The organism is Marixanthomonas ophiurae (assembly GCF_003413745.1).
GTDB classification, from domain to species: domain Bacteria; phylum Bacteroidota; class Bacteroidia; order Flavobacteriales; family Flavobacteriaceae; genus Marixanthomonas; species Marixanthomonas ophiurae.
Window position 1 is genome coordinate 288,358 of sequence record NZ_QVID01000002.1, and the last position, 115,343, is coordinate 403,700.

Below are 115,343 nucleotides of genomic sequence, written 5' to 3' on the forward strand. Positions count from 1 at the left end.
AAGACGGTCTGGATTAAAATAGTTACCAAAACTGAAAGAATACTTGGCTTTTAACCAACCAAAATTTGCTGTTCCACGACTTGTAGCAGGATGTAAAATCTTTTTCATACGCTCCAATAGCTATAAGATAATAGTATCTTTGCCTAACAAAGTTACAAAAAAATAGCTTGTTGAAAGGCATATAATTTCGATAATCCTTTATGAATCCTGAAATTACACACGTTTATTTTGTTCCAGGAATGGCGGCTGGGAAAGAAATTTTTAAAAACATTCGTCTTCCAAAAAATCGTTTTAAAATCCATATTCTCGAGTGGCTAATACCTAAAAAAAATGAAGCTATAGAGTTGTATGCCAAACGTATGGCTGAACGAGTAGAAGAAGCTAATTCGGTTTTAGTAGGAGTGTCTTTTGGTGGGGTGGTTGTGCAAGAAATGGCGCAATACCTTACCTTGAAAAATTTAATAATCATTTCGAGTGTAAAGTCTAAAAAAGAATTACCTACTCGTATGAAATTTGCTCGTAAAACGGGTGTTTACAAGCTTATCCCTACTCGTTTAGTACTCAGCGCTGATGATCTCACTAAGTTTTCGTTAGGACCACGATCTAAGAAAAGACTTCAACTATACCAAGATTTTCTTCATGTTCGTGATAAACGTTATTTAGATTGGGCGATAAAAAACATGGTAAAATGGCAGCGGGAAGAACCAATGGAAGGTGTAGTACACATTCATGGCGACAGCGATGTGGTTTTTCCTGTTAAAAATATTAATGACTGCATTAAATTGGAAGGTGGCACCCATATTATGCTATTGGATAAAGGAAAAAAAGTTTCAGAAAAATTAATTGAAATAATTTCGACCTAAAGCCACGTTAATTTCTATAAAAGAGGTATATTATTGAGTATATTTCAAAAAAAATAAGTTATGAGTTTTTTATCTAAAATAGGATTGGGTGCCATTTTGTTTGTGATTAGTGGTTTGTCAATCAATGCAGTACAGGACCATTCTGGTGATGAAACGGAACAAAATCCGCCTGTCAATGAAAAAATGGAAGAAAGTTTAGTGAATGATTATAATGTATATGCACTTCCAATTCCTGAAACGATGGATTTTGCCGGAGAGCCCGTTCCTTTAAATGAACCCGATATTCGGGAACGTTTAGATAGAGAGTTGCTGGTAAATACCTATTGGCAATCTAATGGATTACTAATTATAAAGCGCGCCAATAAATATTTTCCAATTATAGAGCCGATGCTCAAAAAGTATGGTTTGCCAGACGATTTTAAATACTTAGCAGTTGCCGAAAGTGGGCTGATGAATAACAGTTCCCCAGCGGGAGCTGCAGGTTTTTGGCATTTTTTAAGCAGCACAGGGCGTGAATATGGGCTGGAAATCAATGATTATGTAGATGAGCGCTATAACCTAGAGTTAGCTACTAAAGTGGCTGCAGAATACCTTAAAAAGTCTAAAGAACGCTTTGGAAGCTGGACTTTGGCAGCAGCTGCTTATAATGCAGGGAACTATGGTGTGAGTAAGCAGATAGACCGTCAAAAATCGGAGAATGATTATTATGATGTGCTTTTAAATGATGAAACAAGTCGTTATGTTTTTAGAATTTTAGCCTTTAAAACAATACTTTCAAATCCGAAGAAGTACGGATTTAACTACAGAGAACAAGATTTATATCAAACTATACCAACTACTAAAGTAAAAGTGGATACGGCTGTTACTAGTTTTCCAGATTTTGCCAAAAAGTATGGAATCAGTTATAAGGTATTGAAAATTCATAACCCATGGTTACGCGAAACCTACCTTAAAAATGCTTCAGGGAAAGAATACTTTATAGAGATTCCTAAAGAAGGATATTATAATAAATCCACAAAATAAGAATAACAATTTCATTAAAAGACAAAGACCGGTACATGTAAAGTACCGGTCTTTCTAACTTTGGTTAGTTATTCTTGTTACGGATTGTCTTTTGCTACAATATCGCTTTGATTGTTGACATCAAAACTTTTAATGAGTGAAATACCATTGTGGAATGAATCATAGTTCATTTCATATGAAACGTTATACGCTTCATTATATGGGTGTAAAACGCCTCGCCTTACATCAATTATGGTTTTGTTAGAGTCTATAAAAAAAGATGTAGGGAACCCTAAACTGTGTTTCATTGTTTGCACAATATGATCGTGGGTGTTTTCAGTTTCATCTACATACACAACTCTTATTTTATTACTGTAATCACGTGCTTTCTTTTTTACTTTCTTTTTTGAATCCCAAAAAAGTACAACAAAATCTATCTCTTTATAATTTTCATCTACAATTTTATTTAACGCTGGAATTTCACCTACTCCGGGAGTACACCAAGAAGCATAGGTTATTAAAAAAACTGGCTTTTCAAAATCGTAAAAATCTATCTTTTTTCCTGAAGTTTTTCGAATATCGAAGTTGTCAAGGCGGCTTCCGTTGACTACATTATTTATTAGTGAATCGAACAAGAAATCTGCCCGCTCATAATTTTGGTCCAAATAAGCCTGCTTCGATTGAATTTTATATTTTTTAATATTTTTTTCAATCGCTTGAGAGAATAGGTTTTCATACTCAACTTCTTGAGCGAGCCCTGTAAATGAAACCAATAAGAATAGAAGAAGTAGTTTTCTACCCATAAGCGTTTATTAAAGTTAACGCATCAAAGGTATAAAGGTGTTAAGAGAAAACGGTAATTTTTCGATTAAAGCAATTACATAATCGTTAAAAAGCAAATTCTTGTAAGAATCTACGTGTATACACGTATACTATTGTAAGAGTTTAGCGTCTTCCACCGCGACGCCCACCACCAAAATGTTGCTTAGGTTGCCCAGCTTTTTTCATTTGCTGTTTCATCATTTTTAGTTGGTCGTCAAGCATATTGTGTTTATCAAGTGCTTTTGCTTCTTTCATTAAGATTTGAGCTTCCCGTTTACGGTTTTTTGTCATGGCAATTCCGGCAAGGTTTAATTTTGCCATCGCCATATCAGCGCTCATATTCAACCCTAAATCAACAGCTTTTTTAAAGTGCTTTTCAGCCTCATTCATATTAGTTTGTGAAACCATTAAGCCGTTTAAGTAATAATAATACCCTTGTTGCTTTTTAACTAAAGAAGCTTCAGGGTTCTTAATTCGGTCCAGCCATTTTTTAGCTCCGGGAAAATCTTGCTTTCTTAACCGTAGAAAAGCAAGTAATATAATTTCATTTTTAAAGTAGAGAAAGATGAATATTAAAGAAAGGAATATCAACATAATCCCGTTGCCGATATTATTTTCATAAAACTGCCAAACTCCTGCCGCAATAACAAGTACAGCTAATACTAATTTTATATTTTTGTTGAACATGTAAAGTCTATTTTTATAGGGTTGGCAAAGGTACTAAAAACAAATAAATATTTTTTTAATTTTCCATTTGGAAACATAAAAAATGATTGTATATTTGCACCCGCCTACGGAAAGTGAAACATGCTTTATTAGGTAGACCTATTTTAACAGGGTCTTATTAAAAATTTTTTCAGAAGAAGTTATAACATTAGATACAATGAAAAGAACATTTCAGCCATCAAAGAGAAAAAGAAAAAATAAACACGGTTTTAGAGAGCGTATGGCTTCAGTAAACGGTAGAAAAGTGTTGGCTGCCCGCAGAGCGAAAGGCAGAAAGAAACTATCTGTGTCTTCTGAAACACGTCACAAAAAATAATGTTTATATCTTATAAATAATAAAGGTGTTGTTTTTATACAACGCCTTTTTTTATACCCTAATGCTTCGTAATTTTACATACCAGATAAAAAATTCCTTTAAAAATGCCTAAAAACAAAAACTTAAAATCCATCTTGATTATTGGTTCTGGTCCTATAGTTATAGGCCAGGCATGTGAATTTGATTATTCAGGTTCTCAATCACTACGTTCACTTCGTGAAGACGGAATTGAAACCATTCTTATAAACAGCAACCCGGCAACAATTATGACCGATCCTGCTATGGCAGATCACGTATATTTATTGCCACTTACCACAAAATCCTTGGTTAAGATTTTAAAGGAACATCCACAAATTGATGCTGTTTTACCAACAATGGGAGGTCAAACTGCCTTAAACCTATGTATTGAAGCAGATGAAAAAGGAATTTGGGAAGATTTTGGTGTAAAACTTATCGGTGTTGATATCGATGCAATTAATATTACTGAAGACCGCGAAGAATTTAAACAGTTAATGGGACGTATAGGGGTTCCTGTGGCCCCGGCAAAAACAGCTAAATCAGTTCTTCAGGGTAAAGAAATTGCCCAAGAATTTGGCTTACCATTGCTTATTCGTGCTTCTTTTACCTTGGGTGGAGCGGGAGCAGCCTTTGTTGAAACAGAAGAGGAGTTTGAAGAAGCGCTATCTCACGGTTTAGAAGTTTCCCCTATTCATGAAGTGCTTATTGATAAGGCTTTACAAGGTTGGAAAGAATATGAATTAGAGCTATTACGTGACAAAAACAATAATGTTGTTATTATTTGTTCTGTAGAAAATATGGATCCCATGGGAATCCATACGGGAGATTCCATCACCGTGGCTCCTGCTATGACTTTGAGTGATACCGCTTACCAACGTATGCGCGATCTTGCTATTAAAATGATGCGAAATATTGGTGATTTTGCGGGTGGTTGTAATGTTCAATTTGCGATAAGCCCTGATGAGAAAGAAGATATTATTGCTATTGAAATCAATCCACGTGTTTCACGTTCTTCAGCATTGGCATCAAAAGCAACTGGATATCCTATTGCAAAAATAGCTACCAAACTCGCATTGGGTTATACACTTGATGAGTTAGATAATCAAATTACTAAAACCACATCTGCTTTATTTGAACCATCTTTAGACTATGTAATCGTGAAAATTCCACGATGGAATTTCGATAAGTTTGAAGGATCTAACCGTATTCTCGGTCCTCAAATGAAATCAGTAGGCGAGGTGATGGGGATTGGTCGTTCGTTCCAAGAAGCGCTTCATAAAGCCACACAGTCGCTCGAAATTAAGCGAAATGGTTTAGGTGCCGATGGAAAAAGTTATACCGACTACGATCAAATACTAGACAAACTTAAACATGCGAGCTGGGATCGAGTTTTTGTAATTTACGATGCAATACAATTAGGCATTCCATTAAGTCGTATTCACGAGATTACAAAAATAGATATGTGGTATTTAAAGCAATACGAAGAATTGTATTTGCTTGAAAAAGAAATTTCAGAATATACATTAGATTCACTTCCTAAAGAACTATTGCTCGAAGCCAAACAAAAAGGGTATGGGGATCGCCAGATTGCTCATATGTTGAAATGTTTGGAAAGCGAAGTGTATAAAAAGCGGGAAGAACTCAAAGTACAACGGGTTTATAAATTGGTTGATACTTGTGCAGCCGAATTTGAAGCAAAAACTCCTTATTATTATTCAACGTTTGAAAACGAAGTTGAAACAGCAGACGGTAACCGCCATGTTGAAAATGATAGTAAAGTTTCAGATAAAAAGAAGATTATAGTATTAGGTTCTGGCCCTAACCGTATTGGGCAGGGAATTGAGTTTGACTATTGTTGTGTACACGGGGTATTGGCTGCTTCTCAGTGTGGCTACGAAACTATTATGATTAACTGTAACCCTGAAACAGTTTCGACTGATTTTGATATAGCCGACAAGCTTTATTTTGAGCCTGTTTTTTGGGAACATATCTACGATATTATTCGTCACGAAAAACCAGAAGGCGTTATAGTTCAGTTAGGTGGTCAAACGGCCTTAAAGCTTGCTGAAAAGTTAGAACGCTACGGAGTTAAAATTATGGGAACCAGCTTCGAAGCTTTAGATTTAGCTGAAGATCGAGGAAGTTTCTCAAATATTCTGAAAGAAAACAATATTCCGTATCCAGAATTTGGAACTGCTGAAACTACCGAAGAAGCATTAGAATTAGCCGATCAATTAGACTTTCCATTGTTAATTCGTCCTTCATATGTACTAGGAGGTCAAGGAATGAAAATCGTCATTAATAAAGAAGAGTTAGAAGAACACGTTGTTGATTTACTTCGGAAAATACCAAACAACAAACTCTTGTTAGACCATTACTTAGATGGTGCCATTGAAGCCGAAGCTGATGCCATTTGCGATGGTGAAAATGTATATATTATAGGTATTATGGAACATATTGAACCTTGTGGTATACACAGTGGTGATTCCAATGCATTACTACCTCCATTTAGTTTAGGCGACTTGGTTATTCAGCAAATAAAAGATCATACTGAGAAAATCGCCTTAGCACTTAATACAGTTGGACTTATTAACATCCAGTTTGCCGTAAAAGATGATGAGGTTTTTATAATTGAAGCCAACCCTAGAGCTTCTAGAACGGTTCCTTTTATTGCGAAGGCGTATGGAGAACCCTATGTAAATTATGCAACTAAAGTGATGTTGGGTGAGAAGAAACTTTCAGATTTCAACTTTAACCCAAAACTAGAAGGCTATGCCATCAAGCAACCGGTCTTTAGTTTCAATAAATTCCCGAATGTTAATAAGCAATTGGGACCAGAGATGAAAAGTACAGGAGAGAGTATTTTGTTTATCGATAGTTTAAAAGATGACGAGTTTTACGAATTATACTCTAGAAGAAAGATGTATTTAACGCGATAAGGATAAAACACAATAAATCAATTTTTAAAAAAGCAGGATGTTTAACATCCTGCTTTTTTTGTTTTTATAGGTTAGTATAATAGTCTGAACCGTTAAGGTCTTTTATGTTTTTTTTATTCCAAATCTTGAGCCCTAAGAATTATTATATCATCACTTTTTAAATACTATTCGCATTTCAAATAATCCTGTACTTTAAATTTTGGGTATGAAAATGAAAAAAATACTGCCGAAAGAACCCCCTTTATTGATAGTTCAAAAAACAACGATTTTTACAAATTATATAATCATAAGAGAATGAATTTAACATAATAGTGCCAAAGTTTTCTTAAAATTTTGTAAACTTGCCAAATGGCTAGAATATTTATTATCACTTTTTTTCTTGTTGGCATTACTGCTGGATTTTCACAAAAGGGGCTGGATCTTCTTGAAGACGACATTATAAAAGCCCAATATTTAAAGCAACAATATGAAGATGAGGATGTTGTGTTTCTTTATAAAAATGTGGACATAACATTTGATAAGAATAGAGACGGCTTAGTGGAAGTTACAAAAACTTCAAAAATTCATTTGATTAACATTTCGTCCACGGCACGACTACAATTTCCTGTTTTTTATGATTCAGAATCTGAGATTGAAGATTTTGATATTATGGAACGTACAGGGCAAAGTAAATCCTCTAGGATTTTTGATGAATATATTAATAGTGAAGACTTATTTCATTCAGATTATCGGGTAAAATATTCAAACTTAACCTTGCCGGTACAAGCAGCTACTTTCACCATTCTTACTGAAAAGAAAATTAAAGATATAAAGTATTTTACTTCTGAATATTTTTCAAGCTCAAAACGTGTCATTTCAGGAACATTAAATATTGAAGTTCCAGAATGGCTTAATTTAGATATAAAGGAATTTAATTTTGAAGGTTTTGATATTTCCAAAAAATCAGAACCTACTAGAAAAGGAAACCTCATAACCTTTAACTTTAATAATATTCCGCCACGCTCGATTGAGCCTTATGCACCTGGCCCTTCTTTTTTATATCCTCACGTATTGTTTGTTGCTAAATCTATTAACGATAAAAAAGACTCTAAGATATTGTTTAATAGTACAAGTGATCTTTATAAATGGTATAACAGCTTGGTAGAAAGTGTGGAAGTAGATTCGTCTGTATTTACCAATAAAGTGAAAGAGCTTACTGAAAATGCAACTTCAGATGAAGAAAAAATTAAAAATATATATTATTGGGTACAAGATAATATTAGATATATAGCTTTTGAGGATGGTATTGCTGGCTTTAAACCGGATAGTCCGCAGCAAGTTTTTGAGAAGCGATATGGGGATTGTAAAGGAATGGCTTTTTTAACTAAAGCTATGTTAGAACAAGCAGGCTTTGACTCCCGTCTTGTATGGATTGGTACAGATCGTCTCGCTTATGATTACTCTACGCCTTCGTTGTCTGTTGATAATCATATGATTTGCTCTGTATTGGTAGATGGTCAACCCATTTTTTTAGATGCAACAGAAAAGTATAACCGTTTTGGCGAGTATGCTTCACGTATTCAAAATAAACAGGCTATGATGCAAAGCCCTGATGAGGATGGATACAAATTAATAATGGTACCTCCTGTTTCAGAAGTATCAAATATGGACAAAACCAACTATTCACTTTCATTAGAAGGTGAAACGCTAGTTGGAAAAGCAATACGGTCTTATGTGTCAGAATGTCGAGTACAGTTTCAAAATAATTACTTAAGTCTAGCAAAAGGAGATCAAGATAAAGCTTTATCAGGCTATCTAGCGAGTGGTAATTCTAATTATAAGGTGAACGATATACAGCCTTTTGATTTTGAAAGTCGTGAAAAAGACTTAAATGTAGCCTACACTTTAAATATTGACAACGCTGTAGTTGAGTTTGATGGTGTTATGTATATAGATATTGACCCCATTAAAACAGGCTCTGAATATATTTTAACTGATAGAAAAGTAGATTTTAAATTACCCGTTAAACAAAAAAAGGTTGTCGAAATTTCTTTGGATATACCAGAAAACTACAAGGTTAAAGCACTTCCGAAAAGCCTTTCCATTTCAAATGATTTTATTGATATAGACGTGAATTACTCCCAAAAAGAAAATAAAATATATTTTACAAGAAATATAAATTTTAAAAAGCAATTGATTAAAAAAGGTGATTTTGAACAATGGAATAACTCTTTTTATCAACTGAAAGAAAATCTTTCTCAACAAATAACACTTGCCAAACTTTAAATTTTGATGAAACAAAATTATTTTTTGAGTTTACTGTTTATGGTAATCTCATTAGCAACTACTGCACAGACAAAAGAAGAAATAGAGCTTAATAATAGGTTTTGGAGCAATGACTCAAAAAAAAACATAACCGAAATACCTGAAAAATGGCAAAATGAAAGTGCTGTGATACTTTTTTACGAAGAAGGGTATACTTATACCAATAACGGAAAGAAAATGTATAACCCTTCATTTTTTCATCAACGGCTAAAACTTCAAGATAGGGCAGCGGTTGATAATTTTTCAGAATTTAAATATAAGAAAGATGAGCAGGTAGGTGCTGGTTTTTATAATTTCTTACAAGAAAAATCAACCGTTGGTATAAAAATTATAAAACCTAACGGAGATGAAAAAATATTAGATATCTCTTCAGAAAAGATTACACAAGATGAAGAAAATAAAATTGCAATCCCAGGATTGGAAGTAGGCGATATTTTAGATATATATATTTATGAAGATGATTTTTTACGTAGCAATACCGGAATTCATTACTATGAACCTGTTGAAAAGATACTAAGCACAGATTACCCTATTTTATACCGTAAACTTTCTTTGGAAGTAGAAAACGATTACTTTTTAAATATGGAATCGTTTAACGGAGCCCCAAAAATTGTAGAAGAAGAAACCGATAAACGTGCTACAAGAAAATACGTTTTAGAAGCAAGTGATATTGAAAAATCTGAATTTCCTAGATGGTTTTACCCTTTTGATGTGTTACCATCCTTAAAATTTCAAGTAACATTTGCTTTAAAGTCCATTAATGAAAATAATGCTGAAGTTTTTTTATCAGACGATGATGCTGAAAGAAAAGCCGATGTAACAAAAGAAGAAATACAAGAATATTACGGAGAACGATTTTCTGCAGATTCTAGAAGGTACGTAAGGGATGTTGTAGATTACCTTGAAGACAAGGGGATCACAGATAAAAGAGAACAAATAATTCAAGGCCTATATTACATTAGGCATATGAGTTTTAACCGGTTTATTGAGTTATACTTGGCGAGAGAAAATGAAATTAGATATTATGCAGAACCTTGTGATTCTGGATTTGTTGTACTCGATGAAGATCGTTTTGTAACATATATGGCAGGATTAGCAAAACAACTTGAAATAGATTATGATGTCATTGTCACTACACCAGACTTTAATGGAAGTCTAGAAAATTTACTAATAAGGAGTAATGTGGTCTGGGGAATTCGTTTCAATTTTACTGAACCATTATACCTTTTTTCTTTGACACCACATATTCAGCCTGAATATTTCCCTTCTTACCTTGAAGGTGTGAACGTTTATAAAATGAACGTAAAGAGAGACCGTAAGCTAGAGAATGTAAAAGTAGATAAGTTACCTCTTACAACCGCTAAAGAGAATAAAAGCGTTGAAAATATAGATATATCTTTTTCAACTGATTTCAAGAATATAAAAGTTAAAAGGGAATTACAGTTTTCGGGACATTTTAAAACAGAAAATCTAAGTACACATTTATTTTTTGGAGATTTTTTAGATGAAGAATTTGACCGCTACGGAACCAAACACTTTTACCATTGTAAAAAAAGACAACGTAATAATGATGAAGAGGCTCAAACAAAAATGAATTCTTTAATGGACAGTTACCGGGAACGGAAAGAAACGTACTTGGAAGAGCTTTCTTCCAATGTTTTTGACGTTGAGGTAAAAGATTATAGCTCAGAAGTTATAGAAGCTTCTAGGTATTCTAATGATCCATTAATAGTTAAGGATCAGTTTTCAATAAATGATGAATTTATAAAAAGGGCAGGACCCAACTACATAGTTGAAGTAGGCAAATTTATTGGTGGACAGGTTCAAATTAAAGATGATGAAATAGAAAGAAATGTAGGGGTTTATTTAGATTTTGCAAAAACGTATGAATATGTTGTTAACATAGATATTCCTGAAGGGTATGAAGTAGTAGGCTTAGATAAACTTCAGAAAAATGTAACTAATAATACCGGTATCTTTAAAAGCTCTGCTGTTATAGAGAATGGAGCATTAGTTTATACTACAACAAAAACCTATTCTAAAAGAAAATATACAGAAGAAGAATGGGATAGCATGTTACCTTGGTTAAAAACCGCTTATGACTTTAGCCAAGAGAAAGTTATGTTTAAAAAAGTATAAGTTTATTCTTTAGAATTAAAGGAAACAGTAACATTTTGATCCTTCAGTTCGTGTAAATGTTTTTCAACTTTAAATTCAGAAGCTTTAAAATCGTTTTGTCTATTCTTTTTAATTTTTAAACGGTGTGCGCTTTTTAAAAAACGCCTAATCTCTATTTTTGAGTCTAAAATTAAACCGGGAACTCCTACGTTATTGCCATCATCATCTTTGGCAACCATCGTAAAATAAGAAGAGTTACAGTGTTTTTTAACGCCCGTATGGATGTTTTCAGCCTCTACACGAATGCCAATAATCATGGAGGTTCTTCCCACATAATTCACCGATGCCTTCATTGTTACTAGTTCGCCAACTTCAATAGGGCTCAAAAAATTTACGGTATCTACCGAAGCGGTCACACAATAGTTTTTACTGTGTTTAGAGGCGCAAGCAAAGGCAATCTGGTCCATAAGTGATAAAATGTACCCACCGTGTATTTTTCCGCTGAAATTCGTGTGGGAGGGCAACATGAGTTGTGAAATGGTTACTTGCGATTCTTCTACGTGTTTATGGACTGTACTCATCTAATTTCTATTAAAGTGTGGTGAATTTTCTTGGGTAACATCGGTGACAAAATACTTGGTGTCGCCCCAAAAGAAAAAGGTGTCGTAGCGTTCAACATAACTCAGCTTTACGTAACTCCCTTGATATTCTTTTAATTTTTTGATCACATCGGCCTCTTGGTCCAAAACTGAAAACGAAAATATCTGTGCCCCGCTAATGCCTTGGCTTATTTCGCCTTCCCACGTTTTTACAATAACGCCCCTGTGGCTGAATTTTATAAGCTCGCCAGCCCGAGTACCTTCACTAAAAGTTACAAAATACACAAAGGCAAAGTAAGCTAAATACAATGCTAATAGGCTTCCTAAGATGATAAAGAGTATTTTTTTCATATCTATTCCTGTTGGGCAGGGGTGTTATTTAATTGCTAATATACATTATTCGTCATCATCGTTTTCCTCAGAACGCTTCAATAACTTACTATCAATGGTTTTACTGGCTTTGGCACCTAGTTTTTTTAATTTTTCTACCCGACGGACTAAATTTCCTTTTCCGGTGAGTTTTTTCATGGCACTTTCATAGCTGTTTTGTACGGTGCCAATTTGTTTGCCAATCTTAATTAATTCGTCTGTTAAATTGGTAAATGAGTCATATAATGCTCCTGCTTGTTTGGCAATATCCAGAGCATTTTGTTTTTGACGATCGTTTTGCCATAAATTATCTACCAAGCGTAAAGCTGCCAACAAGGTTGCTGGAGTTACAATGATCACTTGCTTATCGAAAGCTTGCTCGTATAAATTAGGTTCATGGGCTGAGGCAATAGCAAAGGCCGGTTCAATTGGGATAAACATAAATACTGTATCTGGACTTTCGTCAACTAGGTATTGGTAGTTTTTAGCACTTAGTTGCTCCACATGGCGTTTTATGGAAGCAATGTGTTGCTTTAAATGAACTTGCTTTTGTTCTTCATCTTCTTCAGAAACCAAACGTTCAAAATGTACCAAGGAAACTTTACTATCAATAATCATTTTCTTTCCATCGGGTAAGTGGATCATTACATCGGTCTGCAATCGTTTTCCTTCGGTAGTGGTGTGGCTATCTTGGATAGTATATTCACGGTCTTTCTCAAGTCCGGATTTTTCAAGGATTCGCGTTAAAATTAATTCGCCCCAATTACCTTGCATTTTGCTGTCACCTTTTAAGGCTTTGGTCAGGTTGTCGGCGTCCTTACTCATTTGTTGGTTGAGCTCAGAAAGGTGTTTTAATTGTTCTTTTAGTTCGCTATGGCGGCCTACACTTTCTTTGTTAGTGTCTTCCACCCGTTTTTCGAATACCTTTATTTTTTCCTGAAGCGGGTTCAGTAAAACCTCCAAACTCTCTTTGTTCTGTTTCGTAAATTTTGTCGATTTTTCTTCTAAGATTTTGTTGGCGAGGTTTTCAAATTCCTTAGTGAATTTTTCCTGAAGCTTTTCAACCTCGGCTTTTTGCTCCCTATTTTTTTCTTGTAAACTATCATATTCAGCACCCGTGCGGACTAATTGGTTTTTGAGGGCATCTTTTTCGCCTCGTATAGTTTCCCGTTCGGCTTCTACAGTGCCAATACGCTCTAGCAGTTTTTCTTCTTGGTTTAATAGTTGGTTGATGCGTTCTTCCAGTTTTCCGGTTTCGGTTTTCAGTTTTAGTCGTGCAAACAGATTGCCTAAAAAGGCACCTGCTAGAAGACAAACAGCGGCGAGCAGTAAAAATAATAGTGTTTCGTTCATTGAAAATTAACCTAAAGAGGTATTTTTTTTAAATTAATAAATAGAGGTTATCACCAATATCGTAAAGATACTAAATTGAAAACTACAGCATGAAAATAATAAGGAGACTTATCAAGAATGGTTACTTTTTAATACTAAATCGTCCTGTTGTTTTATCGAAATGAATGGTGTCCTTTGGAAAAAGCGCATCAAAATGACCAGCTTCAATTAAGTTACAAGGCGTATCAAAATAACTGGCTTTGTCTGTCATGACCATCATTTTATCACTCAGTTGAATGGCCAAATCTATTTCGTGAGTTGAAAATAAGACTGTTTTATTACTTTCTGAAACGAGTTTCTTCAATAATTTTAAAATATACGCACGATGGTATAAATCCAGATGCGTAGTAGGTTCATCGAGAATGATAATAGGTGTATCTTGTGCCAAAGCCCTTGCAATGGCTACTCGTTGCAACTGTCCGTCGCTCAATTCAAAACACTTTCTTTCGGCTAACGCTTGGGTTTCGGTGGCTTGAAGTGCTTTATTTACTGCCACTTTATCTTTGTCACTTAGTGTGCCCATCCAACTGGTGTAGGGTTGTCTTCCTAAAGAAATAAGTTCTAGAACAGTTAGATTTTTAGAAGCTGGTGGTTCGGTTAATACCACACTTATTTGATTGGCTAGTTCTAAAGTTGAATAGGCCTGCAAAGGCTTCCTCTTAATCAAAATGTTTCCAGAAAGCTTCGGTTGCATGCCAGCTAACGTTCTTAGTAATGTAGATTTACCAATTCCGTTAGCACCCACTAAACCGATTAGCTCTCCTTCAGAAAAACTGAAGTTTATGTTTTGTGAGACAGGTATTCCTTCTTTCTTCTTGAAATATCCTACACTTAAATTTTGTGCTTGTAAGGTGATATGTTTTGTTTCCGCAGCCATTAAAACAGCAATTTACGTTTTCTAACCAATAACCAAATTACAACTGGGGCGCCAATTAGAGATGTGATAGCATTTATAGGTAATGTATATTCACTAAAAGGAAGTTGTGCAATGGTATCGCATATCAACATTAATAGGCTACCAAAAATTAGGACCGCTGGAATTAAAACCAGATGATTGGAAGTTTTAAAAAACTGCCGTGCAATGTGCGGAACGGCCAAGCCTACAAAGGCTATGGGACCTGCAAAGGCGGTGATACTACCAGCTAACACACTAGTGGCAATGATGATTAAAAAGGTGGTGCGTTTTATATGGAGCCCCATACTCTTGGCGTAATTTTCCCCCAAAAGCAACGCATTTAACGATTTACTACTTATAACAGCAATTAACAGCCCTAAAAACGTACAACAGCTTAAAATTAAAATACCTTGCCACGATTGATTGCCTAAACTCCCAAAACTCCAAAAAATGTATTGCTGTAATTTTTCAGCATTACTGAAATAGGAGAGCACGGCTACCACTGCGGCGGTAACACTACCAAACATCAATCCTATAATCAATATCGCCATGGTATCTTTTACCCGAAACGTAACCATTAATACGGCTAAAAGAACTAAAAAGCTGCCTACAGCTGAGGCGATAACCAAGCTCCATTCGCTTACTAAAGCAGTTCCTAAAAAACCACCAAAAGCGCCAGCTCCTAAAATTAAAAGTGCCACGCCTAAACTGGCACCACTACTCAATCCTAGTACAAAAGGACCTGCCAAAGGGTTTCTGAAAAGGGTTTGCATAAGCAACCCAGAAACTGCGAGTCCGCCACCTGCCAAAACAGCGGTTATGGCTTTGGGTAATCTATAATCGATGATAATATAATTCCAGGTTTCTTTGGAAGCATTACCACCAAAAATCCCTTTTATTACTTCATCCAAAGGAATAGAAACCGATCCTAAACTTAAATTCACCAGAAAAGCTGCAAATAAAAAAAGGCATAAGATTATAAAATAAGCCCGATATGTTTGGGTGGTTTGCATACTTATTTCAATTTACTAAAAAAGTACAATTCGTGCTCTGGAAGCACTTCTGGGTGTAGTATTTTAATAATGTCTTTTAGCACAATGTCTGGACGGTTGGGTGCCAACTCGTAATAAACTACGCCGCCTGTTTCGCCCAACAAGGTTGTGTTTGAATAGATATTGTTGTTTTGATACGCTGAAAACTCACTATACACCGAGTGCGCATCTTTTAGTTGTTGTTTACTGGAAAATTGCCCGGGACCAATCCAAAAATCGGCGTCTTTTCCTTTTTCAAGCACAGATTCCAAATTTAGGGAAAGGCTCCCCGTACCTTCGGTATCGTTCCATAAATAAGTTCCGTTGGCATCTTTTATAAATTGCGCACCCCAACTACCGCCTTTAGGCATATACCAAACGTCTTTAAACATGGCCCCGCTAATAACAGTAGGTGAGGTAGTTGCTTTTGCAGCTTTTTCTTTTGCTGAAATATAATTAGTTTCAATTTCTGTAAAAATACTATCTGCTTTTTGTTCTTTATTGAATAATGCTCCAAAAAATTTAATCCACTCTGCTTTCCCTAACGGGGATTGCTCGGTCCAATCTGAATTATAAAAAACAGGAATTCCAGTTTTTTCAATAGTGGAGACGGTTTTGTTATTTCCTTCCACCGCAAAGGTTACTACCAAGTCAGGATTTAAATCAATCAGCACTTCAGTATTAATAGATTCGTTTTTACCTAACTCTGTAATATCGCCTGCATCAATTCGTTTTCTTGTTTCTTCAGAAGAAATATAAGCCAGGTTTGGAAACCCGATTAACGATTTCGTTTCGCCTAACATCTCTAACGAAGGAATATGCGTTGTTGAGGTTACTACAATGTTTTTTACCGGAACAGTAACAATTGCATCGAAGTCAGAACCTTCTGGAAGTGAATTTTTTTCGTCAACCAAAGCGTATGTAAACTCTGTATCGGTGTCAGGCCACGGTTCTTTTAAGGTAATTACCTTGTACCCGTCGTATTTGTCAATTGTAAATCCGTTTGCATAGTTGATGGCAACCTGCTTTTCTTTTTTGTTTTGAGAAGTGGTTTCAGATTCAGTTTGGGTTGATTTTTTGTTCTCCTTACACGAAAAAAGAAGAAACAAAACGGAGGTAAGTAAGACGAATTTTTGCATATCCAAAAATAAAGATTTTTGTTTGGGTGGTGCAACGAAAATAAAATCTTATTTTTGCAGCGAATTTTGGTGAGTATCTCTACCAACGAGTAAAGATTCTCTTAAAAAGGGAATTCGGTTATAATCCGAAGCTGTTCCCGCAACTGTACGCCGTCTCAATTTTTTGAGATTATGAAAACTTCACCACTGTGTTTTTATTAGCACGGGAAGGTTCATAGAAAAGGTAAGCCAGGAGACCTGCCAAGATTTGTTAACGAAACAAAACAACCTTCGGGAAAAAGGTTTTTGGTGTATGAAACATTCTATATTCCTGTTTTTAGCAACTTTTGTGTTTGTCTCTACATTGTATGGACAAGATAAGCCTATTGATTTAGGGGAAGTGCTGATTGTAGCCGACACTAAGCTGGAAGATTTTAGCAATACCCAAGAAACGACAATCCTTACCGATAGTATTATACGAAAAAGTAAACCCTCGCTCACTAATTTACTGAACACCAATACCACCATTTATTTTAAAGAAAACGGGGCCGGAATGGTCTCTTCTCCCTCTTTTAGAGGGACTACTGCGCAACAAACGGCTGTCGTTTGGAATGGTATCAACATTAATTCGCAATTAAATGGGCAAACCGATTTTAACACCATCAATCCAACGGTATTTGATAAACTGACTGTAAGAAGTGGTGGTGGAAGCGTGCTCTACGGAAGTGGTGCCATTGGCGGAACTATTCATCTAACTAACACGCTAAGTTATAAAAAAGGATTCCGGAACTCGGTGTCGTTAGATTATGGAAGCTTTGACACCTATGCTGTTACGTATACTGGGGAAGTGGTAACAAATAAATTCAGCACTAAAATAGCTGTTAATCGGAGCGGTTCTGAAAATGATTTTGAATATGTAGAAAAAGAAGGTAAAAATTTAAACGGATCATTTTACAATACAAGTGTTAACACCACTATTGGCTATAAAATCGATGAAGTCAACTCACTGACCTTGTATAATTATGTTTATGATGGTGAGCGTCACTTTTCATTGATTTTCCCCTCGGAATTACCTACTAAATATAAGGATTTCAACACTCGAAATTTATTGGAATGGAAAGGAAATTATGCTGATTTTACTTCAAAATTGAAGTTTGCTTACATAACCGAAGAATATAAATACTTCCCCAGTATAGCGAAGTCTAATTTTTCTACCGCCAACGTAGAAAGTTTTGTAGCGAAGTACGATGCCGGTTTTACTATTTCTGAAGACATACAAGTAAATGGCGTACTAGATTTTACCCAAAATAAAGGCGAAGGAACCAATATTCAGCAAGAAACCCGAAATATCACTGCTTTTAATTTGCTGCTGAAACATCAAGTATCGAATCGATTTTTATATGAAATTACCGCTCGCAAAGAGATTACCAATACCTATGAGAGTCCGTTTTTGTATTCGGCCGGAGCGAGTTTTAAAGCAACCGATTTTTACACAATTAAGGTAAATACCTCTAAAAATTTCAGAATACCGACGTTTAACGATTTATACTGGCAAGGAAGCGGGAACCCAGATTTAAAACCAGAAACCTCGTACCAAGCCGAATTAGGAAACCACTTCAACTTTCAAAATTTTGAAATAGGAGTCACCACCTATTATAATGCGTTGCAGGATATGATTAGGTGGCTGCCTAATGGTTCTGCTTGGATGCCGGTAAATACTGATAGGGTAAAGATTTACGGACTTGAAAGCCAGTTAGGTTGGAACCATACAATTGGCAAACATCATTTTTCGGCAAACGCAACCTATGCATACACGGTTTCAAAAAACGATAAAACCGAAAAGCAATTAATTTACGTGCCCTATCACAAAGGGACGGCTACGCTTGGATATGCTTTAGATCGACTTTCAGCGTATTATCAATTATTGTACGTGGGCGAGGTGTTTTCCAATTCAGATAACGATCCTGAGTTTAATGTTGATGCTTACAATATATCAACAGTAGGATTGGATTATTCCTTCGGAAAAAATAAAAATTACACATTAGGTTTTACAGTACGTAACCTATTGAATACAGCATACGAGAGTGTTGCCAGTAGAGCAATGCCCGGAAGAAATTACAATTTACATATAAACCTTAATTTTTAAATGCAATGAAAAAAATAACAAGTCTATTAATTTTAGCTTTAGTAGTATCCATTAGTTTATCATCGTGTAGCAGTGATGATGATGCACCTATTACCGAAGAAGAGGAAGAAGAAATTCCTTTAGGAGATTACGAAAATGGATCGTTTATACTTAACGAAGGAAATGGAAATCCTGCAACAGCATCCATCGCCTTTTTAGGTGATGACGGAGTTTTGGTAAATGATATTTTTAGAAGTGTCAATCCTGATGCAGAAGAAATAGGTAGCTTTTTGCAAAACATTTTTTTCGACGACACCCGTGCGTTTATCATTTCAGGATCGGCCAATAGTGTAACCGTTTTAGACAGATATACATTTGAATACATTGAAACAGTAACAGGTGATTTTGAAGCTCCTCGGTATGGTGCCGTAGCTAATGGCTTTGCTTATGTGACCAACACCGGTGATTATGCAACTGGCGATGATGACTTTTTTACGGTAATCAATCTTCAAGACTACAGTACAACTCGAATTGACCTTAGTAATTGGTCTGAAAAAGTGTTGGAAGAAAACGGAAAATTATACATAGCAAACGGTTATTACGGAGATGGGAACTCTATTTCTGTTTTTAACGCACAAAACAATACCGTTGAAGCGACTATAGACCTTGGTCCTAACAACTCTCCAAATTCCATTAAGGTTGAAGATGGGGTGTTATACGTGTTGACGTCCGGATTTGACGTACAATCTAAGGTGTTTGAAATAGACCTCGCTAGCAATGAAATAGCCGATACGGTTGCAGTTCCTTCAGAAATAGGAAGAGCCAGTAATTTGGTGGTTGAAGATGATTTAGTATACTTCACTTCTGGAGCTTCTGTGTATAGTGTTGGTGTTGATGAAAACGACATCTCTACAGAGCCAGTATTAACGTATGAATCTAATTCAGAATACGGTGTTATGTACGGTTTTAACGTGGAAGAAGATGGTATTTATATAAGCGATGGCGGTGATTTTTCATCAAACAGCAAAGCTTTTAAATACAGCTTGGACGGAATGTTATTAGAAACATATACCGTAGGAGTTGGTCCAAACGGATTTTATGAGAATGACTAATTAATTAGTTTCATTTTTTGTTTAGCAAGCCGCCTGATGTAAAATTAGGCGGTTTTTTATTTTCCTGACAAGGTATTGAGTTGATTGGTTTAGTGTTCAGCTAACATAATTTGGTATAAAGGTGAGTTTGCTTTGCTGCTTGATATTTCCTTTAAATCATTAAAAACATTCCGTGAAGCAGGTTTAGGAAAACCAGGCACGATTTCGGAAAGGGCAGTGGCTAAAAAAGGTTCGTTTACATCGCCTAACATGCCTAAATTGGCGTAATCTTCATCCATAGCGATGTCTGGCGTTAATCCATCCACATAATCGGTGTTTCCTGCAGTGTTTGCAGTTTTAAAAACCAACGGTAACATAGCATACGTGTGATTTGGATTTGCATTACTACGTCTAAACCCTGGTGCAGGAGCATCATATAATAAAAAGGAGGCTTGAAATTTCCCGGTCGTATTTTGTCCAATTTGTATTACATTTATATAAGGATTAAGACTGTTGATGACCAATTCACTTGCCGATGCCGTCCGTCCAGTCGTTAAAATGTAAACATTGGTTAATTGTAAACTATTTGTTGCAGTTCCATCACTGATAGATGAATCAAAAAGACCATTTTCAGCATATTCATCTTGGCGGTCTGGATTCCATTGTTCGGTATAAAAAAGTTCCCCATTAAACTGACCGGTGATCATACTGGCCAGATCGACAGCTGTTTCTACAGCGCCACCCCCATTGTAACGAAGGTCTAATACCAAATCGGTTATGCCATCTGCTTGTAAAGAGCCAAAAGCAGCATTGAGGTCGTTATCAAAATCTCTAGTAAAGCTATTATACATTATATAACCGATTTTTTGACCTTGAACGTCTAATGTTTTTGCTATATAAACAGGATTTTCGGTGTATTGTTGTTTTGTTAGTGATACTGTTTCGCCGGTTGAGGTGACAGTTGTGCCATTAAAAGTAGCTAGACCAATGCTATAGGAGTTTTGGGATAACAGCTCAGAGAAATTGTTTTCAGTAAGTTGTTGACCATCTATCGTGCTAAAAATATCACCACGCTGTAATCCTGCGTTTTCTGCATCGGTGTTAGGCAACACATAGCGTACGTAACCAAATACATTTGTTGGGTTGTTTGGGTAGCGTACTAAACCATATTCCATTCCATTGCTTTCTGAAACTCCAGAAAGTGAATTTTCCAACTCTATATAATCATCTACTAAAATACTGAATCGGTCTTCTGGTACTGTTAAAAAATCGAACAAGCTTTCAGGCGAATCATAACTACTTAAAAAGTTATTCAGTTCTTGTTCATTTGAAAAAGCATCATCGGCAAGTTCTGGTTTGTCCGCTTTATAGAGGTAGAAAAAATTGAGGCCGCGATAAATGAAATTCTGAATTTCTAATTCTGAAGCAGTACGTGGGTTGTCATCTGAATCTTCAAAACAAGAAGTAAATAAACCAGTGGTGATCAATAAAAGCAGTATAAGTTTCTTTTTCAAGGTGTTGGGGTTTTTGTTTTATTTAGTCTAATAACCCTAAAATACTTACAATATTGTAAATATGAAAATTACGGGTTTAGAATCATTTTCTGAATCAAATATAATATATCTACTGTTTACTTGTAGTTTTATTGTTTCAGAAATAAAAATGTAACAAAAGTTATAGTTGTTCGTCGTAATTATAGAGAGCCATAACAAAGCTTTCTAACAACCACCAAAAAATGAAACAAAAAGAATTTATAGCAACCGTGCTTCCTTTTAAGGATAAACTGTATCGTCTTGCAAAGCGAATTCTTGTTTCGGGCGATGAAGCTGAAGATGCAGTACAAGAAGTGTATTTGAAATTATGGAAAGGAAGAAATAAAATTTCAAACTATAAAAACCCAGAAGCGTTTGCCGTGACCATGACAAAAAATTATTGTCTAGATCGGTTAAAATCGAAACAGGCTTCTAATTTAAAGATTGTACATAGCAATTATAAGACTTCAGAAAATATAGAAAAGAAGATTGAAGCAAATGATGGGGTACAATTGGTTTTTAGAATAATGGAAACCTTACCTGAACAACAACGTATTATATTGCAGCTGCGAGATGTAGAACAGTTTGAATTTTCAGAAATCGCAAAAATGTTGGATAGTACCGAAACAGCAGTGCGCGTAAATTTATCCCGAGCCAGAAAAGCGGTGCGAGAAGAATTGATTAAAAAACACAATTATGGAATTAGCTAGAATAGAAAAATTACTAGATGCCTATTTTGAAGGCAATACCAGCCTTGCTGAAGAAGCTATTTTGCGAGACTATTTTGCTCAAAACGAAGTAGCTCCTCATTTAGCAGCTTACAAACCTATGTTTGATGGTTTTACTCTTGCCAAGAAAGAGGTTTCTAAACGAGATGTACAGGTAGCAGAAAAACAATTTACAGTAAGAAGATGGTGGTATGGTGTTGCAGCTTCAGTAGTAATTGCCATTGGTGTAGCTGGATTTGTGTTTTCTGAAACACAACTAACGCAAGAAGAACAAGAAGCATTAATCGCGTTTGAAAAAACAAAAGAAGCGATGCAAATGATGTCTCAAAACTTTAACCAAGGAGCCGAAGAACTCAGTTATATATCAACATTTACACAAACAAAAAACAAAATTTTAAAATAACCCTTAACTATATAAAAATGAAAAAGTCACTTATTTTAATTGCTTTAATAGCAGTACCTTTTTTCGCTTCGGCGCAAAAAGCATTCGATATCTTCGAAGATGAAAAGGATGTAACCTCCTTTGTTGCTACCAAAAATATGTTCAAACTCCTTAGTAAAATGGATTTTGATTCCAATGATCCCGAGGTAAAAGAATACCTAGATTTGATAAACAACTTGGATAACATCAAGATATTTACTACTGAAAATGTTTCCGTTGCTTCAAAAATGAACGATGCAGTTTCAAAGTATACTTCAGGGAATTCTAGCCTTTCTGAGCTAATGCGGGTAAAAGATGATGGTAAAAACATCAAGTTTTATTCAAAAGAAGGCAAAAACTCGAATCACGTGAGCGAATTATTGATGCACCTTACCGGAAATCTTGATGGGAAAGAACGTACTGTAATTATGAGCATTACCGGAGATATAGATCTTAAAAAGGTATCGAAACTCACTAAAGACCTAAACGTTCCTGGAAGCGATGCATTAAAAAACCTTGACGATAAAAAATAATAATTATGACACTAGCAAAATATATATTAGGTATTACCTTAGCGAGCCTTGCACTATTTTCTTGCGACAACTCAGAATCCTTACAACAATATTTAGTTGATAAACAGGATGACGATAAATTCTTAAAAGTGGATTTAGCCACCAGTTTGTTGCAAAATGAAAATAACAACCTTACACAAGAAGAAAAGGATATTCTGGCAACCGTAAAGAAGATAAACGTTGTTGCGTATCCTTTAAAAGGAGAGAACACCACTGATTACCAAACTGAAAAAGACAAGGTGAAGTCTATTCTTGCAGAAGAAAAGTACAAAACCCTCCTTAAAATGGGCTCTAACAATCGTGGCGCTACGTTAAAATACATTGGAGAAGAAGATGCTATTGACGAACTTATTGTCTTTGCTAGTGACGAAGAACGCGGTTTTGCCGTATTCAGATTGTTAGGCGACAAGATGCGTCCTGATAAAATGATGAAATTAATGAACTCTATTGACAACGGTGATATTAACATAGACCAATTGAGTGGAATAGGAGATATCTTAAGTATGGGAACTGATAGTTCTGCTACTAAAAAGTAAAACGCACTACCTACATTCCATAAAAAAAGCTTCAGATAATTTCTGAAGCTTTTTTTATGTTACATTGTTTGGTAATTAAATTCCTGTATAATTTGAAGGCGTTATGACTCGCATTTCTTCTTTAACCGCTTCGGAAACTTCCAAGGTTTCAATAAAATCGGCCATTGATTGTTTTGTGATGGCTTCGTTGGTTCTGGTTAAACCTTTTAGTGCCTCATAAGGGTTTGCATACCCTTCTCTTCGTAAAATAGTTTGAATGGCTTCGGCTACTACGGCCCAGTTTTTTTCTAAATCTTCCTTAAACTTGGGTTCATTTAACAATAACTTATTCAATCCTTTTAACGTAGATTGAAAACCGATTAAAGTATGTCCAATCGGTACACCAATGTTTCGTAAAACCGTACTATCGGTTAAATCACGTTGCAAGCGACTAATAGGTAATTTAGCTGAAAGATGTTCAAAAATTGCATTGGCAATCCCTAAATTTCCTTCACTATTTTCAAAATCGATTGGGTTTACTTTATGTGGCATAGCCGAAGAGCCTACTTCGCCTTTTTTAATTTTTTGCTTAAAGTAATCCATGGAAACGTAACTCCAAATATCACGATCCAGATCGATTAAAATGTTGTTGATTCTTTTTAAACAATCAAACAAAGCCGCCATATGGTCATAATGCTCAATTTGCGTGGTAGGGAAGGAGTGGTGTAATCCTAATTTGGATTGCACAAAATTTTGTCCAAACGCTTTCCAGTCTACAGAAGGATACGCAACTTTATGAGCATTGAAATTTCCTGTAGCGCCACCAAATTTAGCAGCACTTTTAATATTATCAAGCAAATCGAATTGTTCTTCTATCCGAGTTACAAAAACGTCAATTTCTTTCCCTAGACGAGTGGGGGAGGCCGGTTGACCGTGTGTACGCGCTAACATTGGGATGTTTGCCCAGTTTTCAGCCAACTCTTTAAGCTTCTTTTTCACATCAAGCAATAAAGGCACATACACCTCGTTCATCGCTTCTTTTAAAGACAATGGAATAGCTGTGTTGTTTATGTCTTGCGATGTTAAACCAAAGTGGATAAACTCTTTAGATTTTTCCAATCCTAACCCGTCAAACTTTTCTTTTATAAAATACTCAACCGCTTTTACATCGTGGTTGGTTACTTTTTCTGTGTCTTTTATTTTTTGAGCATCTTCTGTGGAAAAGTTGGTGTATAACTCCCGAAGTGCTTCAAATTTTGAGGTGTCAAAATCACTTAACTGAGGCAGCGGAAGTTCTACCAAAGCGATAAAATATTCAACTTCTACCTGTACTCGGTATTTTATGAGTGCTTCTTCAGAAAAGAAAGGGATAAGACCTTTCGTTTTCGATGCGTATCGACCATCTATTGGTGAAATTGCTTGTAATGCGTTGTTAGCCATGGATTGAAATTTAAAGGTGCAAAGATACTAATTTTTAACACCTAAAGAGTCGATTTTCACTTCAGTTTACACGTCTTTTTTTCTGAAATGTATTAATCTGCTTAATCGTATTTTTTCCTCTGGCTTTGTAACCTGCACTACCAAGATGTATGTTTTGTTCAATGATTTGTTTTAACTCTGAGTGGATCCATTCAAATTCAGTTCCTAAGTAGAATAAAGCCGTCATCGCCCGCGCTTGGCAGGCTATTTTTTTATCGGTTATCAACCAATCGAAACAACATTCAACCATTATTTTTTTATATGCTTCGGAAAAATAAGAACCTATCTTTTCTTCTTTCTTTTTATAATATGAAATTGTAATTAGCTCACAAATATGTGCCAACGGTCTAAGGGTTTGATCACGAGTTATGGTAGGCAGCTTTTCAAAAAATAAATTTAAATGTGGCAGTAAGAGTTCTGGCTTCTCTAAATACACAAATTCCAATACCCAGGCAGCTTTGTATGATAACTCATCTTTAGCTGTAAGACAGTATGTGAGTAGCTCGCCAAAGGTTTCAGGATGTACAATTACCCAATGCGCAGCATCTAATCGGTTTTTTCGGTATGCTTTTGTGTAAGAGAGTTGCTGTAATAATCCAGAATCACTCATGAGCCAGCTAATTTTTCAATCTCGGCAATTACTTTTGGAACTCCTGTAGATGCTTTTTCGGCAAAAACAGAAATGCGTTCAGATGAAGAAATAGAAGGATTAGGATCAACAAAAAACACAGGCACGTTATCTGAAGCAAATTGAAGCAATCCCGCAGCAGGATATACTTGCATAGATGTACCCACGATAATTATAACATCTGCTTTACTTACATAATGCATTGCTTCGTCCATCATCGGGACCATTTCACCAAACCAAACCACGTGCGGACGAAGTTGGTGGTTTTCATCGCAACAATCACCAAGGTTGAGGTCTTTTTTCCAATCTAAAACCGTGGTTTCGTTTCCAGTACTGTGTACTTTCAGCAATTCGCCATGCAGGTGAACCACGTTAGTGCTTCCTGCCCGTTCGTGTAAATCGTCTACATTTTGGGTTATGATGGTTACTTCGTGGTTTTTCTCCAAATCAACCAGTGCTTTGTGAGCTGCGTTGGGCTGTACTTCTAGCAATTGTTTTCTTCGTTTATTATAAAAATCTAATACCAACTCAGGGTTTTTGGCGAAACCCTCGGGGGAGGCCACTTCCATAATATCATGGTTTTCCCATAAACCATTACTATCCCTAAATGTATTAATTCCACTTTCTGCACTTACTCCGGCGCCAGTTAAGACTACAATATTCATTGATCTATTTTTTATATCTTCGTTTTTTTAAAAATACTTATTTCTATTGGATTCTCAGCTTTTAAAATACCTACAAAACCATATTACCGATAGGCGCCAAGAACTTTTTAAAGAGGTGTTGGCTAAGCGAACTCGACATTTTACTGTGGTGACTGAAGATGTATATCAACTGCATAATACGAGTGCCGTGATGCGAACCTGCGATGTGTTTGGCATTCAAGACTTGCATGTTGTGGAAGAGAAACTGGGTAAGCGAGTGGATCGAGAAATTGCAATGGGCGCCCAGAAGTGGGTGAGTTTAAACCGGTACGATTCTATTGCAAGTTGTATGGAAAACCTGAAAAGTCAGGACTACCAACTTATTGCCACTACGCCACATAACGAATCGACTATTTTACATGAGTTTGATGTAACCAAAAAAAGCGCTTTTTTCTTCGGAAAAGAACGCGAAGGGTTAAGCGATACGGTTTTAAATAATGCGGATGGGTATTTGAAAATACCGATGTATGGTTTTACGGAAAGCCTGAATATTTCGGTTTCCGCAGCCATTATTTTACAAGATGTGGTAACGCGACTTAAACAAAGTGATATTGATTGGCAACTTTCTAAAGAAGAAAAGTATGAAATTGAGTTACTATGGACAAAGAACACTCTAAAAAGTTCCGAAGAAATAATTAAAAGGTATCAAGAACAGAAAAAGCAGTAAATTAGATGCTAGATGCTAGATGCTAGATGCTAGATGCTAGATGCTGGAAAAATAATCCTTAGCCTGAAACTTAAAACCTGAAACATAACAATGAGACTAGTTTTCGCTACCCACAACAAGAATAAATTAAAAGAAGTAAAAGCCTTACTTCCGCATCATATAGAGATATTAAGCTTAACCGATATTGGTTGTAACGAAGAAATTCCTGAAACAGCAGATACTATTGAAGGCAATGCTATTTTAAAAGCCAATTACGTGCGAGACAATTATGACTTAAATTGCTTTGCAGACGACACGGGTTTAGAAGTTGCATCATTGGATGGTGAACCGGGAGTTTATAGTGCACGGTATGCTGGTGAGGATAAAAGTTCAGAAGCGAACATTGAAAAACTTTTAAAAAACCTGGAAGGAAAGGAAGACCGTTCTGCTCGGTTTAAAACAGCAATAGCATTAACTTTAAATCATTCCGAAGTACTTTTTTTAGGAATTTGCGAAGGAGATATCACCATAGAAAAAAAAGGAAACAGTGGGTTTGGATACGATCCAATTTTTAAACCTAATGGGTATAATGAAACCTTTGCTGAGATGAAACTAACTCAAAAAAGTGAAATAGGTCATCGAGGAAAAGCAATGCGACAACTTATTGAATACCTTAGAGAATGATACTGAGTTATTTGCTGCTATTTTTCAAAATTGAAAATAACTTCTTAAAAATGCATTTAAGTTAATAGTTAATACTATCTTTGCCGCTTCAAAAAATCCTCAGGGTGAGGGTTTGTGTTGAAGTGAAGCCCAAGGTTTAATAGTCGTTTGCTTCCAACCAACACGCAAACATTTTAAACCATTTTATGGCTACATTTAAAGAATTAGGCCTTGAAGATAACTTACTTCAGGCTATTTCTGATATGGGTTTTGAAACTCCATCAGACGTACAAGAAAAAACAATCCCAATTTTACTTCAAAAGGAAACCGATATTGTTTCCTTAGCACAAACCGGAACCGGTAAGACTGCAGCATTTGGATTCCCAATGCTTCAAAAAATACAAATTGAAAGCCGCACGACACAAGGACTTATCCTTTCGCCTACCCGTGAGCTTTGTTTACAAATTACAAAAGAGATAGAAAGCTACGGAAAGCATAAAAAAGGACTTAATGTGGTTGCTGTCTATGGTGGAGCAAGCATTAGTGATCAAGCACGCCAAATTAAAAAAGGGGCCCAAATTATCGTTGCTACTCCTGGTAGAATGAAAGATATGATTGGTCGAGGTATGATCGATATTTCAAAAATTGAGTATTGTGTTCTAGATGAGGCTGATGAAATGTTGAACATGGGTTTCTATGAAGACATTACTGAAATTCTTTCACACTCACCAAAAGATAAAAGCACGTGGCTTTTTAGTGCAACGATGCCGAAGGACGTAGCAAAAATTGCTAAAAAGTTTATGCATAGCCCGGTTGAAATTACCGTAGGAAGTAGAAATGTAGGTACCGAAAATGTATCACACGAATATTATTTGGTAAACGCAAGAGACCGATATTTAGCACTAAAGCGTTTGGCTGATGCGAATCCTGATATCTTTTCAGTAGTATTTTGCCGTACCAAGCGTGATACCCAAAAAGTAGCTGAAAAGCTTATTGAAGATGGTTATAATGCTGCTGCAATACACGGAGATTTGAGTCAGAATCAGCGTGATTTAGTCATGAAATCATTCCGTACGCGTCAAATACAAATGCTAGTTGCGACCGATGTTGCTGCTCGTGGTATTGATGTAGACGATATTACACACGTAATAAACTACCAATTACCTGATGAAATTGAAACGTATACACACCGTAGCGGTCGTACAGGTCGTGCTGGTAAGAGTGGTGTTTCTATTGTGATTGTTTCAAAAAGTGAGCTTAGAAAGATTAAGAGCATTGAAAAAATTATTCAGAGAAATTTCACTAAAAAAGAAGTTCCAAGCGGAATGGAAATTTGCGAAACGCAATTGTTTCATTTGGCTAGCAGTATAAAAAACACAGAGGTTAATCACGAGATAGATGCGTATCTTCCAAATATTAATGAGGTTCTTGAAGACTTCAGTAAAGAAGAGTTAATTAAGAAAGTATTTTCCGTAGAGTTTACCCGTTTTTATAACTATTATAAGAACGAGAAAGATTTAAACTCAGCTGTAGGTGATACATCGGTAGGTAATAGCGAGGACAGTGTTCGATACTTTATTAACATTGGTGGGCGTGATGACTTTAACTGGATGAGTCTGAAAGATTTATTGAAAGATTTACTTAGTTTAGGTCAGGACGATGTATTCCGTGTAGATGTTAAAGACTCTTTCTCCTTTTTCAATACCGATAAAAAGCACCAAGAGTTGGTATTGAATATTTTCAACGACTTTAAATTAGACGGTCGTAATATTTCAGTAGAAATTAGCAAAGACGGACGTAAAAAAGGAGGCGGAAGAATTGGCGGTAAAGGCCGAAGTAAAGGTAAGCGAGGAGGAAAAAGCTTTGATGGTGGTGGATCAAAATTTAAAGGAAAAAGCCGCAGAAGAAGTAATGAACGACCTTCAGGAAAAGGTACCGGAGGAAAACGCAGAAGACGTAATTAACAAATAAATTAATCCCCTTTTGAAACTTTGGCACAGATTTGTCGTCTATTTATGTAAATTTGTTACAATTGCTATGAAAAGACACTTTTTACTTTTATTACTTTGTTTAGTTCCCACTATTGCATTTTCACAGGATGATACCCCAATTAAAGGTAAAGTTCTTAGCAGTGCAACAGATGACCCTTTGGAGAATGTAAATATTGTAAACCTGAATGAAGTTATAGGGACAACAACCGATAAAGAAGGTGATTTCTCTATTCGCGCTAAAGTGAACGATACTTTGTATTTTAGTTATCTAGGCTACAAATCGATTCGAGTGCGGGTAACAAATGACTGGTTAAAATTTGGTGATATTAAAGTGAAAATGACTGAATTAGGTATTGCACTTGAAGAAGTTGTGGTAAAACCAGTACAACTTACCGGTTATGTTGAGGTGGATGCTAAGATAATTCCAATCTATGATAATTACAGATACCGTATTTCGGGTTTAAGTTCTGGTTATGAAGGGGGAAATAGGCAGCCAGGAGCTGTAAACAAAGTGTTGAGTGCTATTTTTAATCCAGCAGATTTTCTTTACAATGTCTTTGGAAAACGACCTAAACAGATGCAGAAGCTTCGTAAAATGAAGCAAGATGATGAAATTAGAAACCTGTTAGCTAGTAAATATGATAGGGAAACTTTAATGGCTGTATTACAGTTAGAACGCGTTGATATTGATGAAATATTAAACAATTGCAGCTATTCTGAAAGTTTTATAAAAACAGCTAGCGATCTTCAAATATTGGACGCTATCAGTGAATGTTATGAAGAATACCGTGTTTTAAACAGAGAAAAGGGTTGATTTAGCAAGTTGTTATGAAAATTCTGAAATAAGTTTATTTATCTTGAACTTTTTCAGAAACCGTAATACTTCTTATGAAACAATTTGTAGACCAACAAAAAGCTTTTTTCAATACCCAAACTACAAAAAATACATCTTTTAGAATTAAACAGCTTGACACTCTACAGGCTGTTTTAAAAGAAAATGAAACGCTTCTAAATGAAGCTATCTACACAGACTTCAAAAAATCTGAATTTGACACCTATGTAAGCGAACTGGCTTTGTTGTACAGCGATATAAAAGAAGCTAAACGCAATATAAAGAAATGGTCTCGAAGAAAACGAGTTTCTACTAATTTATTAAACTTTCCAGCCAACAGTTACATAATTCCTGAACCATTAGGTGTTTGCTTAGTAATTGGCGCTTGGAACTATCCGTATCAACTTTCTTTTGCACCTGTTGTAGCAGCCTTAGCAGCAGGAAATACCGTTATTTTAAAACCTAGTGAGTTGCCTTCAAAAACAAGTGAGGTGATGGCTAAATTGGTTAATGGAAATTTTGATCCCAATGTGTTTAAAGTAATTGAAGGTGGCGTTTCTGAAACTACGGAACTTTTAAAGCAAAACTTCGATAAAATATTTTTCACTGGCAGCACCAAAGTAGGGAAGATCGTTTATAAAGCTGCAGCTGAAAATCTAATACCAGTAACCCTAGAAATGGGTGGAAAAAGTCCAGCCTTTGTGACAGAAGATTGTAACTTGAAAATGACTGTAAAACGCATGATGTGGGCTAAGTTTTTAAACGCGGGCCAAACCTGTATTGCTCCAGATTATGTTATGGTACATGAAAAGGTTAGGGAAGAGTTTTTAGAACTGGCAAAAGCCGAAATTGAAGAAGAGCAATTCCAATTTGAGAACCATAATTACGTTCAGATTATTAATGATGATAATTTTGATCGGCTCAATAGCTTGATAAAACAAGATCAAGTGTATTATGGCGGGAACATGGAAAAAGAAAAACGCTACATACAACCGACGATACTTCAAAATGTTTCATTTGAAGATCCAGTTATGCAAGAAGAGATTTTCGGCCCTATTTTACCAGTGATTGGTTATGATAATATAGATGAGGTAATTACCGAGGTACGAAAATTTCCGAAGCCTTTATCATGCTATGTTTTCACCAATAATAAAAAAACAAAAAGAAAAATTCTGAACGAAGTTTCATTTGGTGGTGGAGCAATAAATGACGCGGTAATGCATATTTCTAATCCTAAACTGCCTTTCGGTGGTGTAGGGCAAAGTGGAATAGGTAACTACCACGGCAAAGCAGGTTTTGACTGTTTTACACACTACAAAAGTATTCTCGATAAACCTACTTGGTTAGAATTGCCCATAAAATACTATCCTCATACGAATAGAAAATTGAAATGGATTAAACGGATGATGAAATTTCAATAACGTCTTTAAATATGACCTACAAAGTCCATGAATATGAGGTTAATTTAAGTTAGTTTTCATAAAAAGGTTTCTTACTTTTATACTTTACTAACCAAAATTTCTATTTATGAGCCAACAAGACAACTCAATTACATTACAAACAGCACAAGATTGGACCACCGAATGGCGCTCCGTGGAATCTACTTACAACAAACACAATGAATGCAATGGGTTTTTAATTCCCGCCGAAGATTTGCAAGCTGTTTTAGATGAAATGGCAACACAAAGAAGCGGAAAGAAAAAAGTTCGTGCATATCTTGGTGTAGATCCATCAACCAATAAGGAAAAGTTAATAATTGTAGCTACAAAACCTGAAAATCAAAATGATGGTAGTATTATTTATCGCGATATGATAAATGGATACAATGGATTGCAAACGGGAGGTAAATTGTATGATTTTACTTTACCAGTTCCTCCAGCCGAAGATCCCTTAAGCCCTTTGAATTAAAACCATTAAATGGAATTATTTCTTTTTTTAGGAAAAGTAGGGGTTATTGCAGTTGTAGTTAATACTATTTTATTTTTTAAAAGCTTTACTTACAATGGTAAAGCTTTTAAAATTTTCACCTATTATTTGTTATTGATATCGATTATTCAGGTAGCAACATATTTGTTCCGTGAATTTACCGACAATAACTTATATATGTCTAATGTATATATTATTGTTCAATTTGCAGCCTTAACGCTTTTTTATCGAAAACTATTAAACTTAAAAATACTTTTATATATAGGTGTTTTGGTACTTACTTTTTTAGGGTACCAATATGTAAGTGATTTTTCTTTATTCTTAAAATATAATTCTATTGGTATTGCTTTAACTCAAGGACTTATTGTAGTTTATGCTTTATTATACTTTTACTTTTCACTAGCAAAAAAAGATTCAAAATTTCTACTAATCAATTTAGGTGTTTTCTTATATATGATTAGTAGTAGCTTGATATTAGCATCAGGAAACTTAGTTTTCAATTTCGATTTAATTTCGAGAGATGATTATATATTACTACTAACCTTAAATAATGCGTTTTATATTATTTTTCAGATTTTGGTTTTTATTGCTTGGTATATAAACTTTAGAATAAAACCAACACGTTATTTAAGCTAATGGATACATTGTTTGATATTCTAAGTAATTTTGCCATAGCATTTTGTGTGTTAAATGCGCTTCTTTATATTTTCAGCCTCAACGGAAACAATAAAGCCTATAAAATTTTTGCGGTTTATTTAGTTGTAATTGCTATTATACAGCTTAATGCATCGTTTTTAAAATATATTACTCCTATAAATAACAATCTTTTTCTCTTTCATTTTTATTACATTCTTCAGTTTATTTTTCTCACATTTTTTTATTTTGAGTTGTTAAAACATAAATGGATGTATGCTGTTTTGGTAATAGTTCTAGGCATTATTACTTTTCAGTTTATAGAAACCCCAGCTATGTTTTTTCGCTACAATCCATTAGGTGTTACAATCACCCAAGGGCTTATTGTAGTATATTCAGTGCTCTTTTTTTATAAGTACCTGCACGAAACAAATGAATTTCTTATTATTAACATAGGTCTATTTTTCTATTTGCTGTCTAGTATTTTAATTTTTGCCTCTGGTAACTTAGTGTTTAACATGGAACTAATTACGGAGTATGGCTATAACTTATTATTGAACTTAAATAATGTACTCTATCTTGGACTTCAATTTCTTATCTTCGTGACATGGTGGAAGAATTACTATTCCAAGAAGACTATCAAATAGTCGATCTTATCCTCATTGCCATTGCCCTTTTGGTAGCAATGGCTATAGCTATTATTCTCTTTTTTTACTTTTCAAGAAAACGGATTATCAAAAGTGAATTGGAAAAAGCAAACTTAAAAATTGCCAACCAAAAAGAAATAATACAAACTACAATAATTACACAAGAAGAGGAACGAAAACGAATTGCTCAAGACTTGCACGATGCTATTAGTTCAAAACTTAACATTGTTTCATTAAATGCTAACATGTTGTCATTAAAAGATATTTCTTCTGAAGAAACAAACAAAATAGCCAATAGTATTTTAAAAGTAACCGGAAACGTTTTGGAAAGCTCACGAAAGATTGCACACGATTTGTTACCGCCTACTTTGGATAAATTCGGGCTGGAAGCTGCTCTAGAAGAATTGTGCGAAGAAGTTGCAGACACCAATAGCTTTGAAGTAAGTTGTGATTTAGTGTACGAAGCGCATTTTCTTAATAAAGATAAAGAGCTACATGTATTTCGTATTGTGCAAGAGCTGTTCAATAACTCCATAAAGTATTCTGAAGCTACAAATCTAACTTTAAAAACCGAAATGGAAGGGAAACAATTACTTTTGCACTATTTCGATAATGGAAAAGGTTTTGATGTTTTAACAGCCAAAAAAGCAAAAGGATTGGGGATGAGTGGCATTGAAAACCGTGTTGCGATTTTAAATGCAACTCATACTATAATATCCTCTCCAAATAATGGAATTTCTGTAACTTTAGCCTTAAACCCCAGTAAAGATGAAAATTAATGTAGTAATTGCAGATGATGAAGAACTGTTTAGAGTAGGGATGGTTCATATCCTCTCTCGTGATTCAGCCATAGAAATTACATATCAAGCCAGTGACGGGAATGAACTTTTGGAACACTTGGCGAGTTGCGAACAACTGCCCGATATAGTTATTACCGATATAAAAATGCCCGGATTAAATGGTGTTGAAGCCACAAAGGCGATACACCAAGCGTATGGTGAAATAGGAATTATAGCCCTTACTACATACAATACTAAACCATTTATTAGAAACATGATCGATGTAGGGGCAAGTGCTTACTTAGTGAAAAACTCCCCGCCTGAAAAAGTGTTACACACCATAAAACAGGTGTTTTACAATGGTTTCTATTACGATAAACACGTGATGGAAGTAGTGAACAATAAAAAGGGAGGAAGTAAATTCAGTGATAAAACCGTTTTTGACGACGATTTTTTAACCGAAAGGGAAGCAGAAGTTTTAGAGTTAATCTGCAAACAATATAAAACTGCTGAAATTGCTGAAAAATTATTTATAAGCCCAAGAACTGTAGAAGTACACCGTAAAAATTTATTGGATAAAGCTGATGTGAAAAACGTAGCAGGACTTGTAATCTTCGCAATAAAAAACGAATTGGTGCCTCCCATTATTATTGAGTAATTTTTTTTTTCAATTAGTTTTTAACAAAAAAAGGACTGAAAATTAATCCAGCCCTTTAGGCATTTACCTATAAGTAACTTATTCTATTGTCTAACAAATTTGATGGTTTTTGTTTTTCCTGCTACTGAAATAGTAGCAATGTAAGTGCCATTAGAAAGACTTGAAGTGTTTATAACAGCCGTGTTTGATGTATTAGAAACATTTCTTACCAATTGTCCTGTAAGTGAATATATGGCAACATCTTCAATAGTTTCATTTTTTGAAGCTATGGTTAGTTCTTTGCTAGCCGAGCTGTAAAAGTGAGTTATGCCAGAAAGGTTTTCAGGTATGTTGTTACTCAAAATAACATCTTCAAATTTGATCATTTTCCCTTGCGAACCACAGATTAAACCAGAACCATCTTCAAATAGTTGAATCTCATACATGGTAGAAGTACCATCGCCATCAAAGGCTAGATTCCAATTAGAGCCATTATCTTGCGAAATGTACACGTCTTCATCAGTACCTGAGGCAAGTATTTGATCACCTATATAAGTAAGTCCATAAAAGTTGTGGTAACCAGTAGCAAATTCGTCCCACGTTTCACCACTATCATGAGTAGTTAATAACTGTCCATCCTCTCCAGATACAACGCCATTATTCAAGTCTTTAAAAGAAACTTCAACATTAAAAAATTGTGGTGTACCGGTACGGATCACTTCCCAAGTATCACCACCATTGGTCGATTTGCTGATTATTTGGTTGTTACCTACTGAAAATAACGTGTTCTCATCTGCGTAACCTAACGAAATAGAACCAATATCATCAATACTACTGGTAGTGTTCCAAGTATCGCCGCCATCATTGGTTACATATACTTCAAAACCAACTCCTGTACTTACAAAAGCAGTAGCAATCCCAACATTTTCATTAAAAAACTCAAGAGAAGAGTATCTGTTTAAATCATTTGCAATGGTAATTTCTTCCCAAGTTTCGCCAGCATCTTCAGTTTTAAAGGCACCGTATCCTACAGCAAAGCCTTTATCGTCATTTAAAAATTCGATTTTTTCAAAACCGGGTACTGTTCCAGAAGTAGGAAAAATAGTTTCCCAAGTTTCACCAGCATCTTCGGTTTTAATAATTACACCGTCTGAATTTTGGGTGTTCATGGCTCCTGCAGCAAAAGCAACATTGTTTTGTCCTGGAGGAATGCTCATATCGAACAAAATAAAATCGGTACCAGAGTTTTTGTACTCAAAAGTCTGTGCTGTTGCGGTAAATAGCCCTAGAAAAAAAAGACAGCTAAAAGCTACTTTTTGGGGATTTAAGGTAAATTTTTTCATATAAGTTAAGTTTAAATATTAATATTGATTACAAAATAACCAAAGTGCCATGTAACAGAGGTTGTAAAACGACTCGTTAACCGTTCATTAACCTTAACTGTGTCAGTATATTAATAAAAACTATGCTCCAAACAATTGTTCATTATTCGCTTCACTTTTTAGCTCCAGGTTTAATAGCATGGATTTTTTTCAAAAATAACTGGAAACGAGCTTGGTTCATTATGATAGCCACCATGCTTGTCGATCTGGATCATTTGCTGGCAGACCCTATTTTTTCTCCCGGAAGGTGTAGTATTGGGTTTCATCCATTACATTCGTATTATGCCATTGCTATTTATTTGGTGTTTTTATTCTTCAAAAGAACCAGAATCGTCGCAGTAGGATTATTATTTCACATGCTTACTGATTATATAGATTGTTGGTGGATGAAATAGTACTTTTTTCTGAAAACGGTATAAATAAAAAATTACTATCTTTCCTTTTTATTCAACTCCCTCGTTTTTAAATACTAAAGAATATGCTCACAAAAGTATATGGGAGTGCTGTTTTTGGCGTAGAAGCCACAACCATCACCGTTGAAGTAAATACTGATATAGGAGTTGGCTACCATTTAGTTGGTCTCCCAGATAACGCGATTAAAGAAAGCAATTACCGTATCGCTGCTGCCTTACAAAATAACGGTTTCAAAATACCTGGAAAAAAGATAACCCTCAATATGGCTCCGGCCGATCTTCGAAAAGAAGGCTCAGCTTACGATCTTACCTTGGCTATTGGAATATTAGTTTCCACTGGACAGATAAAAGAAAACCATCCTCTTTCAGAATATATTATCATGGGCGAACTTTCTCTCGATGGAAGCTTGCAACCCATCCGTGGTGCTTTGCCCATCGCTATAAAGGCTAAAGAAGAAGGGTTTAAAGGTTTTATTCTCCCCAAACAAAATGAAAAAGAAGCTGCAATTGTTGATGGGTTGGAAGTCTACGGCGTAGAAACTATAAAAGAAGTAATCAATTTTTTTAATGCTGAAATTCCACTGGAACAAACCATAGTTGATATGGAAGCTGAGTTTTACGAACACCTCGAAAACCCAGAATTCGATTTCAGTGATGTAAAAGGACAGGAAAGTATTAAACGCTGCATGGAAATCGCTGCTGCCGGAGGTCATAATATTATTTTAATCGGTCCACCAGGTTCAGGAAAAACAATGTTAGCAAAAAGATTGCCCAGTATTTTACCTCCATTGACGATAAATGAAGCCTTAGAAACCACAAAAATTCACAGTGTTGCCGGACGAACAAAACAAAAAGGCGGGATTATGACGTCAAGACCTTTCCGAAGTCCACATCATACCATTAGTGATGTCGCTTTAGTTGGCGGTGGACAGTACCCGCAACCAGGCGAAATTTCATTAGCACACAATGGTGTTTTATTTTTAGATGAATTACCCGAATTTAAACGAAGCGTGCTGGAAGTGATGCGACAACCGTTAGAAGATCGGGATGTAACCATATCACGGGCACGATTTACAGTTACATATCCGTCAAGTTTTATGTTGGTGGCGAGTATGAACCCAAGTCCCAGTGGTTATTTTAACGATCCCGATGCGCCAGTAACGTCTTCGCCTGCTGAAATGCAACGGTATTTAGGTAAAATATCAGGTCCGTTACTAGACCGAATTGATATTCATATAGAAGTAACTCCTGTGCCTTTTGAAAAACTGAGCGAAGAAAGAAAAGGCGAAGCCAGTATCATCATACGGGAACGCGTTACTCAAGCAAGGAAATTACAATCAAAACGTTTTGAGGAGTTTGAAAATATCCATTATAATGCCCAAATGGGTGTAAAGCAAATACGGAAGTTCTGTAAACTGGATGAAGCGTCTTTGCAATTATTAAAAACTGCGATGGAACGCTTAAATCTTTCAGCCCGAGCTTACGATCGGATTTTAAAAGTGTCTAGAACGATTGCCGATTTAGATAATTCAGAAAATATAACGGGTAATCACATTTCCGAAGCTATCCAATATAGAAGCCTAGATCGTGACGGTTGGTTTGGGTGATTAAACTATCACATTGCTAGGGTGCTAAGTGATTATTTTTTTAATAAAATTGTAAATAAGTGTCTACGTTTAACATTTCGTTAAGATTTGGGCCAAACTGCAATTGTATCTTTAGCACTTCTAAAAACTAAACCAATATGATTGCAAAAAACAAAATTAAAATTACAATTATTGCTCTGCTTGCAGTGGCTTTTACTTTTACGTCCTGTAAAAATGAAGAAACTGAAACCAAAGAAGAAAGTGCTTCACTTTCTGTCGATTTTGAAAAGTATGAACTTGAAAACGGTCTGGATGTCGTGTTGCACCAAGATAAAAGTGACCCGATTGTTTCAGTTGCCATTCAATATGGTGTAGGTTCTAACCGTGAAAAAACGGGACGCACTGGTTTTGCTCACTTATTTGAGCATATGCTGTTTCAAGAATCTGAGAACGTTCCACAGGATCAGTTTTTCAAAAAGATTCAAGATGCTGGCGGTACATTAAACGGCGGTACTTGGAAAGATGGAACTATTTACTATGAAGTAGTACCTAAAAATGCCATGGAAATGGTAATGTGGTTAGAAAGTGACCGTATGGGATACTTTATTAACACCGTTACCGAGTCTGCTTTTTACAACCAACAAGAAGTGGTTCAAAATGAAAAGAGACAACGTGTAGATAACAATCCTTATGGACACACTGGTTGGGTAATCGATAAAAATATCTACCCAGAAGGGCATCCTTACAATTGGCAAGTTATTGGTGAATTAAAAGACCTTCAAAACTCAACTATAGAAGATGTTCGTGAATTTTACGATCGTTTTTACGGTCCTAATAATGCAACATTGGTGTTAGCAGGTGATTTTGAAACAGCCGAGGCTAAAGAAATGATTGAAAAGTATTTTGGCGAAATAAAAAAGCGTCAAGAAGTTAAAAAAATGGAACCACAGCCGGTTACCATTTCTGAAACCAAACGACTGTATCACGAAGATAATTTTGCAAATGCACCACAACTGAATATGGTGTGGCCAACAGTTGAACAATATACTGAGGATGCATATGCATTAGATTTCTTAGCCGAAATCCTTTCCGATGGAAAAAAAGCGCCATTATATAAGGTATTGGTAAAAGAGAAAGATCTTACTTCAAGAACTAGTGCTTACAATAGTTCACAAGAACTAGCGGGTGAATTTCGAATTAATATTACTGCTAATAATGGTGTTGACTTAGATAGCGTAGAAACTGGAATAAATGAAGCGATGGCGATGTTTGAAAAGAATGGCGTGACCGATCGTGATATTGAGCGTATTAAAGCTGGTTTAGAAACAGATTTCTACAATGGTATTAGTAGTGTATTAGGAAAATCATTCCAATTAGCACGTTATAACACATTTACTGGAAACCCTGGGTTTATTGAGGATGATATTGAAAACATCAAAAAAGTGACCAAGGAAGACGTTATGCGTGTGTATAACGAGTACATAAAAGATAAGCCTTTTGTATTAACGAGTTTTGTACCAAAGGGTCAAATGGACTTGATTGCTGAAAATTCAGAAAAAGCACCAGTTGTAGAAGAAGAAATTAAGGAGAATGTAGAGAAAAACATTGAAGAATCAACCGAAGAGGTTGCTAAAACCCCTTCAAATTTTGATCGTTCTATTCAACCTGAGCAAGGTGCTACACCAGAATTAAGCATTCCAGATACCTGGACGGCAGAATTAGAAAACGGATTAGAAGTGTACGGAATTGAGCAAAACGAAATTCCAACGGTTAACTTCAGTTTAGTAATCGAAGGCGGACATTTAATGGACGATAAAGATAAAAATGGTGTTGCTAACTTAATGACAGATATATTAATGGAGGGTACACAAAATAAAACTCCAGAAGAGCTTGAAGAAGCAATCGATTTGTTGGGTGCTTCTATAAATATGTACACTACAAACGAATCTATTGTAATTCGTGGAAACACATTAACACGTAACTTTGGTAAAACAATGGATTTAGTTGAAGAAATTTTACTAGAACCGCGTTGGGATGTAGAAGAATTAGGACGTGTTAAAACTAAAACAATCAACCAGATAAAACGTAGTGCTGCGAATCCAAATCGAGTAGCGAGCAACGTGTATGATAAATTATTGTACGGCGAAGATCACATTTTCAGTCTTCCAACTAGTGGAACAGAAAAATCTGTAGAGGCTATAGAAATGGCCGATTTAAAATCATTCTATAACAATAATTTTTCACCATCAATTAGTACATTTCACGTAGTTGGTAAAATTGACAAAGAAGAAACTTTAAAGCAACTTAATGGATTGGAAGAGCGATGGGCAGCAAAAGAAGTAACCATTCCAGAATATACAATTCCGGAAAGCCGTGATAAAGCTTCTTTGTATTTTGTAGATATTCCTAAAGCCAAACAATCAGTTATCAATATTGGGTATATCGCATTACCACGTACCGATAAAGATTTTTACCCTGTTGAGGTGATGAACTATAAATTAGGTGGCTCTTTTAGCGGAAATGTAAACCTTATTCTTCGTGAAGAAAAAGGATACACTTACGGAGCACGTACTGGGTTTAGCGGAAGCAAAATTCCAGGAACGTTTACTGCTTCCTCTAGTGTTCGTACCAATACTACAGGTGAGTCTGTGCAAATATTTAAGGATCAGATTGCTAATTATAAAGAAGGAATTAGCAAAGAAGACCTAGATTTCACCAAAAATGCAATGATTAAATCGAACGCACGTCGTTTTGAAACGCAATTCTCATTATTGGGTATGCTTCAAGAAATGAGCAGTTACGACCTTCCTTCAAATTATATTGAAAACGAGGAGAGCATCGTTAAAAACATGACGCTTGAGCAGCATAAAGAATTGGCAAATAAATACCTAGACGAGTCTAAAATGGCTTATTTGGTTGTTGGTGATGCCGAAACACAATTCGCTCAGTTTAAAGAAATGGATTTTGATGAAGTTAAGTTAATCAACAAAGAAGGTGAAGAAGTAAAACTGGAAGACGTTAAAATGTAATTCAGAATTCACTAAAAAGTAAAAGGGATACCAATTGGTATCCTTTTTTTGTTTCTAAAACTTAAATAGAAACTATATTTAATATCTTTAAGATTTTAATAGAACCTGTTTCTGAAATATCCTACCATGAAAAATGTCATTTCCTTGTTTTTTTTACTTTTCCTATTGGTCAGTTGTAATTCTTCCGAAGAAAAAAAGAGTCCTGAAACCAAAATGAAACATGAAAATAAGATTGAAACTAAAAGCGAAACTGAAATTCAGCAATACGATTCTCCTTCATTTACAATAGCTGAAGCCAATCAATTAATAGAACTTCCCTTGCATTGTGTGGAGAATGAATACCCTAATAAACTGGGACAAACCATAGGTAGTGATAAAGATTTACAATCCCCAGAGGCGCTACACCCCATTTTTTATGGCTGTTTTGACTGGCACAGTGCTGTTCACGGCTATTGGTCTATGGTTACATTGGTAAAACAGTTTCCAGATATGGAAAAAGCAGATAAGGTAAAAGAACTACTTAAAAAAAATATCACGGCTAAAAATGTATCAAAAGAACTGGAGTATTTTCAAAAAGACATTAATAAAAGTTACGAACGCACTTATGGATGGGCGTGGTTGCTAAAACTTTCAGAAGCATTACACACTTGGGACGATCCAATGGGAAAACAATTGGCCGAAAACTTACAACCTTTAACAGACGAAATCATTTCGAAATATAAAGAATACTTACCTAAACTAGTCTATCCAATTCGAGTAGGCGAACATGCCAATACTGCTTTTGGATTGGCGTTTGCGTGGGACTATGCCAATGCTACAGAGAACACTCAATTACAAATTCTTATTTCAAAACGAGCTAAAGAATTTTACTTAAACGATGAAGGCTGTCCTATGACGTGGGAACCTGGCGGATACGATTTTCTTTCACCGTGTTTAGAAGAAGTGGATATCATGCGTCGTGTGCTTCCGAAGGAAGAATTTACAGGCTGGCTAGATTCTTTTTTACCAACTTTAGAAGATAAAAACTACCAACTTGAACCAGGAAGAGTGGGCGATCGAAGTGATGGTAAATTAGTACATCTTGATGGATTAAACTATAGCCGAGCCTGGGTTTTTTATGGTTTAGCAAATCAATATCCAGAGTATGAACACTTAAAAAATGTGGCAAATCAGCATATTTCATATTCCTATTCTAATCTAGTAGGAGATACGTACGAAGGAGGTCATTGGTTGGCAAGTTTTGCTATTTACGCCCTGCAACAAAACTAAAAACATAGGTGAAAAACATATTTAAAAATATAGGTCCTGGCGCATTAATAGCAGCAGCATTTATAGGACCGGGAACAGTTACTGTCTGTGTTTTAACTGGTGTTGAATTTGGTTTCACATTGTTATGGGCGATGGTTTTATCAATCATTGCCACTATTGTGTTGCAAGAGATGGTCATTCGGTTAGGTTTGGTATATGGAAAAGGTTTAGCAGAAGCGGTGCGGAGCGAAATTTCTTCAAAACCAATACGAATTATTGCTATACTTCTTATTCTTTCAGCAATATTAATAGGGAATGCCGCATATGAAGCCGGGAATATTAGCGGCGGAATGTTAGGCTTAGAAACTATTTTTACTGAATCTACTGTTTTATTAGGTAGTCTAGAACTTAATTACTTAAGCTTGTTAATAGGAGGAGTCGCATTTATATTACTTTATATCGGAAATTATAAAGTAATAGAACGAAGCCTTGTCGTATTGGTCATATTAATGAGCGTTTCATTTTTAGTAACAGCTTTTGTAACGAACCCCAACTGGGTAGAAGTTCTAAAAGGTATGTTTATGCCTTCAATACCTGAAGAAGGTGTGCTAGCTATCATTGCTTTAGTAGGGACGACAGTTGTGCCTTATAATCTATTTTTACACGCCTCTTTGGTAAAGGAAAAATGGAATGGCAAAGAAGAATTACAAGCTGCCCGAACCGATTTATATGTATCCATCATTCTCGGTGGGTTGGTATCTATTGCTATTATTATTTGTGCCGCTTCTATTAAAAATTCAGAAATTAGTAATGCAGCCGATTTGGCAAAAAGCATAGAACCACTCTTTGGCAGCTTTGCAAAATACTTTTTAAGTATTGGTTTGTTTGCCGCTGGAATTTCATCAGCAATTACAGCGCCTTTAGCAGCTGCGTATGTAGCCAGAGGTTGCTTTGATTGGGAACTCAGTTTAAAGTCTAAAAAATTTCGTACCGTTTGGATGCTTGTATTATTAACGGGTGTCATATTTTCTTCCGTAGGCTTCAAACCTATTGAAGTTATTCATTTTGCACAAGTAGCTAACGGAATTTTACTACCCGTAATTGCTGGATTTTTAGTGTGGGTGGTCAATAAAGAATCGGTTTTAGGAACCTACAAAAACAATAAAGCTCAAAATGCCATAGGAATCATTATCGTACTCATTGCATTGGTGTTAGGCCTTCGAAGCCTCTCAAAAGTGTTTTTTGATGTTTAATAGATCTGAGATTTGAGCTATTAGACTTGAGAGTATTTGTTTATTATAGAATAAATCAATAGCTTAAGGTTTGATTTTTTTTTGAAAAACTCCTGTTTTTATAATTTAATAACGAATAACAAGCAAAGGAGGCTGAGCGTAGTCGAAACCCAAAAAAAGAACCAAAAACTTGAATAAAGAAACCAAACATATAGATATCAACGCAGACCTAGGCGAGGGCAGTGGATTTGACGAAGCCATCATGCCGTTAATCTCTTCGTGCAGTATTGCTTCTGGGGGGCATTTTGGAACAGAAAAAACAATGCGGACCACCATTCGGTTGGCGAAGCAACACAATGTGAAAATTGGAGCGCATCCCTCGTTTCCCGACAAGGATAACTTCGGAAGAAAGATTATCACGATGACAAAAAACGAGTTGACACAAACCGTTTTTAATCAACTGATTCAATTTTTTGCACTATGCGAAACCGAAGGAGCTACCATCAATCACGTAAAACTGCACGGCGCTTTGTATAATTATGCAGCGAAGGACGCCCCAACAGCCGATGCTGTAGTAGAAGCTATTTTGCAAACAAAAGTACGTCCTAAATTGTATGTACAACACAACTCGGTTTTGCATCGCAAAGCTGAAAATTTATTGCCGCTAGAGTTTGAGGCATTTATAGACAGACGTTATAACGAAGATCTCTCTTTGGTTCCCCGGAGTGAAGAGGGAGCGCTTATAGAAAGTACTAAAGACGCCTGGGAACAACTTTTTAAGATGGTTTCTGAAGGAAAAGTCAAAACCTCTACTGGAGTCAAAAAAACAATTACCGCCTCCACATATTGCATTCACGGTGACAATCAACATTCGATTGAAATTTTGCAACACATCCACAAACAGATGATGGTTAAAGGCTTAACTTTAGACCAATGAAACAACCAACCATAAAACCGTTTGGCGAACAAGCTATATTGATTGAGTGGAAACCTTCCGTTGACAATAAAACGTTGACAGCCGTTTTACAGGTTAAGCAGCTTGTTTTGCAAACCTATACAAAAGAAGTGTTTGAAACGGTGCCGGCATATAGCTCATTGGCAGTATTTTTAAAAAAAGAGGTACAACAGGACGATTTTATCAATCAACTATCACAAAAACTGAAAAAGATACCCAAAGCAGAATCGGCAATTTCTCGGGTATTACATATTCCGGTTTGCTATGATTCAAAATTTGCACTGGATATTGAAGACGTTGCAAAAACAAATAATTTAACTACTTCTGAAGTAATAGAACTTCATACAAAACCTACCTATAAAGTCTATTTTTTGGGGTTTCTACCCGGTTTTCCGTACTTAGGTGGCTTAGATAAACGCTTACAAACACCACGGAAACAAACGCCAAGGGAAATAATCGAAGCTGGATCTGTTGCGATTGGCGGATCGCAAACGGGGGTCTATACTACTTCTTCTCCTGGAGGTTGGAATATTATTGGTAAAAGTCCATTAAACTGTTTTTCAATTGAGAAAAATCCGCCCGCTTTATTAAAAGCTGGAGATTTTATAAAATTTATCCCAATTTCAAAAGACGAATATCGTAAAATTGAAGTAGAAGTCGACGTAGATATCTATACAATAGGAGAGGAGGCAAAAAATGGTTGAAGTATTAAAATCGGGTCTTTTTACAACCATACAGGACAAAGGAAGAACAGGCTACCGTAGGTTAGGCGTGCCCGTAAGCGGAGCGATGGACACTGTTTCAGCGGCTATGGCTAATAAACTTTTGGACAATTCAACCCAAGCTGCCGTTATGGAATTTACGATGATGGGCCCTAGGCTTCAATTTAAATCTCCCACGATTATAGCTATCTGCGGAGCTGGCTTTCATGCGAGAATTAATGATGTACGTATAGAATTAGATAAAGCTACTGAAATTTCTGAAAATGATGTGTTGAAAATTGATCATCCCGATTACGGAAACTATGGTTATCTGGCAGTTTTAGGTGGTTTTGAAGTTGAAATGGTATTAGGAAGCCGAAGCTTTTATAACAACATCACAAAAAAGAAACGATTGGAAAAAGGAGATGTGTTGAAATTTTCAACTACTTCTACTGAAAAAATAGTTAGACATGCCTCCTTTTCAATAGATGAACATCATTTTAACGATGATGCTATAGAAGTATATCCAGGACCCGAATTTGATTTGCTTCCGAAGAAATTTCAGAAAAAAATAATGGATACTACATTAAAAGTAGCATCGCAAAGCAATAGGATGGCGTACGTGGTGGAAGGTTTGGAAGACCTTTCAGTAAAAGAAATAATAACAGCTCCTGTACAACCGGGAACGGTACAACTGACGCCTTCAGGCAAATGTGTGGTGCTAATGCGCGATGCCCAGACCACCGGTGGTTATGCACGGATACTACAATTAAGTGAACAAGCTATTTGCAAACTTGCCCAAAAACGAGTTGGGGAAAGTGTGCACTTCAAATTAATCGAATTTTTATAATGACAATTGGGGCGCTTTGTTTTCTTCCACTTTTTTGGTGTTGATAATACTTTCAATTTCTTTAAACTGTTCGGTAAGTATCGGGTGTTTCAGTATTGCTTTCACATAATTAATACTGCTTTTGCTTAAATGGCGAGACAATGTTGGCTCATAATACTGCCAAGGCTCGAAGAAGGATTTATTTTGCTTTTCAGTAAGCGAAAGGATAAGGTTGTTCTCTTCAGAAAGAAATGTTTTAAGAGTGTTTTCAATGTTTGCTGAAAGTATAAATCCTTTTAAATGAGCTTCAATATCATTAAAAGTTACCTTATGCGGCATCATAATCTTGAAATACCGAATGGCACCATCGCTTGTTTTTTCAAGACTCGTAACGTAATCACTCAAATATCCGGGGATTTTATCAAGGTTTAAACCTGTTTCTAAATCGGCAATGATGTTATCTGTCTCATTTTCGTTGATGGCAATGTGATCAATGCTGTATTGTTTATTGAATTTCTTTATTAGATGATCTATATACAAGCTTTTACTGTTGATGATCTCTATATACGCAATCTGTTTGTCTCCCAGTACTTTTTTGTCACGGGCCAAATAGTTATGAACGTCCAGACACCCTAACAAGCCGCTATTGTCAATGGCACCAGCATCGATAAAATAGCCATAACCAGGGATTTTTGCTGCCGGGCTAAAAACTGGAAATCGGTTAGTGGTCGATACCGCTTGATAATAGGGTATAGTTTCATTGTTGGTAAGATCGGCCAGATTTATTGCAAAAGGAAATATTTCTTCAAAATTATTTTGCTTAACAGACCAAAGAATACCGCGACTACCTTGGGTCCCTGCTGTGTTCATTATCAATGAAGGAAAATAGCCATTTTTATTGAATGCCTCTTTCCAATAATCCCGAAATGAGGTTTTCGAGAGTTTATTACTGTTTACATCTTGAATTTCATTCTGATACTTACGCATAGCATAATATGGTCGGTCACGTAAGCCAAAACGTTGGCTAAAAGGCCATATTTTTCTATAGGAATCGAGCCCGAACGTAAGGGAAAGATCTAGAGAGGTGTAATTTTGTGCTGCCAGATGGTCAATCTTCTTTTGAATTTCTTCAAAATCAAGTCCGTTTTCTTTATACAATCCGGTATACAAGGCTAAACCCAAAGACCCGCCCGAAGCCCCAGAAAGCGCAATGGTCTGGTTTAGTAATTTACCTTCAGTATTTTTTTGAAGCATATTTACCACGTTGAGCGTCCAAACGTTGGCCTTAAGTCCGCCGCCATGAGAGGCAATAAAAAACAGCGTGTTGTCGTCTTTAGCTCGTAAACTATCAATAAAAACAGCTTCGGTAATTTCGGTTTTTGAGTTCTTAACTCGGTCAAGCTGGTGGGTTTTAACTTCTACCGGTGCAAAAAAAGTAATGATAAACAGGACGATAATAATTCCCAGAGCAATAAATATCCCTTTATATAAGCGTGCTCCGAAGAGATTCAACTTCTTGGTTACAAAAAAATATTTGCCCAAGCTTGCTACAATAAAATAGTAGAAATAGAAAAATGCCAGTAGTATTGGTATTCCATTAAGCAGCGACCAGCCTTTAATACTTGCAATGGTTGAAATAACAATGATGATTAGCGCAACCAAAAAATTAAGGTTGTATAAAACTAGATAATTCTCTGAGCGCTCCAAAAAAAGGATCTTTCCGATACAAAATTTAAATGGAGCCAATACTTTGGAAGTGCCCATTGCGTTGTGAATATGCGTTAATTTGGTTCGTAATAGCCTAAAAAACACATAATTGAACATAAAAGCATAGCTTGTAATGAGCAATAAAACAAACCCACCAGGGCTAAAGTTTCCAATTATTAACGTCAATAGCAGCAACAGAAGACATATAAAGGCTAAGATAACATACCAAACTCCTAATTTTCTATAAATTTTGGTTGTTTTATGCCTACTAGTTTGATGCTTTATTTTTAAAGCTACATCTTCCTTATCATCAAGTGTTTTTTTAAGGGAAGTAAATTTTTCCTTGTAAACAATATAAACAATCAAAGGAACAAGCAATAACAAATACATAGCGACCTTGACTGGTGCAAAGGGAAAGGAATCAAAAATCAAATTTGGTAAAAAACTACTGATTATAAAGTGAACCCAGACACAATGGATCAATATTCCGATGGAATACCGTAGGTAATTAGCCCAGTTGTCCGGTTTATAGTTAGATTCTGGGTTGGTGGTGAACACAAAAATGGGAAACTTCTTAAAAGGCCAAAAGGGTATTGGATTAGTTTTGTGCCAGTTGGTGTAATCTCTTGAGTCGTTTAAATCGGCGGCGTAATAGGTGTAAATAGGGTAGTGGGAGAGAACCAAAGCTAGGGCATTGATAAGAAAGAAACAAAGCAATAGGGAAAATTTACTGGTTTCCACCATATCAACCAACATAGTCAATGCCTGATCCATTTGAGTTAACAACAACAAGACAATTACAATGACAACTAGACTTAGAACAGCAGATTTAAAAAAGTTTTTAAAAGAGCGTATAAAGTGATTTACTCCGTTTACAAAACGGACAAAGATGGATGTCTTTTGTTTTTTTGCATTCATACGACAGCGGTAACTCGTTATTAAAGATACTGATTAATTGTAGTTAAAATGGGTTACACTCTTTTTTTTGTCACTACCGTTTACCGAAATAGAAGGGTTGAACAACCCTCTTTTTTCTGCTTTTATTTTGGATAAAATCACACCGAAATTAAGTATTTCAAAAACTGTTTTTTTAGAGTATTCTTTTGAAATTTCTTTAATTAATTTATGAAGTCCAAGCTGGAAATCTTCTAGATTTTCATGACAAAAAAACAGCATCCAAAAATATATTTTGTATTTTGATTCTCGTAATGATTTTGGGATCTTTAAAATATACATTTTGCTTGTTTTAGGCGTGTCTAAAAATTTAATTAATATATTTATAATATCTTGACTATCAATATTTTTAATTAAATTAATTAAAGTTTTAGTTTGATTAAATTTTAAATTGTTTTTTACATGGTTATCTTCTGTAATTACTATATTTTTAATGCTATTTTTACTTAAAAACGATGTGTTTTCAAGTGAGCACATATGTATTTTTGTTTGTAAGAAATACACTAATTCTTCTTCTATTTTGCTTGTATTTATTTCAGTTTTGACCATGATTTATTTTTGAGTTTTTTGAACTTATTTTTCTAATTTATTTAGCCTGAAAAACTAAACTAGTTTAAAATAATTATAGGCTAATTCTATGCTATCTATAACAAGACTGTTTTCTTTTTCTGTTTGTTTTTTTACGGTCCATTTTACCGGATATGCATGTATAATATTCCAAGCTAAAACAGATTCTTTTTCACCGTTTATTAGTTTAACTTTTAAATCGGTTGGAGAAAATTGATATTGATTAATTGCTTTTTTGCACCATTCAATCACTTTTGAATCTTTTAATAGACCTCCTTTTAATATAAGATTTGGAAAACGTGTTCGGGACGGAAAGGAATGTTTAAACTCTTTTTCTGGATTCTTAAGTAATTGTTCGATATCTATATTAACTGTAAGACCAGAAACCGACTTAAACTGTGCATTACATTTTTTTTCTTCATTTCCGAAGAAATCAACATCTAGGTAAAATTGTTTCTGTGTTATCGTATTGTCCATTATTTCAGTTGTTAATTTTGTTGCATCTTATATGTTAATCTCAAAACAATAAACTCTGCTGGTCGTGTAGGCGCGATGCCAATTTCAATTTTCAATAGGCCATCTAGTATGTCGCTTTGAGTCATGCTTTGCCCTAAGCCGATGTTGACAAAAAAGGCGTGGTCTGGGGTACTCCCACTTAAAGCGCCGTTTTGCCATTGGAGTGTTAAAAAATTTTCGATTATTGCCTTAATTTGTTGCCAAGTATTACTATTATTTGGCTCATTTAAGCAAGTATAAATCGCTCTGTTTATTGATGTTTCAACCATAATACCAAACCGGCTTACCGAAATATACCGCCACTCATTATCATTACTGGCCAAGGTTCGGGCACCCCAGACCAAAATGCCCTTTCCAGGAAATTGACGGATTGCATTTATCGATTTCCCTGAAGAATGAACATTAAGATTTTGCTGCTCAGCATCCGTTATATTTTGGGTGGGTTTTATAGATCCACTTACTGAAACATTTGCCGGAGCTTTCCATACACCTCTGTCGGCATCTACTCTTCCATAAATACCTGCCATAGCACTACTTGGTGGTAGGGTGACTGTTTCTTGATCCAGCTTGTTTTTTATGGTGTTGAATAAAGCGGTGTTTTCGTGGCTTCCTCCAATTTTTAAATCAGTAAGCGACAATCCGTTTAATGAACCAACGGATTGAACACCATTCTCGTCGATGTTTTCGTGTTGTATGGTTATATCAGCATCTTCAAAAGCATACGGAAGAAGAGTTTTTAGATACGGATAATATACAGCGCCGTATTTTAAAAGCTCGGTGTCACTTCCTAAGGAGTTGGTGTTACGTACTGTGGCCGGGTTGTTTGCGTAGGTATCTGCAATTACAAATCGATCTTTTAATTGCTTTGCTTGCTGTAATGCCTGGTGAATCACATCATAATAATTATCAGCAGTCGAAATGGCCAAAGCATCGGGAAATACTAATAATGTAGGTTCTTTGTAGTTTTCAACAGCATATAAACCATTCAAAAGTTGATTTTTTGAAATTGTTGTACTGTCATAATCTCCAACAGAAACTATATAACAGGATGTTCCTCCATTGGCGAAGAACTGTTGTAAAGCATAATACATTGTAAATGGACTTGGAGCAGTATTGTTGATGGTAATTTTTTGGTTTGACACTTGTGTGTTGCCATTATTGTTGATTGTATCGATAAGGGTTGCTACAATATTTTTTTCGTTTTGGGAGGTGCCAAAGAAATTTTCATACTCGTTAAGAGAAGATATTTTTGTGGGTGTGATGGTGAGATCTTGGTCATTTTTTTTAGCTTTTTTGGTATAGCCAATAAAAGCAGGGATTGCTGTTTCCACCTGTGCTATATATGACGGAGTGTATGAAACATTTCTTACTTGGATAATAGGGCGTTTGTAAGGCTTTTTCATATGTTCTTGCTTAATTGATATAGATTTCAGAAATTGTTTTAGTGACATTACCAAGCGGGTCTTTTTCAACAATGAGTCGGGTAGGGCAGGCTGGCGGTTGTTTCCGACTATCAAACATATACTCAACCCTGCCGTTTTTCACTAAAGGCAATTCGGTAGGTTCAGTTGAATGCAAAAGTGTATTGTTAAGTGCATTTTTATAATGCCAAATGGTTTTGCGGTTAACAAACTGTATTTTAAATATTTTCGACTCAATTTCCTGTTCCTCATTATTGTTAAGTAAGTTTCGTTTGTTGTTATTGTTGACTATGGTGTTATCGCCAGTCATGTCTAAGCAAATTACCCCAAACATACTTTCTTTTTCAGTCTCTGAAAACTCCTTGTTTATACCTTGCCACGTGGTTTCCGTTATCCTAAAGTTTGATAAGGAACGCTTTGTGTTTTCTAAGTCAATATAATGGAAGTCTTTACCTTCCGAAGCTGGTTTTTTATTTGAAAAGTAAAAAGGCACTTTTGGAATGGAGTTTACAACAGAGTAGTTTTCGAACAAAAAGTCGTTTATGTAAAGCAAAAAATTAAGTTTGATTTCCTCTTGAATGGGAATTGTCGGACTGTTTTTTTGTGTCTCTGTTTCAGTATCTTTAACTTGAATTAACACTGTAAAACCTGTTTTAGAAGGTTTATACATCATCTTATAGTTATTCATAATGTGGTACGTCTCTTCAGAAGGAACAATGTCAATAAATTCCCGGACATCATAATCTAAAAGCTGTTTCTTTTTCAGTTTTTCTGAAATATCAAATGGAACTAAACCATCATTTAAAAAATATTCATGATAGATGTTTACTTTGCATAGTGTTTTATATGTAAATGAAAAACTCATGATGTATTGTATTGTTGTAAAACAAATTTAGAATGTAACAGTCTATATTTCAATAGGTAAACAGCTTAAAAGACACAAGGTTTTTCTTTAAAAAAACAGGTGTATTCCTTGACCTAAGACAGGGAAAATCCTTTCTTTAAAAAGGGATTTTTCCTAATTAATACATTGAAAGCAGAAACAGAGCAAGAAATTTTATACATTGCTTTACTAACTAACCAAAATTATAAAGATGGCCAAACCAGCAAAATGTATTAGTGTTGATCAAGCAAGACAATTGCAGGATAATTGGGTAAGCACCAGAGCCCTAGAAATAGAACAGGCTCAAGGAAGTGTTGATACCCGTGAGTTTTTTTATACAGTTGATGAATTACAAGAATATTTAGATTACGTTAAAGATATGTCTAAAAAACAAAGGATTGATAATCCCGGAATTAGAATTTATTTTGCAGCTCATGATAGCAATTCAGATGATAAAGCAACTGTTTTTTTAGCTCCTACAGATGGCGATACCATGAATTCAAATAATAACTATAATATAGAAGCCTTAAACTCTAGTGGGGGAGGATGGCCACCAAAAAGTTATTAAATACTATTTTTTGTTTTGAAAGAATATTTATTCCAAATGTTGCCCATGTTACTTGTAGAGGCTATGGCAGCTGTTGCAGGACTAATTTTAATTAGAAACCGGAAAACAGATAAAGCAACTAAGTACTTTGTCTATTTCCTATGTTTTACGATTTTGCTTGAAATTACTGGTAATTATGCCCCGGTAGCTTATTATTCAGGTTATAAGCTATTCTCTTTTGTAGAAGGCACTGTTTTTGAAAATAATTATTGGCTATACAATATAAATTTAATAATAAGCTACACAATTTATATAAGTTATTTTAAGTGGCATTTAGATAACCTTGGTTTACGAAAATTCTTAAATGTAATATTGGTGCTTTTTATAATTACTAGTACACTTAATTTGCTATTTTCAGATGTCTATTTCGTTGCTTTTTCAGCCTTTACAAATGTAGTAGGGACTGTGTTAGTGTTACTGGCCATAAGTCTATATTATTATGAATTGTTGAATAGCGATGCCATTTTAAAGTTTGACAAGTCACTTCCTTTTTATATTTCCCTAGGAGCCATTTTATTACATTTGGTATTAACTCCAATATTTATTTACAGCCGATATTTCAGTTTGAGTGAAAGTCCAGAATTTGTAGAATTGTACAAAACCATACTCCTTTTTACAATCCTATTGGTATATTTACTTTATACTATCGGATTTTTTATATGTCTAAAGAAGAAAGGCTTCTCATAATATACTTTATTGCAATATTGGTGCTTACATTTGTTGTATTAATAGTATTCTTTATCGCATTTCAACGTCGAAAAAACAAATTGCTCCTACGCCAAGCCGAGCAAAAGCGGCAATTTGAGAATGAAATCTCAAAATCTAGAATTGAGATTCAAGAACAGACCCTTAAAAACATTGCATGGGAATTGCACGACAATATTGGCCAATTGCTTTCTGTAGCAAATATCCAATTGAATATGATATTGCCAACACTCCCTAAAGAACTCCATAATCAATTACTAGAGACCAAATCCGTTGTACAAGAAACCGTTACCGAAGTACGAAACCTTTCAAAAACCCTAAATAATGATGTTGTATATAAAAATGGATTAGTAGCATCATTAAAAGTTGAATTAGAGCGATTTAATCGTCTCGATTTTTTAAATGCAACTTTAAAGATAACCGGTAAAATAAAAGAACTAGATCGAACCAACGAAATAATAATTTTCCGAATCCTTCAAGAGTTTTCTACTAACGTATTAAAACACGCCCGAGCAACAGAATTATTTGTACATTTAAATTATACTGAAACCTTTCTCCAGATTGAAGCAAGAGATAACGGTATTGGCTTTGACATATCAGAGCAAAAAGGAAATTCAGGAATGGAAACTATGAAAAGCCGCGCAGAACTGTTAAAAGCTCAAATTTCGATAGATTCTAAAAAAGAAGAAGGAACAATTTTACGCTTAAATTACCCTTATAAAAATGAATAAAACAACTTTTCACAACATAGTAATCGTAGACGATCATTCCTTATTTGCCAGTTCATTAGAAAAGCTGGTAAACTCCTTTGAAGGGTTCAATGTACTCTATCATGCCAAGAATGGTAAAGACTTGCAGCAAAAACTAAAACAGTTCCCAGAGGTTCCTGAGCTAATTCTATTAGACCTCAATATGCCAGTAATGGATGGCTTTGAAACCATGCAATGGTTACATGAAAATCAAAAAAGCATTAAAGTGTTGGCACTTACTATGGAAGATGATGAAAGAAAAATACTTAAAATGTTGAGTATTGGTGCCAAAGGCTACTTACTAAAAGATATTCATCCCGATAAACTAAACGAGGCCTTAGTACAAACACTTAAAAAAGGATATTACCATTCAGAAAAAGTGGCTGAATCCCTGTTGCATTCCTTACACTCAGATGAAACCGAAAAACCAGCATTTAAAGAACGGGAAATTGATTTTATGAAGTTAGCTTGTAGTGAAATGACCTACAAAGAAATTGCTGATAAAATGAATTTGAGCCCAAAAACGATTGATGGCTATCGCCAAGAACTTTTCAATAAATTGAATATTAAAAATAGAGTGGGCTTGGTTATTTATGCTTTAAAAAATGAGATTACAAAAATTTAATCACAGGCTTTCCATAATGGATCTATAGGTAAAGGAGCAACAATGGTAAGTTTTTCTTTCTTAACGGGATGCACAAAGGTTAACTTCCTAGAGTGTAGGTGAATGCTCGCATCTTTATTGCTTCGATCAAAACCATATTTTAAATCACCTTTTATTGGGCTCCCTATTGCTGAAAGTTGTGAGCGTATTTGGTGATGACGCCCAGTTTCTAATTCTATTTCCAATAAAAAATAATTATCCAGCTTCTTTATAACCTGATAGTGAAGTATTCCTTTCTTGCTATCGGGCACTTCGTTTGTATGCGAATACGATTTGTTTTGCTTCGAATTTCGTTTTAAATAATGAGCCAGCCTATCTGAAGGTTTTGGTGGTTCATTTTTAACTAATGCCCAATATGTTTTTTCAGTTTCACGTTCAGCAAATAATTTATTTAAACGTGATAAAGCTTTTGATGTTCTTGCAAATACAACTACACCGCTAGTGGGGCGATCCAGTCTATGCACCACACCTAAATAAACAGCTCCTGGTTTATTGTATTTTTCGCCAATATACTCTTTAACCACTTCAGAAAGCGGTTTATCACCGGTTTTATCACCTTGAACAATATCACCTGCCCGTTTATTTACAATAAGCAGGTGATTGTCTTCAAATAAAACTTGTAAGTTATCTTTTGTAGATATGATTTTTTTTGAACTCAGAGGAATGTTCTTTTATAAATAAATACTAGTATTGCTCCTTATCACTAGGAAAATCACCGTTTTTTACATCATCAATGTAATTTTTAAAAGCGCCCGTCATTTCGGCATATAAATCTAAATACCGACGTAAAAACCGTGGATTGAACTCGTGTGTCATCCCGACCATATCGTGCGTAACCAAAACTTGTCCGTCAACGTTATTTCCGGCGCCTATTCCTATAATTGGGATGGTTAACTCCTTGGCAACTTCAGCAGCTAATTTGGCAGGAACTTTTTCAAGCACAATAGCAAAACAGCCAATTTTTTCCAATAACTTGGCATCTGCTTTTAGTTTTTCAGCTTCTTCGTCTTCTTTGGCGCGAACAGTATACGTTCCAAATTTATAGATGGACTGTGGAGTAAGCCCTAAATGGCCCATTACAGGAATTCCAGCATTTAAAATTCGTTTAACCGATTCTTTTATTTCTTTCCCACCTTCTAGTTTTACTGCGTGACCGCCGCTTTCTTTCATAATCCGAATGGCAGAGCGTAACGCTTCTTTAGGATCACTCTGGTAACTTCCGAAGGGAATATCAACAACAACCAGACTTCGTTCAATAGCTCTCACTACTGAGCTGGCGTGATAAATCATTTGGTCTAAGGTTATGGGTAAAGTGGTTTCGTGGCCTGCCATAACATTGGAGGCTGAATCACCTACCAGTATGACGTCTATGCCAGAACCATCCACAATTTTTGCCATAGTAAAGTCGTAGGCGGTGAGCATGGATATTTTTTCACCTTTCTTTTTCATGTCCACCAAGGTTTTAGTGGTTATACGTTTGTATTCTTTTTTTGCAATCGACATATTTTCTTATTGTAACAAATTAGACTATAAAAATACTAATTTTGATAACCAATCTCTTAATAATCTTATTATGACACGTTTTTTATTTGTTTTTAGTTTTTTATGTTCCTCGATTATTTTTGCGCAAGGCTCTTTTTCTGAAAAAGATGCACAACAAGTAATCGATACTTTTTTTGAAGGATTTCACGAAGGTGATACCGTAAAAATGAAATCGGTAATGGCTCCAGATATGATTATGCAAAGAGCTTTTACTGATAAAAATGGTGTTGGTAAAATAAGCACAGGGAATGCTTCAGATTTTATAATGTCGATTGCAAAACGTCCTGCAGATCAGAAGTGGGAGGAAAAAATCTTGGACTACAAAATAAATATAGATGGAAGTCTAGCGCATGTATGGACGCCTTATGAGTTTTGGTTTAATGAAGAATTCAGCCATTGTGGAGCCAATGCTTTTACATTGGCAAAGATAGATAATGGTTGGAAAATTATTCATATTATCGACTCCCGCCGAACAGCGGACTGCAACTAATTAACAGTCGCTCATATTTACACGTACAGCCAAGCCGCCTTCGCTGGTTTCTTTGTATTTGTTGCTCATATCTTTAGCAGTTTCCCACATCGTTTCAATAACCTTATCTAAGGGAACTTTTGCAGAAAGAGGATCACTATCAAGTGCCATCTCGCATGCGTTAATGGCTTTTATGGCTCCCATAGCGTTTCGTTCAATACAAGGTATTTGCACCAAACCGGCAATAGGGTCACAGGTTAGACCAAGATGATGTTCCATGGCTATTTCAGCGGCCATTAAACATTGCTCTGGAGTTCCACCCATTAATTCGGTTAAAGCTCCTGCTGCCATAGAAGAAGAAACGCCAATCTCTGCTTGACAACCACCCATTGCAGCCGAAATAGTAGCTCCTTTTTTAAACAGACTTCCAATTTCACCGGCAACTAACATAAATTTACGAATGTCCTTAAAATCAGCATCGTGGTTTTCAATAACCATATAATACATCATTACGGCAGGAATAACACCTGCACTTCCGTTTGTGGGTGCGGTAACTACTCTTCCTAACGAAGCATTTACTTCGTTAACAGAAAGTGCAAAACAGGAAACCCATTTCAGTATTTGCCTGAACTTTACTTCCGTACTTCTAATGGCTTCAATCCATTCTGTAGCGTTGTTATAGGTAACATCGCCTATTAGGTTTTTGTGCATATCGAAGGAGCGACGTTTTACATTGAGTCCGCCGGGTAATGTACCTTCCGTATGGCAACCCACATACATAGAATCCAGCATGACGTCCCATATTTTCTGAAGCCCTTCGTTTATTTCTTCTTCTGAACGAAGTGATTTTTCATTTTCCAGAACAATTTCACTAATGGATTTTCCTTCAGCTTTACAGTTAGAAAGTAATTCGACACCACTATGTACAGGAAACGGAAATTGTGCAAATTTCTGTTCCTTCATTTTTTTGTTCTTGCGTTCTTTCTTAATTACAAAACCACCACCAATAGAATAAAAAGTAGCCGTTTTTTTAGAGCCGTCCTTTAAATAAGCGTGGAAGGTGATGCCGTTAGGATGGAAATCTAAAAACTTTTTATTGAATTTAATATGTTCTTTTGGGTTGAAATCTATTTCTTTTTCATCATTCAACCTAAGTTTGTGGTTTGATGTGATAAAATCGATGGTTTCGTCAATTTTTTCAATAGGAAAGGTAACCGGGTCAAAACCACATAAACCGAGCATCGAGGCGACATCGGTTGCGTGACCTTTTCCGGTAAGAGAAAGAGAGCCGTACAAATTTACTTGTACTTTTTCCACTTGATCAAAATGACCTTTCTCAATCAATTCGTCTACCCAACGTTCTGCAGCACGCCAAGGCCCTAAAGTGTGCGAACTTGAAGGTCCCACACCAATTTTTAACATATCAAAAACACTTATACTTTCCATAGGCTCAAAATCTAAACACAAAGATAATTTTTCTTTTATAGATTGTTGTTGAAAAGTATGTGGAAATATTCCAATTTTAAAACGGAATATTTCCTAGTTTTGTTTTTATGGAAATTACAACCTCTGGGAAATTACAGAAAGTCAAAAATCGCCATGCACCTGAAGTCTCTAAACAAACGGGATTTCCTAGTGCGGCTACACACTATTTAGAAGCGCCTATCGATTTGCATAAAGAATTAATGCACAATCAAGATGCTACTTTTTTTATTCGGGTAGATGGCAATGGGTATACAGCATTCAAAATACGTCATAACGATGTATTAATTGTGGACCGTTCCCTTAAAGCAATTCCTAATCGACTGGCTTTGGTGGTTAAAAATGGTGAGTTTTTGCTGATCCGTATTTCAGAAAACCCTTCAGAAGAATATATTTTATGGGGTGTTATCACGTATATAATTCATAATGCATTATGATAGCGATGGTCGATTGTAATAGTTTTTACGCATCGTGCGAACAGGTATTCCGACCTGATTTGTGGGGAAAACCGGTAGTGGTGTTAAGTAATAATGACGGTTGTATAATTGCGGCAAATAAAGAAGCAAAAGCAATAACCGACATCCCAATGTTTGAACCCGTTTTTAAAATTAAAGATCAATTAATTAAAAATAGGGTAAAATTTTTCTCATCAAATTACACCTTGTATGGCGAAATGTCCCAACGGGTGATGAATATCTTAAAAACCTTTTCACCTATGGTTGAGGTGTACAGCATTGACGAATCTTTTGTAGAAGTAAGCGGAATGGACTATTTAAACCTTGAAACCTACGGCCATGAAATAAAAAACACCATCAAACAAGTAACCGGTTTGCCAGTAGGAGTAGGGGTTGCCCCAACAAAGGTGTTGGCAAAATTGGCCAATAAGATGGCAAAGAAAATTGAAGGGTATGATCACGTATGTGTGATTGATTCTGAAGAAAAACGGATTAAAGCCTTACAGTGGGCCAAAACAAAAGATATCTGGGGATTGGGAAGAAAGCATGTAGAGCGATTAAAAAATATAGGTGTATTTACGGCATATGAATTTACCCAAAAACCGCTCGCGTGGGTACGCAAGGAAATGACCGTAGTAGGTGAGCGACTGTGGCGGGAGTTACGAGGAGAACCGTGCATTGAGTTCACCGAAATACCAAAACCCAAGAAAGGAATCGGTACCGCAAAATCGTTTGGTAAAAAACTGGAAGACCTAAAACTTATTGAGGAAGCGTGCGCCTATTACATTAGTGAAGTGAGCGAAGTATTACGTGCACAAAATTCCTGTGCTACCTATATACAAGTGTTTGTGCATACCAATTACCACAGCAATGTTGATAAACAGTACTCTAATAGTATAACGGCGACGATGTCGATACCTACCAATAATACGTTTCAATTGATTTCTGAAGCGCGAAAAGCGTTGCACGAAATTTATAAACCTGGTTATCGCTATAAAAAAGTAGGGGTGAATTTAAGCGGAATCATTCCGCAGGAATATGTACAGGGCAATTTGTTTCACCAGCCTTCTAAGTTAAATAACCGGGAACTTATTCAAATTTTTGATAAACTGAATAATAAATACGGAAAATCTACTGTAGCTTCAGCGATGACCGGAACAAGAAAAGAAGAATGGGAACTCATAAAAAAAGAGCGAAGTCCTCACTACACTACACAATGGAAAGAATTACTTAAAATTGAAGCTAAAACTAGTAGTAGAAAACTTACATAACCGGTAGTTTACTGAAAAACAGCTACTTATTCTGTTAAACTTTTTCTAAAAAAGATTAAACAAAATTAATTTTATTTAGTTTAGTAGTCATTAATACAAACTAAAAAAAAACTATAATGAAAAAGCTATTACTACTAAGTACAGTTATGTTGTTGTCAGCAGCTGTATTTTCACAAACTGCCAGAGTTCAGGTAATTCACAATTCGCCTGATGCATTAGCTTCAGAAGTTGATGTGTATGTAAATGCAGACTTAACCTTAGACGATTTTGCGTTTAGAACTGCTACGCCCTTCGTTGATTTACCCGCAGGAACAGAAATTGAACTCTCCGTAGCACCTTCAAACAGTACAGATGTTGGAGATGCTGTACTAACAGTCCCGGTTACATTAACTGAAAACGAAACGTATATTGTTGTAGCCGATGGTATTGTAAGTCCAACGGGCTATAATCCTGCTCCCCCTATAACATTACAAGTATATCCTATGGGAAGGGAGACAGCTACTAGCGGATCTAATACTGATGTGTTGGTGCACCACGGTTCAACCGATGCTCCTACTGTTGATGTTTTTGAAACAGGTGTGGGTGCAGGGTTGATTGTAGATGATATCTCATATTCTGAATTCCAAGGATATTTAGAGTTACCTACTGCAGATTACGTTATTCAAGTTCAAGATGAAACAGGAACAACAGGAGTGGCTGCTTATCAAGCACCTTTAAGTACTTTAGGTTTAGATGGTGCAGCTTTAACTGTGTTAGCATCTGGTTTTTTAGATCCTTCACAAAATTCAGATGGTCCATCATTTGGTTTATGGGTGGCATTAGCTTCGGGAGGAGATTTAATTCCACTTCCAGGCGCACCCTTAGGAGTTGATGATATTGACAATGTATCAATAAATATATATCCAAACCCGGTACAAAACCAATTAACTGTTTCAGGAATAACTTTAAAAGACTATACAGTTGATATTGTTGATATGCAGGGACGTATTGTGGCTAAAGCTGTATCAGAAATTTCGGATAATATAATCAGTACTGCAAGTCTTACTTCAGGAGTTTATTTTCTAAATATCCGTAACGGAAATAAAAACGCTAAAACCATACGATTTGTAAAACAATAGTTTAATTGTTTATTGTTTACTATTAAGTGTCCGCATATACTGCGGGCATTTTTTATATAGCTGTAATACTAATCCCTCCGTCAACTGAAATATTTTGACCAGTTATGTACGATGACTTTTCCATAGCCAAAAAGGCAATTACGTTTGCCATTTCGCTAGCTTGGGCCACGCGCCCTAATGGCGTGTGTTTTAAAACGGGATCAATCCGTTCTTTTATTTCGAGCAGTCCTTCCGTAAGTGGAGTTTGTGTAAACCAAGGGGACATTGCGTTTACTCGAATACCATCTTTCGCCCACTCGGCAGCAAGGTTTTTAGTTTGCATCACCAATCCAGCTTTAGACATGCCATAAGGGGAACCTGTATTGGTGTCTAGTGACCCAGAAACAGAAGCAACATTCACAATGGTTGCTTTGCCAGATTTTTTAAGAAACGGATAAAGGTTTCTGCTCAACTCGAAAGGAGCCGTCATATTTATGGCAATAACTTTTGAAATTTCTTCTTCGGAATAGTCTAAAGCTGCTTTCCGGATATTGATTCCGGCATTGTTTACAAGAATGTCCAAGGTGTTCCAGCGTTTTTTTACTTCGGAAACAATAGCTTCCATTCCAGCTTTTTCTGAAACATCACTAACTAATCCATACGCTTTGTGACCTTCTTTTTGTAACTCGCTTTCAAAAACTTTTACATCTTCTTCACTCCGTGCCGTAAAAATGACTTCGGCGCCAAGTGAAAGAAACTCTAAAACAGTTGCTTTCCCAATTCCTTTGGTTCCGCCAGTAATAACTGCTTTTTTATCTTTTAAATTCCACATAACTATATTTTAAAATTAAAAAACCTTCCATTGCATTCAAACTGAATGTAATGGAAGGTGTGTTGTGTTTTTATTCTTTACGGAGTTAAAACGACTCTAAAACGAGCTTCGTTGTTCATCATTTTGTCAAATGCTTCTACAACATCGTCTAAGTTGTATGTTTCAATCATGGGTTTGGTATCGGTCAATGCACTAAAGTTAAGGGTGTCTTCACTTTCAATTGCCGTACCGCTAGGCCATCCGGTAACCGATTTTCGAGCCATCAACAATTGCATAGGCGAAACTTCTACAGCATCGGGTGTAGCACCGATACAGATTAATTGTCCGTCAATCCCCAATCCATCAATTACGGAAGATATAGCATCAGCGTGCGGCGCTGTGGCAACGATTAATTTTGCACCGCCTAATTTCTGCAACTCTTCAACAGCATCTTGCTCTTTAATATTAATGTAGTGGTGCGCACCTAAATCTTTTGCTAATTTTTTTTTATCATCACTCGTGGAAAGCGCTACTGTTTTCATCCCCATTTTATTGGCGTATTGAACGGCTAAGTGTCCTAAACCACCAATTCCTTGAACGGCTACCACATCTCCGGCTTTTACATTGCTGTTTCGCATTGCGTTGTACACGGTAATTCCGGCACATAATAAGGGTGCGGCTTCTTCACTGGAAAGTTCTTCTGGAATACTGGCAACTGCTTCTTGTGGAGCAGTCATATATTCAGCATAACCACCATCGTACGAAATTCCACAAACCTTGGCGTTTTCACAATTAATAAACATACCGCGTCGACAAGGTTCGCAGTTAAAACAGTGTCCTCCGTGCCAGCCTACACCAACGCGCTGTCCTTTTTTCCAGTTGGAAACATTGCTGCCAACGCTTTCTACAATCCCCACAACTTCGTGACCAGGAACGCGAGGATATTCTAATCCGGGAAATCCGCCAGCTTTTACAAAGTTGTCACTGTGGCAAATTCCGCAGGCTTCTACTTTTAATAATACTTCGTTTTCTTTTGGAGTGGGCTTGTCGAGTTCTACTATTTTAAAATCGCCTCCCGCTTCTTGTACTTGTACTGCTTTCATAGTTTCTTTTTTTGAGACTTGAAGATACAAAGAGTAGCTTACTTTTGTTTTAAATCTGTGTTAAACCCTGAAGAGATAATGGATTAATTAGAAAGTGTGTATGTAACTACCAGCATAACCCCAATTACAAAGGCGTTATTAAGAAAGTGAAGTAAAATAGGCCAAATGAGTACGCCAGTTTTTAGTTTTAACCAACCAGCAATGCCACCAAGAACAATCCGCGGAATAATCATAGCAAACAAGGCCGCATTCAGTAAAAAAGATTCTACATAGTTATAAATGTGTGCCATCCCGAAAATTAAGGAAGTAATGATTAAAACTACTAACACGTATTTCCCTAAAAACTTCTGAATACCCAAAAGTGCGTTTTTAGGTATAAGTAGTTGTAGTACGTAATAAATGCCAATAAAAACCCCGAACATTATTAAGAGCCTGATATACCAATCTGCTAATCCTTCAGAAAAGCCCATAAAAAGGAAACTGAGCCACCCGCTTATAAAAAGCAACAAATCCTCATAACTGGGTTTTATAAGGGAACGGAACATAATTTCTTCAAAAATAGGCGCAATGATCACTGCCGAAATTAACAGCTGTATCGGTTGGTTATTGAGCATTTCTAGTAAACGCTCTTGTTTATATTCGTTATTTATAAGTTCAGGAAACCATTTTGATAATATGCCCAATACCATAAAAAAGGAAAAATAAAACGCCCAAACCAATAGGTAGCTTTTTAGTAATAGTTTGCTACCTTCTTTAGCGGTGTATGTTTTTGTTGCAATCATTTTTTATGAAGTGACAAAAGTAGAGGAATAAATTGTTTTACCTTTCGGCAAAAGTTTATCCTGAGTTTTTATCGAAGGGCTCAGGGTACATGTGAACGGGGATATTGCAACAAGAGAAACCCACCAGGTTTTATAAATTGTCACTATTACAAATTCCGTAGGGGTCTACTTTTATTAGCCGTTCAATTTATTTTTTTTACAACCTTTTTAGTTTCTGTCCTGCCACTTTCATTTATAATTTTCACAAAATAAATTCCTTCACTTAAACCTGATATATCCACTTGATTTTTTTCTTTAAAAGTAATAAGTAGTTGACCAATACTGTTGTAGATAATTATTTCAGAAATAGGCGAGTTAGATTTTACATTTAACAATCCGGTTGTTGGATTTGGGTAGATACTGAAGGAGTTTGCTAGGTTTTCTTCAATCGCAAGTGGCCCAAGGTTTTCAAACCAGATTATTTCATCATTTCTTTGAGAAGATGCTAAAACGTCCATTTTTCCGTCCCCATTAAAGTCATCAGCAAAAATACAAGTAGCTCCATTTACATTGGAAGAAATAATTTGAGGTTCGCCAAAATTCCCAGTTCCATCGTTTTCATACCAATATACTGTATTATCAAAATAAATAGCTGAAAGTACATCTATATCCCCATCACTATCCAGATCTTCTGCATAAATTTCGTAGGCACCTGATACATTGTCATCAATAACCCGCAGTGGTCCAAATGTGCCTTGTCCATCAATATTTTCAAACCATACAACTGAACTACCTTCAAACGATGACGCTACAATGTCTGCGTCTCCATCATTATCAATATCTTTCGAGACTAATGAATAGGAGGAAAGTAATTCAGTTGAAATTATTTGCTCTGGACCATAATTTCCTCCTCCATTATTTTCGTGCCAAAAAAGGACATCATTAATCCAATCAGCCGCAACTAAATCCATATCGCCATCACCATCAAGATCTACTGCTTTTACAGATTCTACTGACTTAAAATTATTGTTAATAACTTGGGGGGAGCCAAAATTTCCTTGACCATTCAAATTTTCATAATAAAAAATACCATAATTAATACCTCCTGAAATAATATCAATATCTCCGTCGTCGTCAACATCTAGAGGATAAGTTATGTATGGATTATCATTAAGTTGCGGGAATAGGTGTGCTTCAAATGAAGTTACTAAACCATCCATATTTTCAAACCATCCTACAATGTGATCATTATGAGATTCGGAAACTACATCCATATCGCCATCGCCGTCTATGTCTGCTGCATTTATAGAAATAGGGTAATCCAATTGTGAGATTGTTATAGGCTCGGAAAAATTTCCTTGACCATCAAGATTTTTTTGCCAAGCAATTTTATCGCTACCTGGGGCTGCTGATAGAATATCTTGATCTCCATCCCCGTCCATGTCTATTGAGAAAACAGTATAAGGAGCATTAACACCATTTATTTCCACTACAATTTGTTGAGGTCCGAAGCTTCCTTGGCCATTGGTGTTTTTATAATATGCTATTTTATCATCTCCGCTAGATGCAGACATTACGTCCAAATCCCCGTCGTTGTCCAAATCACTAAGTTCAATATCTCTTACACTGCTAACATCATCTGTTATTTGTTGCATTGGGCCAAAATTGCCAGAGCCGTCATTTTTATAAAAGCTTATCTGGTTAAAACCCGCTTGGTAAACATAATCGATATCCCCATCATTATCAATATCAGTACCTTGGCCTCCACGAGGGTCTATTGGGTCGTAGCTTATAAAGTGCTCTGTACCAAAATCACCTTGTCCGTTTACATTTTCAAACCAAATAATTTTTTGATCTAAAAATGATGAAGTTGCGAAAAAATCCATATCGCCATCACCATCAATATCTGCAATTGATGCACCGCTTGGCTGAGAAACATCTGTAGTAATAATCTCTTGTGGGCCAAAACTTCCCTGGCCATCTATATTTTTATACCAAGAAATATCTCCTTCGAAACTTTCATAGTTCGTCGTTAATATATCCATATCACCATCGCCATCCATATCTTCTACAGCAATTGAAGATATGCGAGCTTCTGTAAGAATAACAGTATGTTCTGTTCCAAAAGTTCCTTCCCCATCCATATTTTCATACCAAGCAAGGGAACTGTTTTCCCCACCGTTTCCTACTACATCAAAATCGCCATCGCCGTCCATATCTCTGGCCAATATTTCTTGAGCGTAGGTACTTGCGGTGTTCACAAGTTGCGGAGAAGCGAAATTAGCCTGACCATCTGTGTTTTCATACCAAACAATGCCGTCTTCTCTTGCAGAGTTTATTATATCTTGATCTCCATCACCATCAATATCTATTGTGATAACCTGAACTGTTCCAGGTCTCGTGTTGCTTATAATTTGCTGGGACCCAAAATTTCCGTTAATATTTTCATACCAAGCTATCTTACCATCATTACTAGAGGATGAAATCATATCCATATCTTCATCGCCGTCAAGGTCTGCCGCAAAGACAGAACTTGCGCCATTTGTACCACCGTCGTCGTTGACAGTAATGTGAGCATCAAAATCTATTTGCGCATGAATTGAAAAAGAAAAAAAGAGGGTTGATAGAAAAAGTAATTTTGTTTTCATTCTTATGATTTAGAGTGGGCAAAATAAAGACTTTCTTACTACTATACAAACTACAGACACCAAGTTTGTTTTATAAGGCAATAGCGCTCTAAACGTCTTAAAGCAAGCCACAAAAGTAATGGAATAAATTGTTTTAAATCAGGACTGCATTTGCAAGAGGGATAGAGTAGGGTACCGTGTACCCACGAAAGCCTGCCTGCCGGCAAAGGCAGGCCCGACCGTACCCTGAGCGGAGCCGAAGGATGCGGGCTTGCCATAAAAAATCTTTTAAAACTGTCAAATTTATTATGATGTATGACACCCTGTCATAAAGTTTTCGATGGCATAATCATTGACTTATACATAGCGAATTAAAAATTTGAATTAGTAAAACAATAACTATAATACTATGAGTAAAATAATTGGAATCGACTTAGGTACAACCAACTCCTGCGTTGCTGTAATGGAAGGTAGCGAGCCAACGGTAATACCGAATGCCGAAGGAAAACGAACTACTCCCTCAGTAATCGCCTTTGTGGAAGGTGGCGAAATTAAGGTTGGTGACCCTGCAAAGCGTCAGGCTGTTACAAACCCTAAGAAGACTATATCTTCCATTAAGAGATTTATGGGGAACAAGTTTTCCGAATCAAAAAAAGAAATTGATAACGCTGCATACGATGTAGAAAAAGGCGATAATAACACACCACGTGTTAAAATCGATGATCGTATGTATACGCCTCAGGAATTGAGTGCGATGATTCTTCAGAAAATGAAGAAAACTGCTGAAGATTACCTTGGGCAAGATGTAGATCGTGCTGTAATTACAGTCCCGGCTTACTTTAACGATAGTCAGCGTCAAGCAACAAAAGAAGCTGGTGAAATCGCTGGCCTTAAAGTAGAACGTATTATTAATGAGCCTACAGCGGCTGCATTGGCATACGGACTTGATAAAAAAGATAGCGACCAGAAAATAGTAGTATTTGACTTTGGTGGTGGTACACACGATGTTAGTATCCTTGAATTAGGAGACGGCGTTTTTGAAGTACTTTCTACCGATGGTGATACGCACTTAGGTGGTGACGATGTTGATAGCAAAATCATTAACTGGTTAGCAGATGAGTTTCTAAAAGAAGAAGATTTAGATCTTCGTAAAGACGCTATGGCGTTACAACGTTTGAAAGAAGCTGCTGAAAAAGCTAAGATTGAATTATCATCTTCTACACAAACTGAAATTAACTTGCCATACGTTACTGCAACAAGCAGTGGACCAAAACACTTGGTAAAAACGTTAACGCGTTCTAAGTTTGAGCAGTTAATTGACGATTTAGTAAAAAGAACCATCACTCCTTGTGAGAAAGCTATGAAAGCAGCTGGTCTTTCTAAGAGTGATATTGACGAAATAATTTTAGTAGGTGGATCGACACGTATTCCTGCTGTACAAGAAGCTGTGAAGAATTTCTTCGGAAAAGCGGCCAGTAAAGGAGTAAACCCTGATGAGGTTGTTGCAGTTGGAGCAGCTATTCAAGGTGGTGTATTGACCGGTGATGTAAAAGATGTACTGTTACTAGATGTAACACCATTATCATTGGGTATTGAAACAATGGGTAGCGTGAATACAAAACTTATTGAAGCCAATACAACAATACCGACTAAGAAGAGTCAGACGTTCTCAACAGCGGCAGATAATCAGCCAAGTGTAGAGATTCACGTATTGCAAGGTGAGCGCCCAATGGCAGCAGATAACAAGACAATAGGACGTTTCCACTTAGATGGAATTCCACCTGCGCCAAGAGGAACACCTCAAATTGAAGTGACTTTCGATATTGATGCCAACGGTATCATTAAAGTAAGCGCTGAAGATAAAGCAACTGGTAAGAAGCAAGATATTAGAATTGAAGCTTCTTCAGGCTTAACAGAAGAGGAAATCGCGAAAATGAAACAAGAAGCGGAAGCTAATGCTGATGCCGATGAAAAAGCGAAAGAAAAAGTTGATAAAATCAATGAAGCTGACGCGATGATTTTCCAAACTGAAAAGCAACTGAAAGAATTTGGCGAAAAATTATCTGATGATAAGAAAAAGCCAATTGAAGATGCTTTAGAGGAATTGAAGAAAGCGCATGCAACACAAGAAGTTGAAACCATCCAGCCAGCGTTGGATAAAATCAACGAAGCGTGGAAAACTGCAAGTGAAGAGATGTACAAAGCGCAAGCTGATCAACAAGGTGGAGCTGCCCCAGGCGGTGATGCTGGATCTCAGCAAGGAGCTACAGGCGGATCTTCAGAAGAAGAAGGCAGTGATGTAGAAGACGTAGACTTCGAAGAAGTGAAGTAAAACAGATGTCGAAAGACAGACGTTTATAAATAAATTGAAAAACCGCAACTCATTATGAGTTGCGGTTTTTTATTATATAACTAGTATAAAGTTGTTTAAGACAAGTATAACATCCATCTTTCCTATTTATCAGTATATTTGAAACCATGGAATCTATACTACTTCCCAAACAGCCGCATCCTGCGGTGTCATACCTTCGTGTAGGTAGGTTGCTGTATTTTTCACTCATCTTGTTTATTCTAGAATCTTGGGTGTACGGGGTGCAACTTATGGAAGCTTGGAATAATGCTTCTGGCTATATTGTTGCTATTTGGGCATGGTGCTTTCTATTTTCCTTTATTCATATTTATTTGGTTATTATGGATGGTTGGTCACGCTACCAAAACTACAAACGAGCAAAAGATCAGTTTTTTATACACGGGTTTCGTCCGCGTATTGCAGATATTTACATCGTTTCAAAATGTCAACGTATGGCAGCCGAAACCGCCGCAGAAGAATTAGGAATAAAAGAAGAAGTACAAACGTATTACAAAAGTTGTGGTGTAAAATGGTATCATTATATACCATATTTTATGGTAAAAGAACCTTTGTTTATGTTTAAAAAGCACTTTTGGTCCCGTACTTTTTTAGAGAAAAATTATACTCCAAAATTTGATTTTCAAAATATGCCACAAGCAACTTCGGTATGAGTATTTCGTGTACACAAGTAAGCAAACAATACGGTTCGGTACTGGCATTAAAACAAGTAAATGTCTCTTGTAAAGCCGGTGAAATTTGTGGGATAGTAGGGGCAAACGGAGCCGGGAAAACGACTTTGTTTAAAATATTAATGGGGTTGGTAACACCTGATAGTGGTTCTGTGGCTATACAATCCACTGGCAATAAAAAAGCTGGAGGTATTATAGAAAAACCTGCACTGTACGAATACCTCACAGCTTACGAAAACCTTAAAGTATTTGCCAAAATGCAAGGGGCAAATACCGATAAAGATATACTACATCAATTTTTAAAACGGGTAGGATTACCAATAGACAGAAAAGATCCGGTGCGCAATTATTCTATGGGGATGAAACAACGACTAGGAATCGCCATTGCGTTGCTTAACAATCCTTCTTGTTTAATTTTAGACGAACCGTTTTCAGGTCTCGACCCTATGGGGATTGAATCGCTACGAAATCTTATTCTGAAATTATCAGAAGAAAATCTGGCAATTTTAATTTCCTCTCACATTGTCGATGTATTGAGTAAATTATGTTCAAAATTATATGTTATTAATAACGGAAGCATCGTTAATTCAGGTGAAACGGCTGTTTTAATTTCTGAAAATACAAATGCATATACTATTTGCGGATCTGGAATTGCAGCTTCAAAAACGCTACAAAAGTATGAAACAACACAACGGGGCAATTGTATGACCATTTCAATTTCTTCTGAAACTATTCCGGAGGTATTACAGCAATTGGCCGAAGAACAAATCAGCATTACGTCTTGCACACCTGAAGTAGATTTACAACAACTTTTTCATCCGAGACCACAATGAGAGCCTTGTTAGCGACCGAATTTTACAAACTCATAAAACAAAGCCGAACCTACTATGCGCTCGCTGCCATTTTTGTGATAGAAGGCGTGGTGCTTTTCAGCGCGTATTATCAAGGTGCTGGAATTATTGATATTGTGTTGAGCAATCTAAAAGACACCTTCTACTTTGAAGGAAATCTGCTGAATGGAAATTTAGTCACCTACTTTATATTAAACTCGCTGTGGTTTCATGTTCCGTTAATCTTAATCATTATTATGTCAGGCTTGCTCACCACAGAATATAAAGACAAAACCTTACAGACCGTTATGATGCAGCCGGTAAAAAAGTGGCAGTATATACTCAGTAAATACATTGTAGCCATTGTATTTACCACCTGTGTGGTGTTTGTACTGGCGCTGACCTCCTTTTTACTATCATATGCTTTGTTCGGAAAAGGTGATTTAATCGTGTACGTAAATGGGCTTACTTTTTTTGAACATCATGACGCTTTTTTCAGATTAGCGAATGCTTTTGTAATAGGAGTGGTGTCGATGGTATTTTTTTCCGTAGTAAGTGTAACCTTGGCTGTTATTTTTAAAGAAGCGATGAAAACCTGGATTATTGCCGCTTTCTTTTTAATACTTTCAAATATTCTACTGAAAGTTGATTTTGGAAGCGAATTGCTAAACCAATTGCTATACGTAAAACTGAACGATACGTGGCAGTACTTTTTTACGTTTGAAATTCCGTGGAACACAATTTACATGAATGTCACTTTATTAATGGCATACACCTTGCTTACAATGGGCGTTGGAGTGTATATATTTCAGAAAAAAGATATAGGATGATACAACGATTGATGTTGATACTACTATTTATGAGCTCGTTTTCAAGCTTGGCTCAAGAACAAGATGAAGATTTACTGCGCATTAAAGAGCGGTTGGATATTGTTTCAGCGTTTACAGCCGACTTAAAACTGGATGTGGATATTAGTTTTATCAATATGCCACAAAAAACAGCTATAGTAAAATTTAAAAAAGGGGAGCCTATGTCTTTTTCTTCGGAAGAATTTGCGCTTATCCCCAAACGCGGACTAGATTTTTCATTTCAGGAATTATTTGAACATCCTTTTATCACTGTAGATCGTGGAATGGAAGTTATAGAGGGAAAAGAGTTAAAAGTAGTGAATGTTATTCCTACAGATAAAAAAGCCGATTTTTCGATTGCAACAGTATATTTAGATGTAAAAGCTGAACGCATAGCTATTTCAGAAATAAGCACTAAAAAAGATGGCACGTATAAACTACTATTAGATTACCCAACTTACGAAGCTGTTTTACCTTCAAAAGTAGAAGTACAGTTTGAAATGGAGCGTATTCGTATTCCGCTTAATTTTATGGGAAGAGATATAGACGTTGATAGAAAGCAAATGCGTAAAGAAGACGTAAAAACTGGGAAAATTTTTTTGACGTTGGATTATGAAACTATTTTTTATTAATTGTCAACCTTGCTTATAGAGTACCCTTCACTACTAAATATATTTTCATCAACAGTTTTAGAAATATGAATAACACGAATTATCACATCGGCACGACCAGTTTTGCTTTTTAAAAGCATTTCTAGAGGTAGTCCTTCCACGCCAAACTGATCGAAAAGTTCTATTTCTTTGGCATCTTTTCCCGCTCCAACAGACTGATATGCCAATACACTACCCATATTTAGTTCTATAGCTTCTGGCATCCACAAACTAGCGGTATATTCACCGTTTACTGCTAACACTTCACGAGTTTGGTACCCTTCAATTTCTTTAGTTTTTCCCGTATAGTTAAGTTTGGTTCGTGGTCCTGTGCCATAATCACGCATCGCCACGTTCATTCCAGGCCAATATTTATCATTCATGGGTAAGATATATCCGCCTTTTATACCATTATGTTCAAATAGTCCAGTTATAGTAGAATCTTGTACATTAAAAATAAGACGTAAATCTGGTTGGTTTCTTTTAGCATGAATAATGAGTGCCGTTTTATCTTTTCCGAAGAAATAGGAAAGGGTGTCACCTCGTTGGTTTCCATTATCGTATTGCTGTGATACAACTAAATCAAAACTTCCTGTAAATTTTTGTGAGTAAAGTTGTAAAAACGTAAAAATAGACAATATAAGAAGTAGTGTGTGTTTTTTCATCTTACATTAAAAGTACTCCAAGATACAATTTTTTGTTTTGAAAAAACTTTTGTGTGCTGTCATAAAACCCTTACAAGTATATGGTTATATGCAAAAAAAGAACGGCTCTTAGTAGAGAGCCGTTCAAACCAAATAAATCAATTAGCAACTAAACTAATTAATTAATACAATAGTAATTATTAATTTTTTTTAGGCAAAGTCCTTTAACGGTATTTTTGGATTTTTATCGACTGGTATTTTCAAAATAATTCTGAAAATTCGTACGATAAATCAATTAGCTTTTATTCATCGTCACTTGTCTCAATAGCAATAATACTATTTGCTGGAGAAGTTATTGTAGGCTCTTTAGTAAGATCTAATAATGCTCCTGAATTTGAAAGTAATACCATTGAAAACATTTCAGGGTTAGTGAACTTGTTTTCGGCTACCATTAGTTCTTTTAAATTATTGTTTTGTGCCAAATCGGTTGGTAAAACACCAGTCAGTTGATTGTCAAAAACATTAAAAATTTCTAAAGCTTTAAGGTTTTTGATAGTTACCGGAATATTTCCAGTAATATTATTACTGCTAAGGTGTAATTGTTTTAACTGAGTAAGGTTACCAATAGTACTCGGGATAGTTCCGGTTAAATGATTTCCATTAAAAGCTAATACCTTCAAGTTTGAAAGGTTACCCATTGTTGTTGGCAACTCACCAGATATTTTATTAAAAGATAATTCTAGGGTTTCGAGGCTTGTAAGGTTTTCAATAGAAGAAGGGATAGTCCCTTCAAGATTATTAAAAAGCAATGTAATACCAATTACTTTATCGTTTTCTAATGTTACTCCTTGCCATTCAGATACGGGTTGATTTAGTTCCCAAGTGCTATTCCATTGTTCACCATTAGTCGCATTATAAAAATCGATAAGGGCTTGCTTTTCTTGTGTGCTTACTTGAGCAAATAGGGTAGTGCAAAAAGCTAAAAATAAAAGACTTAGTAGTGGTTTTTTCATTATTTGGGGCTTTGATTTTCTTACAAAACGGTATAAAGAAACCACTTTTTTTGTCTAAGTGCAAAAAAAATCGATGAACTGCACAATATAAATTAATTATTTGGTTGCTACTTGCTGCAGGAAAGAGGTATTCACTTCGTGAACTCCTTCAAAAACAGATATTTGTAGTCTATTTCCGAATAACGAATTTCCTTTTAACTGTTCCTCGGTTTTACGTGCTTCGGTAATGTATGGATCTTTACTTCCGTACAGGTATGTTACCTTTGTTTCAGGTTTCAAAAATGAAAAATCTTCTGGCTTTAATTCTACCGGAATTCCACCAGAATGAAGTAATAAATGGTCGCACTGAATTTTTCGGCTAGAAAGCCATCTTGTAGCGATAGATACACCCTGTGAATACCCCATAACTATAAAGTTTGGCATAACTTCTGGTTTCTCTGCTTCCCAAACTGCATCAATATACGCCAATACATTTTTGGTTTCGGCCACTGTATTTTCTTTGGTAAGCCAGGAAGCGCCCACATGCTTAAAATCGTTCCCTTGGTAGTATTTTGAAGGAGCTTGTGGTATAATTATATAGTTTTCTTCCGGGTTTAAATGTTTAAAATACTTTGCGAAGTAACGGCTTAAATAGCCCAGGCCATGAAAGGCTATCCAAACATTTTTGGTTTTTGAAGTAAGTGAATTTACAGTGGTGTACGTATTTGTTGAAGTATAAGAAACCGTTCTTTCGTTGGCCATTTGTATTTTGTATTTTTACAAAGTAAATGAAAGCTATGAAGTATACCAAAGAAGAAGTGTTAGCAGGTTGTAAAAAAATGTGTCAAAATACATTAATGGAGACATTAGAAATTGAGTTTATCGATGTTACCGAAGACACCCTTATTGCTAAAATGCCCGTAACCCCAAAAGTACACCAACCAGATGGTGTATTACATGGAGGAGCATCTGTCGCTTTAGCCGAAAGTGTAGGTAGCGCTGCTGCTTTTATATTTATGGATGCTGAAAAGGTAAGTATTCGAGGAATTGAAATTGCAGCAAATCATGTGAAAAGTGTGAGGGAAGGATTTGTATATGCACATGCAAAAGTCTTACACCAAGGGCGTACCACTCAGCTTTGGCAAATTAAAATCGTTAATGAGAACGATCAATTGGTTTCTTTGGTTAAATTAACTACCTTAACGCTTGAAAACTAACCGCTAATGAATTTAAAAATACTGCTTCAAAAAATTACCGAACATTATAAAAACCAAAAACCCTTTGTCCTTTATTCCCACCCCGAAAGCGATACAGTAGAGGTTTTGCTTCAGAAAGATTCAAAAAAATACACTTCCGAAGCATTTGATAAGCAAGGGATTGTTATGGCTCCTTTTATTTATGAGACAAAGGCCGTGTGTATTCCCTTACAAGAATCAGAACATATATCTTGTGAATTTTCAAAAGAAAAAATAAAAACTAAAACCCTTGATCCAAGTTTTAAAACATTGGAAAAAGAAGCGTATATGCGGCTAGTTTCAAAAGCACTTGCAACTATAAGCCATAAAAATACGCATAAGGTTGTTGTTTCAAGAAAAAAAGAATACTCAATTTCGAATACAGATTTCTCAATTTTTGTGCCCAGGTTATTGAAATTATACCCAACAGCATTCCGTTATGTATGGTTTCATCCTGAAACTGGATTGTGGTGTGGTGCTACGCCTGAAACACTTTTAGTGACCAACGGAACTTCCTTTACCACTATGGCATTAGCAGGAACAAAAAAGATTGAAAACCAAAAGACTCCGGAGTGGACACCAAAAGAAAAAAATGAACAGAAAGTAGTGACTGATGCCATAAGTAATTGTCTTCAAAAAGTTACTTCGGTTTTACGCGTTTCAAAGACCTATACGCACGAAGCGGGTTCTTTGGCACATTTACGGACCGATATTACCGGAATGCTGAAAAATAAAAAAACGACTTTGGCAACTATTACCGCTGCATTGCACCCTACTCCGGCAGTTTGTGGCACACCTTTATCAGCAGCATTAGATTTTATAAACAAAAATGAAGGATACGATAGAGAATATTACACAGGCTTTATTGGTTCTATAGACGATAACGATTCAACATCTTGCTTGTTTGTTAATCTGCGTTGTATGAAAATTGAAGATAATAAGGCTAGTTTGTATGTTGGGGGAGGAATTACATTTGACTCTCAACCAGAAGAAGAGTGGGAAGAAACCCAAAATAAATTGCAAACCATGTTGCAAGTAGTGCAACCAATGCTTTAAAATTGACACGGCAGTTTGTACCTTTGTGCCAATGAATTTTTCTGCTAAACGCCTCTCGCAAACTGTTACACAACTTTGTTTATCTAAAGGTATAAATCACGTTGTTATTTCACCTGGTTCCCGTAATGCTCCTCTAACCATTGGTTTTACAGAGCATCCTGATTTTACATGTTTTAGTATTGTTGACGAACGCTGTGCAGCATTTTTTGCTTTAGGAATGGCGCAACAGTTTAAAAAACCGGTTGCATTAGTATGTTCTTCCGGGTCTGCATTGCTAAATTATTTTCCAGCTATTGCCGAAGCTTTTTATAGTGACATTCCGTTGGTTGTTCTTTCGGCAGATCGCCCTTCAGAATTATTAGAAATAGGGGATGGGCAGACTATTCAGCAAGAGGATGTGTATGGAAAACATATTCTATATAACGCTAATTGCAAAGAAGGTGACGAAGACCAAACCTACAATGAAACCGAAATAAATATCGCTTTAAATACAGCGATAGAGTTGCAAGGTCCAGTACATGTAAACATACCTTTTTCTGAACCTTTATATCATACCGTAGATACATTAAAAGTGAGTCCACAAAATGTTCCGGCGAGAGCTACCTCTGAAGAAGTTACTATAAACTTAGATGAATTTACTGAGACGTGGAACAAGAGCGACAAAAAGATGATTTTAGTCGGCGTGTTACCTCCTAATAGTATTGATGAGCAGTACATTACTGCTCTAGCAAAAGGTGAAAGCGTACTTGTTTTGACCGAAACAACTTCAAATTTGCATCACGAACATTTTATTTCGGCTATCGATCAACTTATAACACCTTTAGGTGAAGCCGATTTTAAAGCATTACAGCCCGATATTTTGCTTACGTTTGGGGGAATGGTAGTTTCAAAACGAATCAAGAAATTTTTACGAAACTACAAACCAAAGGCACATTGGCACGTTGACGCTAAAAAAGCGTATGATACGTATTTTGCGTTGAGTAAACATATAAAAACGACACCCGATACCTTTTTAAAGGCTTTTTTACCTAAAACAAAACAAGTTTCTAGCACCTATCAAAGGAGTTGGCTGACGGTTAAAAAAGAGCGTGCTGCATTACATAAAGAATATGTTGCAACGGCGCCCTATTCAGATTTTAAGGTGTATTCCAATGTATTTATACAGCTGCCAAACGACATACAACTGCAAGTGGCCAATAGTGCTGCAATTCGATATGCGCAATTGTTTGACCTTCCGTCGTCTGTTCAATTTTTTTGTAATCGAGGAACTAGCGGAATAGATGGTAGTGTAAGTACAGCAATAGGAGCAGCGTATGCTTCACAATTACCCACTCTTTTAATTACGGGCGATTTGAGCTTTTTCTATGATAGCAATGCCCTGTGGAATAACTATACTCCTTCAAACTTCAAGATTATCTTGATTAATAATAGCGGTGGTGGTATTTTTAGGATTTTACCTGGAGCCAAAGACACGCAACACTTTAACCGCTTTTTTGAAACGAAACATCAACTTTCGGCAAAGCAATTGGCTGAAATGTATCAGTTTGACTATACTTCGACTCATAATGGAGTCACTTTGAAAGAAGAGTTGAGTGACTTTTTTACTTCTTCTGAAAAACCTAAAATTTTGGAAATATTTACACCTTCTGAAGTGAATGATACGGTATTATTAGACTACTTTAAATTTCTCAAATAATTTTTTAAGAATCTAATAATTCTTTACTCCAATTGTACGCTTCAGTAAGGGTTGAAAATGAAGTATGAGGTTTATTGAAAAATATAGATTCCATTGCTGCATTCTTTTTTCCTATTTCACTGCCATATACAATAGAAATACCTTTTAAAGTAGGGATCTTCTCCAGATATTTATAATCATGTGGGTTTAAAGAATATGAATGTATTCTATTAGAAATATACACCCAAGACGAAACTTTTAAATAGTTTAACCCTTTTACCAGAACAGGAAACGCATTTTTGTAAGAAAGTGTAACACCTTCATTTGCTTCTACAATAGCAATATTACCATAAAAGTAAATAGTGCCAATTTCACTGTTAAAAATACTTTTTAGTACTGCTGAACTTGGTAAGGAGTGATGTGAAGGTGTTGCTTTCATAGTGCGTCAAGGTAGTAAATAATATCAAACGATTAAAAATGTTTTTTTTGATATTTCAGTGAATGGTTAATGTAGTACCTTTGCAGCTATGATTAATATAGGACAATACCAAACATTTACCATTTTAAGAGAAACCGATCCCGGTTTATACCTTGGTGACGAAGAAGAAAATGAACTTTTATTACCTCATAAATACAAACCCGAAACATTTGAAATAGGGGATGAAATTGAAGTCTTTGTTTATTTAGATAATGAAGAACGGCCTATTGCAACAACCCTTGAGCCGTATGTTACATTAAATGAATTTGCTTACTTAGTGTGTAGTGATGTAAATAAATATGGTGCGTTTATGGATTGGGGATTGGAAAAACAACTCTTTGTTCCTTTTAAAGAACAAGCCCGCCCAATGACGATAGGCAGTTGGTATATTGTGTACTTGTATTTAGATGATAAGACCAACCGTTTAGTGGGGTCTAGTAAAACAAACCGCTTTGTAGATAATACAAATGTAACCGTCGAAAAATATGACAAAGTAGATATATTAGTCACTCATCTTACTGATAAAGGAGCCAATGTTATTGTAAATGGAAAACACCACGGGCTTATTTATGTTGATGAAATTTTTGAAGATATCCGTAGCGGAGATCGGTTAAAAGCATACATAAAAAAAATACGGGAAGACAATAAAATAGATGTGGTACTACAAGCCCCAGGCTACCGAAGTATAGAGCCCAATGCCAATTATATTTTAGATGAATTAAAAGCAGCGGGCGGCTTTTTACCACTACACGACAAAAGTGACCCTGATACTATTAAAAATGAATTAGGGCTTAGTAAAAAAAGTTTTAAAAAAGCTATTGGGAGTCTCTATAAGGATAAACAGATTATTATTAAGAGTGACGGTATCGAGTTAATCTAATTAATACTGCCGAACCTGAATGTTTATAGAGCTTTTGTTTTCCTTATTTTTATATAGGTTTATGCCAGATTGCCTGTAATATGGATTGTAATAATATGAGTTTCCATATTGTGAGCCTCTATAATATGGATTACCAAAATATGGCATCGTTTGGTTTTGGTAAACCGAATTATTAACACGCGAATATTCGTCGTCGGTATAAACATTAAACTTATTAGCTCTCTTTAAACCTGATTGTGCAAACTGGTTGTTTAAACGAGCCGCAAATGGGTTGTTATTTGTTGATCTAGAATCAATAAAATTATTGTCTTGTGTAGCTGCTTGAACCATATCAACTGGCTGCCAGTAGTCTTTTTCTGAAACTGAAACAGGAGCCAAATTAGGTATATAAACCGGGAGGGCACCAAAGCCTTGGCGGTCACCAAAAAGCCTGTATGGCATCAATTCTAAACCTTTTATTTCCACAGAAGGGATGGCTTCAATGGATACTTGGCGGGTGTCAAAATCTGATTGGCCTAAGGCCAATACAGGTATTAGAAATAATATAGATAGGAGTTTTTTCATCTCTACAGAATATAGCAAATTTTAAGCCAAATTACAATGCTAATTTTCTAGAAGTACTTTTTGGTACAGCATCTTTGTGTACCATAACGCTGATAGCTTTCAGTTTCATATATGCTTCACTAAAATATACATACCCTCCATTGGCATTTCGACTTTCATCGGTTCCCCAACTATTTTTTACTTTGTAGTATTTTGTGCCATTTTGGTCACGTAGCAAACCGGTAATGTGCATTAAATGATCATCGGTGGTGTCGTAGTTTTCAAATTCTGTCTGGCGGTATTCTTGTGTTATATTTTTTTCTGAATAAACACCTTGCAACGCTTTTATATTGTTTTCTGAATTTTCAGGAATTACCGCAACTCCATCTTTTGAGGAAAAAGTACGTTCGCTTACATCACAATCCAATTCTATAGTAAAACCATTTTGTAGTGCATTATCAATAGTAGAAATCATCTCATCTAAAGGAACATTATAAAAACTACCATTACTCCAGTTGTCAGGAATATTCAGTATAAATTCTAAATAAAAAGGAGCATGATTAAATGATGTTATCGTCACATAATCTTCAGGGACAAGCTGCGTCATCTTTAAAAATGACTCTGGAGTGTATTGTTTCCCTTCAAACTGAAACGTTTTAGGGTTAGTTCCTAAATATACATCTAACACACTAGAAACTGCTTTTTTCCACTTAGGGCTTAAAGATTTTGCTGGATTATCAATATAAGTTTCAAGCATGGACTTTAACACAGCTACCAATTCGGCGTGGTTATGGTTTTCTTCTGAAGTAAATAAACCACTGTAGGCTTCTTGTGTAACTAAGCCATAATCGCGGACGGAATTAATTACATCGTGCGCCAAACCACCTTCACTAAATTGTGCCTTGCCTTGTCGCATGACAAAATTTTCAGCTTTTTTAGGATAGGTGTTTCGTACTTGGTACATTTCAGAGAGATTGATTTCTTTTCCCGTCAATCTAATTATTTCAGATTCTAGAAAGGAAGAAGTAGAAAAACTCCAGCAGGTTCCCGTACGACCTTGACTTATAACAGGTGTTGCTTCCAAGTCAATTTCCGTAGTAAATTTATAAGCCTCTTGGGCGGTTGTAGTAAGAGTTGTTAAGGCAATTCCGAAGAAAAAAAATAGCTTTCGCATAGGATTGAAAATTATTGGTTTAATATGATGATCTTCCAAATTTTTGGATTATTTATATAGTCTATTATCTAATGTCTAATAGCGTAGCGGTCTAAAGTCATAGTCGGACACGACTAAATTAGTATCTTTACCGTAAAAATATAAAATATGAACACACCCAACTGGAAAACAGCTAAAGAATATTCAGATATCACTTATAAAAAAGCAAATGGTGTAGCCCGGATTGCTTTTAACCGTCCCGATGTTAGAAATGCCTTCAGACCTAAAACCACTTCCGAATTGCTAGATGCTTTTCACGATGCACAAGAAGATACCAATATTGGTGTAGTGTTACTATCTGCTGAAGGACCTTCTTCTAAAGATGGAGTATATAGTTTTTGCAGTGGCGGCGATCAAAAAGCACGCGGGCAACAAGGCTATGTTGGAGAAGATGGGTATCATCGGTTAAATATTCTGGAAGTTCAACGGTTAATTCGTTTTATGCCCAAAGCGGTAATTTGTGTAGTTCCAGGCTGGGCTGTAGGTGGTGGTCATAGCTTACACGTAGTTTGTGATATGACGTTAGCTAGTAAAGAACACGCAATCTTTAAACAAACCGATGCAGATGTAACTAGTTTTGATGGTGGCTACGGAAGTGCCTACTTAGCAAAAATGGTGGGACAGAAAAAAGCACGAGAAATCTTTTTCCTCGGAAGAAATTATAGTGCACAAGAAGCTTTTGAAATGGGTATGGTAAATGCCGTAATCCCACATGATGAATTGGAGCAAACTGCCTACGAATGGGCGCAAGAAGTATTAGGTAAATCACCAACCTCTATAAAAATGCTGAAATTTGCAATGAACCTTACCGATGACGGAATGGTAGGGCAACAAGTATTTGCAGGTGAAGCAACAAGACTTGCTTATATGACAGAAGAAGCTAAAGAAGGCCGAGATGCTTTCTTAGAAAAAAGAAAACCAAATTTTGATAAAAAGTGGTTGCCTTAAAAGTTAGGCAACCTGTAACTTCTTTTCTTTTTTCTCCTCTTTAAGTTCCTCTTCTAGCTTTTCTTTAGCCATTTCTTTTCGAATTTGCTTTACAGTTAGGGTGCTGCCATCGTGGCTCCAGCCGGGAGGACCAAAAGCGTACATGAACTTGTGGTTCCAGCTTTTAGACTTTTTCATATCCTGCCAAATGTTCTGGTATTCGTGCATTAAGATTACGTAGAGATTATAGGAGTTTGGTGGAGTTGAAACACCGTACTGAATATCAATATCATCATCAAGTTCTTTCCAAGTGCCGAATATTCTATCAAAAGCATTTAAAATCCCGCCGTGGTTTTTATCCATATACTCAATGTTGCAAGCGTGGTGTACTTGGTGCATCGTATGGGTGTTTATGAGCTTTTCAATAAAGCCTAAATTTTTGATATATTTGGTGTGCAACTGAAACTGCCACAATGCTTCAATACCTAAGCAAACCACTAGCATTTCTGGCGGAAAACCGATGATAACAATCCAAACATAGAAAAACGGTTTGTACAATATCGTGAACCAGCCGTTTCTAACTGCAGTCCCCAAATTAAAATTATCGGAAGAGTGATGCACAATGTGTGCTGCCCAAAGAAAACGAACCATATGGTTTTGTCTATGAAACCAATAATATGTAAAATCATCTAACAACATACAGATTATCCAAACGTACCAAGCATATCCAAAAGATTCGTACCCCATAATGTTGGTGCGAACACCATCTACTACTGGATTAAAAATATCATAGGCAAAATTAAAAACGAGGATAATAGAAACCGTTTTAATCAGCGCTCCTAAAATAGCAGAGCCAATACCAAGTGATAAACTTGAGAAAAAGTCTTTCCATTTATAAAGGCTTTTATCATCAAAGACCTTACTATAAGAAAGTTCTAATGCAATAAACCCTAAAAAACAAGGTACCCCATATACTAACGGGTTCGTAAAATCCATTCGCTATTAATTATTGAAATTATTAATTTTTGGGACTAAAAAGTGCAAGATAAAGGTTATAAATACAACACAAGATTATAACCCAATTTTTTCTTTTAAATTGTATATAGAATTAACGATAGATTAAAAATTATACTTCTTTTACTACAAAAAAACCATCATTGCCTTGCTTTTGATATAAAGGCATAAAGATATTGGCATCCCATTCACTTGTAATAGGTTTACCATTATGATACGCTAATAACTCACCTTTTTTAATTTGCTGAAAATTTTTATAACCCGGTTCCATAGAAAAGGTGTCATTGTCTTCAATTCCGTGGCGGTATTCAATTTCAAATGTTTTTTGATTTCTTTTTTGTTTCTGAAGCTTAGTAACCGATTCGGGAAACTTTGAAAGTTTATTTAAATCTAAATCACAAGCTTCTTGTAGTGCTATCCAAATTGTACCTTCGTGATTTATAATTGAGTTTTGATCATCATGTTGTCCAGCTTCCAATACAAAACCGGTTAAACCTTGTCGGCTCATATACCCATCTGTAGTTCCGTAAACGATATCTGAAAATCCTCTAATTATATGAGTAGGGAAGTGGTGTGCCCAACTATCGTTATCGTGTACATCTTGCACCGAAGCATATGGTAAACTATCTGACGAAGTGGTATGGCAATCTAAAAAATAGCGTTTTGTATACTCTGAAGCGGGGTAGTTGTTCAATACCTCTATAATACTAAACATTTCCTCTTTTTCATTCGTATCAGTTATGTGATCCTCAATATTTTGCTTTGTCCATGTTCGGTTTAAATCTTCATCTATAAAACGAACCTCTTTATTCAAAGCTTCATTATTCCCAGAAACTCCAACTATAGTGCCTTTAATTTCTGGTTTTGCAACTGAAAGCTCAGTAAACACCTTTTCAAGAGCGATAATGCCACTAGGTTCATTACCGTGTATCCCTGCAGTGACAAACAGTAAAGGTCCTTTATTGTTGCTACTATATTTTCCTATTATTCTTGAAATGTCTTTCTTCAAAATATATTTTTTTCAGTTAAAAAAGCTTTTAATAAATTTCGCCTACTGTATTTCTAGTCCATAGTGGCGAGCTCTCTATTAGATAAATTATTTTTATAATGCTTTTTATATTCCATTTTTCTTTCAATAGCTTCAATTACAGTATCAGTAAAAGCAGGAAGACCAATATCTTGGCAATAGTCTAAACCACCAGGACTTAATACATTTATTTCAATAAGCTTATCTTTTACAATATCCAATCCTACAAAAAAGAGTCCGTCCTTTATTAGCTTAGGCGCGGTAACATCAACAATACGTTGCATTTCTGGAGTTAATTTGGCTTTTTCAGCTTTGGCACCCAGGGCTAGATTACTTCTAAATTCTGAAGCATCTTTATTCACCCTACGTATAACAGCTTGTTCACCATCTTCTTCTAAAATTTTTCCGTTCATTAAAATGACGCGCACATCTCCTTTTGAAACTTCAGGTAAAAATTCTTGCGCAATAACGTATCCTTTTTCAGTAATGGTTTCAATAATTTGGTTGAGGTTTTTCTTGTCTTTGTCTATTAAATAGACATTTTGACCTCCGGAACCTTCCAATGGTTTTAGTACCATTTTTTTACCGTTGTCTTTCCAAAACTTCAATAAATCCTCTTTGTTTCGGCTAATTAAGCTATTTGGTTTTATCAAGGACGGCAATTCTTCAAAATATAATTTATCGATAAAAGCGTGTGACATGGCAAATGCATCGTTTAATACTAAGACGCCATTTTGCTGAATCATTCTGGCAAAGGCAATTCCACTGTGTTCGGCCCAATGTCTATCGTCGGCTTCTTCGGTTGGGTTGTTACGAAGAAAAAGTACATCCATGTCTGAGCTGCTAATTACTTTATATTTTAACTCTTCATCTTGCACGCGTTCCCAAAACTTATCTACTGTTCTAGATTTTGGCGTTTTAGGTACTTTTTTACAACGTAAACTAATAGGTTTATCGTGATGAAATATAAAGTCACCTACGCTCATCACGTATAAGTCGTGCCCTCTCTCGTGTGCTTTTTTCATTAATACTACCGAAGTCCCTACGGCTTCAGATTCTATATCGCTAATTACAAAACATATCTTCATTTTTATATCATTTTAGAAAGGGCTAGCCCTTGTTTGAGTTTTTCTATTTTTTGTGTAAAGTCTTTTTGTTCTAAATATCTAGGTTTTAATTTTGGTGGTGTTAACAAACCTCTATGGGTCAAATCTTTAATAACATCTACGTGTTTTAATGCAAATTTCCCAGCTAATAAAGGTTCAAATTCCCCACCATCAACCAAGTAGTCCCGGAGCTCAACTAGTCCTTTTAAGTAAATAATATCCTTTAAAAAACCACCTCCTTGAAACATTCTAGAGGTAATATTAAAAGCGGGCTCTTTTGAAAACCCATAATTTGTATGTAATAAACTGAATACTTGTTTAAAATCGGCTCCGTCCAATAAAGCATCGCCAGCGACTACACGTCCAGCCAATATTCTAAGCCGGTTTCCCGAAAGCCCCCCAATTAAATATTCTGAAAGAACTGCAATTCCTTCCTGTAAGGCATCATAATCGGCAAAACCAGCAGCCATTTGGCTTAGTGACTGTTGGCTTCCGTTATAGTATGTTAAGGCATGAGTACCAATTTCATGTTGTAATAATGCTGCAGCACCATTTTTTGTCATTTTATAATCTGAAGGCAAGTATAATTCTCCTTGTGAAACCATCATAATATTTACATCATCTCGAATGTGGATTTTTCCTTTATAATCGGGTGATTGTCTTCTAAAATATTCAAATTCTTCTTCAGCTATTTTAGCAAAATCTTTTGCATTAATAAGTAGCCTCTCTTCTTGGGTATGGTCTTCAGAAATATTTTGAAGAATGAGTTTAGCTTCGGTTAACACATTTTTTTCAAGTCCTTTATATAAACGAACACTACTGTAAAAGAAGTTTTTTGAATCACGTTCTTTCAACATCGTAAGTTGATGATCAATTTCTTCACGTTTTTCATCAAAGAGGTAGGAGAGGGCGGGATCATCAATTTCGTCAATCCGTAGGTTATATAATTTGCGTTTGAGCAAATCCGGATCTACCGGAAGTAAACGATAGTGGTACTTGTTTATTTCTTCAAAATTGGTTTCAAAAAAACGTTCTCTAAGGGCTTGAATATTTACGGGTGCTACCAATAATAAAAATTGATAGCTAGACTGAATTTCAGTAAGCTGCTTATCGATTTTAAATACTTCACGATGAATGTCTCGCTTTCCTAAGGCATGATAGTTAGCTAGTTTTGAAGTTGTCTGTACTCTCACAAATTCAAAAATTGCTTTTTGAATGGCTTGAATAAAACTATCTCTAAATTTCCTAAAGTAAACAGGGTACACATTGTCATCGGCATCCCGATACACAGGTGGTACTTCTAGTCCAATCAATGTACCACCTTTTGATTTTATGTCCTCGATACTAAAAAGAGGTGTTAACTCTTCGAGCAGACGTTGTTTGGTTTGTTCAATTCTTGCATCGAGTTGTACATTATACTTTCTGCTTGGGATTTTACAGAGTTCATCTTTTAAAACATCTAACGAAACCGGTAATTTATGTGAAGGACCTCGAATTACAAATTCGTTGCTATTAGTTTTTCCGCTGAAAACTTCTAACAGAATAAAAGAGCCAAATTTCGCCGCCATTTTCTCAGTGAGTTTTGAGATAAACTCTTGAAAAAAACTAAAATTTTCCTCCCCAATAATTAAATATGAAGCTCCACTTCTTGCCAATCGCAATGTAGCTTTATCATCTGGTTTTTTTCTATAAATAAGCAATGATGGTACATCGTGTTCTAAAAATAAATAGCCATTATGAGGTAATGGGCAAACAGTACGTTCGCCAGGTGTTAAATCGTTTAAAATCTGTTCTGTCTTTTCTGAAGTTTCAGATACCTCCATTGCTGCTCTTATCGCTTAATTTATTAGTAATAATTTTATCTAAGCATAAGATAGAAAAACGCCTCGATGAGACCGAGGCGTTTAAAAATTATTTAACGGTAAATTAGCAACCAAAGAGCTATTTGTTAAATTAATAGCTTTAAAAATGATTACTTACTATACGCATCACTATGAACGTTTGCAACAGCCCGGCCACTAGGATCGTTCATGTTTTTAAAACTTTCATCCCATTCTAATGCTACTGGGCTACTGCAAGCCACTGAAGGAACAGATGGCACACTCAACGCTGCCGTATCACTAGGGAAGTGTTCTGTAAAAATGGATCGATAATAAAATTCTTCTTTGCTGGTTGGAGTTTGTATGGGGAATTTATACTGCGCATTTTCCATTTGTTCATCAGTTACCTTTTCATTTACCATTTCTTTTAATTTGTCAATCCAGCTATATCCTACACCATCACTAAATTGTTCTTTTTGGCGCCAAGCAACACTCTCGGGAAGCATATCTTCAAATGCTTTTCGCAGCACCCATTTTTCCATGCGCTCTCCGTTAATCATTTTATCTTCAGGGTTTAGTCGCATAGCCACATCCATAAATTCTTTATCTAAAAAAGGTACGCGGCCTTCAATACCCCAAGCTGCTAGACTTTTGTTGGCGCGTAGACAATCGTATTGATGTAGCTTATCAAGCTTTCTAACGGTTTCTTTATGAAGTTCTTCAGCATTTGGCGCTTTGTGAAAATATAAATAGCCCCCAAATATTTCGTCACTTCCTTCACCACTTAAGACCATTTTTATTCCTAACGCTTTGATAGCACGAGCCATTAAAAACATAGGTGTAGAAGCTCGAATAGTGGTAATATCATAGGTTTCTAAATGATAAATAACATCACGAATAGCATCAATTCCTTCTTGAATAGTGAATTTTATTTCGTGGTGCACCGTATCTAAATGGTCGGCCACTTTTTGAGCGGCAGCAAGATCTGGGCTTCCTTCCAATCCAATGGCAAACGAATGTAATCTTGGATACCAAGCATTTTCTTTGTCTCCGGTTTCAATACGTTTATCGGCATATTTTTTGGCCACGGCCGATGTTATAGATGAATCTAATCCGCCAGAAAGCAACACACCGTAGGGAACATCACTCATTAATTGACGATGTACAGCGGCGTCTAAAGCTTCACGCAACTCTTCAATGCTAGTTTCATTGTCTTTTACAGCTTTATATTCCATCCAATCGCGGGTGTACCATTTTTTTAATTCACCTTCTTTGCTATACAGGTAATGACCAGGAGGGAAGAGCTCGATTTTGGTACAGATACCTTCCAATGCTTTTAATTCTGAAGCTACATAAAAAGTACCATTTTGATCCCACCCCATGTACAATGGAATGATTCCCATATGGTCGCGAGCGATTAAATATTCGTCATTCTCAACATCATAAATAGCAAAGCCGAAGATTCCGTTTAGTTCATCTAAAAATTTACCTCCTTTTTCTTTGAAGAGGGGTAAGATTACTTCACAATCAGATTTTGTTTGAAATTCATACTTACCTTCAAACTGCTTCCGTAGTTCCAAGTGGTTATAAATTTCGCCATTGGCAGCTAACACAAATTTTTTGTCTTTACTGAAAAGGGGTTGTTTGCCAGAAGTAGGATCTACAATTGCTAAACGCTCATGCGCCATAATGGCTTTGTCATTATCAAAAATTCCGCTCCAGTCTGGCCCTCGATGACGGATGCATTTACTCATTGATAATATTTGCAGGCGTAATGCTTCTGCTGGTTCTTTTAGTTTAAAGGCACATACAATTCCACACATAATTTCTATATTTTATTTGGTTAGTAGTTTTAAAACACAAAAAAACCCGTCAAGTTTAAAAAACCTGACGGGTTATATATCGCGACAAGTTTTTGCTACGGCAACGGGTTATTATTATTGTTGTTTACGTTGAAAAGTAACATATTACTTGTTTTTGTCTTTTATGATTATTTGTAAATATTCAATAAAAAAAATGAGGATTCCAAATTTTATATGCCAATTATTTTATTTTTCTTAATTAAAAAAGATTTTAAACCCCTTGAAACAAAGGTTTAGCGGTCATATAAAATTATTTCTATTGGAAGTGATTTTTCTGGAATTTGGTTTCCATTTATGTCATAAAAAGCATGTTTAACCCTCGTGTCCTTTCTAAGATGAATACGGTAAATTTCTCTTTCAGGAACATACACCGTAATAAAATCAGCATAATCTACTCCAAAATCTTTGTGATCAAATTGCAATTTTAACCGGACTGTCTCTGGGATATTTCTTGCTTCCATGTATTCCGAATGAAATATTAGCGTACCATCTGGAAGATAGGAAGCTGAAGAACCAGGATTTCCTTCTTGTTCAAACTTTGAAATATACCGAACGGCTTTATCATCTGTGGCATCAAAGCCTTTTTGAAGCTGCCATTCAGAGATAAATCCACCAGGAAATAATGTGTCTTGATTGGCCAAAATTTCTTGCGGCACATCAGATTCTGGAATGGTTGGCTGCAACAAATTGACATCCTGAGCTTTCGTAAAAAAAGGAATGCAAATTAATACTATAATTAGTAGCGTACTGTTTTTCATAGTCAATTATCTTTATAATTTCAATAAAAGATACAAATATAACGGCTAGAAAAACAGTACTTTATGACTATCTTAACTTTGGAAAGTTTTCTGGGTTTGCTTCGTGAATAATTGCATATACTTTTTCAAAAATATCTTCTACAGAAGGTTTTGAAAAGTAATCACCATCGGTTCCATACGAAGGACGGTGTGCTTTTGCCGTCAATGTTTGTGGTTTGCTATCTAAGTGACGGTATCCGTTTTGCTTTTCAACAATAGTATTTAAAATATAGGCGGCAGCACCCCCAGGAACATCTTCATCAACCACCAATAACCGGTTTGTTTTGGCTACACTTTTAACCATATCTTCATTAAGGTCGAGTGGAAGTAAGGATTGTGTATCAATAATTTCCACATTAATACCTACTTGCTGTAATTCTTTAGCTGCTTCTTCAACTACGCGTAGCGTGCTTCCGTAGGAAACCAAGGTGATATCTTCACCTTCTTTTATAGTTTCAACTACACCAATTGGTGTGCGGAATTCACCCAAATTATTAGGCATTTTTTCTTTTAGTCGGTAGCCGTTTAAACATTCTACAATTAAAGCTGGTTCGTCAGTTTCTAACAAAGTATTGTAAAAACCAGCAGCTTTAGTCATATTTCTAGGAACTAAAATATACATACCACGCAAGAGATGAATTAAACCACCCATCTGCGAACCACTGTGCCAAATACCTTCAAGACGGTGTCCTCTTGTACGAACGATTAAAGGTGCTTTTTGTGTACCATTTGTTCGATAACGAAGTGTTACCAAGTCATCACTCATAATTTGCAGACAGTACAATACATAATCTAAATACTGAATTTCGGCGATAGGACGGAGACCTCTCATAGCCATCCCGATACCTTGTCCTAAAATAGTAGCTTCACGAATACCTACATCGGCAACACGTAATTTACCGTGTTTTTCTTGCAAGCCTTCCAAACCTTGATTTACATCACCAATTTCACCACTATCTTCCCCAAAAATTAGCGTGTCTGGATGCTTACTGAAAATAGTGTCAAAATTATCACGAAGTACTACACGACCATCAACATCTTTAGCGTCATCGTCATATTCTGGTTGTACTTCAGAAATTGTCTTTGCATTCTCTTCTGCTTCGGAATACAAATGAGCACTGTATTTTGGCTGAATTAACTCGTAGTAGTTTTCAATCCAATCTATTAATTGTCGTTTTTCAGAAGAATCTTCAGTAGTAACATAGCGAAGTGCTTTTCTGGCAGCTCCTAATATTGTTTTACGAAGTGGTTCTGTATCGGAAGCCAAATCGTTTTTTAGCTTTTCAATGAAGTTTTTGTTCTGGCTGCTTTCAGCTAAATTTCCTAAAAGTGTTACCGCTTCTTTTTGTTCTTTCTTTTGTGGTGCTAAAAAAGCCTTTAACGCTGCTTTTTTCCCATCACGAACTTCTTTTTTGATAACTTTCTCTATTTCAGAAAGCTCTTCATCGGTTGCGATATCATTTTCTATCATCCACTTACGCATCTGTACGTTACAGTCGTGCTCAGCTTCCCACTCTAAACGTTCTTTGCTTTTATACCGTTCGTGACTACCACTGGTACTATGTCCTTGTGGTTGGGTTAATTCTTGAACATGAATCAATACAGGAACGTGTTCATCGCGAGCAATTTTACTTGCTTTTTGATACGCTTCTATTAATTCTGGATAGCTCCATCCTTTCACGCGGATAATTTCGTAACCTTCTTCATTTTCGGTACGTTGAAATCCTTTTAATATTTCAGAAATATTCTCTTTAGTAGTTTGGTGTTTAGCGTGAACCGAAATACCGTATTCATCGTCCCAAACATTAACAACCATTGGTACTTGCAATACACCCGCGGCATTGATAGTTTCCCAAAACAAGCCTTCACTAGTACTTGCGTTACCAATTGTACCCCAAGCAACTTCATTTCCGTTGATAGAGAAGTTGGTTTTGTTTTCAATGCCTTTAACGTTTCTGAAAATTTTTGAAGCTTGTGCTAACCCTAATAAACGAGGCATTTGACCCGCTGTAGGAGAAATATCAGCACTACTATTTTTTTGATTAGCAAGGTTTTTCCAACTTCCATCTTTGTTTAAACTATGCGTTGCAAAATGACCACCCATTTGGCGTCCAGCGCTCATTGGGTCTGCATCAAGATCTGAATGTCCATATAGCCCTGCAAAAAACTGTTGAATGGTTAATTGACCAATCGCCATCATAAATGTTTGGTCACGGTAGTAACCGCTTCGCCAATCACCGTTTTTAAATGCTTTTGCCCAAGCCAATTGGGGTACTTCTTTACCATCACCAAAAATTCCGAATTTTGCCTTTCCAGTTAATACTTCACGACGACCTAAAAGGCTACATTCACGGCTAGTTACAGCGGTTTTATAATCAGTAAGCACTTCAGTTTTAAAGTCTTCGAAAGAAAGGTCACTGTTGGTTTTTGGATCTGTTTGCATAGTCTAAATTTTGAGTTACAAAAGTAGCGAAAACCACCGAATTTTGCAATGCTTGTTTATTGTTAAATTGTCAGTGTAAAGCGCTAAAGATTATTTATTTGTTAATTTTAGGTTCTATTTTAACGAATTTACTATAAAAGGTTAAAATAAATTTTCTAAAAAGGTGCCTTTTTAGTACCATTTTCGGGTAAACAAACCTAATAATGTTCTTAGGTCGAGTGTTACAATAAAGCGAATGCGTTGATCGTAATTTTCGAGTCCGGGTTCCCAACCTAAATTAGAATAAAGAGGGAAGTAAAGCTCAAAATAATCAGCAACCAAACTTAAACGAATTCCGGTATCGAATACCGCTTGCGTGCCTCGGTCTGTATTATGAATTAAGCCTGCATCTCCATATGCATAAATCCATTTCCAAATATTGGTGCTGGCATTCAAAGTTGTCATCCAGCTATTAGCAAATTTTGGTTTTAATTGAGATTTAAATCCGCCTTCAGCGACAATTAATTGCTGACTAAAAAGGCCGCTTTGTTCACTTCTTCCGTAATAATTGTAATCAAAAAGGTAATCAGTTGGTCTATCTAAAGCAAAACTAAAAAAGTCTTCATTTTCCCTTGTGTCATTAAAAAGGAAGGCACCCGCAAAGAAACGCACGTTTAATTGACGGTTGTTTAAAAAAAGCTTTCGGTATTCAAATGTGGTAGATATTTTACTAAATTTTGATGAAATTTCATAATCAACCACCCCTTTAAAGTAATTAATTAAATTAGGGTTTGAATATACATATTGAAGGTTAAAAACACTGTAATTTGGTTCTTGATCCGGATCATTAGGATTTTCATCTCTAATTACATTTACACTCCTAAGATTGATAAACTGCTTTTCATTATCGCGCAAATCGCTGTTACGGAAAGCAAAAGTCATAAACGGTGTATAGCGTCTATAAAACAGATCACGGTCATAAGAGAAATAACTTCCAGAAAAACCATATCGCATAGAGTAAAGCGATTCTTTATCTAAGTTTTGAGTGTAAACAAGAGATCCGCTTCCGATTATAGTATTAGATTTAAGCCCAATTTGTGGCGTTAACTTATAATGAAACCCTTTAGCTAGTGCCGTCTTATTATACACTTTGGGCCCTACTACAAAACCGTCATATAAATTGTATTGAAATTCGGGCATAAAAAATACCTGATTGTAGCGGGAGTCACCAACATCTTGAAACAACCTAAACTGAAACGGTCTGTTGAACAAACCTTTTACGGCTTTGTAATTGTTACGTTGGTTGTATTCTGGGATGGTTTTTTCGTAATTTAAAACTAGTTTTCTTACATCTTTTTTGGGTACAGTAACCGTTGCAGTGCTATCAATTGGCAAAAGCCAGTTTTTAAATACGACACTGTCTTTGTTTATTCCGTAGAGCGAAACAGGCATACTGTTTTTGCGGGTGTTCTTTACAGTTACTTTAAGCGAATCTTTAAGTTTTTCAACCTTTTTTATTCTGAAATCAATAGTAGTACGCGAATCTATATAGTCTGTAAAAAACCAATTGATAGGTAAATTTGTGTTTTTCTGAAGTGTTTCTTCAAAAACTACCGGTTTAATAGGTTTTAATTTGTTTTCAGAATAAAACTCTTTAATACTTTCTGAAACCGTTTCTTTTCCAAGATAATCGGAGAGATACCTTAATCCATATCCACCATAATAGTCATTTGCAATGTTTTTATTAAACTTTAATAACGAGTCGCGAGAAGTTGTTAAGGCTTGTTGTAAGTTGTTTCGTGCAACATTTTGGTATAATAAAGGGTATTGGTCGTTAAACTCTAAATCAGCTGCATGTGCCCAACGAATTACCCAAAAATTACTTAGGCTCCCTAAAATTTTCATTTTAGGATAATAGGTATCTACATATTTCATCATTAAATGGATTTGTAACGCACCAATTAACCAACTATCCTTACGTGGATTGAGTGAAATAGAAGATTCTATATATTTTCTTGTTATGGATTTAAGTTGTTCCATATCATACTCAAAACCAGCAGGAAAGGGGCTTATGAAATCAGGAAGCTGATTTAAGCCATACACGGGGCTATTACGATATTCCACCTCACTAATAACCATTTTTTTAAATGGATATTCACCAAGTTTGTTATCTAAAAAATGAACTATTCTATCTATTGAAAGAGCAGTAATTTGAGGAGAAATCTTTTCATCTTTTAAATTGGTAACAAGGGTAAGTTTATCGGTTTCAATAGTCTCAAAGGAATTTTGTTTTTCAATATAAATAGTAGCTTGATTTCGTTGTTTGCCCTGTAACAAGATACTCTTTTGTTTCTCAGATATTGTTTCAGATACTACATTAAAGTCTGAAGTAAGTGTATATTCTTGGGGAATTTTAAAATTTATTGAAAAAGAGGAAGGCGTTAAAAACAGGTCATCCGTATTTTTATTGCTGTATACTTGCCAATCTTCATCAAAAACAGCAGGAGAGATGTACCAATATTTAAGTTTATAATCGTTATTAGCAGTTACTCCAAAGCGAGTAAATTTAGTGCTTGGCAACTTTACAGAGTACATTAAATTAATGGTATACGTTTCTCCAGGCATTACTGGGTTTTTCGGTGTAATTTTAATGATATCTGCTGCTTCATTGCGATTCCATACAACAGAATTATTGGTTGTGTCTGTTATGCTATGTAGATCTGTTCTTCCGCGGTCTTCTTTTTTTTCAAAATGAAAAGAGCTATTATAGTTTTCAGCAAAACGTTTTGCTAATGGAGTGGTTTTATTCGAAAAACTATTGGCCCAATCGTTTAAATAAACTTCATTCCAAGCCGTGTTTGAGTTGTTTTCAAACACTATTTGTTGGTTTATTTGTATGCTTTTAGTTTCTGGTATTAATGCTGCATCAATAGATATATCATATTGAGCGGACATACTTACCACAAATAAGAAACATATAAATAAAAAAAGCTTTTTAAGCATACAGGGGGAATGTATAGTTTAGAAATTGGGACTTAGGTTATATTCATTATAAAACTGATTTAATATATCAAGAACTTCATCTTCATTGTCAACAATATGAACCAATTCTAGATCTTCTTTACTAACATTATTATTAGCCTCTAGCAGCGTTCCTTTAACCCAATCCCATAATCCGCTCCAAAATTTACTTCCTACGAGAATTATAGGGAACTTATCTATTTTATGCGTTTGTATAAGCGTAAGGGCTTCAAAAAACTCATCTAATGTTCCAAAACCACCGGGCATAACCACGAACCCTTGAGAGTATTTAACGAACATTACTTTACGCACAAAAAAGTAATCAAAATCAATGCTTTTATCGCTATCAATATACGGATTGTCGTGTTGCTCAAAAGGTAATGTAATGTTTAATCCTACAGAAGTCCCACCAGCCAAATGCGCCCCTTTATTACCAGCTTCCATAATACCTGGTCCACCACCAGTAATAACCCCATAGCCATTGTTTGTTATTTTTTCAGCGATACGTTCGGCTAATTTATAATAATCATGGTCTGGTTTCGTACGGGCAGAACCAAAAATAGAAACGCAAGGCCCAATTTTGCTGAGTTTTTCGTAGCCATTTACAAATTCACCCATTATCTTGAAAATAGCCCAAGAGTCGTTGGTTTTTACTAAGTTCCAGTTTTTGTTTTTTTGTTCGTTTCTCATAATTTAAAATCTGTAGTGTTTTTTGAATATAAAATAGATGCTTTAACTAATCTTTCTACAACTATTTTATTCTTCAATTACTAGCTTTTGCTCACGAATGTAATTCTTTTTTAAGAAAATGAGCCGTATGGCTTTTTTTGTTTTTAATAATTTCTTCGGGAGTTCCTTTTGCAATTACTTTTCCTCCTTTTTTCCCGCCTTCAGGACCAATATCGATAATATAATCCACCGTTTTTATAACATCTAGATTATGTTCTATAATAAGTACTGTATTACCCTTTTTAACCAACTTGTTCAATACCAACATTAATACTCTTATGTCTTCAAAATGTAAACCAGTTGTAGGCTCATCAAGGATGTAAAATGTATTTCCGGTACCACGTTTTGAAAGCTCTGTAGCAAGTTTTACACGCTGTGCTTCTCCACCAGAAAGAGTAGTAGATTGCTGTCCTAAAGTAATATAACCTAAGCCAACATCCTGAATAGTTTTAAGTTTTCTGTAAACTTTCGGGATGTGCTCAAAAAATTCACAAGACTCATTAATGGTCATACTTAACACGTCGTAAATTGAATTTCCTTTATATCGAATTTCCAATGTTTCACGGTTAAAACGTTTTCCTTGGCACGTTTCACACTCTACATACACATCGGGTAGGAAGTTCATTTCTATAACCTTTAAACCGGCACCTTTGCAGGTTTCGCAACGACCTCCTTTTACATTAAAACTGAAACGTCCCGGTTTATATCCTCGAATCATCGATTCAGGAATTTTGGCAAATAAACTCCGTATTTCTGAAAACACACCAGTATAAGTAGCCGGATTGGAACGTGGCGTACGGCCAATGGGCGATTGGTTAATATCAATCACTTTGTCAAGATGTTCTAACCCTTCAATTTTTTTATATGGCATTGGTTTTTTAACACCATTGTATATTTCGGCATTTAAAATAGGGTAGAGGGTTTCATTAATTAACGTAGATTTTCCGCTACCTGAGACACCTGTAACCCCAATCATAGTCCCTAAAGGAAACTCGACTGTTACTTTTTTCAAATTGTTTCCAGTGGCTCCTGAAAGCTTTAAGGTTTTTCCGTTTCCTTCCCGTCTTTTCTTAGGGATTTCAATTTCCTTACTTCCATTAAGATACTCTGCGGTAAGGGTTTTGTGTTTTAATATTTCCGAAGGAGTTCCTTCTGAAACAATTTCGCCACCGTGCTTTCCTGCCGCAGGTCCAATATCAATAACATAATCAGCACTTTCAATCATGTCTTTGTCGTGTTCCACCACGAGCACCGAATTGCCAATATCTCGAAGAGAAACCAGCGATTCAATTAGTTTTTCATTATCGCGTTGATGCAAACCAATGCTTGGTTCATCTAAAATATACAGCACACCAACTAATTGCGAACCAATTTGTGTAGCCAGTCTAATACGTTGGGCTTCCCCTCCGGAAAGTGATTTTGAGCTTCGGTCGAGCGCTAAATAGGTTAGACCTACATCGACCAAAAATTGAATACGTGTTCGTACTTCTTTTATAATTTCGGAACCAATTTTAAGCTGTGTTTTACTTAGGTCTTTTTCAATGTTTTTAAACCAGCTTGCTAGCTCGATGATGTCCATATGGGCAAGTTCGGCTATGTTTTTATCGTTCACTTTAAAAAACAAAGACTCTTTTCGTAAGCGGCTTCCTTCGCACTCTGGACAGACTACTTTATCCATATATTCTTTTGCCCATCGCTGTAACGATCGAGATTCATTTGCTTCAAATGTATTTTGTAAAAAAGTGGCGACTCCTTCAAAATCTATTTTATATTTTCGGGTAATTCCAAGGGTTTTTGAATCGACTTCAAAAGCTGAATTTCCACCATGGAAAATCATTTCTTTTGCTTCTTTCGGAATTTTACTAAAAGGATCGCTTAACTCAAAATCAAATTTCTGTGCAATTAATTCAAGTTGTTTAAAAACCCAATTTTTCTTTTGAGGGCCGTGTGGCGCCAACGCTCCTTTCTTGATAGACAAGCTATCATCTGGGACAATCTTATTAAGATTTATTTCATATAAAGTTCCTAATCCTTTACAATTAGGACACATTCCTTTAGGTGAATTAAATGAGAAGTTATTCGGCTCAGGATTCGGGTACGAAATTCCAGTGGTTGGACACATTAACGAACGGCTAAAAAAGCGAGCTTGATTGGTTTCGTTATCCAAAACCATCAACACATCGTCACCATGATACATAGCAGTATTAATGGTTTCGCTAAGGCGTTTACTGTTTTCTGTTTCAGTTGAGACTTTTAAGCGGTCAATAACAATTTCTATATCATGGGTTTTATAGCGATCTGTGCGCATTCCCTTTACAATATCTTTTACCTCACCGTCAACTCTAACTTTTACAAAACCTTGTTTGGCAATTTGCTCAAAAAGTTCACGATAATGGCCTTTTCTGGATCGAATAACGGGAGCTAGAACACTTATTTTTTTACCATTGAACTCTTCAATAATTAAATTTTTAATTTGCTCATCGCTATAACTCACCATTTTTTCGCCCGTATTATAGCTATACGCATCGCTGGCACGTGCATATAGTAAACGAAGAAAATCATAAATTTCGGTAATGGTGCCTACGGTAGATCGTGGACTTTTACTGGTGGTTTTTTGTTCAATAGCAATTACAGGGGAGAGACCATCAATTTTATCGACATCTGGACGTTCTAAATTCCCTAAAAATTGGCGAGCATAAGCTGAGAATGTTTCAATATATCGGCGTTGACCTTCTGCATAGATTGTATCAAAAGCCAATGAAGATTTTCCGCTACCAGATAAACCAGTAATGACAACTAACTTATCTCTTGGAATTTTAACATCTATGTCCTTTAAATTATGAACACGTGCCCCTAAAACTTCAATAAAATTTTCATTTTTTGCCATAGTTTGCAAAGGTACTCATTTGAACTGAAATTTTAGAACTTGGCTTAGCTTGCCTGTATTGTTTTCTGAAGAAAATTAAATTTTAATTAATTGTTGACTGAATTATTCAAAAAGCGGAAAAAAGTAGTGCTTATAAAGAATACCGTACTAATTACAAATGCATAGCTTATAATTAACGACAATATACTGAGGCTAAAAAGGAAATAAGCTAAGGGAAGTAACACACCAAAAAATACCAACAATAAAAAGATAAGGTATAAATAACGGGAAATAGGGGGTAGTTTTTCGGATGATTTTTCCTGAAGCTGATACAATTTTGGTAAAACTTCGTTCGTAATATACTCTCCTAATTTTGATAAAAAAACTTCGTTAAATGATGAATCTTCAAAAGCTTTACTGTCTATAGAATTAGCGAGCATCATTATTTTTTCCTGATGCCTTTCGTAAATAGATTCAAGGTCTAACGCGTTTTTGTACGTTCCATATTTATATCCAAAATAATACCACAGTCCAGAGCCACATTTGTGCTCTAACCATTTTTGAACAAGTTCTTTTTTATAAAATTCTGGTTTTGTAATAGATTCGGGGATGTGCTTTTGCTTAACTTCTGTCTGTACCAATGATTTTAGCTCTAAGTATAAGTTTTCAGTGTCGGCATAATTGTTTTTTTCTTGCAAAAACTCAATTGCCAGTTTTGATTTCCCTTTATAAAACTCTTTAACCTGAAAAAAGGTAAGTCCGGCAAATTCTTCATCAATGTACTCCTTTAATCCAGGTAACCACATTTTTGATTGAAGTAAAACCTCTATTATTTCTCTAAAATCATGCATTTTCTGGTTTAATGCCTCTAAGCCACTAACTCCGCTTTCTTTGTTTTTTTTTAAATTAACCGCAAATAGAATTAAGTACAACAAAATAAAAAGAGATAGAAAACCACTAATAGCTATAAATATTGATGAAAGATCGATTAACTGTTTTTCAAACTGAAGTAATAAGGTCGTTTTTTGCCAAAGGATAAAAATTAGTCCAATACAAAGAAGCCCACTAAAGACTAATGGAATTAGAGTATGTAAATCTTTATAAAAAGATTTTTTCTTCATAGCAACTTAACAAAAAAATAGTTTTGTGTAAAAGCAAAGGAAACTCATGACAAACCAACTACAATGCAGGGCTTGTAATAAAACAAATAAATAATAAAATTTTGTGTGATATAATTTAGGCTCCCCAGCTTTTTTTATACTTATTTAACTCTCTCAAAATTAACTAATTTTCTTACAAATTGTAGTAAAATACTTACAATTAGATATAAGGTTTAAAAGTATCGATTAAAAGCTAATATTTTGTGTGTATGTTAAAATCCTTTAGCAGTATCATCCCCTCTTTTATCCGCTCCACCTTCTAATTTTCCAGTTGGGAGTACTAAGATGCCATCAACTTTTCCTATTACGGGCGTTTCTTTTTTATTTATAATATAACCTTTTGTTTCAAGGCTATCCATTAATTTTTCTGAAAATCCTTGAGGTTCAAATATAATTTTATCCGGTAACCATTGGTGGTGAAAACGTGGAGCATCGACAGCTTCTTGCATGTCCATATTAAATTCTGATACATTTAAGATAGTTTGCAACACAGAAGTAATAATAGTAGAACCGCCCGGTGTACCAACACTCATCCAAAGGCTATCATTCTTTTCAACAATAGAGGGCGTCATTGAGCTTAGCATTCGTTTTTGGGGTTCAATAGCATTTGCTTCGCCACCAAGTAGGCCAAACATATTAGGTTCACCTGGTTTAGCGCTAAAATCGTCCATTTCGTTGTTTAAGAAAAAGCCTAAGTCCTTCACATACAGCTTTGAACCATAAGCTGCATTTAAGGTAGTGGTTGCAGCTACGGCATTCCCAAATTGATCTACAATAGAATAATGTGTAGTTTCAGTGCTTTCGTAGCCTTGAACGCTACCAGGGCTTATTTTGGTTGAAGAAGTTGCGGCTTCAAATGAAAAATTATTCATTCTTCGTTTTGCATAGTTTTTCGATAATAAAGAATCGGTTGGGATAGTTACAAAATCAGGGTCGCCTAGATAGTGACTTCTATCTGCATACGCTCTACGTTCCGCTTCGGTAAGTAATTGAATATATTTAGCCGAATTGTGTCCATACGTTTCAATGGAGTACGGCTCAATCATATTTAAAATCTGACCTAAGACAATTCCACCGCTAGATGGAGGTCCCATAGAAATTACTTTTAAATCTTTGTACTCAAAAACTACTGGTTCGCGCCATTCGGCTTCATAACTTTCAAGATCTTTTTGTGTGATTATGCCTCCTTTTTCTTGAATAAAACTAGCTAATGTTTTTGCTGTTTCGCCTTTATAAAAACCTGCTCGTCCGTTTTTTACAATTCGTTTTAAAGTATTAGCAAGTGCTATGTTTTTTAGGGTATCGCCAGTTTTATAGGCCTTAGTGTAGATGGATTCTTCGCCATTTACTTTTTCAAACTCAGGAGCATATTCTATAAATCGTTCTACCTGACTTTCGGTTAAAGTAAAACCATTAGTGGCAAGGCTAATTACGGGTTGTAGAATGACTTCCATAGGTAAAGAGCCCAGTTTTTCATGAACTGCAAAAATACCAGCAATGGTTCCTGGAACGCCAACAGCTAACCCCCCTGTTTTACTTTCTTCAGTGTTGTAATCTCCATTTTCATCCAAATACATATCGCGACTAGCCCTCTTGGGAGCTTTTTCACGGTAATCGATGCTTCCTAATTCGCCGTATTGTGTTCTGTACACTATAAATCCACCGCCGCCCAGATTTCCTGCATAGGGATAGGTTACAGCCAGTGCCATTTCGGTAGCGATCATCGCATCAAAGGCATTTCCGCCTTTTTTTAAAATTTCAACTCCAATTTTTGAAGCTTCTTCCCGTGCCGAAACAACCATCGCACTATCGGCAATAACAGCCTTTTTTACAGGCTTTTTTATTGCTTCTTGGTTAATAGTGCCTTTGGATGGTTCTTTTGTTTGAGGTGCTTCTTTACACGATATAATTAATAAAAAGAAAAGAAGGTAGGGGAGTGATTTCATAATTCTTTTAGTTTTTCTTCTGAAAATATAATCAATTCATCAAAAAAGGAAGTGAATTCCGCTTCAAATTCATCATAATATTGTTCGAGTTCTAGCACAGCAAAATTCATTTTAGATTTTCCTTTAGTGCGAACATTCATCTGATCTAAAATGGTGCTGATTCCTCTTACAGTGGCATAACTCAGCAGCCAATTATCCGTTATCATATATGGCATCATTCGTTGAATTCTTGTAGGTAAGATGGCAAAGTTATTCCGAAGTAAATCATAAAAATTTTCTACATACACATCTAACGGAAGCTTATGATATTGGCTCCAATTTTTAGCTAAAAAGTGATCATATAGAATATCGACAATTACTCCGCTGTAGTGACTATAATTCTCGTGAAGTCTTGCTGTACTTAGCCGTACCGTAGGATGACTATCAGTAAAGGTGTCTATTTCACGATGTAATAAAATACCTTTCTGAATGTTAGAAGGATATTTTTTATACTTTTTACCTTTAATGCCATCGGCAATAAAGTTTCCTATGGTTATACCTTCATCTTCACTAGAAAGATAGATGTGTGCTAAAAAATTCATCGGTACAATTTACAAAATCATGAGGTAGTAATGCATCTTAAAAAAAGTATATTTGCTTAAAAATTTGAACTCATGACATTGATAAAATCTATTTCGGGAATACGTGGAACCATTGGCGGTTCGCAAGGTGAAAATTTAACTCCAATTGATGCTGTAAAGTATGCAGCAGCTTATGGCAGTTGGGTAAAAAAACAACGACAAAAAGAAGAATACCGTGTAGTTGTTGGGCGTGATGCACGTATTTCGGGAGAGATGGTACAACAATTAGTAATGAACACACTAGTGGGTATGGGAATCCACGTAATTGATCTTAATTTATCAACTACCCCAACAGTTGAAATGGCAGTAATGATGGAACACGCCGATGGTGGAATTATTTTAACGGCAAGTCATAACCCAAAACAATGGAATGCGCTTAAATTACTAAATAAAGATGGTGAGTTTTTAAATGCTGAAGCTGGACAAGAAATATTGAATATTGCTGAAGCCGAAAACATCAATTTCTCTGAAGTAGATGATTTAGGAAAAATAACTACCAACGATGCATATATAGACTTACATATTGATGAGATACTAGAATTACCTCTGGTAAATACTTCAGCTATTAAAAAAGCAAACCTTAAAGTGGTTGTCGACGGTGTCAACTCAACTGGAGGAATTGCAATCCCGTTGCTACTTAAAGCGTTGGGCGTTCAAACAGTCGAGTTATTCTGTGAACCAACGGGTGAGTTTCCACATAATCCAGAGCCTTTAAAAGAGCATTTAACTGATTTGATGGAGAAAGTAGTGAACGAAAATGCTGATTTTGGTATTGTGGTAGATCCCGATGTAGATAGATTGGCTTTTGTAGATGAAAAAGGCGAAATGTTTGGTGAAGAATATACCTTGGTTGCTGTTGCCGATTATGTGCTTCAGCACAACCCTGGAAACACGGTAAGCAATATGTCTTCTTCTCGTGCCTTACGAGATGTTACTGAAAAACACAACGGAACGTATACGGCAAGTGCTGTGGGTGAAGTAAATGTGGTTCAGAAAATGAAAGACACCAAAGCCGTTATTGGAGGCGAAGGAAATGGCGGTATTATTTATCCAGAATTACACTACGGAAGGGATAGCTTGGTTGGAGTCGCTCTATTTTTGAGTCACTTAGCCGAAGAAAAAATTTCAGTAAGTGAACTCAGAACACGCTATCCATCCTATTATATGAGTAAGAAGAAAATTGAGCTAACGCCTCAATTAGATGTAGATAAAATTCTGAAATCAATTGAAAGTAAATATGCTTCAGAAGAAATTAATACGCTTGACGGGGTTAAAATAGATTTTGCTGAAAATTGGGTTCACCTTAGAAAATCGAACACGGAGCCTATTATTAGAATTTATACAGAAGGGCCTTCACAAAAAGATGCCGATACTTTAGCAGATCGCTTTATTACAGAAATTAAGGCAGTAGCAGAGAATTAATGGCTACTGAATGCGGTGCTTCCAGCGTTTATGCGACCAGAGGTAAAACTCTGGTTGCTCTTTAATTTGATTTTCAATCTCCGTTAAAAACATTCGGGTAATTTCAAAACCAGGGTATTCTTTTGGGTTTTCTGCAAGCAATTCAAAAGAAGCTTTATAGTAGCCCCTTTTTACTTTTTTAATCTTCAAGTAAACAGCTGCGAAGTCTAGTCTTTTAGCAAGTTCTTCGGTACCAGTAAAAACAGGAACATCAATACCCATAAACGTATCACGATGTTTGTAGGCATTCTTTTTAGGGGATTGATCCGAAAGAATTAGTGCTGCTGAGTTTATATTTTTTTTCGAATTCCTAAAAAGTAAGGGTACAATTTTTTTGTTCGTGATTGTTTCAGCCCCAAAACGCCCACGAATATTTTTTACGAGGGTATCAAAATAGGGATTGTCTAGTTTTTTGTAAACAGCATAACTCTTATGGTTAATGTGGCTTGGTAAAATAAAACTCCATTCCCAACTAGCGTAATGGCCACACATTAAGAGAAAGCTTTTATCTTTTTCATACAATTGTTGTAACATTTCAATATTTTCAAACTGAAAGCGTTTTCGGATTTCTTTTTCTGAAATGGTAAGACTCTTTATAGTTTCAAAAATAATATCACATAAATGCTTGTAAAAGCCTTTGGCTATACGATTTATTTCTTCCGGAGAATGGTCTGGAAAAACGAGATTTAAGTTGTTTTTAACTACTTTTTTTCGGTAGCCAATTATATAATATGTAATTATGTACAGCGCTGACGATTTGATATATAATAGCCACATGGGTAGGATAGAAACTAGCCAAAGTATGGGGTACAACAAATAATAAAGTAGCCTTTGCATATGTGGTTTTACCGCAAAACTAACTAATTTTATTGCATAACAACCGTTTAATTTTACTGAAAAGACATGCCAGAACTTCATATTGCAACCATTATAATCATTGCAGCCAATGTAATTATCTCAATAAAAGGCTTTAATGATTTTTCTTTTTTTGAAAAGTATAAATTCAATATAGCCGGAATACGTCGTGGAGAACAAATACGAATGGCAAGTTCGGGTTTCTTACATGCAGATTGGTCGCATTTATTTTTTAATATGTTTACCCTATTCTTTTTTGCCAATGTGGTTATTAATTCCGTTGGGGTTATCAAGTTTGTATTGATCTATTTGGCAAGTTTGATTGTAGGAAATCTGCTGTCGTACTTTTTTCATAAAGACGAATACCATTACAGTGCAGTAGGAGCAAGTGGTGCGGTTACGGGTGTTTTATATTCGGCTATCTTGTTTTATCCCGATATGGGATTGTACCTGTTTTTTATTCCAATCGCCATTCCTGCTTGGATTTTTGGTATCCTGTATTTACTGTATTCTATCTACGGAATGAAAAGTAGATTAGGAAATATTGGTCACGATGCACACTTTGGCGGGGCTATTGCAGGGTATGTATTAACGATTGCTTTTGCACCTATATTATTGCAAACGCAATTGTGGATTGTTGCCGTATTGGCCATTCCTATTATTTTATTATTTGTATTACATAAACTCGGAAAAATTTAAAAAAGAACATTATGAAAAAAACATTTCAAATTTTAGTTATTCTCTTAACAACAACTATGATGACACACGCTCAAAATACAGCAACACCTACGGTATCGGTTACTGGCGAAGGGATTATAAATACGGTTCCAGATGAAGCTAATATTGATATCCGTGTAGAAAATACAGGAAAAGATGCTACCATAATTAAACAAGAAAATGACCGTACGGTTTCAAAAGTATTGTCATTCATAAAGAAAATGGGTATCGATGAAAAAGATGTAAGGACAGAATACATTCGATTGAACAAAAATTACGACTATAATAGTAAGACCTATAATTATAGTGCTAACCAAGCAATTTCAATTAAGTTGAAAGATCTTTCAAAATATGAAGATTTAATGAATGGCTTATTACAAAGTGGCATTAACCGTATTGATGGAGTAAGTTTTTCGGCTTCAAATGAAGATGAACTAAAAGCGCAAGCTAGAAAGAAAGCAGTTGAAAATGCTAAAATGAAAGCAGAAGAATATGCTAGTGCTCTTAATCAATCAATAGGGAAAGCGGTAATGATTAGTGAGTTTCAACAACCTGATTACCCACAACCAAGAATGTACAAGTCGGCTATGATGGAAAGTGATTCTTCTGGTGGGCAACAACCTATCGCTCCAGGAGGAATTAAATTAAAGACGACTGTTAACGTAAGTTTTTTATTAAACTAAACTAATAAACATTTCACATAAAAAAACCTTCACAATTTTTAAATTGTGAAGGTTTTTACTTTGTAATACTATTGTACTAGTTGGTGTCTTCGTTTCCTAGTAGAGACTCCATCTTAGTTCCAAGAGCAGCGCCACGAAGGTTTTTATCAATGATTTTTCCGTTCTCATCTAATAAAAATGTAGCTGGGATAGCACGCACATTATACGCTCTTGCAATTGGATCTTGCCAAAATTGTAAGTTAGATATGTGATGCCAATCCATATTATCATCGGCGATAGCTTTTATCCATTTGTCTTTTTGGCCTTTACGATCCAAGGAAACACTAATAATGTTTAATCCTTTATCGTGATACTTTTCATACACTTTAACCACATTTGGGTTCTCTACTCGACAAGGCTTACACCAAGACGCCCAAAAGTCAATAATCGTATATTTTCCTAACGCATCTTTTAAAGCAAGGGTTTCACCTTCTGGAGTTGGACCACTAAAATCTGGTGCCGCAGACCCAATATCTACTTTTTTAGCATTTTTAATCATAGCTTCTACCTGTTTTACTATAGGAGAAGCAGCTACTTTAGGCGATAGGTTATCAATTACTTCACTAGCTTCTTGAGCGGTCATTTCTTTGCGAGTTATCATTTCAGAAAGAAGCATAACAGAGAATAAAGAGTTTTTGTTACTTTTTATAAAATCTTTTTTTAACTCAGTTTCTTGTTTAGTTAGTGCTAAATTTTCTTCTTGAATCCTTTTTACGGTAGCCGCATCACCACTCGCTTGAGCCTTTCTAAATTCTTCAATATCAGCTTGCTTTTTTTCATTGATCCCGCGCATTTCTTCAGAAAAACTTTTAAATGCTTCATTTTGTTTTCCTCCAGTAACAAAAGAAGATCCAATACTGTCTTTATAAAGTGTAGCTTTCATATCTACATTTTCTGGAAAATATACAATATTAGCTCTCACACCATTAACGGTAAGATAATTAACAGATAGACTGTCACTTTTAGGGTATGTTCCCTCAAACTTGCCATCCATTATAGTAAGGGTATCAATTACCTTGGGTTGATTGCTATTTTTTATACTGTACACGTATATATCTGTACTATCTTTAAAATTGCTGGCGGTACCTTTTAAGGTATAAGTGTTGCTATCTCCAGCGCAAGAAGTTAAAAGTATTGCTGTAAGTAATGTGAATAATATTCGTCTCATAATAGGTATATTTGTAAACGCAAAAATAACAGTATTTGTTTCTGAAAAAAAATGCAATTCTCAAATTATTGTTAATTTGTTAAAACGAAGACTCTTTATAGAAATAAAATTATAATTTAGAATAAAATACCAGAACGGTTAATTAGTTGAAAATGAAAACACAAGACAGCGAATTTCCTTTAAAGATACAAGTGAGCTTTAGCAAGCTTTTTAATAAGTATCGTGCTCATCTGGATGCTCCTCAAAGAATGATTAGGGAGCGTGCAAAAGCGGTACTGGAAATAGCTGAAAAGTATCCCATTTTAGAAGAAGGTATTACCACCAAAGCTGAATTTGAGAAGTATGATGAACAAATAGATGTTATTCTAGATGAGTTGTTTTCTTCCTTATTGCAGGAAAATGAAATAAAACTGGCAACTGTACCTTTTCAAGAATTTGTTTTTAAATCGTCAAAACGATATAAAGATATTATCCTGGCAGCTGGAAAAGAATATAAACCGCAGCTTTACAATTTCGATGATGATTATACATACATAATGAGTTGTAGCATTATTTTAAATGTTTATTATGGATATAATGTAGATTTTAAAAGCCCGTTATATTATAAAATACCAGATGAGGAAGGTGTTAATCATACGTACCGTATTCTATATAATGGTGATTTTGTTGATTTAATACCAACTGATAAGGCGAAAGACATTACTAAAGAAGATGTTGAAGAGTTGCTAGATGGGTTTGACAATATTGCACTTTGGAAAGAAAAATTCCCTCCTGGAAGTTGGATTTTTAAAGGCTTTGTAATTGCCAATATGTTCGATGTTACCTTAGATGCATCTATTTCGGACTTTAAATCCAATTTATTACGGAATAATCCCGAAACTGAAAATAACACTAACACGTTTGAATCTATTTTCAAATCTATTTTTCAACTTCAGGAACTTAAAATTGGTTTTTCAGAATTTAATGAAGAAGATCAGTTATTCGAAAAGTTCATCTTTAAGAATGTCGATAGTTTCATTTTAAATGATAAAGACAAACAACATTGCCAAACAGCACTTTGCGATGCATCATATTACAAACTTTTTAAACAGAAAGAGTTTTATTGTATATCGAATGTACCGAAATATCGTAAACTATATCCCGATAATATTTTATATAAAAAATTAATGGATCAAGGTATTAAAAGTGCCATTTTAGCATCCATAGTTAATAAAGAAGATAAAGTGTTAGGGATTTTAGAGCTAGTATCCCCAAATATAAATGACCTTAACTCTATAAATGCCAACAAGCTACATACGGTTATGCCATTTTTAGTAGATTCAGTAGTACGTGGAAAAAAACAAATTGAAAATAAACTTGAATTAATTATTCAAGAAGAATGCACTTCATTGCATCCTAGTGTCCATTGGAAATTTAGAAAAGAAGCTAAGCGATATTTGAACCAAATTACACAAGGAAACCCAACTTATTTTAAAGAGGTTGTTTTTGAAGATGTACATCCATTATATGGACAAATAGATGTTAAAGGCTCTTCAGAAGCCAGAAACAATGCAACTATTAAAGACTTAATACTTCAATTAAAACAAGTTAAGGAAATTATTAATAAAATAAATAATCTTGAACCGCTTCCTATATACGAACATTTGGAATTTAGAATTTCAAATTACCTTACAGAGCTTAAAGAAGGCTTACAAGTAGATAGTGAGCGTCAAGTATTGAAGTTTTTAAGAACTGAAATAATTCCTCTTTTTAAACATTTAAGTGGTAAAAGTGAAAACTTAGAGAATTTAATTAAAGATTATCAAAAACAAGTAAACGATAATAGTGGTCTAATTTATAAGCATAGAAAAGACTATGATGACGCTGTAATGATTATTAATAAGCGTATGGCCTCAATTATTGATAAAAAACAATTAGAAGCCCAAGAAATGTACCCACATTACTTTGAACGTTTTAAAACTGATGGGGTAGAGCATAATTTGTACATAGGTGAAGCCATTACCAAACATAAAAGTTTTAACAAAGTATATTTATATAATTTGAGATTGTGGCAATTGCAGGTAATGTGCGAAATGGAAAATAGTTATTATAAACTTAAAGAGCAGTTACCCGTACAATTAAATGTCGCCTCCATGATTTTAGCTTTTAACGGATCGTTATCGCTTCGGTTTAGAATGGACGAAAAACGTTTTGATGTTGATGGAACCTACAATGCTCGTTACGAAGTTGTAAAAAAACGAGTTGATAAAGCCAATATTAAAGGCACTGAAGAACGCGTTACTCAAGAAGGTAAAATCGTTATTATTTACTCGCAGAGAGAAGATGAAAAAGAGTATTTAAAATACATATCATTCCTTCAGCATAAAAAACAGTTGGATAAAGATGTTGAAATAGTTGAACTAGAAGACCTCCAGGGGGTTACAGGTCTAAAAGCTATACGGGTTAGTGTGTTGTATTCTAAAAGCAAAGACAATAAAAAAGAATACTATACCTACAATGATTTAATTTCAGAAATTAACAATTAAGACATTCTTGAGCCGCCTAAGTAGAATGATAAAGCAAAGGCTAGAATTGAAATAATAGTACCTGTAACAAATATGGTATAGGTCCATCTTAAAATTCGGTATTTTCTATCTAGTACTTTTCCTAAAAAGTATAAATCTTTGGTAAGAGAAGAATATACATAATTTCGGTCTTTTAATAATTCATCCATAGCCCATTCATATTCTGAAAGTTCCATACGGTGAAAATTTCCGAAGAAAGCCAGATTCACACTTTTATTTTCTACATCTTCCTTACTAAATTCGCCTCTAGTAACGTTAGGGCGCGTGGCTATAACCGATAGAATCATAGTAATAGCACTAAAAATTACAAATATGGCTGTTGGAATTATTAAATAATCATTGGAAGGATTATCCAATTTTGAAAGTAAATTAGAGAGAACCAACGAAATGATAATAGCATTTACTGAAAGTAAGATATTAGCTTTAGTATCGGCAATATCACTTAGTTTTATATGATTTCTAAGCGCAGTTCTATAAAAAGTTTGAATTCCACGATCTACACTTTTGTCCTTATACTTTGCTTTTAATTGCGCTTTAAGCTCTTCTTTTTTAATCTTCTTCTTAATCTTTTTATTTTTGTTAATTAAATCAGCAAGATTCTCTTGTTTAGTATGTTGCCAATTTTTTAACGCATAAGGGGTATAAAACTTATGTTTATCGATGAGGAGTTCTATGTTTTCGTCTCGCCATTCTTGAGGGGTATAATTTCTAATGTTTTGAGCAATATATTCTTGTCTTAAATACTCGCTGGCTTCTTCAAAATAGTCTTTCCCAAAATGCGAAGAGTCTGCATCTCGCATAATTTCTTCTAAATGGTCTTTTGGAGTTGTGTTTTTAAACTTGGTTGCCTTGATGCATTTTTCAACCCCTTCTATAATGTCTTTTTCAACATCTTTTGACTCCAAAAACTCACGGGCAATTTTTACGCTTTCTTCTTCGTGACCTTCACGTGTTTTAATGTATCCCGTGTCGTGTAATATGGCGGCCAATTTAAGAACGGTAGCATCTTTAACAGAAATTTGGGAGTCTTCAATAATTTCGTTTATACTTTTATAAACGCGTTTTGTGTGCGAATAGTTATGATAGACAAAGGTATTGGGTAATTTTTCCTTAAAAAGGTTAAGCACAAAATTATCCGCTGCTTCAATTATATCTTTATCGCTCATAAAAACTTCAGTTTTAAATATCCAAATTACTAAAAATACTACGCTTTAATTTGCTTATGAAAAAAATTAACATCTTTATAACTTTTGTAACTGCACTGCTGTTTTCTGCCTGTGTTACATATCAACCTCAATATTCTTCAACTAACAAACCCATTTCTACGGAAATGGCAGGAAAGAAAGTGGATAAAACCTTCTATCTAATTGGCGACGCCGGTTATATTTCCATTGGCGAAACAGAAAAAAACTTAGCATTACAATCGTTTCAGAAGTATATAGCCGAAAAAAATACGGACAACGATAATTTATTGTTCCTCGGAAACAGCTTTTACCCTAAAGGTCTTCCTGAAGATGAAACACCTGAAAAAGAACAAGCAAAACAAATTATAAAGAAACAATTGGAAGCCATTAAAGGCTTTCGAGGTACTGTAAATGTATTACCCGGAAATCTAGATTGGAAATCTGGTGTGGATGGTCTTGAACTAGAAGAAGACTTGCTGAAAGAAGCTTTAAATTCAGATTCTGTATTAGAACCAAACAATGGATGCCCAATTGAAGAGGTGGATATTAGCGATTCTGTTCATTTAATTATGATCGATACACAATGGTATATTGAAAGCTGGGATAAACATCCAAAAATGAACGATAAATGCCAGATTAAAAACCGAGCTAAGTTTTTAGTTGAACTAGAAGGGGAGCTTAAAAAGGCAAAGCAAAAAACCATTATTCTAGCAATGCACCACCCATTATACACCAATGGTAAATATGGAGGGAAATATCCTGCTAAAAATCACTTATTACCAATTCCTGGTCTCGCTTCATTGATAACCCAAGTAAGAAGTCAGGGTGCAATATCTTCACAAGATAGATATAATGAGGCTTACAACGAATTAATGGGAAGAGTTGAAGTGTTAGTTAAAGACCATAAAAACTTAGTATTGGTTTCAGGACATGATCAATCGTTACAATATATTGAAGGTGCCAATGCAAAGCAAGTTGTTTCAGGTTCTGGAGGAGGAGCTACAGCTGCTGATTTAGGTGAAAACGGACAGTTTTCTTATGGTGGACAAGGTTTCAGTAAAGTAACTATTTATAAAGATGGTTCTACTTCAGTAGCATTTTTTAAAGCAGAAGAGGGTGGAACTTCAACTAAACTATTTGAAAAAGAAATAATCGCTTCAGAAAAAGAATACGATATTTCAAAATTACCTGAATCGTTTCCTAAAACGGTAAAATCAGCTGTTTATAACGATAGTTTAGTAAACCGAAGTAGTTTTTTTAAAACAGTTTGGGGGGATCATTATCGTAAAACATACGGAAAAGAAGTACTGGCACCAACAGTAGATTTAGATACCTTATATGGTGGATTAACCGTAGAACGAGCGGGTGGAGGTCACCAAACGGTTTCACTTCGATTAGTGGACAAAGAAGGGCACGATTATAATATGCGAGCATTAAAAAAGAGCGCTGTTCAGTTTTTACAGACTGTAATACTTAAAAATGAAGTCATTGAGAGCGACTTTAAAAACACTTTACCAGAAGATTTAATCCTCGATTTTTATACGGCGGCGCATCCGTATGGAGCTTTTGCCATTCCAAAATTGGCCGATGCAGCGAAAGTATTTCATACCAACCCCAAGTTATTTTATGTTCCTAAACAAAAGGCACTTGGTAAGTTCAATGAAACCTACGGAGATGAATTGTATATGATTGTTGAACGTCCTGATGAAGAATATGACGAAGCAATTTTTGATTATGCCGAAGATATTATTAGTACAGATGATGTTCTAGAAGAAATACGAGACGATGAAGAAAATAAAATAAACCAAAAGGCATATATCCGTGCCCGGATGTTCGATATGTTAATTGGAGATTGGGACCGTCATAACGATCAATGGCGTTTTGCCCTGCAAGAAGATGAAGATGGTAATAAAATATACACACCAATCCCAAGAGATAGAGATCAGGTTTTTGCAAACTTTGATGGCGGATTATTAGATGCCGTACGTGCTTTATTTAGTACGGCTCGTCAATTTCAAGTATATGGTCCAGAGTTAGAACATACAAAATGGTTTAACAGTGCCGGAATAAAGTTAGATCGTGCCTTAGCCGAAAACTATGGAAGAGAAGAGTGGATGGCTCAAGCTAAATACATACATGAAAATGTAACAGATGAAGTGATAGAAAATGCTTTTAATGACCTACCGGAAGAAGTGCAGGATGAAACTGCAGAAGAAATTAAAGAAAACCTAAAAGGGCGACGTGATAATATTGTAAGAATTGCTTCAGAGTATTACGATTATTTCTCAAATCTTCAAATTATAACAGGAACCGATAAAGATGATATTTTTGAAATTACTCGACTTCCTGAAGGAAAAACAAACATCAAAGCATATAGAATTAAAGATGGTGAAAAAGGTGACCTTATTATCGACAGAACCTTTACCAAAGATGATACAAAAGAGCTTTGGATCTACGGCTTAGATGACGATGATGTTTTTGAAGTAAAAGGAAAAGGCAGCCGTCCTATTTTTATCAGGATTGTTGGTGGTCAAAACAATGATACCTACGATATAGAAAATGGAAGTAGAATAAAGGTTTATGATCAAAAAAATAAGAAAAACACCATTAAAAATAAAGGTGGTGCAGCTTTTAGAATTACCAATAATTACAATTTCAATACGTACGATTATATAAAAGAGAATAAAACCATAAACTTATTACTACCGGCTTTTGGTTACAATGCAGATGATGGATTTTTAATTGGACTTTCTGATACGTTCACCGTTCACGGTTTCCAAGAAAATCCTTTTAAACAAAAGCACAGTATAAAAGCGGGGTATTATTTTGCTACAGAAAGTTTTGATATTAATTATAGCGGTGAGTTTGCCAATATTTTTGGAGATTGGAACTTCTTAGTCGAAGGGCATTTCCGTAACCCCAATTTTTCTGAAAACTTTTTTGGCTTCGGAAATGAAACTGTAAACCTTGATTATGAAGAAGATCTTGGTAGAGATTATAACCGAGTGCGTATAGGAAGTTATGGTGGTGCATTAGGAATTAAAAAAGATGGCCGCTACGGAAGCACTTTTGAGTTTAAAGCAAAATTTGAAGGTGTTGAAGTAGAAGATACCGACGATAGATTTATTTCAGATATTGGATATCCAGATGTTGCGGAAAGAAAGTATTTTGCATCAGCCGAAGGTACATACACGTATGAAAGTTATGACAATAAAGCCAATCCTGGTAGAGGAATGCATGCGAGCTTGACGGCTGGAGGAACTCAAAACATTGATGATAGCGATCGTGTGTTTGGATATGTAATTCCGGAGTTGACTTTCTACAACGCATTGACTAAAGACAAAAAGGTTGTTTTAAAAACTAAGGCGGTTGGGCATTTTAACGTTGGTAACAACTATGAGTTTTATCAAGGAGCTCAATTAGGTAGAGATTATGGACTTAGAGGATACCGAAGAGATCGCTTTACCGGTCGTAGTGCCTTGGCTGGAGGAGCAGATTTGCGATATAGCTTCAATAGTTTTAGAACTGCAGTGACACCTGTGCAAATTGGAATATTTGGTGGGTATGATGTGGGTAGAGTTTGGGTGCCTAACGATACTTCAGATGTTTGGCATAATAGCTACGGCGGAGGTTTCTGGATTAATGCTGCCGACTTGTTAAGCGGTACCGTAAATGTTTTTACTTCAGATGAAGGTGTTCAATTTTCTTTTAAAGTAGCTTTTTCAATGTAAATTAAGAATACTATTATTGTGTATGCGTTTCAAAAAGAACCTTCTTTTTTTAATTTTAATAACTATAGTAAGTGCCTGTGCTACTTATGAATCACAGTATAAAAATCCGGAAGAAAAGCCTTCTTTTCCAACAGATAAAAAAATAGAACGTACTTTTTACTTAGTGGGTGACGCAGGGATTTCACCGTTAAATAGAATGAGTGATGGTCTTACTATTTTCAATAATTACATTAAGAAAAACCCAACTAAGGCTAGTGATCATGCTATTTTTTTAGGGGATAATATTTACGATGATGGCATGCCGGCAGAAGGGCATCCCAACAGGGAGATTAGTGAATATTATATGGACAACCAGTTTAAAGCATTAGAAGACTTTAAGGGGCAAACCTATATTATTCCTGGAAATCATGAATATTATTCTGGAGGATTAATTGGTCTTAAGCGAGAACAAGAATACGTTCAAAAACATTTAGATTCTCTAGCTTTTCAACCTACAGGAGGATGCCCATTAATAAACTTTTCAGTATCAGAAAATGTTGAATTATTAATTATTGATTCACAATGGTATCTTGAAGACTGGAATAGCGACCCAGATTTTAATAAAAACTGTGAAATTAAAACGCGGGAAAAACTCTTTATTGAAATAGCCAATGAGCTTGAAAAAAATAAAAATAAAACGGTTCTTTTTGCGATGCACCACCCTATGTTTACAAA

General features: G+C 35.6%; 102 protein-coding genes and 1 riboswitch (2 of these 103 only partly in view). Of the genes, 54 read left to right on the forward strand and 48 right to left on the reverse strand.

The window, feature by feature from the left end; translation table 11 throughout:
- Positions 1–108, reverse strand: the beginning of a protein-coding gene (locus DZ858_RS11500) for a pirin family protein (RefSeq protein ID WP_117160426.1). It extends 609 nt beyond the left edge of the window; the window shows 108 of its 717 coding nt (coding positions 1–108); it begins with the start codon at positions 106–108; its stop codon lies off the left edge, out of view.
- A 92-nt stretch (positions 109–200) separates the two neighbouring features.
- Here DZ858_RS11500 and DZ858_RS11505 point away from each other — a divergent pair, with 92 nt between their 5' ends.
- Positions 201–863, forward strand: coding sequence for an alpha/beta hydrolase (locus tag DZ858_RS11505; protein WP_117159813.1), 663 nt, complete (start codon positions 201–203; stop codon positions 861–863).
- A gap of 60 nt (positions 864–923) precedes the next feature.
- On the forward strand, positions 924–1,886 hold the full coding sequence (locus tag DZ858_RS11510) for a lytic transglycosylase domain-containing protein (protein WP_117159814.1): 963 nt from the start codon (positions 924–926) through the stop codon (positions 1,884–1,886).
- 77 nt (positions 1,887–1,963) lie between these two features.
- Here DZ858_RS11510 and DZ858_RS11515 read toward each other — a convergent pair whose 3' ends face one another.
- Both DZ858_RS11515 and DZ858_RS11520 read right to left on the reverse strand, forming a co-directional pair.
- Positions 1,964–2,668, reverse strand: a complete 705-nt coding sequence (locus DZ858_RS11515; protein ID WP_117159815.1) for a TlpA family protein disulfide reductase — start codon at positions 2,666–2,668, stop codon at positions 1,964–1,966.
- 142 nt (positions 2,669–2,810) lie between these two features.
- Complete coding sequence (locus DZ858_RS11520) at positions 2,811–3,374, reverse strand: tetratricopeptide repeat protein (protein WP_117159816.1); 564 nt, start codon at positions 3,372–3,374, stop codon at positions 2,811–2,813.
- Between the two features lie 196 nt (positions 3,375–3,570).
- Between DZ858_RS11520 and rpmH the strand changes: the two genes are divergently transcribed.
- The 4 genes from rpmH (at position 3,571) to DZ858_RS11540 (ending at position 11,129) form a co-directional block, all read left to right on the forward strand.
- Positions 3,571–3,729 (forward strand): 50S ribosomal protein L34, encoded by a 159-nt coding sequence (gene rpmH / locus DZ858_RS11525; RefSeq protein WP_117159817.1) that lies wholly within the window; start codon positions 3,571–3,573, stop codon positions 3,727–3,729.
- Between the two features lie 104 nt (positions 3,730–3,833).
- Positions 3,834–6,686, forward strand: a complete 2,853-nt coding sequence (gene carB, locus DZ858_RS11530) for a carbamoyl-phosphate synthase large subunit (RefSeq protein WP_117159818.1) — start codon at positions 3,834–3,836, stop codon at positions 6,684–6,686.
- 348 nt (positions 6,687–7,034) lie between these two features.
- Entirely contained in the window at positions 7,035–8,951 is a 1,917-nt protein-coding gene (locus DZ858_RS11535) for a transglutaminase domain-containing protein (protein ID WP_117159819.1), read from the forward strand.
- A gap of 6 nt (positions 8,952–8,957) precedes the next feature.
- Positions 8,958–11,129 carry a DUF3857 domain-containing protein gene (locus tag DZ858_RS11540; RefSeq protein ID WP_117159820.1) on the forward strand — a complete coding sequence of 724 codons (2,172 nt, stop codon included), beginning with the start codon at positions 8,958–8,960 and terminating at the stop codon, positions 11,127–11,129.
- A 2-nt stretch (positions 11,130–11,131) separates the two neighbouring features.
- On the opposite strand, the gene DZ858_RS11545 is transcribed toward DZ858_RS11540, so the two are convergent.
- From DZ858_RS11545 to DZ858_RS11570, 6 genes are all read right to left on the reverse strand, one after another.
- Positions 11,132–11,689: an acyl-CoA thioesterase gene (locus DZ858_RS11545; protein WP_117159821.1), complete on the reverse strand. Its 558-nt coding sequence runs from the start codon at positions 11,687–11,689 to the stop codon at positions 11,132–11,134.
- Positions 11,690–12,058 carry a 6-phosphogluconate dehydrogenase gene (locus DZ858_RS11550; protein ID WP_117159822.1) on the reverse strand — a complete coding sequence of 123 codons (369 nt, stop codon included), beginning with the start codon at positions 12,056–12,058 and terminating at the stop codon, positions 11,690–11,692.
- 45 nt (positions 12,059–12,103) lie between these two features.
- Complete coding sequence (gene rmuC / locus DZ858_RS11555; RefSeq protein WP_117159823.1) at positions 12,104–13,429, reverse strand: DNA recombination protein RmuC; 1,326 nt, start codon at positions 13,427–13,429, stop codon at positions 12,104–12,106.
- Positions 13,430–13,550: 121 nt separating this feature from the next.
- A complete protein-coding gene (locus tag DZ858_RS11560) occupies positions 13,551–14,345 on the reverse strand; it encodes an ABC transporter ATP-binding protein (RefSeq protein WP_117159824.1) in 795 nt (264 codons plus the stop codon).
- Positions 14,345–15,376 (reverse strand): FecCD family ABC transporter permease, encoded by a 1,032-nt coding sequence (locus tag DZ858_RS11565; RefSeq protein WP_117159825.1) that lies wholly within the window; start codon positions 15,374–15,376, stop codon positions 14,345–14,347. The genes DZ858_RS11560 and DZ858_RS11565 overlap by 1 nt, the downstream gene beginning before the upstream one ends.
- Positions 15,377–15,378: 2 nt before the next feature.
- Positions 15,379–16,533 (reverse strand): ABC transporter substrate-binding protein, encoded by a 1,155-nt coding sequence (locus DZ858_RS11570; RefSeq protein ID WP_117159826.1) that lies wholly within the window; start codon positions 16,531–16,533, stop codon positions 15,379–15,381.
- 50 nt (positions 16,534–16,583) lie between these two features.
- Positions 16,584–16,792, forward strand: a riboswitch (cobalamin riboswitch).
- Positions 16,793–16,825: 33 nt separating this feature from the next.
- Here DZ858_RS11570 and DZ858_RS11575 point away from each other — a divergent pair.
- Positions 16,826–18,658 carry a TonB-dependent receptor plug domain-containing protein gene (locus DZ858_RS11575; RefSeq protein ID WP_117160427.1) on the forward strand — a complete coding sequence of 611 codons (1,833 nt, stop codon included), beginning with the start codon at positions 16,826–16,828 and terminating at the stop codon, positions 18,656–18,658.
- 5 nt (positions 18,659–18,663) lie between these two features.
- Complete coding sequence (locus tag DZ858_RS11580; protein ID WP_117159827.1) at positions 18,664–19,749, forward strand: YncE family protein; 1,086 nt, start codon at positions 18,664–18,666, stop codon at positions 19,747–19,749.
- A gap of 89 nt (positions 19,750–19,838) precedes the next feature.
- Here DZ858_RS11580 and DZ858_RS11585 read toward each other — a convergent pair whose 3' ends face one another.
- Positions 19,839–21,242, reverse strand: a complete 1,404-nt coding sequence (locus tag DZ858_RS11585) for a S41 family peptidase (RefSeq protein ID WP_117159828.1) — start codon at positions 21,240–21,242, stop codon at positions 19,839–19,841.
- Between the two features lie 221 nt (positions 21,243–21,463).
- On the opposite strand from DZ858_RS11585, the gene DZ858_RS11590 reads away from it, so the two are divergent.
- From DZ858_RS11590 to DZ858_RS11605, 4 genes are read left to right on the forward strand one after another with little or no spacing between them, the layout of a single operon-like run.
- Positions 21,464–21,970: an RNA polymerase sigma factor gene (locus DZ858_RS11590; protein WP_117159829.1), complete on the forward strand. Its 507-nt coding sequence runs from the start codon at positions 21,464–21,466 to the stop codon at positions 21,968–21,970.
- Positions 21,957–22,391, forward strand: a complete 435-nt coding sequence (locus DZ858_RS11595) for a hypothetical protein (protein ID WP_117159830.1) — start codon at positions 21,957–21,959, stop codon at positions 22,389–22,391. The genes DZ858_RS11590 and DZ858_RS11595 overlap by 14 nt, the downstream gene beginning before the upstream one ends.
- A 17-nt stretch (positions 22,392–22,408) precedes the next feature.
- Entirely contained in the window at positions 22,409–22,942 is a 534-nt protein-coding gene (locus tag DZ858_RS11600) for a DUF4252 domain-containing protein (protein ID WP_117159831.1), read from the forward strand.
- Positions 22,943–22,947: 5 nt separating this feature from the next.
- On the forward strand, positions 22,948–23,517 hold the full coding sequence (locus DZ858_RS11605) for a DUF4252 domain-containing protein (RefSeq protein ID WP_117159832.1): 570 nt from the start codon (positions 22,948–22,950) through the stop codon (positions 23,515–23,517).
- A gap of 75 nt (positions 23,518–23,592) precedes the next feature.
- On the opposite strand, the gene purB is transcribed toward DZ858_RS11605, so the two are convergent.
- The 3 genes from purB to DZ858_RS11620 all read right to left on the reverse strand — a co-directional run bounded on the left by purB (position 23,593) and on the right by DZ858_RS11620 (position 26,268).
- The gene (gene purB / locus DZ858_RS11610; protein ID WP_117159833.1) at positions 23,593–24,936 is read right to left on the reverse strand and encodes an adenylosuccinate lyase; all 1,344 of its coding nucleotides are present in this window, start codon (positions 24,934–24,936) and stop codon (positions 23,593–23,595) included.
- Positions 24,937–24,997: 61 nt separating this feature from the next.
- Positions 24,998–25,585, reverse strand: coding sequence for an adenylosuccinate lyase (locus tag DZ858_RS11615; RefSeq protein WP_117159834.1), 588 nt, complete (start codon positions 25,583–25,585; stop codon positions 24,998–25,000).
- The gene (locus DZ858_RS11620; RefSeq protein ID WP_117159835.1) at positions 25,582–26,268 is read right to left on the reverse strand and encodes an SIR2 family NAD-dependent protein deacylase; all 687 of its coding nucleotides are present in this window, start codon (positions 26,266–26,268) and stop codon (positions 25,582–25,584) included. The genes DZ858_RS11615 and DZ858_RS11620 overlap by 4 nt, the downstream gene beginning before the upstream one ends.
- A gap of 46 nt (positions 26,269–26,314) precedes the next feature.
- Between DZ858_RS11620 and DZ858_RS11625 the strand changes: the two genes are divergently transcribed.
- The 10 genes from DZ858_RS11625 (at position 26,315) to DZ858_RS11670 (ending at position 35,082) form a co-directional block, all read left to right on the forward strand.
- A complete protein-coding gene (locus tag DZ858_RS11625) occupies positions 26,315–26,974 on the forward strand; it encodes a TrmH family RNA methyltransferase (protein ID WP_117159836.1) in 660 nt (219 codons plus the stop codon).
- Between the two features lie 90 nt (positions 26,975–27,064).
- The gene (locus tag DZ858_RS11630; protein ID WP_117159837.1) at positions 27,065–27,637 is read left to right on the forward strand and encodes a non-canonical purine NTP diphosphatase; all 573 of its coding nucleotides are present in this window, start codon (positions 27,065–27,067) and stop codon (positions 27,635–27,637) included.
- 185 nt (positions 27,638–27,822) lie between these two features.
- Complete coding sequence (locus DZ858_RS11635) at positions 27,823–29,580, forward strand: DEAD/DEAH box helicase (RefSeq protein ID WP_117159838.1); 1,758 nt, start codon at positions 27,823–27,825, stop codon at positions 29,578–29,580.
- A gap of 73 nt (positions 29,581–29,653) precedes the next feature.
- Positions 29,654–30,421, forward strand: a complete 768-nt coding sequence (locus DZ858_RS11640; RefSeq protein WP_117159839.1) for a carboxypeptidase-like regulatory domain-containing protein — start codon at positions 29,654–29,656, stop codon at positions 30,419–30,421.
- Between the two features lie 74 nt (positions 30,422–30,495).
- Positions 30,496–31,860: an aldehyde dehydrogenase gene (locus tag DZ858_RS11645; RefSeq protein WP_117159840.1), complete on the forward strand. Its 1,365-nt coding sequence runs from the start codon at positions 30,496–30,498 to the stop codon at positions 31,858–31,860.
- Between the two features lie 106 nt (positions 31,861–31,966).
- Positions 31,967–32,347 carry a hypothetical protein gene (locus DZ858_RS11650; protein WP_117159841.1) on the forward strand — a complete coding sequence of 127 codons (381 nt, stop codon included), beginning with the start codon at positions 31,967–31,969 and terminating at the stop codon, positions 32,345–32,347.
- Between the two features lie 9 nt (positions 32,348–32,356).
- Complete coding sequence (locus tag DZ858_RS11655) at positions 32,357–33,001, forward strand: hypothetical protein (protein ID WP_117159842.1); 645 nt, start codon at positions 32,357–32,359, stop codon at positions 32,999–33,001.
- On the forward strand, positions 33,001–33,645 hold the full coding sequence (locus tag DZ858_RS11660; RefSeq protein WP_117159843.1) for a hypothetical protein: 645 nt from the start codon (positions 33,001–33,003) through the stop codon (positions 33,643–33,645). Before DZ858_RS11655 ends, DZ858_RS11660 begins: the two co-directional genes overlap by 1 nt.
- Positions 33,606–34,424, forward strand: coding sequence for a sensor histidine kinase (locus DZ858_RS11665; protein WP_117159844.1), 819 nt, complete (start codon positions 33,606–33,608; stop codon positions 34,422–34,424). The genes DZ858_RS11660 and DZ858_RS11665 overlap by 40 nt, the downstream gene beginning before the upstream one ends.
- On the forward strand, positions 34,414–35,082 hold the full coding sequence (locus tag DZ858_RS11670) for a response regulator (protein WP_117159845.1): 669 nt from the start codon (positions 34,414–34,416) through the stop codon (positions 35,080–35,082). The genes DZ858_RS11665 and DZ858_RS11670 overlap by 11 nt, the downstream gene beginning before the upstream one ends.
- 83 nt (positions 35,083–35,165) lie before the next feature.
- Here the strand turns inward: DZ858_RS11670 and DZ858_RS11675 are convergent, their stop codons facing one another.
- Complete coding sequence (locus DZ858_RS11675) at positions 35,166–36,404, reverse strand: YCF48-related protein (protein WP_117159846.1); 1,239 nt, start codon at positions 36,402–36,404, stop codon at positions 35,166–35,168.
- A gap of 122 nt (positions 36,405–36,526) precedes the next feature.
- Between DZ858_RS11675 and DZ858_RS11680 the strand changes: the two genes are divergently transcribed.
- The 8 genes from DZ858_RS11680 to DZ858_RS11715 all read left to right on the forward strand — a co-directional run bounded on the left by DZ858_RS11680 (position 36,527) and on the right by DZ858_RS11715 (position 46,457).
- Positions 36,527–36,838 (forward strand): DUF6122 family protein, encoded by a 312-nt coding sequence (locus tag DZ858_RS11680; RefSeq protein WP_117159847.1) that lies wholly within the window; start codon positions 36,527–36,529, stop codon positions 36,836–36,838.
- Between the two features lie 83 nt (positions 36,839–36,921).
- Positions 36,922–38,463 carry a YifB family Mg chelatase-like AAA ATPase gene (locus DZ858_RS11685; RefSeq protein ID WP_117159848.1) on the forward strand — a complete coding sequence of 514 codons (1,542 nt, stop codon included), beginning with the start codon at positions 36,922–36,924 and terminating at the stop codon, positions 38,461–38,463.
- Positions 38,464–38,600: 137 nt separating this feature from the next.
- A complete protein-coding gene (locus DZ858_RS11690) occupies positions 38,601–41,471 on the forward strand; it encodes a M16 family metallopeptidase (RefSeq protein ID WP_117159849.1) in 2,871 nt (956 codons plus the stop codon).
- Between the two features lie 126 nt (positions 41,472–41,597).
- Complete coding sequence (locus DZ858_RS11695) at positions 41,598–42,740, forward strand: DUF2891 domain-containing protein (protein ID WP_117159850.1); 1,143 nt, start codon at positions 41,598–41,600, stop codon at positions 42,738–42,740.
- An 8-nt stretch (positions 42,741–42,748) separates the two neighbouring features.
- Complete coding sequence (locus DZ858_RS11700; RefSeq protein WP_117159851.1) at positions 42,749–43,972, forward strand: Nramp family divalent metal transporter; 1,224 nt, start codon at positions 42,749–42,751, stop codon at positions 43,970–43,972.
- Positions 43,973–44,141: 169 nt separating this feature from the next.
- Positions 44,142–44,888, forward strand: a complete 747-nt coding sequence (pxpA, locus tag DZ858_RS11705; RefSeq protein WP_117159852.1) for a 5-oxoprolinase subunit PxpA — start codon at positions 44,142–44,144, stop codon at positions 44,886–44,888.
- Positions 44,885–45,610, forward strand: coding sequence for a 5-oxoprolinase subunit PxpB (pxpB, locus tag DZ858_RS11710; RefSeq protein ID WP_117159853.1), 726 nt, complete (start codon positions 44,885–44,887; stop codon positions 45,608–45,610). Before pxpA ends, pxpB begins: the two co-directional genes overlap by 4 nt.
- Positions 45,603–46,457 carry a 5-oxoprolinase subunit C family protein gene (locus tag DZ858_RS11715; RefSeq protein ID WP_117159854.1) on the forward strand — a complete coding sequence of 285 codons (855 nt, stop codon included), beginning with the start codon at positions 45,603–45,605 and terminating at the stop codon, positions 46,455–46,457. The genes pxpB and DZ858_RS11715 overlap by 8 nt, the downstream gene beginning before the upstream one ends.
- Here the strand turns inward: DZ858_RS11715 and DZ858_RS11720 are convergent.
- From DZ858_RS11720 to DZ858_RS11740, 5 genes are read right to left on the reverse strand one after another with little or no spacing between them, the layout of a single operon-like run.
- Positions 46,452–49,061 carry a hypothetical protein gene (locus DZ858_RS11720; RefSeq protein ID WP_117159855.1) on the reverse strand — a complete coding sequence of 870 codons (2,610 nt, stop codon included), beginning with the start codon at positions 49,059–49,061 and terminating at the stop codon, positions 46,452–46,454. The genes DZ858_RS11715 and DZ858_RS11720 overlap by 6 nt on opposite strands.
- Positions 49,062–49,094: 33 nt before the next feature.
- Positions 49,095–49,646: a hypothetical protein gene (locus DZ858_RS11725; RefSeq protein WP_117159856.1), complete on the reverse strand. Its 552-nt coding sequence runs from the start codon at positions 49,644–49,646 to the stop codon at positions 49,095–49,097.
- Positions 49,647–49,700: 54 nt separating this feature from the next.
- Complete coding sequence (locus DZ858_RS11730; protein ID WP_117159857.1) at positions 49,701–50,141, reverse strand: phage tail protein; 441 nt, start codon at positions 50,139–50,141, stop codon at positions 49,701–49,703.
- A gap of 11 nt (positions 50,142–50,152) precedes the next feature.
- On the reverse strand, positions 50,153–51,583 hold the full coding sequence (locus DZ858_RS11735; protein ID WP_117160428.1) for a phage tail sheath family protein: 1,431 nt from the start codon (positions 51,581–51,583) through the stop codon (positions 50,153–50,155).
- A gap of 10 nt (positions 51,584–51,593) precedes the next feature.
- Positions 51,594–52,466, reverse strand: a complete 873-nt coding sequence (locus DZ858_RS11740) for a hypothetical protein (protein ID WP_117159858.1) — start codon at positions 52,464–52,466, stop codon at positions 51,594–51,596.
- A gap of 229 nt (positions 52,467–52,695) precedes the next feature.
- Here DZ858_RS11740 and DZ858_RS11745 point away from each other — a divergent pair, with 229 nt between their 5' ends.
- From DZ858_RS11745 to DZ858_RS11760, 4 genes are read left to right on the forward strand one after another with little or no spacing between them, the layout of a single operon-like run.
- Positions 52,696–53,052, forward strand: coding sequence for a hypothetical protein (locus DZ858_RS11745; RefSeq protein ID WP_117159859.1), 357 nt, complete (start codon positions 52,696–52,698; stop codon positions 53,050–53,052).
- A 45-nt stretch (positions 53,053–53,097) separates the two neighbouring features.
- Entirely contained in the window at positions 53,098–53,778 is a 681-nt protein-coding gene (locus DZ858_RS11750) for a hypothetical protein (RefSeq protein WP_117159860.1), read from the forward strand.
- On the forward strand, positions 53,751–54,527 hold the full coding sequence (locus tag DZ858_RS11755) for a sensor histidine kinase (RefSeq protein WP_117159861.1): 777 nt from the start codon (positions 53,751–53,753) through the stop codon (positions 54,525–54,527). Before DZ858_RS11750 ends, DZ858_RS11755 begins: the two co-directional genes overlap by 28 nt.
- On the forward strand, positions 54,520–55,170 hold the full coding sequence (locus DZ858_RS11760) for a response regulator (RefSeq protein WP_117159862.1): 651 nt from the start codon (positions 54,520–54,522) through the stop codon (positions 55,168–55,170). Before DZ858_RS11755 ends, DZ858_RS11760 begins: the two co-directional genes overlap by 8 nt.
- Here the strand turns inward: DZ858_RS11760 and DZ858_RS11765 are convergent.
- Positions 55,167–55,868, reverse strand: a complete 702-nt coding sequence (locus DZ858_RS11765; RefSeq protein ID WP_117159863.1) for an RluA family pseudouridine synthase — start codon at positions 55,866–55,868, stop codon at positions 55,167–55,169. The genes DZ858_RS11760 and DZ858_RS11765 overlap by 4 nt on opposite strands.
- 25 nt (positions 55,869–55,893) lie before the next feature.
- Positions 55,894–56,712: a 3-methyl-2-oxobutanoate hydroxymethyltransferase gene (gene panB, locus DZ858_RS11770; RefSeq protein WP_117159864.1), complete on the reverse strand. Its 819-nt coding sequence runs from the start codon at positions 56,710–56,712 to the stop codon at positions 55,894–55,896.
- 70 nt (positions 56,713–56,782) lie between these two features.
- On the opposite strand from panB, the gene DZ858_RS11775 reads away from it, so the two are divergent.
- Entirely contained in the window at positions 56,783–57,241 is a 459-nt protein-coding gene (locus DZ858_RS11775) for a nuclear transport factor 2 family protein (RefSeq protein WP_117160429.1), read from the forward strand.
- Here DZ858_RS11775 and DZ858_RS11780 read toward each other — a convergent pair whose 3' ends face one another.
- A complete protein-coding gene (locus tag DZ858_RS11780) occupies positions 57,242–58,666 on the reverse strand; it encodes an L-serine ammonia-lyase (protein WP_117159865.1) in 1,425 nt (474 codons plus the stop codon).
- Positions 58,667–58,773: 107 nt separating this feature from the next.
- On the opposite strand from DZ858_RS11780, the gene DZ858_RS11785 reads away from it, so the two are divergent.
- The 3 genes from DZ858_RS11785 to DZ858_RS11795 all read left to right on the forward strand — a co-directional run bounded on the left by DZ858_RS11785 (position 58,774) and on the right by DZ858_RS11795 (position 61,546).
- On the forward strand, positions 58,774–59,139 hold the full coding sequence (locus DZ858_RS11785) for a S24 family peptidase (protein ID WP_117159866.1): 366 nt from the start codon (positions 58,774–58,776) through the stop codon (positions 59,137–59,139).
- Positions 59,136–60,428 (forward strand): Y-family DNA polymerase, encoded by a 1,293-nt coding sequence (locus tag DZ858_RS11790; RefSeq protein ID WP_117159867.1) that lies wholly within the window; start codon positions 59,136–59,138, stop codon positions 60,426–60,428. The genes DZ858_RS11785 and DZ858_RS11790 overlap by 4 nt, the downstream gene beginning before the upstream one ends.
- 116 nt (positions 60,429–60,544) lie before the next feature.
- Complete coding sequence (locus DZ858_RS11795; protein ID WP_117159868.1) at positions 60,545–61,546, forward strand: T9SS type A sorting domain-containing protein; 1,002 nt, start codon at positions 60,545–60,547, stop codon at positions 61,544–61,546.
- A 52-nt stretch (positions 61,547–61,598) separates the two neighbouring features.
- Here the strand turns inward: DZ858_RS11795 and DZ858_RS11800 are convergent, their stop codons facing one another.
- The 4 genes from DZ858_RS11800 to DZ858_RS11815 all read right to left on the reverse strand — a co-directional run bounded on the left by DZ858_RS11800 (position 61,599) and on the right by DZ858_RS11815 (position 66,848).
- Positions 61,599–62,357, reverse strand: coding sequence for an SDR family oxidoreductase (locus DZ858_RS11800; protein ID WP_117159869.1), 759 nt, complete (start codon positions 62,355–62,357; stop codon positions 61,599–61,601).
- 77 nt (positions 62,358–62,434) lie between these two features.
- Entirely contained in the window at positions 62,435–63,439 is a 1,005-nt protein-coding gene (locus DZ858_RS11805) for an alcohol dehydrogenase (protein ID WP_117159870.1), read from the reverse strand.
- Positions 63,440–63,522: 83 nt separating this feature from the next.
- Positions 63,523–64,221: a CPBP family intramembrane glutamic endopeptidase gene (locus DZ858_RS11810; RefSeq protein ID WP_117159871.1), complete on the reverse strand. Its 699-nt coding sequence runs from the start codon at positions 64,219–64,221 to the stop codon at positions 63,523–63,525.
- 182 nt (positions 64,222–64,403) lie between these two features.
- On the reverse strand, positions 64,404–66,848 hold the full coding sequence (locus DZ858_RS11815) for a T9SS type A sorting domain-containing protein (protein WP_117159872.1): 2,445 nt from the start codon (positions 66,846–66,848) through the stop codon (positions 64,404–64,406).
- A 388-nt stretch (positions 66,849–67,236) separates the two neighbouring features.
- Between DZ858_RS11815 and dnaK the strand changes: the two genes are divergently transcribed.
- From dnaK to DZ858_RS11840, 5 genes are all read left to right on the forward strand, one after another.
- Complete coding sequence (dnaK, locus tag DZ858_RS11820) at positions 67,237–69,159, forward strand: molecular chaperone DnaK (RefSeq protein ID WP_117159873.1); 1,923 nt, start codon at positions 67,237–67,239, stop codon at positions 69,157–69,159.
- Positions 69,160–69,305: 146 nt separating this feature from the next.
- Positions 69,306–69,848: a hypothetical protein gene (locus DZ858_RS11825; protein ID WP_117159874.1), complete on the forward strand. Its 543-nt coding sequence runs from the start codon at positions 69,306–69,308 to the stop codon at positions 69,846–69,848.
- Positions 69,845–70,699 carry an ABC transporter ATP-binding protein gene (locus DZ858_RS11830; protein WP_117159875.1) on the forward strand — a complete coding sequence of 285 codons (855 nt, stop codon included), beginning with the start codon at positions 69,845–69,847 and terminating at the stop codon, positions 70,697–70,699. The genes DZ858_RS11825 and DZ858_RS11830 overlap by 4 nt, the downstream gene beginning before the upstream one ends.
- A complete protein-coding gene (locus DZ858_RS11835; protein WP_117159876.1) occupies positions 70,696–71,526 on the forward strand; it encodes an ABC transporter permease in 831 nt (276 codons plus the stop codon). Before DZ858_RS11830 ends, DZ858_RS11835 begins: the two co-directional genes overlap by 4 nt.
- Before the next feature lie 29 nt (positions 71,527–71,555).
- The gene (locus DZ858_RS11840) at positions 71,556–72,176 is read left to right on the forward strand and encodes a hypothetical protein (RefSeq protein WP_239990777.1); all 621 of its coding nucleotides are present in this window, start codon (positions 71,556–71,558) and stop codon (positions 72,174–72,176) included.
- Here DZ858_RS11840 and DZ858_RS11845 read toward each other — a convergent pair.
- The 3 genes from DZ858_RS11845 to DZ858_RS11855 all read right to left on the reverse strand — a co-directional run bounded on the left by DZ858_RS11845 (position 72,173) and on the right by DZ858_RS11855 (position 74,592).
- Positions 72,173–72,859 (reverse strand): hypothetical protein, encoded by a 687-nt coding sequence (locus DZ858_RS11845; protein WP_117159878.1) that lies wholly within the window; start codon positions 72,857–72,859, stop codon positions 72,173–72,175. The genes DZ858_RS11840 and DZ858_RS11845 overlap by 4 nt on opposite strands.
- A 281-nt stretch (positions 72,860–73,140) precedes the next feature.
- Positions 73,141–73,851 carry a leucine-rich repeat domain-containing protein gene (locus DZ858_RS11850; protein ID WP_117159879.1) on the reverse strand — a complete coding sequence of 237 codons (711 nt, stop codon included), beginning with the start codon at positions 73,849–73,851 and terminating at the stop codon, positions 73,141–73,143.
- Positions 73,852–73,947: 96 nt separating this feature from the next.
- Positions 73,948–74,592 (reverse strand): alpha/beta hydrolase, encoded by a 645-nt coding sequence (locus DZ858_RS11855; RefSeq protein WP_117159880.1) that lies wholly within the window; start codon positions 74,590–74,592, stop codon positions 73,948–73,950.
- Between the two features lie 35 nt (positions 74,593–74,627).
- Between DZ858_RS11855 and DZ858_RS11860 the strand changes: the two genes are divergently transcribed.
- From DZ858_RS11860 to menD, 3 genes are read left to right on the forward strand one after another with little or no spacing between them, the layout of a single operon-like run.
- Positions 74,628–75,047 carry a hotdog fold thioesterase gene (locus DZ858_RS11860; RefSeq protein WP_117160430.1) on the forward strand — a complete coding sequence of 140 codons (420 nt, stop codon included), beginning with the start codon at positions 74,628–74,630 and terminating at the stop codon, positions 75,045–75,047.
- Positions 75,048–75,053: 6 nt separating this feature from the next.
- A complete protein-coding gene (locus tag DZ858_RS11865; RefSeq protein WP_117159881.1) occupies positions 75,054–76,121 on the forward strand; it encodes an isochorismate synthase in 1,068 nt (355 codons plus the stop codon).
- A 31-nt stretch (positions 76,122–76,152) separates the two neighbouring features.
- Positions 76,153–77,817, forward strand: a complete 1,665-nt coding sequence (gene menD, locus DZ858_RS11870; RefSeq protein ID WP_117159882.1) for a 2-succinyl-5-enolpyruvyl-6-hydroxy-3-cyclohexene-1-carboxylic-acid synthase — start codon at positions 76,153–76,155, stop codon at positions 77,815–77,817.
- A 4-nt stretch (positions 77,818–77,821) separates the two neighbouring features.
- On the opposite strand, the gene DZ858_RS11875 is transcribed toward menD, so the two are convergent.
- Positions 77,822–78,235 carry a hypothetical protein gene (locus DZ858_RS11875; protein WP_117159883.1) on the reverse strand — a complete coding sequence of 138 codons (414 nt, stop codon included), beginning with the start codon at positions 78,233–78,235 and terminating at the stop codon, positions 77,822–77,824.
- Positions 78,236–78,323: 88 nt separating this feature from the next.
- Here DZ858_RS11875 and DZ858_RS11880 point away from each other — a divergent pair, with 88 nt between their 5' ends.
- The gene (locus tag DZ858_RS11880) at positions 78,324–79,154 is read left to right on the forward strand and encodes a CvfB family protein (protein ID WP_117159884.1); all 831 of its coding nucleotides are present in this window, start codon (positions 78,324–78,326) and stop codon (positions 79,152–79,154) included.
- Here the strand turns inward: DZ858_RS11880 and DZ858_RS11885 are convergent, their stop codons facing one another.
- Together DZ858_RS11885 and DZ858_RS11890 are read right to left on the reverse strand one after the other, a co-directional pair.
- A complete protein-coding gene (locus DZ858_RS11885; protein WP_117159885.1) occupies positions 79,155–79,718 on the reverse strand; it encodes a hypothetical protein in 564 nt (187 codons plus the stop codon).
- 31 nt (positions 79,719–79,749) lie between these two features.
- Positions 79,750–80,871 (reverse strand): C1 family peptidase, encoded by a 1,122-nt coding sequence (locus tag DZ858_RS11890; protein WP_117159886.1) that lies wholly within the window; start codon positions 80,869–80,871, stop codon positions 79,750–79,752.
- A gap of 147 nt (positions 80,872–81,018) precedes the next feature.
- Between DZ858_RS11890 and DZ858_RS11895 the strand changes: the two genes are divergently transcribed.
- Entirely contained in the window at positions 81,019–81,858 is an 840-nt protein-coding gene (locus DZ858_RS11895) for a 1,4-dihydroxy-2-naphthoyl-CoA synthase (RefSeq protein ID WP_117159887.1), read from the forward strand.
- A 3-nt stretch (positions 81,859–81,861) separates the two neighbouring features.
- Here the strand turns inward: DZ858_RS11895 and DZ858_RS11900 are convergent, their stop codons facing one another.
- The 13 genes from DZ858_RS11900 to DZ858_RS11960 all read right to left on the reverse strand — a co-directional run bounded on the left by DZ858_RS11900 (position 81,862) and on the right by DZ858_RS11960 (position 102,188).
- Complete coding sequence (locus tag DZ858_RS11900; RefSeq protein WP_117159888.1) at positions 81,862–82,833, reverse strand: sterol desaturase family protein; 972 nt, start codon at positions 82,831–82,833, stop codon at positions 81,862–81,864.
- A gap of 130 nt (positions 82,834–82,963) precedes the next feature.
- Positions 82,964–83,860: a M14 family metallopeptidase gene (locus tag DZ858_RS11905; protein WP_239990778.1), complete on the reverse strand. Its 897-nt coding sequence runs from the start codon at positions 83,858–83,860 to the stop codon at positions 82,964–82,966.
- A 53-nt stretch (positions 83,861–83,913) separates the two neighbouring features.
- Positions 83,914–84,966: a glutathione synthetase gene (locus DZ858_RS11910; protein ID WP_117159890.1), complete on the reverse strand. Its 1,053-nt coding sequence runs from the start codon at positions 84,964–84,966 to the stop codon at positions 83,914–83,916.
- 2 nt (positions 84,967–84,968) lie between these two features.
- The gene (locus DZ858_RS11915; protein ID WP_117159891.1) at positions 84,969–86,807 is read right to left on the reverse strand and encodes a flavohemoglobin expression-modulating QEGLA motif protein; all 1,839 of its coding nucleotides are present in this window, start codon (positions 86,805–86,807) and stop codon (positions 84,969–84,971) included.
- A gap of 149 nt (positions 86,808–86,956) precedes the next feature.
- Positions 86,957–88,627 carry an asparagine synthase B gene (gene asnB / locus DZ858_RS11920; protein ID WP_117159892.1) on the reverse strand — a complete coding sequence of 557 codons (1,671 nt, stop codon included), beginning with the start codon at positions 88,625–88,627 and terminating at the stop codon, positions 86,957–86,959.
- A gap of 272 nt (positions 88,628–88,899) precedes the next feature.
- Positions 88,900–89,424 (reverse strand): hypothetical protein, encoded by a 525-nt coding sequence (locus tag DZ858_RS11925; RefSeq protein ID WP_117159893.1) that lies wholly within the window; start codon positions 89,422–89,424, stop codon positions 88,900–88,902.
- 67 nt (positions 89,425–89,491) lie between these two features.
- On the reverse strand, positions 89,492–91,906 hold the full coding sequence (locus DZ858_RS11930; protein WP_117159894.1) for an alpha-ketoacid dehydrogenase subunit alpha/beta: 2,415 nt from the start codon (positions 91,904–91,906) through the stop codon (positions 89,492–89,494).
- Positions 91,907–92,077: 171 nt separating this feature from the next.
- On the reverse strand, positions 92,078–94,840 hold the full coding sequence (locus DZ858_RS11935) for a gluzincin family metallopeptidase (RefSeq protein ID WP_239990779.1): 2,763 nt from the start codon (positions 94,838–94,840) through the stop codon (positions 92,078–92,080).
- Between the two features lie 66 nt (positions 94,841–94,906).
- Positions 94,907–95,596 (reverse strand): LOG family protein, encoded by a 690-nt coding sequence (locus DZ858_RS11940; protein WP_117159896.1) that lies wholly within the window; start codon positions 95,594–95,596, stop codon positions 94,907–94,909.
- A 91-nt stretch (positions 95,597–95,687) separates the two neighbouring features.
- Positions 95,688–98,522, reverse strand: a complete 2,835-nt coding sequence (uvrA, locus tag DZ858_RS11945) for an excinuclease ABC subunit UvrA (RefSeq protein ID WP_117159897.1) — start codon at positions 98,520–98,522, stop codon at positions 95,688–95,690.
- An 86-nt stretch (positions 98,523–98,608) separates the two neighbouring features.
- Positions 98,609–99,622: a hypothetical protein gene (locus DZ858_RS11950; RefSeq protein WP_117159898.1), complete on the reverse strand. Its 1,014-nt coding sequence runs from the start codon at positions 99,620–99,622 to the stop codon at positions 98,609–98,611.
- A 251-nt stretch (positions 99,623–99,873) separates the two neighbouring features.
- Positions 99,874–101,607, reverse strand: coding sequence for a gamma-glutamyltransferase (gene ggt, locus DZ858_RS11955; RefSeq protein WP_117159899.1), 1,734 nt, complete (start codon positions 101,605–101,607; stop codon positions 99,874–99,876).
- Positions 101,604–102,188: an acyl carrier protein phosphodiesterase gene (locus DZ858_RS11960; RefSeq protein WP_117159900.1), complete on the reverse strand. Its 585-nt coding sequence runs from the start codon at positions 102,186–102,188 to the stop codon at positions 101,604–101,606. The genes ggt and DZ858_RS11960 overlap by 4 nt, the downstream gene beginning before the upstream one ends.
- A 72-nt stretch (positions 102,189–102,260) precedes the next feature.
- On the opposite strand from DZ858_RS11960, the gene glmM reads away from it, so the two are divergent.
- Positions 102,261–103,649 (forward strand): phosphoglucosamine mutase, encoded by a 1,389-nt coding sequence (gene glmM, locus DZ858_RS11965; RefSeq protein ID WP_117159901.1) that lies wholly within the window; start codon positions 102,261–102,263, stop codon positions 103,647–103,649.
- A gap of 3 nt (positions 103,650–103,652) precedes the next feature.
- Here the strand turns inward: glmM and DZ858_RS11970 are convergent, their stop codons facing one another.
- Positions 103,653–104,525, reverse strand: a complete 873-nt coding sequence (locus DZ858_RS11970) for a lysophospholipid acyltransferase family protein (RefSeq protein ID WP_117159902.1) — start codon at positions 104,523–104,525, stop codon at positions 103,653–103,655.
- A gap of 66 nt (positions 104,526–104,591) precedes the next feature.
- Here DZ858_RS11970 and DZ858_RS11975 point away from each other — a divergent pair, with 66 nt between their 5' ends.
- Together DZ858_RS11975 and DZ858_RS11980 are read left to right on the forward strand one after the other, a co-directional pair.
- Positions 104,592–105,242: a rhomboid family intramembrane serine protease gene (locus DZ858_RS11975; RefSeq protein WP_117159903.1), complete on the forward strand. Its 651-nt coding sequence runs from the start codon at positions 104,592–104,594 to the stop codon at positions 105,240–105,242.
- Positions 105,243–105,253: 11 nt separating this feature from the next.
- The gene (locus DZ858_RS11980; protein WP_117159904.1) at positions 105,254–105,943 is read left to right on the forward strand and encodes an SIMPL domain-containing protein; all 690 of its coding nucleotides are present in this window, start codon (positions 105,254–105,256) and stop codon (positions 105,941–105,943) included.
- A gap of 76 nt (positions 105,944–106,019) precedes the next feature.
- On the opposite strand, the gene DZ858_RS11985 is transcribed toward DZ858_RS11980, so the two are convergent.
- Positions 106,020–107,150 (reverse strand): TlpA disulfide reductase family protein, encoded by a 1,131-nt coding sequence (locus DZ858_RS11985; protein ID WP_147309596.1) that lies wholly within the window; start codon positions 107,148–107,150, stop codon positions 106,020–106,022.
- 152 nt (positions 107,151–107,302) lie between these two features.
- Between DZ858_RS11985 and DZ858_RS11990 the strand changes: the two genes are divergently transcribed.
- On the forward strand, positions 107,303–109,675 hold the full coding sequence (locus tag DZ858_RS11990) for a GAF domain-containing protein (RefSeq protein ID WP_117159906.1): 2,373 nt from the start codon (positions 107,303–107,305) through the stop codon (positions 109,673–109,675).
- Here DZ858_RS11990 and DZ858_RS11995 read toward each other — a convergent pair.
- Positions 109,672–110,880 (reverse strand): Pycsar system effector family protein, encoded by a 1,209-nt coding sequence (locus DZ858_RS11995; protein WP_117159907.1) that lies wholly within the window; start codon positions 110,878–110,880, stop codon positions 109,672–109,674. The two genes, DZ858_RS11990 and DZ858_RS11995, sit on opposite strands and share 4 nt — an antisense overlap.
- A 56-nt stretch (positions 110,881–110,936) precedes the next feature.
- On the opposite strand from DZ858_RS11995, the gene DZ858_RS12000 reads away from it, so the two are divergent.
- Together DZ858_RS12000 and DZ858_RS12005 are read left to right on the forward strand one after the other, a co-directional pair.
- Positions 110,937–114,629: a phosphoesterase gene (locus DZ858_RS12000; RefSeq protein WP_117159908.1), complete on the forward strand. Its 3,693-nt coding sequence runs from the start codon at positions 110,937–110,939 to the stop codon at positions 114,627–114,629.
- A 22-nt stretch (positions 114,630–114,651) separates the two neighbouring features.
- Positions 114,652–115,343, forward strand: the beginning of a protein-coding gene (locus tag DZ858_RS12005; protein ID WP_117159909.1) for a metallophosphoesterase. 3,025 nt of this gene lie beyond the right edge of the window; 692 of the gene's 3,717 nt are visible here — the first part of the coding sequence; the start codon lies at positions 114,652–114,654; its stop codon lies off the right edge, out of view.

Bases quoted from the DNA above. Each gene is read 5' to 3' on its own strand.
- DZ858_RS11630 (WP_117159837.1), top strand. From the start codon at position 27,065: ATGAGACTAGTTTTCGCTACCCACAACAAGAATAAATTAAAAGAAGTA.
- DZ858_RS11740 (WP_117159858.1), bottom strand. From the start codon at position 52,466: ATGAGTTTTTCATTTACATATAAAACACTATGCAAAGTAAACATCTAT.
- DZ858_RS11735 (WP_117160428.1), bottom strand. From the start codon at position 51,583: ATGAAAAAGCCTTACAAACGCCCTATTATCCAAGTAAGAAATGTTTCA.
- DZ858_RS11680 (WP_117159847.1), top strand. From the start codon at position 36,527: ATGCTCCAAACAATTGTTCATTATTCGCTTCACTTTTTAGCTCCAGGT.
- DZ858_RS11695 (WP_117159850.1), top strand. From the start codon at position 41,598: ATGAAAAATGTCATTTCCTTGTTTTTTTTACTTTTCCTATTGGTCAGT.
- DZ858_RS11560 (WP_117159824.1), bottom strand. From the start codon at position 14,345: ATGGCTGCGGAAACAAAACATATCACCTTACAAGCACAAAATTTAAGT.
- DZ858_RS11510 (WP_117159814.1), top strand. From the start codon at position 924: ATGAGTTTTTTATCTAAAATAGGATTGGGTGCCATTTTGTTTGTGATT.
- DZ858_RS11745 (WP_117159859.1), top strand. From the start codon at position 52,696: ATGGCCAAACCAGCAAAATGTATTAGTGTTGATCAAGCAAGACAATTG.
- DZ858_RS11685 (WP_117159848.1), top strand. From the start codon at position 36,922: ATGCTCACAAAAGTATATGGGAGTGCTGTTTTTGGCGTAGAAGCCACA.
- DZ858_RS11805 (WP_117159870.1), bottom strand. From the start codon at position 63,439: ATGAAAGCAGTACAAGTACAAGAAGCGGGAGGCGATTTTAAAATAGTA.
- DZ858_RS11915 (WP_117159891.1), bottom strand. From the start codon at position 86,807: ATGGAGGTATCTGAAACTTCAGAAAAGACAGAACAGATTTTAAACGAT.
- DZ858_RS11880 (WP_117159884.1), top strand. From the start codon at position 78,324: ATGATTAATATAGGACAATACCAAACATTTACCATTTTAAGAGAAACC.
- panB (WP_117159864.1), bottom strand. From the start codon at position 56,712: ATGTCGATTGCAAAAAAAGAATACAAACGTATAACCACTAAAACCTTG.
- DZ858_RS11885 (WP_117159885.1), bottom strand. From the start codon at position 79,718: ATGAAAAAACTCCTATCTATATTATTTCTAATACCTGTATTGGCCTTA.
- DZ858_RS11715 (WP_117159854.1), top strand. From the start codon at position 45,603: ATGGTTGAAGTATTAAAATCGGGTCTTTTTACAACCATACAGGACAAA.
- DZ858_RS11900 (WP_117159888.1), bottom strand. From the start codon at position 82,833: ATGGATTTTACGAACCCGTTAGTATATGGGGTACCTTGTTTTTTAGGG.
- DZ858_RS11790 (WP_117159867.1), top strand. From the start codon at position 59,136: ATGATAGCGATGGTCGATTGTAATAGTTTTTACGCATCGTGCGAACAG.
- DZ858_RS11535 (WP_117159819.1), top strand. From the start codon at position 7,035: ATGGCTAGAATATTTATTATCACTTTTTTTCTTGTTGGCATTACTGCT.
- DZ858_RS11620 (WP_117159835.1), bottom strand. From the start codon at position 26,268: ATGAATATTGTAGTCTTAACTGGCGCCGGAGTAAGTGCAGAAAGTGGA.
- DZ858_RS11975 (WP_117159903.1), top strand. From the start codon at position 104,592: ATGCCAGAACTTCATATTGCAACCATTATAATCATTGCAGCCAATGTA.
- DZ858_RS11540 (WP_117159820.1), top strand. From the start codon at position 8,958: ATGAAACAAAATTATTTTTTGAGTTTACTGTTTATGGTAATCTCATTA.
- DZ858_RS12000 (WP_117159908.1), top strand. From the start codon at position 110,937: ATGAAAAAAATTAACATCTTTATAACTTTTGTAACTGCACTGCTGTTT.
- ggt (WP_117159899.1), bottom strand. From the start codon at position 101,607: ATGAAATCACTCCCCTACCTTCTTTTCTTTTTATTAATTATATCGTGT.
- DZ858_RS11565 (WP_117159825.1), bottom strand. From the start codon at position 15,376: ATGCAAACCACCCAAACATATCGGGCTTATTTTATAATCTTATGCCTT.
- DZ858_RS11615 (WP_117159834.1), bottom strand. From the start codon at position 25,585: ATGAGTGATTCTGGATTATTACAGCAACTCTCTTACACAAAAGCATAC.
- DZ858_RS11515 (WP_117159815.1), bottom strand. From the start codon at position 2,668: ATGGGTAGAAAACTACTTCTTCTATTCTTATTGGTTTCATTTACAGGG.
- DZ858_RS11935 (WP_239990779.1), bottom strand. From the start codon at position 94,840: ATGTCCGCTCAATATGATATATCTATTGATGCAGCATTAATACCAGAA.
- DZ858_RS11795 (WP_117159868.1), top strand. From the start codon at position 60,545: ATGAAAAAGCTATTACTACTAAGTACAGTTATGTTGTTGTCAGCAGCT.
- DZ858_RS11690 (WP_117159849.1), top strand. From the start codon at position 38,601: ATGATTGCAAAAAACAAAATTAAAATTACAATTATTGCTCTGCTTGCA.
- DZ858_RS11675 (WP_117159846.1), bottom strand. From the start codon at position 36,404: ATGAAAAAATTTACCTTAAATCCCCAAAAAGTAGCTTTTAGCTGTCTT.
- DZ858_RS11650 (WP_117159841.1), top strand. From the start codon at position 31,967: ATGAGCCAACAAGACAACTCAATTACATTACAAACAGCACAAGATTGG.
- DZ858_RS11670 (WP_117159845.1), top strand. From the start codon at position 34,414: ATGAAAATTAATGTAGTAATTGCAGATGATGAAGAACTGTTTAGAGTA.
- DZ858_RS11995 (WP_117159907.1), bottom strand. From the start codon at position 110,880: ATGAGCGATAAAGATATAATTGAAGCAGCGGATAATTTTGTGCTTAAC.
- DZ858_RS11660 (WP_117159843.1), top strand. From the start codon at position 33,001: ATGGATACATTGTTTGATATTCTAAGTAATTTTGCCATAGCATTTTGT.
- DZ858_RS11990 (WP_117159906.1), top strand. From the start codon at position 107,303: ATGAAAACACAAGACAGCGAATTTCCTTTAAAGATACAAGTGAGCTTT.
- DZ858_RS11850 (WP_117159879.1), bottom strand. From the start codon at position 73,851: ATGAAAAAACCACTACTAAGTCTTTTATTTTTAGCTTTTTGCACTACC.
- DZ858_RS11550 (WP_117159822.1), bottom strand. From the start codon at position 12,058: ATGAAAAAAATACTCTTTATCATCTTAGGAAGCCTATTAGCATTGTAT.
- DZ858_RS11825 (WP_117159874.1), top strand. From the start codon at position 69,306: ATGGAATCTATACTACTTCCCAAACAGCCGCATCCTGCGGTGTCATAC.
- DZ858_RS11505 (WP_117159813.1), top strand. From the start codon at position 201: ATGAATCCTGAAATTACACACGTTTATTTTGTTCCAGGAATGGCGGCT.
- DZ858_RS11575 (WP_117160427.1), top strand. From the start codon at position 16,826: ATGAAACATTCTATATTCCTGTTTTTAGCAACTTTTGTGTTTGTCTCT.
- DZ858_RS11865 (WP_117159881.1), top strand. From the start codon at position 75,054: ATGAATTTAAAAATACTGCTTCAAAAAATTACCGAACATTATAAAAAC.
- DZ858_RS11800 (WP_117159869.1), bottom strand. From the start codon at position 62,357: ATGTGGAATTTAAAAGATAAAAAAGCAGTTATTACTGGCGGAACCAAA.
- DZ858_RS11580 (WP_117159827.1), top strand. From the start codon at position 18,664: ATGAAAAAAATAACAAGTCTATTAATTTTAGCTTTAGTAGTATCCATT.
- uvrA (WP_117159897.1), bottom strand. From the start codon at position 98,522: ATGGCAAAAAATGAAAATTTTATTGAAGTTTTAGGGGCACGTGTTCAT.
- purB (WP_117159833.1), bottom strand. From the start codon at position 24,936: ATGGCTAACAACGCATTACAAGCAATTTCACCAATAGATGGTCGATAC.
- DZ858_RS11600 (WP_117159831.1), top strand. From the start codon at position 22,409: ATGAAAAAGTCACTTATTTTAATTGCTTTAATAGCAGTACCTTTTTTC.
- pxpB (WP_117159853.1), top strand. From the start codon at position 44,885: ATGAAACAACCAACCATAAAACCGTTTGGCGAACAAGCTATATTGATT.
- DZ858_RS11815 (WP_117159872.1), bottom strand. From the start codon at position 66,848: ATGAAAACAAAATTACTTTTTCTATCAACCCTCTTTTTTTCTTTTTCA.
- dnaK (WP_117159873.1), top strand. From the start codon at position 67,237: ATGAGTAAAATAATTGGAATCGACTTAGGTACAACCAACTCCTGCGTT.
- DZ858_RS11750 (WP_117159860.1), top strand. From the start codon at position 53,098: ATGTTACTTGTAGAGGCTATGGCAGCTGTTGCAGGACTAATTTTAATT.
- DZ858_RS11590 (WP_117159829.1), top strand. From the start codon at position 21,464: ATGAAACAAAAAGAATTTATAGCAACCGTGCTTCCTTTTAAGGATAAA.
- DZ858_RS11940 (WP_117159896.1), bottom strand. From the start codon at position 95,596: ATGAGAAACGAACAAAAAAACAAAAACTGGAACTTAGTAAAAACCAAC.
- DZ858_RS11545 (WP_117159821.1), bottom strand. From the start codon at position 11,689: ATGAGTACAGTCCATAAACACGTAGAAGAATCGCAAGTAACCATTTCA.
- DZ858_RS11890 (WP_117159886.1), bottom strand. From the start codon at position 80,871: ATGCGAAAGCTATTTTTTTTCTTCGGAATTGCCTTAACAACTCTTACT.
- glmM (WP_117159901.1), top strand. From the start codon at position 102,261: ATGACATTGATAAAATCTATTTCGGGAATACGTGGAACCATTGGCGGT.
- DZ858_RS11760 (WP_117159862.1), top strand. From the start codon at position 54,520: ATGAATAAAACAACTTTTCACAACATAGTAATCGTAGACGATCATTCC.
- DZ858_RS11725 (WP_117159856.1), bottom strand. From the start codon at position 49,646: ATGGTCAAAACTGAAATAAATACAAGCAAAATAGAAGAAGAATTAGTG.
- DZ858_RS11840 (WP_239990777.1), top strand. From the start codon at position 71,556: ATGAGCTCGTTTTCAAGCTTGGCTCAAGAACAAGATGAAGATTTACTG.
- DZ858_RS11605 (WP_117159832.1), top strand. From the start codon at position 22,948: ATGACACTAGCAAAATATATATTAGGTATTACCTTAGCGAGCCTTGCA.
- rmuC (WP_117159823.1), bottom strand. From the start codon at position 13,429: ATGAACGAAACACTATTATTTTTACTGCTCGCCGCTGTTTGTCTTCTA.
- DZ858_RS11875 (WP_117159883.1), bottom strand. From the start codon at position 78,235: ATGAAAGCAACACCTTCACATCACTCCTTACCAAGTTCAGCAGTACTA.
- DZ858_RS11640 (WP_117159839.1), top strand. From the start codon at position 29,654: ATGAAAAGACACTTTTTACTTTTATTACTTTGTTTAGTTCCCACTATT.
- menD (WP_117159882.1), top strand. From the start codon at position 76,153: ATGAATTTTTCTGCTAAACGCCTCTCGCAAACTGTTACACAACTTTGT.
- DZ858_RS11830 (WP_117159875.1), top strand. From the start codon at position 69,845: ATGAGTATTTCGTGTACACAAGTAAGCAAACAATACGGTTCGGTACTG.
- DZ858_RS11775 (WP_117160429.1), top strand. From the start codon at position 56,783: ATGACACGTTTTTTATTTGTTTTTAGTTTTTTATGTTCCTCGATTATT.
- carB (WP_117159818.1), top strand. From the start codon at position 3,834: ATGCCTAAAAACAAAAACTTAAAATCCATCTTGATTATTGGTTCTGGT.
- DZ858_RS11895 (WP_117159887.1), top strand. From the start codon at position 81,019: ATGAACACACCCAACTGGAAAACAGCTAAAGAATATTCAGATATCACT.
- DZ858_RS11570 (WP_117159826.1), bottom strand. From the start codon at position 16,533: ATGCAAAAATTCGTCTTACTTACCTCCGTTTTGTTTCTTCTTTTTTCG.
- rpmH (WP_117159817.1), top strand. From the start codon at position 3,571: ATGAAAAGAACATTTCAGCCATCAAAGAGAAAAAGAAAAAATAAACAC.
- DZ858_RS11655 (WP_117159842.1), top strand. From the start codon at position 32,357: ATGGAATTATTTCTTTTTTTAGGAAAAGTAGGGGTTATTGCAGTTGTA.
- DZ858_RS11835 (WP_117159876.1), top strand. From the start codon at position 70,696: ATGAGAGCCTTGTTAGCGACCGAATTTTACAAACTCATAAAACAAAGC.
- DZ858_RS11520 (WP_117159816.1), bottom strand. From the start codon at position 3,374: ATGTTCAACAAAAATATAAAATTAGTATTAGCTGTACTTGTTATTGCG.
- DZ858_RS11730 (WP_117159857.1), bottom strand. From the start codon at position 50,141: ATGGACAATACGATAACACAGAAACAATTTTACCTAGATGTTGATTTC.
- DZ858_RS11930 (WP_117159894.1), bottom strand. From the start codon at position 91,906: ATGCAAACAGATCCAAAAACCAACAGTGACCTTTCTTTCGAAGACTTT.
- DZ858_RS11635 (WP_117159838.1), top strand. From the start codon at position 27,823: ATGGCTACATTTAAAGAATTAGGCCTTGAAGATAACTTACTTCAGGCT.
- DZ858_RS11720 (WP_117159855.1), bottom strand. From the start codon at position 49,061: ATGAATGCAAAAAAACAAAAGACATCCATCTTTGTCCGTTTTGTAAAC.
- DZ858_RS11785 (WP_117159866.1), top strand. From the start codon at position 58,774: ATGGAAATTACAACCTCTGGGAAATTACAGAAAGTCAAAAATCGCCAT.
- DZ858_RS11755 (WP_117159861.1), top strand. From the start codon at position 53,751: ATGTCTAAAGAAGAAAGGCTTCTCATAATATACTTTATTGCAATATTG.
- DZ858_RS11980 (WP_117159904.1), top strand. From the start codon at position 105,254: ATGAAAAAAACATTTCAAATTTTAGTTATTCTCTTAACAACAACTATG.
- DZ858_RS11925 (WP_117159893.1), bottom strand. From the start codon at position 89,424: ATGAAAAACAGTACGCTACTAATTATAGTATTAATTTGCATTCCTTTT.
- DZ858_RS11950 (WP_117159898.1), bottom strand. From the start codon at position 99,622: ATGAAGAAAAAATCTTTTTATAAAGATTTACATACTCTAATTCCATTA.
- DZ858_RS11645 (WP_117159840.1), top strand. From the start codon at position 30,496: ATGAAACAATTTGTAGACCAACAAAAAGCTTTTTTCAATACCCAAACT.
- DZ858_RS11985 (WP_147309596.1), bottom strand. From the start codon at position 107,150: ATGAGACGAATATTATTCACATTACTTACAGCAATACTTTTAACTTCT.
- DZ858_RS11960 (WP_117159900.1), bottom strand. From the start codon at position 102,188: ATGAATTTTTTAGCACACATCTATCTTTCTAGTGAAGATGAAGGTATA.
- DZ858_RS11780 (WP_117159865.1), bottom strand. From the start codon at position 58,666: ATGGAAAGTATAAGTGTTTTTGATATGTTAAAAATTGGTGTGGGACCT.
- DZ858_RS11970 (WP_117159902.1), bottom strand. From the start codon at position 104,525: ATGCAAAGGCTACTTTATTATTTGTTGTACCCCATACTTTGGCTAGTT.
- DZ858_RS11860 (WP_117160430.1), top strand. From the start codon at position 74,628: ATGAAGTATACCAAAGAAGAAGTGTTAGCAGGTTGTAAAAAAATGTGT.
- DZ858_RS11910 (WP_117159890.1), bottom strand. From the start codon at position 84,966: ATGAAGATATGTTTTGTAATTAGCGATATAGAATCTGAAGCCGTAGGG.
- DZ858_RS11855 (WP_117159880.1), bottom strand. From the start codon at position 74,592: ATGGCCAACGAAAGAACGGTTTCTTATACTTCAACAAATACGTACACC.
- DZ858_RS11595 (WP_117159830.1), top strand. From the start codon at position 21,957: ATGGAATTAGCTAGAATAGAAAAATTACTAGATGCCTATTTTGAAGGC.
- DZ858_RS11810 (WP_117159871.1), bottom strand. From the start codon at position 64,221: ATGATTGCAACAAAAACATACACCGCTAAAGAAGGTAGCAAACTATTA.
- DZ858_RS11665 (WP_117159844.1), top strand. From the start codon at position 33,606: ATGGTGGAAGAATTACTATTCCAAGAAGACTATCAAATAGTCGATCTT.
- asnB (WP_117159892.1), bottom strand. From the start codon at position 88,627: ATGTGTGGAATTGTATGTGCCTTTAAACTAAAAGAACCAGCAGAAGCA.
- DZ858_RS11845 (WP_117159878.1), bottom strand. From the start codon at position 72,859: ATGAAAAAACACACACTACTTCTTATATTGTCTATTTTTACGTTTTTA.